We start from the raw sequence: 115,343 nt of genomic DNA on the forward strand, positions 1-115,343 counted from the left end.
TCCTCATCCTGTTGCTCGAAAGACGAAGAAACTAAAGTTGTATTAAAAGAAGATTCGCTCGATAAAGACATTGTGCTAAAGGTTAGCTAATACTGTCAAGCTTTTTTAGGATGAGACAAAGTGAACTATAAGACCACTCTGAGTGAACTAAAGACCATTTTTAAACATTAAAAAAACGCTTGAAGAAAGCCTTCAAGCGTTTTGAGTTGATTTAGGTCTATATAATCTGACTTTAATTGATATTCAATTAGCAACAAAATACTATTTATTCATTTCTGTTACTTTCTCTGCTAATTTACGAGCTTGAGGAATAATGATAAATGCCGAAAGGTAGGCTACTGGAAACATGATACTCCATGTTTTGAGTAACTTGATTAACCAATCTTCACTCAATCCATTATTTCTTAGCGTACCCACTAAAGCCATAATTAAGGTCATTGGAAATACAATAAATAAAGTATTGATGTACCTAAAGTATTTTTGTTTCATCCTTTAAAATGTTTTGTCTTGATGTCACGAGAAAATTTGCCATTATTTATCTCGATAAAACCATCACTAGAATAATTTTTCTTGCGGTGGTTTTGCACCTGCTAAACGAATGTAAACAGTCGTTTGTCCTCTGTGATGTGTTTGATGTTCAAAATTTTTGTTCAAAGCCGCAGCTTTTGTCATCTCGAAACGGCCAAAAAGCTTAACGCTTTCATTTAACTTCTCTGGCGTCATTTTCTTAATGCCATCAATCACATAGTCATAACTTGCCAATACTAGCTTCGTTACATTTTCTTTCGATTTATCTGTTGATTTTTCAGATGCACCCATTCCTACTGGACTTTTCTCACCTGTTACTGCCGAAGTGAAAGTATAGTTGGCATCTGTCAGGTGAAGCATTTGTTCTGCAAAAGAACGCATTTCAGGTGTTGGTTTCAATGAATAACCACTCTCTGGCATGGCGTCTAAATACTCTTTGGTATAAGCTTTTGCTCTTTCCCAATCCTTCACTAAATCTTCGTTCGACTGTGCACTTACTGATTGAAACGCAGCAAAGGCGAATAATAACGATAGTAATAACTTAATTTTTTTCATGTTAATATGAGTTTTATAGCTGAATGAAATTGCTAAACTAATAAGTGAAAATATCTCCAGATAATTCCTTCAAACAATTTTTTTTCATTTTAATCTTTCAGTAGGAACTAATTTTTAAAAAAAATGACTGCTGTAAAACAAAAATGCTTGAAGTAATACCTCAAGCATTTCATGTTACTCTATTCTACTTTATCCAAAATTTTAATCTTTTATTTAACAGGAGAATATAGCTCTGCTTCAATAATGGCTAAGCTTCCTTTTGTATCAGCTTCTTTTCTGGATACTCCATCATCTAGTTTTTTCCCATTTACTTCTTTGCTGTTATCATCCTGAATTTCTACTTGGTCAGCAAGTGCTATTTTAATTTTCTTACCAGCAATGGCTTTGAAACTTGCTGTAAAATAACCCAAGTTACGAGTAGTATTTCCTTTGAAAGCCTCTTTTCCATCAATTGAAATACTGATTGGATAGGTTCTTGTTCTGAAATTATTCAGTTTCAAGGTTACTTCATTGATGCTACTGGTATTTGCAATTTCATATTCAATCCAAGCAGTACCCAACTTTCCATCGTTTACCCAATCGCTTGCTTCGTTATCATCATAACTAGCACTCGCTTTCTCTTGATTTGCCCCAGCAGTAGCACTTACAATTGTTAAGGCTTTTCGAGTAACAGTAAATGCAGAAGACGAAGGCGTTGCTCCTCTTGATAAATTCGACACCAAACCATAAGACGGCAACTGTAAAGCTAAACCATCTTTTACGTCAAAAGGAATAGATTTTAAAGAAATACTTCCTTCTTTCAGTCCATTTGCATTGGCATTAATAATAATATTGCCCGCAGTAAGTGTTGAACGAATTAAGAAACGGTTTACGCCACATTCTACAGGCAATGTTTTTGATAAAATATAATTATCTGGTCCTTGTGCCATGCCTCCTCTCCATTCGGCTTCTCCAGTTATAGAAAACTGGATTTCGTTCAAAGCTGTCGGACAACGATTGCCTTTTGCATCCACAACTTCTACTTCTATCAAAGCTAAATCTGCACCATTGGCAAATAATGATTTTGCTGGATTAATTTGGCTTAACTTAACAGCAAAAGGTTCGCCTGCGGTTTCATGTTTGGCTTCGCAAAGTTTTTTGCCTTTTGCATCATAACCAATGGCTGAAATTATTCCTGCTTTCCAAGTAACATTTTTGAAGGTATAAAGGAAACGATTACTTTGTTCTCCAAAACCTAATGATTTACCATTGACAAATAATTCTACTTTATCTGCACTCGACATTACAGAAATATTTTTAGAAACTCCTTCATTATAATTCCAATGACCAATGATGTGGATACGTGGTTTTTCAACATCAACCCAACCATCCCACATAATTTGATGTGCATAAAAACCGTCTTTAATAATACGGAGCGCATCTACTTCTCCACTTCTTCTAAAGTTTTCTGCTCCACGATGATGCGTATTACTTTCAGAAAAGATAATATTTACGCCTCCGCCATTAACTCGCTTTCCTGTTCCCGGTCTTTCCTTCCAATATTCAAACCAACGAGTAATATTTTCAATGGCTTGCGTATCTTGATTACGGTTATAAACACTGGCGTCTTGTCCGTTGTGTGTTGGTCCTTCACCTTCTTTATGATAGGGTGGCGAAAATTCATCCCAATATTTTCGTAAAGCTTCATCACGACTATACTCCATTTGCCACATCGGTTTTGAAGCACTTTTGTTGATATAAAGCATTTCTCCGCCATATTCAGCTTCTTTACTAGCTAACATATTTCTGCTACCGATTGCTCTACCGCCATGTGCATCATACATATTTCTGATGGCTTTCATTTCTTTCATGTGTTGCTCGCTGATTTGGTTATTGCCCGATTCATAAAAGATAATACTTGGGTTATTTCGATTATAAATAATGGCATCACGCATTACCTCTTTGCGTTGTTCCCATCTTCTACCTTCAACATCCTTTTCAGAATCGCCCGCTGGCATGGCTTGAATCAACCCTACTCTATCACAACTTTCTACATCCTGTTTCCAAGGACTAATGTGCATCCATCTTACCAAATTGGCATTACTTTCTACCATTAATTGATTACTGTAATCACTCAACCAAGCGGGTACAGAAGCCCCAATGGCTGGCCATTCATTACTAGTTCTTTGCGCATAGCCTTTTAAATGAAGTATTCTATCATTCAACGTTAAAGCACCATTTTCGAAAGCAGTTTTTCTAAATCCTGTGGTGGTTTTTACTACATCAATTACTTTGTTATTGAGACTAACGGTAGTATATACATTGTATAAATAGCCAAAACCCCAACTCCAGAAATTCAAATCTTTGATAAACGATTCTGTTTTAACAATTTGGCTTTCGTTGGCTTGTAAAGTAATGTTTATAGGTTTGAAATTTGTAGTAATTCTTTTTCCTGTTACAGCATCTTCTACATAAGCTGAGTACTGAAAAGTCTTTGTCTCAGCGTATTCATTCTTTATTTCTGCTTCGGCTGTGACAGTCGCAGATTTTTGAGGAATGTTAAAATTTTTGGCATAAATATATATTCCCGTTGATTTTAAGTTGGAATACAAAGGCAAAGTTTGGTATAATTTATCCGCAATATGCAAATATACATTCTTGGTGATGCCTCCATAATTGGCATTAAAGTTTTTATCATTCCATTGAAAACCACTTCTAGTAGCTTTTTCATGATAATTCCAAGCATTATCAATTCTTGCGGCAATTACGTTTTCTTCACCAAACTTTACTTCATTACTGATGTCGAAACCAAAAGCCATCGCACCATTTTCACTAAGCCCGATTGGCTTACCGTTTAGGAAAAACTCGCCTGCTTGTCTGACGCCTTCAAATTCCAAGAAAATTTTCTTTCCTTTCTGATTGGCATCAATCTTAAAATGCTTTCTGTACCAGATAATTCCAGTTGAGTGTTTTTCGATAGAAACTTTAAAGGCTTCGTCTTCATTAAAAGCACGAGGTAAAGTAACTGGTTTCCATGCAGCATCATTAAATGCAACTTGCGAAGCTAGCGAATCATCGCCCACAAACATTTTCCAAGATGGATTAAAATTGTATTTGATTCTAGGATGAGGGTTCTGTTGGGCAATAGCCGAACAGAATAAGAAGCAAAGTAGTGCGCTTACACCACTTCTTCTTAAACAGAAGATATAATTCATTTTGAGAGCTTTATTGTTTAAATCTTTTGAATGACAAGCTATTAATTATATCCACAATTAATAAATCATCACCTGAGCATAAAGTGTTATCATCCACAGTTTTACTCAAAGCTCTCAATCCTACTTTGCTAACAAGTATAGCTTTTATAACAGCGTGAATTACAATTGTACCACAGCGTTTTCAACATCATGATACAATAAAATATGCCAATGTTCTTTTTCAGCGAGTATTTTCCATTGCTCACGCCAATTCATTGCTTTCTTTCCATCAAAATCATTTTTATAAGCAAAATGATATTTCAAATAGCCAGTTTGTGGCAAATTATCGCCCCCATAAAAAGCAATTTGCTCGTTTTCTTTGATTAAAAATACTTGATGAAAAGGCGTATGTCCGCCTACTACTTCATAGTAAATCTCAGGCGTTATTTGTCCTTTATCATCAGTCATCCATTCAATATTGGGGAGTTTTATAGTTTCTTCTAAATGCTCAAAAAGGTATGATGTGTTTCCTTTTTGCTCTTTTACATAGTCCCATTCACGTGTTTGTATATAAATTTTTGCATTGGGAAAATTGGGGATAAATCTATTTTCGAAGAAATGTCCTATCCCCAAAACATGGTCTTTATGCAAATGAGAAATAAGTAATTTAGTGATTTGCTCTGGTTTAATATGTTCTTTGGCTAACAAAAGATGAATCAATGGAATTTCATTGACAAGTCCGCCCAAACCAGTATCAAGCAAAATAAAATCATCATCTGTAATGATTAAAAAAGGTTGTACACCTACATTTAAACCTTTCAAAACCGATTGGTTATCAGCTGTTATTAATGTAAATTTTTTGTTTTTATCAACAGAGTAATTCCCTTCTTTGAGCGGTATAATTTGCATGGCTTAATGATTATCTTAAAATCAATCAATATATCTCTTAGATTAAAGTATTACAATATTGACAAATACCTCAAACCAAAGCAATGTATCAACTAGATAAATTAAAATTATGCAAGATTTACTTTCTTTTAACCCTTAAATAAGTGTGAAGGGAAATAGCAACCATAAAATCAACAAACCTCCTCTATTGCTGATATTTTAGTCAATAATTTCTTCTAGGTCTTTATAAACCAAGTCCGCTCCAGATGGACTAGGGATAACAGCTAACTCAAGTCCTTTTAATTCTGCCCCAGCATATCCCACTCCATTAGTACTTTTCATTTCTTCAAGTTTATTCCAGTCATTTACTAATACTAATCCTGTTGCTTCAAAGTCATCTCCTTTTATTTTAATATCAAGATATTCTTTCCCATTATTTTCAACGAATTTGTTAAAAGTATAATGGAGTTCTTGTGGATTCGATTTTAGTTTTGTTGCTAGTTCATTTTTGTACTCCTTGGTAGTAGGAGAGAATTTCTCAAAAACAATATTAGCATTATCTTTTGCATTGTTGCAAGCAGTCAACAAAGTAAGGCATAAAAGAGAGGTAATTTTCATCGTTGAAATGTTCATTGTCGTTTATTTTAAAAGGGTTAACTAGTTAAAAACTCGTTCAAGAATTAGGTATTGGGTCTTTATTAAAATAATTAGTACAAGTAATGCTTTGCTTGATACTTGGCTAATTTAGAGGTAATCACCTAACATCAATAAACCTCCTCTACTACTTCTTCTCCTGAATCAGATTCATCAAAAAGTTTGTTGATTCTTGGTTGAATTACCCAGATGCCTATTGGGAAAAACCAAATCAAGAAAAAATCGCCTAAATAATCACTAAATGTTGCAGATACTTGTGTCTCCACTGATTTTAATGCTTTTGCTATAAAATATAAGCAGTAAAAAATACAAAACATTGAAAATAAATGTAAGGGAAGTATTAGTAAAAAAATCCAAGGTTCAATTGGACCTCCATTTGTAGAGTAGGGTATCATACTGACCACTAAAAATACTGATATTGCCAGAATGTAAAAAACAGGAAAGAATAAGAAAATCTTAAATCTTGTTAGGCTCATTTTAGCTTTTGCAGGCAGTTTTGGATAAAGATTTGTTCCTACTGCATAGAACCAGCCAAAGAAAAAGAACACAAAAAGTATCATCATTAAAGGAAAGACATAAATCGCACCAATGGTATAATTTATGAATGATGTTAAGTCAATGAAAAAAGGAAGTACACAAGCAAATACAAATAGTTGCCAGTGTTTTAGTGTAAGAAAGAATTTCATTTTATATGTTTTGTTAAATTGTTTACGGTGTTGGTATTTAAGATTTTTCCGCCTTTGTTGGTGTTTTTCACCAACAAGCCTTGCGTCAGCAACTCGCCAATTAACAATCCTCAAGGTAATGAGTTAAGAAACCAAACTCATCAATATTCATTTCATAAAAACGATAAGAGGAAAACCAATATTTATCAGGGCTATTTGCTAACAACCATTTTCCTTTCAATGGATTAGCATGAATATAGGATAGCTTTTGTTCAATAACTTTTCGTGAATATAAATCTATACTCAAAGGATTTCTTTCCCAAAATTGATATTGCCTGTCTTTTAGATTCACTTCAAAATGAGGTAAAACAGCAGGATGATTCTTTATCAAATCAAATTTGTTGAGCTGTATATTTCAAAAAATCTCTTTGTACATCTTTCAATAAATAGTTTTCATTGATTTTCCAGACCAAGTGAATATGATTAGGCATAATCACAAAACCATATACTTTTACTCGATGATTTTCAACCAAAAATTTAAGGCTATCAATGATGATTTGTTTATACTTATCAGGTTTGAGTAAAGGCTTCCACCATAGAATTGTAGCTGTAAAAAACTGTACGTAGTGATGATTCATATCATTAAGTTTTGTAGTATTTAGCTTTGGTTTGTTGCTGACGCTCATCTCGTTGGAGATAACTCCAACGAGGGCGAAATTTCTGTTTTCTAATATTAGTCGTAGGCACTTAATTGATCACATAAAATATCTCTCAAGAATCACTTTACATCTCTTCGATGACACAAAACATCTCTCGGGAATCACTTTTTATCTCTCCAATGACACAAAACATCTCTCAGGAATCACTTTTTATCTCTCCGATGACATAAAATATCTCTCAGGAATCACTTTTTATCTCGTCGATGACATAAAACATCTCTCGGGAATCACTTTACATCTCTCCGATGACATAAAATATCTCTCAGGAATCACTTTTTATCTCGTCGATGACATAAAACATCTCTCGGGAATCACTTTACATCTCTCCGCTGACATCAATTGTGATGAATGTTTAAAATCTAATTAATAAAAAGGATAAAAAATCATGAAGCTAAGGAGTGGTTTTCGGTGTTATATCGCTGGTGCACAACCATGTTTAGCTTTTCACAAACATAAAATAATACTTGTAATAAAGAAAGAAGAGGATTATTTATTTTACAAAAAATCCCCTTCTCTGAATGAGAAAGGGATTGTGATAAGATTTTATACTGAACAGTTGATGGCTTTTTGATAGCCGAATAATAGCCAACAACCAAAGGCTAAAACAAACTCAAAAACTTTTTAGGAACTGTTGTTTCAAAGTACATTTCTTCATCTGTAATTGGATGTACAAATGAGAGTACCCAAGCATGTAGCCCTAAACGACCAATTGGATCGGTTTTAGCGCCGTACTTTTCATCGCCCACAATCGGATGACCAATGTCTTTCATGTGTACTCTGATTTGGTTTTTACGTCCTGTTTCTAAATTTACTTTTACCAAAGTATTAAATTCCGTCGCATCAATGGTATCATAATGCGTAATGGCTTCTTTTCCTAAGTTTGGATTGGAAGTTGAATACACTGTTAAAGCTTTACTTTCTACTAAATAAGAACGAACTGTTCCGAGAGGATACTCGATATGTCCTTCCACCACTGCCAAATAAGTACGTTGCTGAATGGTTTCATTCCAAGATTCTTGCAAAAGTTTTTGTATTCTTTCGCTTTTGGCAAACATCATTAAACCTGAAGTTTCACGGTCGAGGCGATGCACTACAAAAATTCTGTTGGCGGGGTCTTGTTTCTTTACGTGGTCACTCAAAGTACTGTAAGCATTATACAGTTTTTGTTTTTCGGTAGCAATAGAAAGGAAACCTTCTTGTTTTTCAATAATGATTAAATATTGGTCTTCATAAATAATCGTCAGTCCTTTGTACTTCTGAATTTCAGGAGCTTTAGAACTTTTAATATTCACACTTTGCCCTACTCTTAGCTTGTAATTATATTGAGTTTCAGCTTTGTTGTCAACCAATACTTGTTTGTCTCTTAAATAAGACTTTATATTATGACGGCTTTTATGTGGCATTTTATCCAATAAAAAAGTCATTAATTCAGCAGGTTCGCTTACTTCAAAACGCACTTCTGCTTTTTTTGTATCTTTTGGATTTCGTTCACTAACTCTTCTATCCGTTTCTTTCATCTTTCAACACTGTTTACTGTTTTCCAAAAGTTAATCTCATTTGGTTTTGCAAAGGTACAAAAAATAGAAGTTTATTTTCAATAATCTCAACCAAGCACAGCTTGAAAGCCAATTTTAAAACTTGTATCAAATTGAATATTTTGTTAAGTTTAGTCGTTAAAAGAAAAAATCAACAACGAAATGAAAAAAACAATTTTTATCCTCTTACTATCTATTAAAGTAATCTCTGGCTATGCTCAGGGAATGAGCAACGCTGGGACTATGCTTCAAGACGTCAACGGAAAACCTATTCTTTCAAACAATTATGTAGAAATAGAAGGAAATCCATATTTACCCGAACAGTGGACTCCCGGAAGTATTAAGCTGAAAAATGGTTCTGTAATTAATTACAATGCTTTGAGATATAATATGGCATCGGGCGAACTTGAATTTCAAAGAAACGACCAAGCTTTTATTTTAACCAATCCTTTTGATGAGTTTACGCTCATCAACGCTACGTTTAGAAAAGGTTTCCCTACCATCGACGGACAAAGTAATAATAGCTTTTACGAAGTTTTATATGATGGAAAACTAAAATTATTATGTTTCAAAAATGCGGTAATGTATGAAGAAAAGCCTTATAATTCGGCTACTAAAATCAAGAAATTTTTACATAATACTTATTACTATCTTTATAAAACTGATGGTACAATGGTAAAAGTTAAAAAAGACAAAAAGGCTATTCTTGCCATTTTAAGTGATAAATCAAGTCAATTAGAAGAGTATTTCAAAAAAGAAAACATTAAAATTAAGGAATGGAGTGATGTAGCTAATGTCTTGGCTTATTATGAAAAACTGTAGAATAGTTTATTGATATAAATTTCCATAGAAACGGCTCTATTTATCATGCAAAATAGAGCCGTTTCTGTTTTTATACAATATTTTTGATAACAAAGAACTTGAAAACGAGTTATACAAGGACGATTAATTTCTACCTATTTGTTAAATTATCTATTCAGTATTTTCAACTCCATAATGCCAAAACTTTCTATTGACGATAAATTTATTGACTTCTCTGACTACGGACGACCTATTGCCAGTTTTCTTGCACTTCATTTATCAAGGTTAAAAATAAATGCTATTCAAATAACTTTTACTTTCTTTTTGGCTGGTATTGCTTGTGTCTTTTGTATTCTTACACATCATTTTGTGTTGGCTGCTTTGTTTTTAATGTTAAAAAATATTTTAGATGCTGTGGATGGTGAAATCGCAAGAATCACGAAACATCCTTCTATTATTGGTCGATATTTAGATTCCATTTTCGATTTTATCATTAATCTGCTTATTCTACTAAGTATTCTCAGTATCGAAAGTTCGTCTAAGCTTACTTTTTTACTTGCCTTTTTTGGGATTGAATTTCAATGTTCTATTTATAACTATTATTATGTAATTTTGAGGAGACGCTTGAACAATGATGAGACAAGTCGTATTCTTGAATTTAGGAAGCCAATCAGCTATCATTACGAAAATCAGAAAATAGCCAATGTTTTACATGCCACATTTTTGTGTTTATATGTAGTCTTCGATGCTTTGGTTTTAGTATTAGACAAGCCCGCTCTTTTTGTAAAGCAATTCCCAAAATGGTTTATGAGTTTACTCTCTTTCTTAGGACTAGGCTTTCAGTTGCTCATCATTTGTAGTTTACTTTGCTTAAGATTAACCGAAATGATATTGCCTTTCTTTGCTTGGTACAGTATTTTTGGTTTATTTGTAATTTTAATCAGAAAATTACTAGTGAAGTAAACGTAATACCTTTATTTCCTCAAAAGATGAATTTAACCTCGGAGTTAGGGAAAACTGAATATTGGTTTATCGCTATATTTTTTATTTTGTATTTAATTTATTTGGGACGGGTTTTTTGGATAGCAAGAAGACTAAAAACCACAGCACGCTCAAGTATTTTGAAATTCTTTCTAAGAACCATCTATTTTGGTTTAATGTTGCTAGCTTTGTTAAATCCATCTTTTGGAGAATTGAACGAAGCCATAAAAGCAGAAAGTAGAGAGATATTTTTTCTAGTAGATGTTTCAAAATCAATGGACGCTACAGATATTCAGCCCAGTAGAATTGAAAAAGCCAAGTTTGAGATTAACAGAGTAATTAATCAATTTCCGAATGATAGAATTGGTATTATTGTGTTTTCAGACGAAGCTATATTATTATCGCCACTTACTTTTGATAGAAATGCTATCAGTTTGTTTGTTCCGAAAATCAATACTAATTTGTTAACTGGCGGAGGTTCACAAATCAATCCTGCACTTGAATTAGCGTATAATCGCTTCCAAAAATCTAAATCAAAAAATAAATCAAAAGTAATTGTCTTGATAAGCGATGGTGAATTTGCAGATGAATACGATAGAAATATCGTTGGGCAAATCAAGCAAAATGGTATCAATTTCTTCGCTGTAGGCATCGGAACGCCTGAAGGTTCATCAATCAAAGAAGAAAATACCTTTAAAAAAGACAGTGAAGGAAATGTTGTTATCACCAAATTAGATAACATTTTATTGAAGAAAGTAACGAACGAAGCCAAAGGTAAATACTTAGAAATTAGCAATATATCCAATAGTTTGACGGAGTTAATTACCGAAATAAATCAAATTACAAGTACAATTTCCAGTAATCAGCAAATTAATGTTGCTGTAAATAAATATTTTTATTTTCTAATCATTGCATTATTTTTGCTCGGAATTGATGTTTTTTTCACGGTGCGAACTTTCCAATTATAGTGTTGGAGTAGCGTATTTTAAAAATCAAATAACAAAAAATTTTATATTATTGATAAATTTTAATTTGTCGGATTTTAAAAATCACTAAATATTAATCAACTTTGTTAAATCAATTTGTCTTATATATTTTTCTTTGGATACTTGATAATGGCTCTTTTTCAAAAGTAAACAATAGAAATCGAGCAAAAATCGAGGCATTAATTGCATTCAGGAAAGGTAATTATCGTGAAGCGGCAAACCAGTATCTTATTTTATCAAAACAATCTGTTTTTACACCTCCAGAAGTATCTTTAAATTATGCACATGCTCTTTTTGAGGCCAAAGACACGCTTGCTGCCCGCCAAATATATGCTCGATTAAGTGGACTAAAAGAAGCTAAATTAACTTCAACTACTTTAGTACAATTGGGTTTAATATTTTGTAATCAGCAAGATACCGCTAAAGCATTGACACTTTTCAAGCAAGCTTTAGTAATCATGCCCGAAAACAATATCGCTAGGTTTAATTATGAATTATTGAAAAGGAAATTCAAACCTAAGCAAGAGCCACCTAAACCGCCGCCGCCCAGCAGTCAAAAAACGCCTCCTAAACCTCCTCCTCAGGAAAATGCTGAAGTAGCAAAAAATGAAAACCAACAAGAGTTACTTAAAACATTAAAAAACTATGGCTTAACAGTTGACAAAGCCAAAACCATATTGGACGCTATGAAAAATAGTGAAATCCAATATATTCAGCAACGTCAAAAAGTCACCAAAAACCCTAATAAAACAATAACAAAGCAAAACTGGTAAGAACCGCATTTATGAATACACAGGAAGTTTATATCATTTCGGCAGTTAGAACGCCGATTGGAAGTTTCGGAGGAGCATTATCTAGCCTATCGGCTACTCAATTAGGAAGTATCGCTATCAAAGCGGCTGTGGAAAAGGCAAATATTAAGCCTGAAATTGTAGAAGAAGTATTAATGGGCAATGTTGTTTCTGCCAATTTAGGGCAAGCTCCTGCTCGCCAAGCAGCTTTGGGTGCTGGTTTATCACCTCAGGCAAAATGTACAACAATCAATAAAGTTTGTGCTTCGGGAACAAAAGCAATTATGTTGGCGGCTCAAAGCATCATGCTTGGGATTTCGGATATTGTAGTAGCGGGCGGAATGGAGAGTATGTCGAATGCCCCATTTTATGTTCCAAATGCAAGATTCGGTTATAAATATGGTTCATCAACTATTGTTGACGGATTAGAAAAAGATGGTTTAACGGATGTTTATGAAAACTGTTCAATGGGCTTTTTTGCCGATAGAACCGCTCGTAAATACGGAATTAGCCGTGAAGCACAAGATAGCTATGCCATTGATTCTTACAAACGTGCTGCCGCAGCAGCTGAAAGTGGCTCATTCGCAGGCGAAATTGTTCCAGTAGAAGTAAAAACCAAACAAGGAAGTATTCTTGTTACTGAAGATGAGGAATTCAAAAAAGTAAAATTTGAGAAAATTCCAGATTTAAAACCAGCTTTTGAAAAAAGAGGAACTGTTACTGCTGCAAGTTCATCAAACCTAAGTGATGGTGCATCTGCTTTAGTATTAATGTCTAAAAAGAAAGCTGATAAATTAGGTTTATTGCCAATCGCCAAAATTATTGGTATGGCAGATGCTGAACAAGAACCAGAATTCTTTACAACAACGCCAACAGTAGCTTTGCCAAAAGCAATCAAAATGGCTAATTTAATTAAAGAAGAAATTGATTATTATGAAGTAAACGAAGCCTTTGCTGTTGTACCTTTGGCTTTTGAAAAAATATTGGATATTCCACATAAAAAAGTAAATGTACACGGTGGTGCAGTAGCTTTAGGGCATCCACTAGGAGCATCCGGAGCTAGAATAGTTACTTCTTTAATTTATATTTTAAAACAAAAAGGAGCAAGATACGGAGCCGCTGGTATTTGTAATGGTGGCGGAGGAGCATCTGCTATTGTGATTGAAAGGATGTAATCTCTGAAAGTTTGTGGTAATTTTGCAGAAATTATTTCACTAAACAGCATTAAACAAGCGTGATTAAAATCGCAAAACAACATAATGAACGTAATTAAAAACACAAATTTTAATTTTCCCAACCAAACAAATTTTTACAAAGGAAAAGTACGTGATGTATATTCTTTTGAAAATCTTTTGGTGATGGTTGCCTCTGACAGAATTTCAGCATTTGATGTAGTTTTACCTAGAGCAATTCCATTTAAAGGACAAGTATTAAATCAAATCGCTGAACATTTTCTGAATGCAACCAGAGATGTAGTTCCTAACTGGCTTGTTGCTACTCCAGACCCTAATGTAAGTGTTGGTTTAAAATGCGAAACATATCCTGTAGAAATGGTTGTAAGAGGCTATTTGGCGGGTCATGCTTGGCGTACTTATAAATCTGGCTTACGCACTTTATGTGGAGTAACTTTACCAGAAGGTTTGAAGGAAAATGACAAATTGCCTACGCCAATTATTACGCCTACTACCAAAGCACACGAAGGGCACGATGAAGATATTTCAAGAGAAGAAATCCTTGCAAAGGGATTAGTCTCTGAAGCAGAATATGTTCAACTTGAGCAATACACATTGGCACTTTTTGCAAAAGGTACTGAAATGGCTGCTGAACAAGGTTTGATTTTAGTAGATACAAAATATGAATTTGGTAATAAAGATGGACAAATCACTTTAATTGATGAAATCCATACGCCAGATTCTTCTCGCTATTTTTATGCTGATGGATACCAAGAACGCCAAAATAATAATGAATCACAAAAGCAACTTTCAAAAGAATTTGTTCGTGAATGGTTAATTGCAAATGGTTTTCAAGGTAAAGACGGACAAGTTATTCCTGAAATGACAGACGAGTGGGTTAATCAAGTTTCTGAACGTTATATCGAGCTTTTTGAACAAGTAACAGGCAAAAAGTTTGTGAAAGATAATTCAGAAAACATACTGGATAGAGTTGAAGAAAACGTAAACAGTTATTTAAAGTCTTTGTAGGAAGTAAAACAAGAAATTACAACAATTTATGGAATTTAAGGTAGAAAAAAACGAGCAGTATGCTCTTATCGAACTTAAAGAAACTGCCTTAACGCAGGAAAATCACGCTGATTTAGAAAAAATAATTCGCCAGCTTTTCAGAGAAGGTTATGGTAATATTATTATTGAATTTAATACTATTACTGAATTAGACGGACATGGTATTTCAATAATTCGTAAAGCCAATAAAATTTGTTTGAACGAATTAGGACTATTAATTATCGTTACCAAAAATCAAGAAATTATCGACCAGTTAGATGCTGCAAAAATTGAAGAATTGACAGTAATGCCAACCGTTCAAGAAGCAATTGATGCTGTTTATTTGAATGAATTGGAAAACGATTTCCAATCAGACGAAGATGATGAATACGACCACGGCGAATACAGCGAAGGCGGTTCTGATGATGATTATTAATATTAAGGAGAGGTCAGTTTTAAAACTGACCTCTCTTATAACAAATCAATATTTTTAGTTGTTAGACTGATATTGATTTAAAACTATACAATCCATAAACAATCTTGAGTTTTCAGCTAACCATCCTAGGTACGGGTTCTGCCACACCCGTTTTAACGAGAAACCCTACGGCTCATCATCTACAGATTGAGCAGGAAGGATATTTGATAGATTGTGGAGAAGGCACACAAAGTCAGTTACTTCATTATAAAATCAGGACAACAAAACTCAAGTATATTTTCATTACACACCTTCACGGCGACCATTTTTTTGGTTTAATCGGGCTTTTATCTACTTTAAATATGCACCGAAGAATCGAAGATTTATGGATTTTTGCGCCAAAAGGACTCGCCGAAATTATCACAATTCAATTAAAATATTCTGATACTCGGCTGAATTTTAAAATACATTTTACAGAAACACAAACCGAAAAGAGCTATCTACTTTTTGAAAACGAAAATGTGACTATCACGACAATTCCACTGATTCACAGAGTACCTTGTTGTGGTTTTTTATTCAGAGAAAAAAGTAAGAAAAGAAAAATCGTAAAAAATACAAAACCTAGTGATTTGACTTTTGAAGAAATCAAAATGTTAAAAGATGGAGAAGACATCATTAATGTGGATGGTTCTGTGAAGTATAAAAACGAAAATTATACGATTCCTTCTTTAAAAAGTTGTAGTTATGCTTTTTGTTCTGATACGCTTTTTAATGAATCGGTTATTGATATTGTGAAAAATGTCGATTTGCTATATCATGAGGCAACTTTTCTGGATGAACTATTACCAAGAGCTACACAGACAAATCATTCTACCACCAAACAAGCTGCCTTAATTGCCAAAAAAGCAAAGGTAGGCAAGCTTATTATTGGGCATTATTCTTCGAGATACAAAGAGTTAGAAACACATTTAGCTGAAGCTCGTGAAGTATTTATGAATTCTTATTTAGCCATTGAAGGCGAAACGCATAAAATTCGAGACATCAAAGTTTAATTCATCGAATTAAGTTAACCCAACCTTTGAACTCCCGTTTAGTGAATTTCAATAAATAATAATATTCCGCAGAAGCATACTCGCCACCAGTCCATCTAAAATTCCTATCTTTCGATTCATAGACCATCCCGCCCCAACGGTCGAAAATTTGGATAAACTCAAATTTTTCAAAGCAGTTATTTTCTGGCAAATCAGTTAGCGTAAAGTATTCGTTCTTTCCATCACCATTAGGCGTAAATACATTTACAGGCTTAAAGGCATCATAACTTACCAACTTACTTTTTAGCACAACATTCACTGAAACAGTATCAAATCTATTCGGACTACAAGAATTATCTTCTGTAATAAAATCAATTACATAATTAGCTTGATCTTTTCCATCAAGTAAGCTACAATCTACTTTCCATGAAAAAGGATTGATGATTTTAGCCACACCATTTTTATCTGTCCAAACTGCTCCTACTTTAGCCAAATCAAAACCTTTTCCTAAAGCATATAATTTTATTGGGTCGGCGTCTGGGTCTTGTGCAGTAACATCAAAATTAATTGGTTGAACCTCCGTCCCATCTAAGATGATTTCTATTTCATTCTTCGCCAAAGAAGTCAATACGTTCGGTGCAAGGCTAGGAATGGGCAAAGCCTTTAAATTAACCGAAATACTATCTCTTAAATTTCTATTACAACGAGTATCAGTAATAAAAAAATCTACGATATAATCATTACTCCTGACGGCATTACAATTCGGTGTCCAAGTAAAAGGCGAACTGACTGTTCCTAATCCTGTTACAGAGCCAAAGTTCATACCAATATCCGCAAGGTTAAATCCTCTACCTTTGGCTGTAATCGTGATATTATCATTGTCTATATCTTTCCCAAACAGATTAAATTTCAATTGTTGGTTAATGATTACTTCACCTTTTCTATTTTGTAAATCAGTTGAAATATTGGGGCGATTATTCAAATCGGGTTCAACAATTACCTTTACTCTTAAAGTACTTACCATCGGCTGCGGACAACCATTATCCGAAGCAATCAAATCAAATATTAATGGTTTTCCATCAAAACTAGCTGTACAGGCATCAAAGCATAATTCAGCTCTAAGCGTATCTTTATAAGTATTTGTACGAGTTGAAGTTGGAGTAAGCGTATAAGAACCTGTAAAATTATTGGGAAGAATTTTTAAGTTGAGTTCTTGATTGGGGTCTAAATCAGTCACTAAAAAACTTAAACATTTTTGTTGATTAGCCTTAATTGTTATCGTTTGATTGGTATCATAAAAATCTGTTTTACCTTTTTCTCTTAGAAAACTTAGCGGTGCATTATTGGTTGGGCAATCAATTACTTTCAATTGAAAATCCCTTCTCACCTCTCCTATTTTCTTTCCATTTCTAAATTCTTCAGTTAACACGCAAAAAACATACAAGCCTAAAAGGTCTGTCGTTACTGAAAGTTGACCCGTTCGGGGATTTACACTTAAAGGTTTAGGACCGGGAATCACATTATTGATACCATAACCCGTTTGCCAGCGAACAAGTGGATAGTTACTACTACCAACTGCGAAATCTGGCTTGGGGTTTTGTGTGTTAGAAAAACCATTTAATGGAGTCACTAAACTATAAACCAAACTATCTTTATCGGCATCTGTTGCACCAAAGTCAAATACAAACGGACGACCACGGCAAATATAATCGCCAGTAAGTTTACCAAATATTGGAGAAGAATTTTCGAATGTTTTTCCATCTATTTTTAAGGCAGGAAATGCCAAATAAAATACTGAACCAGCCGCTTCTGGGTTTTGAATATTAGTAATGATATTATTCCTACAGCATCGTTCCCATACAAAATAATAACCATCTGGATCCGTAAAATTGTCTGGGAGTAAGTAAATGTAGCCGCTGTAACGAATCAATCTAGTTCTTACAGAATTATTCTGAACACAATTCGGATTAGAAAAACCTATTAAACTATCACTAATTATCGGTAAAGTAGCTACTCCTAGATATAAATTATCCCTTTTTCTATACAAAACCAAAGAGACAGTTGGGTCTTTAGCTCCAACATTACCATTAATATCGTCAAAATATAAATTAAGGCTTAAGCGGTGAGTAGCATTAGGTTGATTTTTCACTACTTGTAATTCAATCTCACCGCCAACAATATGTGTAGCATTGGCTTGTAACATTGAAAATAGCAATAAGAACAAAGAGAGTAAAGTTTTTTTCATACAGTTAAAACAGGAGGTTTTACAAATTATTGATTGACAAACTTACTTTACGATATTATTGACAAAACAAAAGGGATAAAGGTTGTTTATATGTACTCAAAATTAATAATCTAAATACTTCAAAATCTTATTTTTATTATCGTCCTTAAAACGAAATTTATTTAAAGAAATGTATCTAAAAACATCAAATAAGTAAAAGGTTTGTAATGAGTTCAATAAGTTATCAATGTAGTCTAAAAAATTGAATATCTTTACCGAGTTAATCACAAATTAATTCTAATTAACACTATAGAATTAATAGGCTAATATCCAAGCATTTACATCGTATAAATATAAAAATAAGCTCTTTAATCGTTGCTTTTTAGAATTTTTACAGCTAAATGAATAAAAATGAGATTTTTTTCATAAAAAACTTATAAATTAATTAAAATTGAAATTTTCAATATTTTACCATTAATTTTAAAGTAAGATTTATTATAAAATTGCAAAATCATTAAAAATCAGTCTAAAAAAAGTCGTTTTTCGCAAAAAAAATATTCATATTCAGCAAATAATGTTTTTGGACGATATCTTTAAAAATTGCATCTAACTAAGATAAAATTTTACGAATTCTTGAAATTGTATCATTCAGATGATTATTCGGCAAAATGCTATTTTTTCCAAAGAATTTCTTGTATATCTTTGTAATAACAAAACAGAAAGCAATACATTCTTCATTTTTCATAAAATTGAAGTGAAAGAAAATCCTACTTCAATTTTATTATTTTCATTTTATACTGTATTTCTCTGACAATTTTCCAATATTATAGTAAAACAATTGCCACTAACATAATCTCAAGTTCTCTGTTAGTAAATTTAAAAACAGACCCATTACCATGACTAATTTCGACAATAAAGGTTTGTACCGTAAAGAATTCGAGCATGATGCTTGTGGAATCGGCTTCGTAGCGAACATGAAAGGACGTAAGTCTCATAAAGTAGTTGCGGATGCAATTCAGATGCTCATTCGTATGGATCACCGTGGTGCGTGCGGCTGTGACCCTAATTCAGGTGACGGTGCAGGAATTTTATTACAAATTCCTCACGAATTCTTTTTGGAAGAATGTACTAATTTAGGTATCGACTTACCTGCTGCTCAGGAATACGGAGTAGGTATGACTTTCTTTCCAAAGGATAAAACAATTCGTGAAGAATGTAAGGAGATTATTACCCGAAAGGCCAAGCGCTTAGGCTTAGAAATTTTGGGATATCGTGTAGTTCCATGTGATAATTCTGAAATTCTAGGTGCTGAATCTGGAAATACAGAACCACAAATGGAACAATTATTCATCAAGCGTCCGGCTAGCATCACAGATGAAATGGCGTTTGAGAGAAAATTGTACGTTTTCCGTCAATACACAGCTCGTATTATCAACGAAACAGTCAAAGGTTTAGACAATAAATTTTACTTCGCCTCTCTGTCTGCTCATACCATCATTTACAAAGGTATGTTAACGACAATGCAAGTTCCGGGATATTTTGATGATTTAAAACGTGAAGAATTTACTTCTGCTTTGGCAATTGTTCACTCTCGTTTCTCTACAAATACTTTCCCTGAATGGAAATTGGCACAACCATTCCGTTTTATTGGTCACAATGGTGAAATCAACACTGTGAAAGGTAATGCGGCTTGGATGCAAGCTCAGTCTGCTTTGTTCGAATCTGAGTACTTCACTAAGGAAGAAATGGAGATGATTTTACCAATTTGTCAGTTAGGTCAGTCCGACTCTGCCATTTTGGATAATGCCATCGAATTATTGTACATGAGCGGTCGTTCACTTCCACATGTAATGATGATGTTGATTCCTGAAGCTTGGGACGGTAACGAGCAAATGGAACAGTACAAAAAAGATTTTTACGAATACCACGCAGCCATGATGGAGCCTTGGGATGGTCCAGCTTCGATTTCATTTACAGATGGAAAAATGATTGGTGCAACTTTAGATAGAAATGGTTTACGTCCATCTCGTTACTGGGTAACTGATGATGATTTCGTTATCATGGCTTCTGAAGCAGGTGTTTTAGATATTGACCCCGCTAAAATTGTGTCAAAAGGACGTTTACAACCTGGTAAAATGTTCGTTGTGGATATGGAGGCAGGTCGTATCATTCCTGATGATGAATTAAAAGAGAAAATCTGTCAACAAAATCCTTACGGAGAATGGTTGAAAACGAATAAAATTAAAGTAGAAGATTTACCTGCGGCTGGTGCTGAATACCGTACTCCATTTGAACGTGAATTATTATTACGTCAACAAGTATTCGGTTTCACGACAGAAGATTTAAGAGTAATTCTTTCTCAAATGGTTGAAACAGGTAAAGAAGCTTTAGGCTCAATGGGTGTAGATACGCCATTGGCTATTCTTTCTGACCAAGCTCAACATTTATCGTATTACTTCAAACAATTATTTGCTCAAGTAACAAATCCACCAATTGACTCAATTCGTGAGCGTACAGTAATGTCATTATTATCTGACATCGGTGGTTTGAAAAACTTGTTGAAAGAATCTCCTGAGCATTGCCGTCAGATTGAAATTCGTCAACCAGTTTTGACAAATGGTGAAATTGAGAAAATTCGTTGGATAGACCACAAAAACTTCCAAACGAAATCTATTCACGCTACTTTCCGTGCAACAGGTGAGAAAGGTCAATTAAAAAGAGCTTTAGATAGAATCTGTCAATATGCAGAAGATGCAGTGGATGATGGATATGCTATCATTTTATTAACTGACCGTGGTGTGGATTCATCACATGCTCCAATTCCATCTTTATTGGCTGTTAGTGCGGTACATCATCACTTAATTCGTCAAGGAAAAAGAGCTCAAGTTGGTTTAATTGTTGAAGCTGGAGACGTTTGGGAAACACATCACTTCGCTACTTTAATTGGCTTCGGTGCATCTGCTGTAAACCCTTACATGGCATTTGAAACAATTAATGGGATGAAGGAAAAAGGTATTCTACAAGTAGATTACCCTTATGAAAAACTTCAAGCGAATTATATTAAAGCAGTGAACGGTGAATTGTTGAAGATATTCTCTAAAATGGGCATTTCAACACTTCAATCATATCAAGGAGCTCAGATTTTTGAAATTGTTGGTTTAGGTAAAGAAGTTGTAGATACTTATTTCTCTCGTGCTATTTCAAGAATCGGTGGTATTGATTTAGAAGGCATCGCTAAAGAAGCCTTAATCAAGCATAGAAATGGTTACCCTGAATTGCCGGTAGCTAATCCTAAATTGGAAGTTGGAGGTATTTATCAATGGAAACAACGTGGTGAAGCCCACTTGTTCAATCCAGAAACAATTCACCTTTTACAACAATCAACTAAGAATAACAGCTATCAGCAGTATAAAAAATATTCTAAATTGATTGACGACCAATCTGAAAAAGCAATGACCCTACGTGGCTTGCTTAAATTCAAGAAAGGTAAATCAATTGATATTAGTGAAGTAGAACCAATTGAAAATATTTTCAAACGTTTTGCTACTGGTGCGATGTCTTTCGGTTCAATTTCTTATGAAGCGCATACTACTTTAGCGATTGCGATGAACAGAATTGGCGGTAAGTCAAACTCTGGTGAAGGTGGTGAAGACCCAATCCGTTTTACTCCACTTGCTAATGGAGATTCAATGAACTCTGCTATCAAACAAGTAGCATCTGGACGTTTTGGAGTAACGGCTCATTACTTAACAAATGCTACTGAGTTACAAATCAAAATGGCTCAGGGTGCAAAACCAGGTGAAGGTGGACAATTACCGGGACACAAAGTAGATGATTGGATTGGAAAAACTCGTCACTCTACTCCTGGAGTAGGGTTGATTTCTCCTCCTCCTCACCACGACATTTACTCAATTGAAGATTTAGCACAATTAATTTTCGATTTGAAAAATGCTAACCGTGCGGCTAGAATCTCTGTAAAATTAGTTTCTGAAGCAGGTGTTGGAACAATTGCAGCGGGTGTTGCAAAAGCCCATGCTGATCATATTTTGATTGCTGGACACGATGGTGGTACTGGAGCATCTCCGCTTTCATCAATCCGTCACGCTGGTTTACCTTGGGAACTTGGTTTAGCTGAAGCACATCAAACCTTGGTAAGAAACAAATTACGTGGACGTGTTACTGTTCAAACTGATGGACAAATCAGAACTGGTAAGGACTTAGCAGTAGCGGCTTTATTAGGTGCAGAAGAATTTGGTGTAGCAACTGCGGCACTTGTAACAGCTGGTTGTATCATGATGCGTAAGTGTCATGTGAATACTTGTCCAGTTGGAGTAGCAACGCAAGACCCACGTTTAAGAGCTTTATATACTGGTCAACCAGAACACGTTGTGAATCTATTTACTTTCTTGGCAACTGAATTGCGTGAAATCATGGCTGAATTAGGTTTCAGAACGGTTAACGAAATGGTTGGTCAGGCTGATAGATTAGAGATGAAAGAAGCTCTTAGCAATTGGAAATTGAAGCATTTAGATTTATCTCCAATCTTGTATAAACAACCAATGGCATTGGATGTGGCTTTATATAAGCAAGAAGATCAAGATCATGGTTTACAAGACCAAATCGACTGGAAATTGTTAGAAATAGCTAAACCAGCACTTGAAAACGGAGAAAAATCAACAGGTGAATTAGAAGTAATCAACGTGAATCGTACTATCGGAACGATGTTATCGAACGAAATCACGAAGAAATATGGTGCAAAAGGTTTACCAAGCGACACAATTCATGTGAAATTTAAAGGAACTGCTGGACAATCATTTGGTGCGTTCTCTGTAAATGGTATCACATTCGAATTAGAAGGTGACTCTAACGATTATATAGGAAAAGGACTTTGTGGCGCTAAGCTAATTGTATATCCAAGTAAAAAAGCAACATTCAATCCATCTGAAAATGCAGTAGTTGGAAACGTATCGTTCTACGGTGCAACATCTGGCGAGGCATATTTAAGAGGTATGGCAGGCGAACGTTTCTGTGTAAGAAACTCAGGTGCTAAAGTTGTCGTAGAAGGTATTGGCGACCATGGTTGTGAATACATGACGGGCGGTTTAGTTGTCATCTTAGGTGAAACTGGTCGAAACTTCGGTGCGGGTATGTCGGGTGGTGTAGCTTACATCTGGGACAAAAAAGGAGACTTTGCTCCTAAATTGAACGGAGAAATGGTCGCCATTGAAGAGTTGACGGTTGAAGATCAAAATATATTAAAAATGTATGTAGAACAACATTTACAATATACAGATTCGGACACTGCCAAAACTGTTCTTGATAATTGGGCTACTACTTTACCACAATTCCTAAAAGTAATGCCTCAAGATTTCAAAAAAGCACTTGCATCACGCAACATCAGCGTAGCAGAAGTTTTAGAAAACAAGGATGTTGTTTACAAAGATATTCAAGTAGAAATTGCACATTAATATCATTTGAAAACTTGAAAATGCGTCAATTCAAAACAATTTGAATTGACGCATCTCAAAATCAATCTCAATAAAAAATTATTCAAGATTGATTTCAAATTTTCAAATCCTCAAATTTTCAAATTAAAGAAATGGGAAAACCAACAGGATTTTTAGAGGTTACTAGAGAAACTCCAAAGAAAAGACCCGTAGCAGAACGTGTCGAAGACTTCAAAGAAATAGATATTGATTTTACTACAGATAAAGTAAAATCTCAAGCAAGTCGTTGTATGGATTGTGGCGTACCTTTTTGCCACAGTGGTTGCCCACTAGGTAATATTATTCCAGAATTCAATGATGCAGTGTATGATCAAAACTGGGCTTATGCGTATGAGATTCTTTCTTCTACGAATAATTTTCCTGAATTTACGGGTCGTATTTGCCCAGCACCATGCGAATCTGCCTGTGTGCTAGGCATCAATAAGCCACCAGTAACGATTGAATACATCGAGAAATCAATTATTGAATATGCTTTTGGTAATGGTTTAGTAAAACCAAATATTCCTACAAAACGTACTGGGAAAAAAGTAGCAGTTGTGGGTTCTGGTCCAGCTGGTATGGCTTCTGCTGCACAGTTAAACAAAGCTGGGCATACAGTTACGGTTTTTGAACGTGCTGACAGAATCGGTGGATTGTTACGTTACGGTATTCCAGATTTCAAATTAGAAAAATGGGTTGTTCAACGTAGAGTTGAAGTAATGGAACAAGAAGGGATTATCTTCAAAACAAATACAAATGTTGGTGTTGACATCAAAGCAGATGATTTGTTAGAAGATTTTGATTTAGTAGTTCTTTCTGGTGGTTCAACAGTTCCGAGAACTTTAGGTATTCCGGGGTCTGATTTGAAAGGAATTTATCCAGCAATGGAATTCTTATCTCAACAAAACAAAAGAGTATCTGGCATCGAACGTGAAGTAAATCACATGGGTAAGCCTTATCCAATGGGCGAACTTTATGCTACTGATAAAAATGTTGTTGTAATTGGAGGCGGTGATACTGGCTCTGACTGCGTGGGGACTTCAAACCGTCATAAAGCAAAATCTGTTACGCAAGTTGAGGTAATGCCTATGCCGCCGAAAGAAAGAGCAGCACATACTCCTTGGCCAAATTGGCCTATGATGTTACGTACTTCTACTTCACACGAAGAAGGTGCTGACCGTCACTGGTCTATTGCGGTGAAAGAATTTATTGGCGATGCTGACGGAAACTTAAAAGGACTTAAAATTGCTGACATTGCAATGGAAGTCGTTGACGGAAAAGCTCACCAAGTTCATACAAATGAGCGTGAAATTCCTGTAGAATTAGCATTAATTGCTGCTGGTTTCTTACATCCACAACGTGAAGGTATCCTTGCACAATTAGAAGAAAAAGGCTTAGAATTTGATGAAAGAGGTAATGTAAAAGCTCATAATTACCAAACAGCAATCGATAAAGTATTTGCAGCTGGTGATATGCGCAGAGGACAATCTTTAGTAGTTTGGGCTATTTCTGAAGGAAGAGAAGCAGCACGTGCGGCTGATATCTACTTGATGGGAGAATCTGTTTTAGAAGCTAAAAATATTTCAAGTTTCGCAGTTGCATAATTAAATTGATATACAAAAGCCGTCATTTCTGTTGAATTGACGGCTTTTTTTATACACTTCTATCAGGGTTGTTTCTACTCATTTTTCTAAATTCATTTGGCGTCCTTTTCTTCTTTCTTAAAAACACTCTATTGAAATAAGTAATACTTTCAAATCCTGTCTGAAAGCCAATTTCAGCAATCGTTTTATCGGATGCTGTCAATAATGAACAGGCCTTTCCGATTCTGATTTCATTCAAATAATCTGAATAAGTCTTTCCAGTCATTTTTTTAAAGAACTTACAAAAGGCACTTTCAGATAAATGAATTAACTCAGCGACGTTTTTCAATGAAATATCAGTTGATAAATTCTTCAACATGTACTGACAAACCGTATTAATTCTTAGTTCATTTTCTTCATTTTTAATCGGTTGAAAAAAAGGAGAAGCTAATACTTCATAGGGTAGTTCTGTAAGAATTTCAAATATTTCAAGCAAAACATTAATCCTTGTTATACCCTCTTTCTGATTGATGGTTTCCATTTTACTAATCACTTCCAAAGGAGGATTAGGAAAATATAAACCTTGACCACTCATCTCCAATATCTTTTTAAGCTTACTAAATTCATTTAAGACTAAAAAACGCTCGATAAAATGATTGGTAAATTGTATAACTACAGCAGCTGAAATAACGTTTTTTTCTTTATCGCTCATCCAAGTATGTGGTAAATCTGGACCAATCAAGACCAAATCCCCTTTTTGAAAACTCTCAAAAGAATCTCCAATAAACCTGTCTCCTATCCCACTTTCAATAAGCGTCAATTCAAATTCTGGATGGTAATGCCATCTATATTCAAAATTTGTAGTAGTATATTGATTGATTATAAAAGAGTTGATTTGATTATCAGCACTTAAATCTTCAAGTATTGCTTTCACTTAAACACTATTTTTAACAAAAAATACTAAAATATAAATTAAACATTTCAATATAGTGCTATATTTTGAATTTTTAGTGTAGAATATACTTTTACTTTATGAATAATTTTGTGGTCAATTCTTTACTGAATATTAAATTCTTAATGTCATGTTTGAAATCGCCACATCAATTTTGGAAGACCTCAATAAGCCTTATAAATTAAGCCAAGAACAGATTGAGTTTTATCAAGAAAACCGCTATCTTAAACTCAAGAATGTATTGAACAAAGATGTTATTGAACTATATAATCTCTTAATAAGAGAGAAAGTACAAGAACTAAATACCATGAATACCCCGCTTGAAGAAAGAGATGTTTATAACAAAGCTTTCTTACAAATCATGAATATTTGGACTCAGAGTGCTACCATTAAAGAATTTGTATTCAGTAAAAGAATTGCAAAAATCGCTAGTGATTTAATGCAAGTGGACGGTGTTCGGCTTTATCATGACCAAGCACTTTTCAAAGAACCAGGAGGAGGCTTTACTCCTTGGCATGCAGACCAATATTATTGGCCTTTAGAAAGCGATAAAACCGTTACTGCTTGGATTCCATTACAAGAAACACCTTTAGAAATGGGTCCACTTGAATTTAGTGCCAAAAGCCATTTAATGCAAGAAGGACGCAATCTTAAAATCAGTGATGATAGTGAGATTGAAATTCAAAAAAAATTAAGACTCGGCGACTTCCTACAAGTAAAAGAAGCATTTGAATTGGGAGAAGTAAGTTTTCATTCTGGATGGATTTTCCATAGAGCTGGCGCTAATCAAACTGATAAAATGCGACAAGTAATGACAATGATTTACATGGATAAAGATATGACACTCAAAAAGCCTGAAAATATAAATCAACAAGCAGATTGGGAAACTTGGTGTCCAGGGGCAAAAGTTGGAGAGGTTGTTAACACACCATTGAATCCAATTATTTACGAAAAAGCATCTTAACACTATCAATTTTAAAGAAAGACTGTATTACTTGATATTTTATCACAGTTATAAGTAACATGTTTAAAACTTTTTCAGTCCTAAAGTACTCTAGTATTAAAGTCAAAAAAAGTCCCCACAGCGTTTACACACTGTGAGGACTTTTTTTAAAAAACATTCTATAAGCCGGATTCTGTCGATTGAATTTTTCTTTGCAGAAATATTCAAAAGTCTTATCATTTATCTCGAATAGTAGTCACCTACTACCTCTATCAACCTACCCACTGACACGAACGAGCCGTCCTTTACTTTGTCGTTACCGACGCTGCTTGCCAGCCTATTTGGTCTTTCAACTCATGAGGTTTACCGATGCCTCGTTTGTCACCAACCGAGCGGTAGTCTCTTACGCTACCTTTTCACCCTTACCCTTTCGGGCGGTAATTTTCTGTGGCACTTGCTGTTACGGTTTCGTCTCCAAAACCATACCTTCCCGTTAGGAAGCATGATGCTCTGTGTTGTCCAGACTTTCCTCCCCTGCTTTCACAAAGGCGATAAGACGAATGCTTTCAGTTGCAAAGTTAGCTTTTAGTTTTTACAAACCATCTACTTTTATATCTAACTTTCCATTCGCATTGATTACCGCAATGATAGAATTGGGCGTTAAGTACACTTTATCAGGCGTTAATTCACTAATATTTCCGTTCAAAGTAATACCTTTAGCTACTTTATTATTGGTCAAGTTCGCTTGCATTTGCTTTTTCATTTCATCAATTTGTCCACCGATTTTAAACGTCAAAGCGTCTTTCATATTCTTGGCAAACTTTCCTTGAAAAAACCAATTGGCAGTACTTACTAATAAATTCTTCGTTTTTAAATCATAATCAAAATTCTGTAAGTAAACCGATTTTGTTGTTGGGTCGTAAGCTGGAACACCTTTATAATAAATACTTCCGTTAATACTTCCTTTTAAACCTGCTTTGATAACCATTTTATCTTGGTCACCATAAATATCAATTTCGGTTACTCCTACATTGTACTTTCCTTCTTTAAAAGAGAAATTTTGTCCAATTAAAGTATCTGCCGTCAACTTCGCAGCTTCACGCAATGGAATTTCAGCAATGATACCTACTTTAAAATCATCAGCAATTTCATTCACCAATTTTAAATCTGGCACAGTATTTACAGCTTGGAAAGTAGGTTTTGTACCTGTTATCGTTTCTGTATAAGCTTGAATACCAATCGTTGCTTTTACTTTGTTGTTGACGGTAGTAAGCGGAGTCATTTGTAAACCAACTGGTGTTACTTTCAACCAAGTACGGTATTTTTCAGAAAGCAAATAAGGTTGCATGGCTGTATTCCAAGCTTGTAACACATATTTTTTAATTTCTACATTTTTCTTCACAGCATCATCCACTGATTTCAACAAAGTTGCTTGTTGCGAATTCAAGGCTCTTTCTACCAAACCTGTTACTGGTATTTCATAACCACCTAAACGTAACGTTGGTTTTTTAATCCATTCATAACCCATCGGAAAGCTTTGTACTGTTGCTGTCCAGTTTGGTGAAATAGAGAATTTTGTTCCAAATTTCAGGTTGAAATCAAATTGTAATTCTTGCGGAGGAATAGAAATTCCCATTACTTTATAGCCAGCTCTTACCCATACTTTTAGCGGAACACTAAATAAAAAGGCTTCGTCTTTAGTCGTTACTGTAATGTTATCACGCTTGTTTACTTTACACATGAAGTTATCAAAATTGTTATCCTCCATGCTGGCATCTTCATAAATCAAGTCTTTGATATTGGCATTGATTTGTCTTTCTACATCGCCCATCGTAATTTCAAAAGGGATTCCAATCGTTGAAAGACTTTTTTCTACTTGTTTTCCATTATACATATACGATTCTTTGGGTGCTTCAGGATTAGCAGTAGTATTTGTATTTTTTGAACCAGCACAGCCTTGAAGCAAAATGATAGCAATTAAGGCAAAAAGTGTTTTTTTCATTTATGTTTAATACAATTGTTAAAATGGTGATTTTTATAAGCGAATTTTAAATTTTAAATATAAAATCTCAAGGCTGATAGCTCATAACTGAAAGCTGATAACTATTTAATCTTCACATTAGTAGCGCCATAGCCAAACTTTTCTTTCTGTGCATCTTCAAAGTATTTTACATTTTTATGTCCCGAAAGTTTTTTGTGAATGGCATCTCTAAGTACTCCATTTCCAACACCATGAATAAAAGTAATTTCATCCATTCCATTGGCAATAGCTGCTTCAAATTGTTTATCGAAAGTAGCAATTTGTAAAGCTAACATTTCACGATTCGACATCGCCCATGAATCTGCTGATAATTTTTCAATGTGTAAATCAATCGAAACACCAGGTTTTGAAGGCAAAACAACTGTTGATTCAGGTACTTGTTTTTCAAACATTTGTTCCTTCAATTTCTCTACATCAATTTTTGTTGGAACAGGATTAACAGCATCTTCTGAATCTAATTGAAACAAATGTGCATCTTGATTCAGAATCGGAGCTTTTTGTTTACTCTTGAAAAAAGTATTTACTCTAAATTTCAAACGTCTTACCAAAGGTTCTGGCAATTTCATAAATGCCAAACGATAGAAAAACGCTTGAAAAACAAATGTTCCCCATTCTTCAAAATCCTTTACTAAAACGTTTTGTACTTTGATAGAAGTTTTTGGTTTTAATGTTCCTGCTGCCAAACCTTTATGGTGTGGGTCAGAACCAACCGAAAGCATAAATGGCAATTCCCAATCGGTATTATTGATAAGATGTTGCGAAAGTTCACGGTCGTTTACAGGCACAAAAGCCATGTAAATACCTTTGTTTGCTAATATTTCTGGCGTTGTTGGTTGGCGACGCTCAATACTTGCTTGTGGTTCAAATGAACGAGAAGGTGCAACAGGTTTAAATGTTTTTTGTTCTAATTCATCAATAATTACTGCATCCGAACGCTTTACAGGAATCGTAAAACCGTCTTCAATTTCTATTTCAATAATATTATTCGACAAAATCTTGGTAACAATTCCTTCTTCTTTCCCACGTAATAGTCTTACTCTATCTCCTATATTCATTTTCTTAATTGTTAATTTGTTCGCAATTTAGGGCTTTCGTTACAGTTAACAGTTATTTGGAATCTGTTATCTGAGAAATTTAACTTTAAAAAAGCTCACTGCTCACATCTCAAAGCTTACAGCTATCTAAACGCCACAACATTTTTTATATTTCTTTCCACTTCCACAAATACAAGGGTCGTTTCTGCTGATAAGTACTTCTGGCGAAGCATTTTTAGGATTAATAATTCCTTTTACATAAAACCATTTTCCATTTTCTTTTACAAAAGTAGAATGCTCATGATGAATTGACGTTTGTCCATGAGCGTTGTTAAAATATGCTTTAAAAGTTACTTCTCCATTCACATCATTTACTTGTCCATTTTTAATGTTTAATATTTCTAATTTCTGCCATTGATTTTCGCTTGCCCAATCTGCTAAATCTTGTTTGCTAAACTTAGCACGTTCTGTAAAATACGTACTTGCTAATAAATAATCTGGTGCAACAGAAGCATAAGCTGAATATCTCGAACGCATCAATGCCTCCGCAGTAAGTGCTTCTTTTTTTCCTAAAATAATTGGTTCACAACATTCGCTAAAAGCTAAGTTTGAACCACAATAACATTGTACTGACATCATAAAATTTGGAGTTGTGAATTGCGAGTTAGTACTGTACGAAGAGCTGAAATTGCCAAATTTTATTTGAACAATAACCGATTAAAGGATTTAAAAATTACTTTTAAACTTAAAGTAGCGGCAACCCTTGCGGTTACCTTTTCATACGAGGCTACCGCAAGGGTTGTCGCTACCACAATTTATTGGTTAATAAAAAAACTTTTTGAACATATATATTTAACTTAGTACAGTACTAATTGCGAAGTAATGAATTTAAAATACGGAAGCAAAGATTGCTTTTTATTTATATGTTGGCAACACGCAAAATCTTCTCCATCTTTTTGCCTTTCGCCAATTCATCTACTAATTTGTCTAAATATCTTACTTGTTTTGTTAAAGCATTTTCTATTTCTTCTATTCTGTAGCCACAAATTACACCTGTAATAAGAGACGCATTATGATTGAGGTTAGCTTTCTGAAAAAATGTTTCAAAAGTCACTTTTTCATCAATCAATTCTTCTAGCTTTTTATCATCAAAGCCCGTCAACCACGTAATTACTTGATGCAATTCCGCTTTTGTCCTGCCTTTACTTTCCACTTTTTTAACATAATGTGGATATACCGATGCAAAAGTCATTTTTGCAATTCGCTCATTGTGTTCAGTTGTTACTTTCATCATAATATTTTAAAGGAACACTTTAAACTGTTTTCAAAGTGGATACAAATATAAATATAATTCCACATCTATAAAAAACACATAACACACTGTTTTACAGATAGATAATCTCAATTCAACAAAAGAACATTCTCTTATTACGATGGTATTCTGCATAGTTTTGTAAGAATACTAGCAATTTTGTAAGCTTACATTGAAATTTTGAAGGTAGCAAAATAGCGTTGCAAGCTTACAATGGAGCATTGTAAGAATGCAAAATAATTTTGTAAGCTTACAATAAAGCATTGTAAGAATGAAATATGATTTTGTAAGCATACAATCAAGCATTGTAAGAATGCAATAGAGTTTTGTTGACATACAAAATTGCTTTATTTGTCAACAAAATAGCCCAGAATACTTACTTAAAAACCATGTCATCTGCCAAAATTAAAGCCTTAACTTTCATCGAAATTTTGCGTATTTTAGAAGGTAATTTGATGGGATAGGTTGGAAAAAATTAGGGTAAATAGAATTTTACTTAACAAAAAAATACACCATAAACATCTCATAAATAGCCATTTAACGGTACACTAAAATAATAATTGGTTAATTTAAACTATTTGTTTATTTTTAAGTAAAAGTGCAAAATGGATAAGTTAATTTGTAGAATTACTTGTGTAAACACAAACAATGACAATAGATTTAATTTAAAAAACTGGTAAAATAGAATGATAACTATAAAAAACTTTAAGACAGCTTTAATATGGCTTCCATCAATCATAATAGCTTTATTCTTTATCCAGAATGCTTTTGAAAAAATATTTCAGTCAAATCAAATATCTAAACTTGGATTAAGTAATACCTCCGTTATTGGAGTAGGTATTTTTCTATTAATTGCAACTGCCTTGTTTTTATTTCAAAAAACCGTAATTATTGGTGCTTCAATTTTAGCTTCTTATATGACATTTGTAGTTTTTGTGCATATCAATAAAGGGAAACCTTTTTTACTTACAATGCTAATTGTTCTAGTCACGATTGTTGCAGCATATCTAAGAAAAACAAAGCTTTTTTCTGAAAAATAAAATAATTATACAATCCATTCTCTTGTCGTTTTTTTGTGTTTTTACAAAAACTTAGTATTTTACAGCCGTTGTTCGTGTCTTCACGAAAAACTCAGTGTATTATCATATTAATAGATAAAATTCACCAAATTATTTGTGGAGACACAAATAATGGCGAGAGTATTAAGAATATAGATTTAAATATAAAATACTAAAGAACTTTTGCACATTAGTAAGTTTGCAGTAGTGTAAAAAACACATCATAAAAGAAATGCCTCCATATTATGACATTTACGGACTATCAAAACAACGTGATAAAAAGACAATTGAAAAGTTTCTAAATCACTTCTCTGATAGAGATAAAATTGAAATTAGAGAGGGACAAGAAATTATGGTTTATAAAAATGAAAAGTACGACATTGAAGAAACTTGTATCTCAATAAATACTTTGACAGAAGTAATAGACTATGGACTTAAAAAACAAAATCATGGATTTGTTTTTTACATAAGTGATAATCTAAAAGAAGAAATTAATGGGATAATATTAAAATTCACTTTTGATAAAAAGATTATTTTTGGAGTATCCATAGAAGAAAAAATAAGATTAAAGAATAAAAACCTTATTGACAATTATAATAAAGCACTTGAAATAGAAAAAGTAATTTTAGAACTTACAAACGCATCAAAAACTTCTATCCAATTTGAATATGGACCCTCAGATGATGAAGAAGAGTTTGACGAAGACATTGAAATGTTTAAAAAATCCATCAAACCAATAAACCAAAATAATCAAATGAAAGAAAATAACAAACTCGCTGAATTAACATTAGAAGAATTACTAATAAAACAAAAAAAGGCAAAGGGTGCTGTTATAGGACTCGGCATCGTGATGGCAATTGCTTTAATTACCCTTATTTATCTTGCTATAAAAAGTAAAAATTATGTATTACTTGCTGTTGCTGGTGGTAGTGGTCTAACTTTTTTACCAAGTATTATTGCTCTAAAACAAATAGAAACTGAAATAAAATCACGAAAAAGCTAGATAAGCTATTGTTCATTGCCTCATTGCCATTGTTCGTCTCTCCACAAAAAACCATTGTATTGTTTTTATCACTACGAAACAATTCGATGAATTATTTGTGAAGACACAAACAATGGCAATGAGCTTTTGTATTTTACAACCAATAAAAAAGCTAAATAAACTCCAAACCCTATTTATTAAATGAAATTTTCAGAAGGTTTACAAAAAATACTTCCATTTGGTTATCTATTTCTTGTGGTAATGGGCATCTTGAAAGAGAGTGTTTTCTATTACCAAATCGGGATAAATATTTTGAAATACTCTACAATCATGGACATTTTGATTAGTCCGATTGCTACGCTTACCGCACATCCAATCATATTGATAGCCGTAATTTTGGTGATTGTTTTTGCTTATGCTTTTCCAACATACTTATCTAAACAAAGCCATAGAAAATGGATTCAGAAAATATCTGGTTTAAAAAGTAAAAATGAGTTGAGTAATGAAGAGCTTAGTGAAAACCTTACCAATTTATTCATTAAATATCTCACAATTAGCTTATTGGCATTCTTTCTTGGAATAGGAATTGGCGAAGGGATTGGCTTATCAAAGAAAATAATAAACAACAAAATAATGTATAACCAAAAGCTTAATTACAGCAGTGGAGATTCAGAGCAGATTTACCTGATAAGCTCAAACAGTGTCTATTATTTTTATCTTGCAAAAGGCAACAAAGCCATCAAAATCGCTCCAATCGGTGCGATAAAGAGTATTGAATTGACGAATAACAAAATGTTGAAATAGCACTTAGCTTACAGCTATCAATCAGTAATGTACCCTTATTAAACAAGAAATATAGATTGTATTTTTTCCTAATAAATCTCAACAATGACATTAACGATTAAACGCTATGGCTCTTTACCAGTTTGCTCCAAGCCCAAGTTTAACCGAATTTGTTCGGGTGTATAGAGTTGTTCATTTTGTTTTTGAAGATATTACAAACATTCCTTACAAACCTTATCCGCCTAAGCCTGAACATTGTCTAAGTTTTTATCCTCGTGATACTGAAACCGTTGAATTTGCGAACAAAGGAACGAAAATCAATAACCTAAAAACGGTTTTGATTGGACAACAAAGTGAAGTAACCAATAGATTTGTCGGAAAAGATTTTTTAGTTTTTCAAGTAGTATTTAGTCCAGGAGGTTTGTTTCGTTTGACGGGGATTCCCGCACAAGAACTCAACAATTGTTATATTGATGCCGAAACTATTTTTGGAAATGCCCTCAGAGAGGTAAATGACAAATTGAACGACGCTCTTAATTTCACGCAAATGGTTCAAGTAGTTGAATCATTTTTATGGAAACAAGTAAATAGCAGTGTGAAAAACTTTCATCGACTAGACCATGTGAGTAATCTAATCTTGAAAACAGAAAAAGGCTTGAATATAGAATGGCTTGCCAATGAATCATGTTTAAGTTTACGCCAATATGAAAGAAAATTCATCGAACGTATGGGCATTTCTCCACGCTATTTCAGTAAAATTGCTCGCTTCGAAAATGCCTTCAGAATTAAGAATAAAGAACCTCATTTAGATTGGCTTTCTATTGCCATGCGTTGTGGTTACTACGATTATCAACACTTGGTGAAAGACTATAAAGAGTTTACCAACCAAACACCTACTGGTTTTCACTTGTTGGATAGTGGCTCTCCCGAAAGAAAATTTGGAGAATCCGACACCTACTAAAATGTCGTTTTTTTACCACCAAGCTCTTGGCTCTTCATCAGAGATTTGCATTGTTAATTAAACAATATAAACATGAAAAGAAAGCAATTTTTATTAACAAGCGCAGCGGCAATTCCCACCATCTTGATGAAGAACGATGTACTTGCCAAAAAAGTAGAACGTCCCAAAAAAGGTTTTGTCATAAAGGCAAACGGAAGTAGATTTGGTGAAAAAACATTGATAGGTGGCAAAAGTCCAAACAACATCAAGGTATCTCAAAAGATACGAACAACGACTTAACGGTTTTTGAGTATATCGGAAACGAAAAAGGAGGTCCTCCGCTTCATGTACATCCCAATCAAGACGAAATATTTTTTATTGTAGCAGGAGAATACCTCTTTCAAGTTGGGGAAGATAAGCATACTTTAAAAGCAGGCGATACCATATTTTTACCTAGAACCATTCCCCATACTTTTGCACAGCTTTCAGAGACGGGTAAAATGTTCTTTCTTTTTCAGCCATCGGGCAAAATGGAAGATTTTTTCAGAGCACTCGGAAATTTATCTTCTCCACCCAGCCCCGAACAGGGAGCAAAAATATTTGCAGAACACGATATGCAAGTGGTTGGACCACCTTTACAATACTAATATTCCCTCCCGTTTCGCTTATTACACAAAATGAGGCTGAACCTAAATACAGCACCACTAAATCGCTTTTAGGAGGCTAATATTTTAGGTTCAGCCTCATCACTACTGCACTTTATTAAGTAACTACCGCCTTTACACAAATCACTACAGCATTATATCAAGTAACTACCACCTTTGAACAAATCACTACAGCATTTTATCAAGTAACTATCACCTTTGAACAAATTACTACAGCATTTTATCAAGTAACTATCGCCTTTACACAAATCACTACAGCATTTTATCAAGTAACTACCGCCTTTGTACAAATCACTACAGCATTTTATCTATTAACTACCACCTTTGCACAAATCACTACAGCATTTTATCTATTAACTACCACCTTTGCACAAATCACTACAGCATTTTATCTATTAACTACCACCTTTGCACAAATCACTACAGTATTTTATCAAGTAACTACCACCTTTTCACAAATCACTACAGCATTTTATCTATTAACTACAAGCTTTGCACAAACCACTGTTATCTATGTTCAATTGGCAACTAATTAAAGTCAATGTTTTTTTTGAATTGAAAAGACAAACCCTACCGTATTTTTATTATACGGTAGGGTTTGGGGAGAAATGGGATTAGTTAACGCTTTATAAATATAGTATTCTTAGAACGATGATTAGTTGTTGTTACTTTCATTAACTATTGTTAAAAAAACCTAAAAGGTTTAAAATGATTCTCTATGATTTTTCTTTAATAGTCAATAATCCATCAAAATTGAAACTAATCGGAAAGTAGTCCTCTTTTTTTAGCTCTTGAAAAAAGATAGTTAATCTTTCCTTCAATAAATTATCATCTAATTGATTAGTGAAATTAAAAAGATTTTCTAAATCAGGGAAAAGACATTTTCTTATGGAATTGAATCCATACTCCCCACTTTCAGTCCATATTCCAATTATTTTCTCAAACAAACCCTTAATATCTTTTTGTAATGCAAAGCTTTTTATGAGTTCATTTACTCTCTCCTCACATTGATTATATTTAATTTTCCCACCAACTTCTAATGTACAATTCTCATAAATTTCCCACAAATCATTAGTAAACTTTTCCTGTTTTTTGATGTAGATTTCTAAATAATTAAACAATAAATCTAATCGCTTTTCCTTTTCAATGATAAAATTCTCTGTTGATTCATACCCTCTTTTGTTAATTCTATAAAGTAACCCAGACTTAAATTTTAGAGAGTAAGTATTATCCTCAAAAATTCTTAATAAAAGCTCTCTATATTTATTGTTCTCTATCTTTAGTTGATTATCATTAAATAATTTCCCCAATATGGTAGAAAATCCTTCACTCCTCATTATGTATAAACCTAAATCATTAGAACCAATATGAAATAGTCCTTCGATGATTTTTGTATAATCCTTTTCATCATCATAAAAGGATATTACACTAAATTTGATTAATAGTTCTTCTATTGATTCTTTATTCAACCACTTATTTAGGCTATTCTTAAACTCAACTACCGAAGATTGTCTCGCTTTTGAAAATTCAATGATACTAACCATTGAGTCAGTTATTCCTAACGATGTATAAATATCAAAATTTGAAGGACGACGAATAGAGTTAATATTCTCAGAGTCTATTTTTTCACCACTTTTAGCATCAAATTTGTAGCCTATTTTGCTTGGGGTTGAGAATATTTTATTAACTATCTCTACAATTTGTTCTATTTTACTTTTATCAATACCAAGATAATAGTGATGATGTTCAAGATGTATTTTAAAATCATCAATTTTAAGCCATAAGAAATTAATTGAAACCAAATCCTTACCATTTTGATATTGTGAATAAAGAAAAGTATCTTTTTTATCAATAATTAACTCATAAATAGATAAACATTTGAACTTCAATAATTCAATATGGAGTAGGTCTTGGAATAATACTTTTTTAATTGATCCTACAATATGTCGCTTTTCATTAACACTATCAACTACATTTTCATTGAGCATTTGAAAATTCAGACAGAATGAGTTGGTAAATCTTGTAACATCACGTAATGTTAAAATACAATGTTCAAAAATATACAAATCATAATTATCGGTAAAGAATTCATCAATATCATTATGATGCGTTTCATCTATATTCTCCTTTAAATTCTTGATTAGTATGTTCCTTAATCTATTTTCCTCAAAAGTGGGTAAATTAAACTCTGCTTGAAATATTTTTTCAAGAAACAATTCTTTTTCATATTGGTTGATTTCTGCAATAGCATTCATAACATATCCTTTGTCATAAGCCACAACAAAAACAGTATTTTTAAAGTTAGCTGAAATACGGACGAGCTTTATAATTTCAATTATTTCATTATTATCTAGTCTGTCTAAATCATCAATAAATATCACTATTTGCTTATTAAGCCTTTTGATACTGGCATTAATACGGTCAAAAATCTCTTGAGTTGACTGTGTTCCAAAAATGGTCTTCTGTAAAAAATCTATGGTTTTAAAATAGATGTTATCATCAACTGCTGTGAGTTGTTTTACATAAAGATTAATATGTTGTGATACACTCCCATCATTCAGTTCTGCTTTTAGTAAATCAAAAAAATCTGCAATTAGATTTTTAGTTTCATGACTATGCCAAGCATTAAAATCAACTATAATGGTATTTTCATTTAGCTTCTTTTTGATAAGATGTAAAAAAGAAGTCTTCCCAGAACCCCATTTTCCAGTAATGCCAATAGCAAAAGATTCTTTAGGAAAGGAATCATTAATTTGCTCTGCTATTTTTTGAGCATAATTACCTCTACCAAGTTTTTCATCGCTTAATTCTTCAATGGGTTTATCAGTTTGAAAGCCAATCTTAGAATCTTTGGAGTATTTTTTTTTCAGCCTAATCAGTTGTCTAATAGTTAATACAATGGTGTTGTGTATTGCTTTTGGCTGAAAATGATTCCTATAAACAAACAAAAAGCTGATTGTTAATTTTAGAGTATTTTCATTTATCGATCTTTTAAATAAAAAACAGATATGAAAAATGGGAACAATAAGGAATATATCTGAATAAGATAAAAATGGCAACATATAAAATCTACTATAATGCCATCCACCACTACAGCGATAAATAAAATACCAAAAGCCTATAACAATTACTAATGAACTATCAAAAGAAGAAAAGTAGTGGTCATTTTTATATTTGTAGCGATAGTAAAAAAATAGAAGAATGGCAATAACTAAAAAGATAATATCGGAAAAGTAACTACTTCCAAGATTTTGAAAAATAGGTTTACCAATGTACTCATCTAAAATACTTTCAAAGTATTTATTGAAAAGTATAGGTAATACAGCGACAGCACTCAGAAATATAATCTTTCTGTTACTTATAACTTCAAATAGGTATTTTGGGCTGATGTCTTTTTTAAGCTGAGGAAAAATCATTCTAAGTAGATTTTAAATTTCATTTAAATATAGAACTTTTATTACAAATTCGCTTGCCTTAGGATAAGGCTGGTGCTTGAAAGTATAAAGGAATGTAAGAACCAATCCCGAAGGGATGGCAGGATTATAGAAAAAGTGAGATATTGTTTCTAAAACCCCGGAGGGGTGATACATACATATCATTATATCACCCTTTCAGGGTTAGTATTTTCCTCAATTTTGTTATCTATAATTCTACCATCCCTTTGGGATTTTGATTTACGCCTTTGAATTTATGTTGATAAATCAATTATATAATTGCGTGGAAAAGTATTGATTCTTATTTTAATCCCGAAGAGATGGCAGGATTATAGAAAAAGCAAGATATTGTTCCTAAAACCCCGAAGGGGTGATACATACATATCATTATATCACCCTTTCAGGGTTAGTGTTTTCCTCAATTTTCTTATCTATAATCCTAACATCCCTACGGGATTTTGGTTTAGTCTTTAATAATTCTGAAGAAATGACAGAATTATAGAAAAATGAACAATTGATAATCTTTAGGCTTAACCATTCAAAACGCTTTAACCTCCTCTAGGCAAAGAAATATTCTTTTTAACAGCCAATATTCGAATTCCGAAGATGATAAGGATGGTAAGTAAATCTATCAATTCATTTGGCAAAGCGATTTGTTTCATCAAGAAATAACACAAACCACCGATGATACAAGGTGTTGCATAAATAACTTCTTTTCTTAGTAGATACGGAATTTCATTTAGTAAAATATCACGAATTAATCCTCCAAAACAAGCGGTGATTGTTCCTAAAATAATACAAGCCGACATGTCTAATTGAATAGCTAATCCTTCTTGAATACCTCTTAAAGTAAAGAAACCTAAACCAAGCGAATCAAAAAGGGTTAGTGTTTTATCTATTTTTTCGATATGATTTTTTAAGAGGATTGTTAGGATGAAAGTACCTGTAATTAACAAAATGACCGAAGAATCTAACAGCCATCGCACTGGCAAATGACCAATTAACATATCTCGAATTGTTCCTCCGCCAATGGAAGTAACAAAAGCGATAACCAGTAAACCAAAAATATCTAATTGCTTTCGAATGCCTGCTAAAGTACCTGAAATGGCAAAAGCGATAGTTCCGCCAATATTGATAATTGTGAAAAATTCCATTTGAATTGCTATTTGTAAAACATGTATTATCCATATTTTTCGTCAAAAATAGGTAGATATTAGAAGATTTCAGAGATTTTTGTTATTTCTCTAGTCCTTACTTTTCTTTCCTTGATGAAAGAAAAGTAACAAAAGAAAATCAAGAATTCCTAAACTCGCTATCGCTCAAACAGTAGGAATTCGTTACTCATCAATCATAAAAAGGCGGTCAAAAAAATAATTTTGACCGCCTTTAAATACAAAAAACGAGATTATTCATTTTAAATATTTCTACAAAATTAAGCTATTTTGCTGGCACTTCGTGCAGTAATTCTAAGCCAACTGATGAGCGGGGAGGAAAACCTGTCCAGTTCTTTTCATTAGAATTAGGTTGAAGCAATAAGTATTTTCCAAAATCTTGGTGTTTGAGTTGTATTCCTAAAAAGGCTGTTACAAAATGTTGATTGATATTATTAATATGTCGTTCGTTCCAAGCTGGTTCAGAATAATGAGCATAATCTCTTGCACGTTCTGGTTTATAAGATTCCGCTGGCGGAGGATTCGGCGCTACATTATGACGAGCATTCATATAAGTCAATAAATAACGTTCGCTATTGACAGTCCCTTTATAAATCGCTTTGATGCCATCTTCATAACCAGAAATATCATCTTGACTACCTGCTACAAAAAAGGTTGGCACTTTCAAACCTTTTAATCCTTCGGCATCCCAAACACCACGTTGCATTCCCCAAGGAGCAAAAGCTACTACTGCTTTGATACGTTCGTCTTGCGAAGCGATAAATTCAGGATTTCCTGCTGTACGTACTTCAATCGCTTTACTCCCACCCGTCATAGTAGTAAATAAAGTAGCTGCTTGCTGACTATAACCAGCACCTGCGGCATTCAAAACACCATAACCACCCATCGAATAGCCTATCAAAGCCGTATTGTTAGCATCTGCCAAACCGTCCAGAAAACTCTTACTCTTTGGTTTAGCTAGTTCAGCTATTTGATTGAGCGTAAATAAAATATCCTTGCCACGATTAAATAAAGTACTTTGAAAGGGTGAAGCATCACGATAAGTAGATTCAGTATGGTCTATTGCCACGACCACATAGCCTTTTGAAGCAAGATTCTCCGTCAGGTAAGTCATTAATAATCTTGAACCCAAATAACCATGTGAAACTACAATCAAAGGAAATGCACCAACGCCTGTTTTAGGTTTAGCATCACGAGCGGCTCTTCCTGAAAACTGAAAAGGAATCAAAGGTCGTTTTGGGTCGTTTGATACTCCAAATACTTGGTCATAAGCAACGATTTCTTTTTCATCTTCAGCTAAATTAGCAGGATACCAAACTTCTACTTTTAAAGGTCTGTCATAGATTGCATCTACTCCTGCTTTAGATTTAAGTACATCTACTTGTCCTTTATTAACAAATTCAAGCGTCCTTACTCCTACTTTGTATTCTCCTCTGGCTGATAATTCAGGAGCATCGGGTAGCGCATCGCCAAAAATATAAGAATCAGAATATTGGGCTTGTAAGGTGGTTTTGAAGACAAATAAAACCAGTAACATTAATACAGCTGTTTTTAGCTGTTGAGGAGTAATTTTTTTCATAGTTTTTTGAGATGAATTGTTTTCAAAGATTGCATAAAAAAAATAAATTCAGCCTGGCATTGACTGAATTTATTATACATTTAATATCCTCCTAAATACTTCCTCATTACCCACTCTGCCGTGAGCAATGTCAGGATTAAGAAAAATATCCAACGAAGATTTATCATTTCTTTCAAGTCTTCCGTAGCTTCAATTTTATCTGGTACTTCATGACTTAGAATCTTTTGTTTCAGTTTTTCGAAATCATTTTGATGGAAAAACGAAGCTCCTGTTTTATTGGATAATTGTCTGAGTACATCAAAATCTGCGGTGAGATTAATGTTTTCAATTTGTAAATCTTGAATCACAAATTCTCCTGTTGATTGTTCCGATTTTCCTAAAACAGTAGCAGAAGCATTGAAACGATATACACCAGCAGGTAAGCCACTGATTTCAAATTTTGTATTATCTGCCGAAGTGGAATAAGTATAATTTCTAGTAAAGCCTTTTTCGTCTTTGATAGTCAGTTTAATCGGTAAATTATACAGTTTCTCGTAAATGGCATTGTAGATTTCAGTTTCAAAAACTACTTTTTCACCTAATGACAAAGGCGTTTTTAAAGGATAAACTCTGAGTTTTCGTTTATCGTCTTTGGCAGAAATATATTGCAATACTTTAGAGATAACATCATCAATCACTACTTGTTTTTCACTCAATTGATATTCCTCTAAACGCCAAGCCCAAAGTCCTTCTCCAGTAAAAATGGCAGATTTTTTAGCACCGATATTCATTGCCAAAAGTGGTTTCTGTGTTTGAACAGCTCCTACTCTTTGATACAATAACACTTCTGAATTCGGCAATAAAGTATAATCGCCAAAAGGCACTGAAATTTGTGGAAACTTGGTAATGATGTCCATTTGTTCCGTTTCAAAATTCAGTACTTTAAAATTATTATTGAAAATTCCTGTTACTTTATCGCTTTCACTAAAATCTGCATTGATTTGCATTACTTGGTTTAATTGATTCAAATTATTCACGCCAGACTGATTTCCCATCACAAAAAAAGTAGGAATCCCTTTGTCTAAAAGTGGTTTAAAGACGTTAGAGAAAGTATTGTAAGCATCTGGCAATTGATGTAAAATCAGTAAATCGTAGCTTTTTGTAATTTCTGGATTCGCATTTTCAGTCAGGATTTTTACATCTAATTCATAGTTTTCATTTTTTTCGATGATACTCTTCAAAGCCTTTACATCTGGATGCGGTGCCAATGCCAACAATAAAATTTTCTCTTTTCCATCAATTACTTCGATATAAACTTCCTGACGATTATTTCTGTTTGAAAACTCTCCTGATAAAAAATCAACTTCAACCGTAAGATGCTGTACGCCAATTTGGGTGGCAGTAGTATTGAAAGTAAGTGTTTTTAAATCTTCTTTTTGATTGAAAGTAATGGTTTGTTTTTCTAAAACTTTTGCTCCTTGTTTTAGATACACATTAGCTGTTTTTCCTTCAAATCCAAAAGCATTAATATCAGTTTGAACAGGAAATTTATTACCCAAATAAGCTATTTTGTTAGCATAAACAGTTTTAACAGCAATGTCTTTTTTAGGAATGGTATTGCCCAAACCAACAGTATGCACTGGAAATTTAAAAGATTCAGAAGCAGGAGCAATTCCTTCGTTGACAATCCCATCTGAAATCAGGACGACATCAGTTAGGTTTTGGTCTTCAAAAGTATTTTTAATGCCCGAAAGTAAATTTGAGAGGTTTGAAGTTTTTTGGTTGAATTGAAGTTTTTCTAGGTTCTGGGTATTCTCTTCATTGAAAGTAGCAAAAGCTACTTCGTAATCTTTTTCTTGAAGGCTTTCTTTTAAATCATTCAGATTTTTTTTCAAATCTTCCAATACTTTTGCTCCGACAACATTCATCGATTGTGAATTATCAATTGCCAGAACCACCGTTTTCTTTTGAATTTTCTGACTTACTTGTCGGATAAGAAAGCTCAACAAAAGCATACTTAAAATACTTACAGCCAAAAACCTAAAAGTCGCCATTAAGTAGTTTTGTGTTTTCGTCCAGTTGGTGTTTTTCTGATACAACACAAAAGCATACAAACCTGCCAATAAAAAACAAAGTGGAATAAACCAAGGAGAAGATTGAAAGAGAAAATCGAATTTCATCATGTGCGTTGTTTGTTGTCTCTTATCAAAAAGGAGTAGAAAAGCTATTTGGTGAATTAGTGAATTAGTGAATTAGTGAATTCAAAGTCTATTTTAAAAAAGAAAGTTCTCGAAAAATCATTTTATTTTTCCAAAATAATTCACTAATTCACAACTCACTAACTCACAATTAAATCTCACTCATTCACTAAATAACTAACTAGGTAAGCATTCCGCCATCTACTTGCAATACTTGTCCTGTAATATATTTTGACATATCAGAAGCCAAGAAAACACAAGCGTCAGCTACTTCTTCTGGTTGTCCGCCACGCTTTAATGGAATAGACTTTTTCCATTCTTCTGTAGCAGCAGCGTTCAATTCGCCTGTCATTTCAGTTTCAATAAAACCTGGAGCAATAGCGTTTGAACGAATATTTCTTGAGCCTAATTCTAAAGCAACTGATTTTGTAAAACCAATAATACCTGCTTTAGATGCCGCATAGTTTGCTTGTCCAGCATTTCCACGAATACCCACTACCGAAGTAAGGTTGATGATAGAGCCAGCTTTGGCTTTCATCATTGGTTTTGTAGCTGCTTTTGTTAAGTTGAAAACAGATTTCAAGTTTACTTGGATAACAGAATCCCATTGTTCTTCTGTCATTCTCATTAATAAACCGTCTTTAGTAATACCTGCATTGTTAATCAACACATCGATTCCACCAAAATCAGCAACAACTGAATTCATCAATTCTTCTGCTTGCTTATAATCAGAAGCATCCGAACGATAACCAATTGCTTTTATTCCTAAAGCAGACAATTCCGCTTCTAAAGCCTGTCCTTTTTCTACAGATGAAAGATAAGTAAAAGCAACATTTGCCCCTTCTTGAGCCATTTTGAAGGCAATTGCACGGCCGATGCCTCTTGAAGCACCCGTTACCAAGACTACCTTGTTTTGTAATAAAGCCATTTATTTTGAATTAATTGTTATTTCCAAAGTTCAAAAATAACATAACGCCCCAAGACCGCAAAATTATATGCTTATCTTTCATATAATAAAGTCGTCGTATTAGTTATACGTTAGTGTTTAAACTTCTTGAAAATCATGTTGGCTTGCTAAAAGTGCTAAGAATTGTTCTTCGTTGATGATTTTAACTTTGAAAGTTTGAGCATCTATTCTTTTAGGACAAATTTCATTCGCCTGAATTGATCCAATTATTAGAAAATTTGTTTTGTGGGTCACATTTTTAACATGAATTCCACCCAAAGCCCTAATTTTTTCTTTGATTTCGTAATGTTTAAAATGTTGAAATGCTCCTGCAACGGCGATATTTCTTCCTAAGAAAGAGTTTGAGTTCAAAGTAACTACTGTACTTTTAGGAGTCTCGCTTTTGTTATTAAATATCAATTCCCCATTTTCTTTTTTTAACTTTAAGAAGATACGAGTACACAAATCCACATCTTTTAACATTTCACCGCCTCGTACTTTTAGATGTAAATAGTCGGCGAGCGAATGCAATTGAAAATCTGGGAAACCCCAAGTTTTTTTTGCGTTGAGATAGGTACAAAATGTAGTGAATTTAGGCACGAGTAATTGGGCAGAACACAACGCAGATTTAAGTGCACCAATGTTAAAATCAGCAAAGTGAGCAACAATCTTTTGATTGATAATGTACGGATTAAGTTCTTGCCAAACTTCAGAAAAAGAATTTGCTACCTCTAAATCTTGTCTGGAAAAGTTGGAGTTCTGAAAATAGATTGGATTAATGTTAAAAGGATTAGGGCGAACAAACCAATGTCTCTTATCTACAACTTTATCATTTTTTAGTGCCACTATTGCTACTGAAAAGATACTTTTAGGTTGAAGATTAGCCGTTTTAATATCCAACACTACATAATCAAAATCAAAATTGTGTGGTGCTGAGATTGCTTTTACTTTAGGCACCTTAGTAGCAGAAACCTGTTGTGCCAATGGTGTTTTGTTATCTACTTTTTTAAGTACTGAGAAAACTTTATCAAGGATTTTCATAGAAATATTGTTTAAGATAAGCGTATGATTTTCAAGTATTAACTTCAAAAATAGCATTCATCCTAAAAAAACAAAATACTTTGACAACTATCTTCATTTCAAGTGCTTAATATTTATTATTCGGTAGTTTTATGAATATTTTAGGGTAAAAATCAATGAAATATTTTCTTTAAAACAAAAAAAGCGACAATCCATTTAAGAATCGCCGCTTTGAATATTTATTAAAATTTTAGGCTAAACCGTTTTCACGTAACTTCCCAACCATTTGATTTCGGAAGCGTGTTTTGCCATGATTTTCTGAACACTTTCATCTAAGAAATAACCTTCAAATTCCATCAAAAACCAGAAATTAAATTGTTCTCCTTCTTTTACCGGACGACTTTCAATTTTCAAAAGATTGATTCCTTGGCTTTCAAATTCTTGCAAGAAACGAACAAGTGTTCCGGGTTTTCCATCTTCTGGTAATTTGGCAATGATTGTCGTTTTATCGTTTCCACTTTTCTGATTGATAAAATCTTTACCAATGATAAAGAAACGGGTACGATTTTGTGCCGAATCTTGAATATTATCAAATAGAATTGGTACATCAAATAGTTTTGCAGCGATATGAGAACAAATTGCGGCTGAGTCAGTTTCCAAACCAGCCAGTTTCGCAGCTTTTGATGTTGAATCTACTTGTACGAAAAAGTCATCTTCTTTACCACCAAAGTAATCGTTCAAGAATCGCTCGCATTGACCAAATGCAATATCTTTTGAATAAATTCTTTTAATATCTGATAATTTTTCAGCTTTAGTTGCAAAAGTAAAGTGTACAGAAATCACTACTTCTGAAACAATTTTCAAATCTGTTTCATTGAGCAAATCAATCGTTTCTTTTACAATTCCTTCCAAATTGTTTTCGATTGGCACAACACCAAATCTTGCACGACCCGTATCAACACTTTCAAAAACCGAACGAATATTAGGCAAAGCCAAGTAGTCGCTCATTGCACCGAATCTACTTTCTGCGGCTTGGTGTGTAAAACTACCTTCTGGGCCTAAATAGGCAATTCTTTCGGGTAATTCTAAATTACGAGAAACTGCAAAAATTTCTAAATAAATCGCCTCGATAGCGGCTCTATTTAATAATCCATTGTTGGCAGCAGCAAGCCTATCAACAATTTGTTTTTCTCGTTCAGGACGATAAATAACCGTTTGAGTTTGTTTTTTTAACTCACCAACTTGTTTTACAACATCCATACGCTTGTTGAGAATTTCAAGCATTTGGTCGTCGAATGAGTCAATTTGATTTCTTAATTCTTCGAGAGACATTTTTGACAATATTAGATTGAGAATGCTAGGATTATGTGAATTAATGAACAGATAATCACAATTCACGCAATCATTAATTCACTCACCTATTTTAATTTAAGCCGCTAATTCGGCTGGATCTTTTTCAATAATCAGGTTTTCGATAATAAATTTCTGACGGTCTGGTGTATTTTTCCCCATGAAGTAAGTCAAAATTTTAGGTATCGTAGTATCTTTTGTTAGAATTACTGGTTCTAAACGAATATCATCATTGATGAATTTTCCAAATTCTTCAGGCGAAATTTCACCCAAACCTTTAAATCGAGTAATTTCTGGTTTTGGACTTAGCTTTTCGATAGCATTCAAACGTTCTTCGTCAGTGTAGCAATAAATCGTTTCTTTTTTATTTCTTACTCTAAATAAAGGCGTTTCTAAAATGTACAAATGTCCATTTCTTACTAAATCAGGAAAGAATTGTAAGAAAAAAGTCATCATCAACAAACGAATGTGCATTCCATCAACGTCGGCATCAGTAGCAATAATGATTTTATGATAACGCAATCCTTCTAAACCTTCTTCAATATTCAGCGCATGTTGAAGTAAATTGAATTCTTCATTTTCATACACGATTTTCTTTGTCAGTCCGAAACAGTTTAAAGGTTTACCTCTTAAACTAAACACTGCTTGGCTTTGTACATTTCGAGATTTCGTAATTGAACCACTAGCAGAATCCCCTTCTGTGATAAAAAGCATAGACTCATAACGGTTATCAGCTTTTTCATCAGTCAAGTGAACTCTACAATCTCTTAATTTTTTGTTGTGTAAATTAGCTTTTTTGGCACGTTCGTTGGCAAGTTTTTTAATTCCAGCCATGTCTTTACGTTCACGTTCAGATTGCTCAATTCTTTTCTTGATAGCATCAGCCGTAGTTGGATTTTTATGTAAGAAATTATCAAGATTTGTTTTGATAAAATCTCCAATAAAACTTCTAACCGACTGTGAACTTGAATCAGGCGACATATTATTTGAGCCTAATTTGGTTTTTGTTTGAGATTCAAAAACAGGTTCTTGCACACGAATGGCGATTGCACCAACAATACTTGCACGAATATCTTCAGGCGCATAATCTTTTTTATAAAACTCACGAACAGCACGAACGATTGCTTCACGGAAAGCCTGCAAGTGTGTTCCACCTTGTGTAGTGTTTTGTCCGTTTACAAAAGAGTAATATTCTTCTCCGTACTGATTTCCATGCGTCAAGGCCACTTCAATATCCGAACCTTTTAAATGAATAATTGGATAGCGACGTTCTTCTTCAGCAGAATACTTACTCAATAAATCAAATAAACCATTTTGGGAATAATATTTTTGTCCATTGAAATTGATGGTTAAACCAGCATTCAAATAAGCATAATTCCAAATAAGATTTTCTAAGTATTGAGGGATATAATGATAGTTTTTGAAAATCGTATTATCAGGTTCGAATATTACATAAGTACCATTTCTAGCATTCGATTCCGTTCCATCTGGCGATTCAGCAATTAATTCACCTTGTTTAAATTCAGCCCATTTGGTTTTTCCTTCACGGAATGATTGTACTTTGAAATAAGAAGAAAGGGCATTCGTAGCTTTAGTACCAACTCCATTTAAACCAACAGATTTTTGGAAAGCACCAGAATCGTATTTACCACCCGTATTGATTTTAGAAACACAGTCGATTACTTTTCCTAAAGGAATTCCACGACCATAATCACGTACTTCTACACGATGATCACTAATTTTAATTTCGATTGTTTTTCCATTTCCCATCATGTGCTCATCGATAGAGTTGTCCATGATTTCTTTTACTAAGACATAGATACCATCATCAATAGAGGAACCGTCTCCTAATTTTCCGATATACATACCCGGACGAAGGCGAATATGCTCTTTCCAGTCAAGAGAGCGGATATTATCTTCGGTGTATTGTACAGAAGTAGGGTTTGTTGACATATTCAAAGCAAGGGTTAATACTTTCTAAAATTTGTTGTGAAACAATTTTTATCAAAAACAATTAAAACTACTAATAAACTTCCAAGAGTAAAGTTATCAAAAATTGTACGTTTCCTCTATTCTACTAATCAGTGAAACAAAGCTACAAAAACATTAAGAATTTATAAAATTAGCATAATTTAATCTTAGAAGAGATAATTAATGTTAGAGGAGGTCGTTAGAAATTACTAAAAGTTGTTTTACTTTGCACTTTGTTTAGAATTAACTTCTATTGTCAATAAGATTAAATTGGTAGAAAAGTAATCCTTTTAAACCCAAAGGCAACAAATTATATGTTCAAAATCATGCAAGCAAACGATTGCTCTAACAAAGTAGGCACACGATTTATTTCTTCACACTTAAGTAAATTTATTGTTTCTGCTCTTTTCCTGTGTCTCACTTTTTTATCAAATGATGGTAATTCACAAAACTTCACACTTGGAGACCTACAAAATTTAGCACTTCCAATGCAAGGAAGTAAAATTTCGACTTCTTCAGCAAAATCTCCAAATGTTGACCCTAGGAAAGTAAATGCTACTGCAAATGCAAAGTCTTCTAGTGATTCTTTAAAAGCAAAGGCTACTGGTAGTGTTGTAAGTGCGGCAGATTCAGCTAGTGCAGCTTATAAAAAGAAAATTTTTGGGATTAACATGTTTAATAATCCGAATATCACTTTCGAAAGCTCTTTGAACATTCCAACACCCAAAAATTACATCTTGGGAGCTGGCGATGAATTGGTTATTGACATCAATGGTTATTCAGAAGAACATTATACACTTCCAATTACTCCTGAAGGTTATGTAAAAATTGCTAAGGTTGGTAATGTGTTCGTAAGCGGTATTTCTATCGAAGAAGCGAAAAAAAGAATTATAGACAGACTTTCTAAAATTTATGTAGGTTTAAGACCTTATGGAGGAGCGCCAGCCAATACAACTGCGACAATCTCTTTGGGTAGTATTAAAACCATTAGAGTTTCTGTTTTGGGTGATGTAGTAGCACCTGGTACATATTCTATTTCTTCTTTATCAAGAGTAATGAATGCTCTATACTTATCGGGCGGACCAAATGAAAATGGTACTTTCCGTGAAATCAGAGTAATTAGAGACCGCAAATTAATCGCTCAGCTCGATTTATATGATTTGTTGACAACAGGTAATTTACGCCAAAATGTTGGTTTACATGATCAAGATATTATCCAAGTAGGTTCTTACAAATCAAGAGTAGAAATCATCGGAGAAGTTAAGAAACCTGCTGTTTTCGAAACGTTACCAAATGAAAATTTAGAGAAAATCATCAACGAATATGCCAATGGTTTTACTCCAATGGCTTACAAATCAGTATTAAAAGTTCAACGTATTACTGAAAAAGACAGTAAATTGATTGATTTAAGTAATGATTTGTTATCATCATTTTACCCAAAAGCAGGCGATGTTATCACTGTTGAAAAAGTATTGATGAATAGAATTGAAAATGCAGTAACCTTAGAAGGTGCTGTTTTCAGACCGGGTAAGTTTTCTATTAACGATAGCCCGACGCTAACAAAATTGATTAAAAGAGCCGATAGTTTTAGAGAAGATGCCTTTTTAGGAAGAATTTCTATCGTCAGACTTCGTGATGATTTAACAAAAGAAAACATCTCTGTTAATTACAATGATATTTTATCTGGCAAAAGCCCTGACATTGCCCTTCATCGTGAAGACATCGTTACCGTTTATTCAGTAGTAGAATTGATGGAAAAATACACAGTACGTATTCAAGGTGAAATTAATTTAAAAGAAGATGCCCCTTTAACAAGTGCTATTGAAAAAGGCTCAACAGCAGTTTCAGAGACCCCTGGTGAAAACCCTAACAATGAATCACCTATTGGTACTTTTCCATTTTTGCATAATATGACGGTGGAAGATTTAGTTGAAAAAGCTGGTGGTTTAAAAGAATCAGCAGCTACAGGTAGAATTGAGGTAATTAGAAGAAAAAAGAATATTGGTAAAGATGACCCTTCGCAAATTACATCTACAATTGGCGAGCGTTTTAATTTTGCCATCAACAGTAATTTATCAATTGACCCAAGTGCTTCAAAATTTATTTTAGAACCATTTGATGAAGTATTTGTTCGTTCGTCTCCAAACTACGAAAAGCAACAATTTATTTCAATTGAAGGACAAGTTACTTTCCCTGGTGTTTATGGCTTAGAAAGAAAAAATGAACGTATTTCTGAAGTTATTACTCGTGCAGGCGGATTAAATGCTCAAGCTTATCCCAAAGGCGCTACATTGGTTCGTAAATTCAAAATAAGCAAACAAGAAGCTGATAGAAAAAGCGAGCAAATGAGTGAATTATCTGATAATACTACCGAAGCAAGTGTTAAAGTAAAATCTGTAAAAGAAGAAACATCTGAATCAATTGGAATTGATTTAGTGAAGGCTTTAGAACAACCTAATTCTTCAGCTGATATGCTCTTGCAAGACGGTGATATTATCAAAATCCCTAAAGAACCACAAACAGTAAGAATGCAAGGAGAAGTTTTGTACCCAACATCAACGAGATACGTTGAAAGCTTGCCTTTCAAACATTATATTTCTGAAGCTGGAGGTTTTACAGAATTATCTTCACGCAAACGTTCTTATATCATTTACGCAAATGGCTCTGTAGATAGAACAAGAAAGTTTTTAGGTTTGATAAATATCTATCCAAAAGTTCAACCGGGTTCTGAAATCGTAGTACCAAGCTTGAATATCAGACAAGGTGCTTCACAACAAGCATTACAAACGATTCAAACCCTTACGATGGGCTTAACAAGTGTTGCTACTCTTTTCGCACTTATCAGAACTTTTAAATAATATTATAATTCAGGATTTAAGATGTCAGCAAAACAACATACATCATTACCAGAAGATCAATTTTCGCTTGAAGACATAGTTTTAAAAGTCATAAAATTAAAACAGTTAATTGTAGCTAATTGGAAAATTGTCACAATTGCCACGTTCATAGGTATGGCTTGTGGTTTATCTTGGGAATTAATCACCAGAAAACCTCCCGTTTATACTTCCAAAATTCTATTTAATATGGAAAATGGTGGTAGTTCTCCATCAGGTGGACTATCAGATTTGGCAAGTGCTTTTGGTGTAAATACAGGGGCAGCTCCTTCTTCTAATTTGTTTGTTGGAGAGAACTTCAATGAACTTATCAGAACTAAAAATCTTTACAACCGAGCATTACTTACTAAAGTGAAAGTAAAGGGTAAAGATGAAATTTTCGCCAACTATTTTTTACGTAGAAGTGGTATTCGTGAAATTGAAATGGAAGATGATGAAGAGATTCAAAACTTTCAATTCAAACATAGTAATTATAAAGAATGTACTGTTAAAGAGAAAGCTCAGTTAAGGAATATTCAAAACTTTTTGATGCCACTAACAGATATCGCTAACGAAAGTAAAAAAGCATCTTTTGTTACTTTGACGGTTATTACAAGAAACGACACACTTTCTTATATATGGTCATATCTTTATCTGAAAACCATTACAGATTTTTATATTGAAACCAAAACCAAAAAATCTAAAGATTTACTAGTATTGGTTGAAAACAGAGTAGATTCTTTGAGAAGAGAATTATATCGTACTCAGGGTGCAGCGGCAAAATTTGCAGACCAAAACCAACAAGTAATTGTTCAACAAGGATTGGTTCAGCAACAACGTTTGGCTACGAACAGCTCGCAATTACAAAGTTTATATTATGAAGCTGTAAGAAGCTTAGATAATATGAGGTTTTCGATGGTAAAAGAATCTCCACTTTATAGTATTATCGACGATGCTGAGTTACCTTTTCCGAAGGAGACCGACAGAATAACAAAAGGAACAATTATTGGAACCGTTTTAGGATTGTTGCTTTCGATTTTATACGTTGTCTTTTCGAAAACAATGGGTAAAATAACTAATAAAGTAGAAGAGTAATTATTTAAAAATATGCAAGAAACAGTTATCGAGTCAGGTAGGTCAGAAAAGTATTATTGGCAAGATTTGTGGAGGTTTAGAGAATTACTTTACATTCTGGCAATTCGAGATATTACCGTAAAATATAAACAAACATTTGTAGGAGTTGCTTGGGCTATTTTTCGCCCAGTACTTACTGTGTTAGTCTTTGTTTTTGCTTTTGATAAAGTAGCCAAAATAGAAAGCCATTCTACAATACCCTTACAAATCATTATTTTTACTGGTGTTATTTTTTGGAATTTCTTTGCCATGTCATTCCAACAAGTAAGCAATAGTATTACGGGAAATGCTAATTTGGTATCCAAAGTTTACTTTCCAAGATTATTGATGCCATTGAGTGCGGTAGCAGTACCTTTATTAGATTTTATCGTTGGTTTTGTAGTTATGATTCCATTTCTAATTTACAAAGGATATACACCAACAATCAATATTTTATTTGTTCCAGTATTTCTATTTTTAGCATTTTTTGCTTCATTTAGTTTAGGCGTAATTTTTGCCTCTCTAAATGTTCAATTTAGAGATTTCCAGCAAATTGTACCATTGGTAGTTCAATATGGTTTTTTTGTTTGTCCAGTAGCTTATCCAATATCATCCTTAAAAGATTTCTCTTGGTATCCAATCTATCAATGGTTAAATCCATTAGCGGGAATCATAGAAGGTTTTAGATGGTGTTTAATTCCAAATTATACAGATTTCGAATGGAATAGTTTTATCCCAACCATCATATTTGTAACCTTAACCACTACGCTGGCAATCATTTTTTTCCGTAAAAAAGAGAATTCTTTTGTGGATTACATTTAACATTATTTGCATAATGTAGAAAAACCCTTTGAAAATGACAGTAATTGAAGCTGAAAATATAAGTAAAAAATACATTATCGACCACATCAAAAGTAATGCGAAAGCGAATACACTCAGAGAGGTAGTAACAGATAAGTTAAAAAATATATTCAATAAAAAAACTGAAGAACAAATAAGCCACGAAGAATTCTGGGCTTTAAAGAATGTTAGTTTTAAAATTGATCAAGGTGACAGAGTTGGGATTATTGGTTCGAACGGAGCTGGTAAATCAACAATGTTAAAAATCTTGAGCAGAATTACTGAACCTACCGAAGGGAAAATCAAGATTAAAGGAAGAGTTGCTAGTTTGCTTGAAGTTGGAACTGGATTTCATCCAGAACTTTCTGGGCGTGAAAATATCTATTTGAATGGTTCAATCTTGGGAATGAAGCGAGAAGAAATCAAAAAACATTTTGATGCCATCGTGGATTTTGCTGGAGTAGAAAAGTTCTTAGATACTCCGGTAAAAAGATACTCCTCTGGAATGTATGTTCGCCTTGGTTTTGCCATTTCTGCCCATCTTGAGCCTGAAATTTTGATTGTAGATGAAGTATTAGCAGTAGGCGATGCTGAATTTCAAAGAAAATGTTTAGGCAAAATGAAAGATGCTTCTAGCTCTGGAAGAACCATTCTTTTTGTAAGCCATAATCTTACTGCTGTACAAGGACTTTGCAACAAATCTATGTACATGCAAAAAGGTAAATTACTTGAAATGGGTGAAACCAACCAAGTATTAGCCACTTATTTAAGTCATGTTCAGAAAACAGAATTAGAATCTAGTTGGACAAAACCAGAAGACGCTCCAGGAAACGATAAAGTTAGGCTCAAAAAAGTAAAACTTACTCCAGACTATCAAGGTAATTTAAAACATATTGATGTTAGAACATCATTCAAAATTCAGATTGAATTTTGGAACATGGTCGATAACATTAACGCCAATATAAGTTTACATCTAAATTCTTTAACGGGTGAATGTATTTTTAATATTGGTACACCATCCTTAGAGCTGAGAAAAGGTGTAATTTATGCTGAATGTGAAATCCCTTCTGATTTTATGAACGATGGGTCTTATTCAATATCGTTGATGATTGTTCAAGATAAATCAATCGTAATTCATAATTTCGGTGAAGTATTAGTTTTTGAAATTGAAGATTATCGTGAAGGAACAGCTTGGTACGGAAAATGGCCAGGTTATATTAGACCAAAAATCAACTTTCCTATTACTCAACTTGAACTAGAAAATGTTAGCTAGGAAAAGGTTATTAAAACTCATTAATTCTTTTCCTTTAACATCAACAAATGATAAACGTTACAAAAACATATTTACCTCCCATTGAAGAGTACCAACAATATGTACAAGGTATTTGGCAGAGAAATCAATTAACTAATAACGGTCCATTAGTTCAGGAATTAGAAAAAAAGCTTAAAGAATATCTTGGCGTAAAACATTGCTTTTATGTAAGCAACGGAACTATTGCAATACAAATAGCACTGAAAGTACTGAATATTACCAAAGAAGTAATTACTACACCATTTTCTTATTGTGCTACTTCTCATGCTATTGTATGGGAAAATTGTACGCCTGTGTTTGCAGATATTTCGCCTGATGATTTTTGTATTGACCCTTCAAAAGTAGAACAATTAATTACTGAAAATACCGAAGCTATTTTAGCAACTCACGTATATGGAAATCCTTGTGAGGTAGATACATTGGCTGCTATTGCTCAAAAACACAACATAAAATTAATTTATGATGCTGCTCATGCTTTTGGCGTAAAAGTAAATGGTACTTCTTTGTTCAGTTTTGGCGATATAAGTACTTGTAGCTTTCATTCCACAAAAGTATTTCACTCGACAGAAGGTGGTGCAATTTTTACGGATGATGATCAGTTAGCGTATTTGATTGATAGTTACAGAAGCTTTGGACATAAAAGTGATAACTATTATACCATTGGTATTAATGGAAAAAATTCGGAATTTCATGCTGCAATGGGCTTATGTGTATTGCCTAAAGTAAAGGAAATTGTAGAAGCTAGAAAAAACATTTTTGATTTGTATGATAAACTTTTGAACTGGGATAAATTAACGAAACCTAAAGTAAAAATCCCGGTAGAAAGTAATCATGCATATTATCCAGTTTTCTTTGACTCTGAAGAGGTTTTATTGAAAGTAAGAACTGCATTAGAAGCTGAAAACATTTTTCCAAGACGATACTTCTATCCTTCTTTAAGCACATTAAAGTTTGTAACAGCAGAAAGTAATTGCCCAATTTCTGATGATGCAGCTCCAAGAGCAATGGCTTTACCGCTTTATTATGATTTAGCCCATACTGATGTTGAAAGAATTAGTACGATAATTAATAACACTATTTCATAAAGAATATGACTTTCTTGTATCCTATCATATTTGCCATTTTCATTGGTTTTGTATTTAGAGTATCGGCAAGAGTTTGTCAGAAATCATTAATTGATCTCATTATCATTGCCTACATTGTTTTCTGTGGAAGTGTTATTCTAACAGGTTTTACGCTTTCTGAAATTCATAAAATGAACGATAGAAGGTTTTGGGCAATCGGTGTATTTATTCCTGCTTTTATTTTCTACATTCAATTCACAAAATTTTTCGGGAAAGATAGAAACGAAAACTTTACTGTCTTTCAAATGATTGGTAGCCAAATTCAGGCAGTTTGGAATTGGTTTGGCAATCTTTCAGTGTTTTTAAAATGGATTTTCGCTGGACTTTTCATCAGTCTTGGCATTATTGAAATCACCAACTTTATTTTAATTTGCTATACTCCGCCTAATGAATGGGACAGTATGACTGGTCATTTGAATCGACTTTTGTACTATCTCCAACACAATACGATGTCGCATTTCGGTGGAACAAACTGGAACATCGACAGCTATCCAAGAAGTGCTTGTACGATTCAAATTTATAATTATTTAATGTCTGGTAAAGTTGAGAATTGGTTTAAAGCTATTCATCATACTGCTTATTGGATGATAGGTTTTGGCGTTTTTGGAATTGTTAGAAGTATCAGTAAAAACCTAACGGCTAGTTTCTTTTGTGCTTTAGTCGTGTTATTGCTACCTGATGTTTTAAAACAAACGATAACAACAGAATCTGATATTGTACTTGCCTCATATTTAGCTTGTTTGGTTTATTTTTTATTCAGTTTTAACGAAAAGAAAAAAAGAAGATACCTTTATTTAGCTGGTTTTAGTTTCGGAATTGCACTTGGACATAAAATCACTTTTGTGTTTTCTCTTCCACCCGTTTTCTTGATTTTACTTTATACCGTTTTCAGAGATGACGAAAAAAGTAATTTCCTTCGTCTTACTTTTGCTCATTTTAAACACTTATTTGTTGCCTTTATTTTAGGCTTTTTACTATTTGCACTTCCAGCGGGATACATAGAAAACATTCAAAAATATCATCATCCGATTGGACCTCCAACTGCTTTAAAACATCAGTCAATTGATAGAGCAGGTTCAAAAGCCAATCTTATCAAACAAGGTTCTCGCAATGTTTTGAGATACAGTATTGATTTAATCAATTTAGATGGTTTAAGAAACTGGGAAGCAGGTGAAACTTTGAATAAAGCAATGAAAAAACCAATTATTTGGTTTGAAAGAAACGTTTTAAAAACACGTTTAGAAGCCGAAAAAGACTTTACCATTGTTCCATTTACTTATCATAAAAGGTTCGAATTTTATAATATGAGTCCCTACTGGGGAATTTTTGGCTTTGGTTTAATTCTTCCTTTAGTATTAATGGTGCTTTTCCGTATCATAAAAGCAAAAGCTGTTTACTATTATTTAGGACTAGCTTTTACGCTGCACTTTATTGCGCTATGTTACACAGCAGCTTACGACCCTTGGAAAGGACGATACATGATAAGCAGTGCCATTTTTGCCGTGCCATTTTTGGCTATACTTTTTACAGAACAATATTCTATTGAGAAAGCAAAGCATCTCTTTTTAAAAACCTATGTAGGCTTTGTTGTAATTATTGGAATCGCTTCGGCACTTTCATCTACCTTTTTAAATTATAGATGTCTTCCTTTTAGTGCTTATGGCAGAAAGTCAGCATTTGATATGACAAGAATGGAAATATTAACAGAAGCTAGACCAGATATAACCAAAGCTTATGAGAACTTCAATAAAATAGTTCCGCAAGATGCGACTGTGGCAGTGGCAACTATCAACGATGATTACGAATACCCACTTTGGGGAGATAAACTCACAAGAAAATTAATCGTTATCAATCCTTTTGAACAAGGTTTACGCCCCATTCCAAAAGAAGCTGATTATTTATTCTTTGCCAAAAGTGTGATTAAACCCAAAATTAGTGATATCCGTTTGGGAACTGATACAACCATGACTAAAAATGTAATTGTAAAAAGTGAAGATTATTACCTCAGAAAATTACGCTAGTTACTTTAATATTCGATGATGAAAATTGCAATTATGCAACCTTATATATTCCCATACATTGGGTATTTTCAGTTAATTAATGCTGTTGATAAATTTATCATTTATGATGATGTAAATTATATCAATAAAGGTTGGATTAATCGGAATAGAATACTTGTAAATGGCAAAGACAGCTTATTTACTATTCCATTGAAAGAGGCAAGTCAAAATAAATTAATTAATGAAATTGTAGTAAATTGGGATGAATCGTGGAAAAATAAATTTCTAAAAACCATCGAACAAAGCTATAAAAAAGCACCATTTTACTTGGATATTCTTCCATTAATTGAAAAAACTATTAGCATAAACCACACTGCTATTTCTGAAATAATTACACTAAATTTAAAATTAGTCAACGAATATCTTGATATTAATACTGAAATTGTAAGCAGTTCCAGCATTTACAACAATACTCATCTAAAAGCCCAAGACAGAATTATTGATATTTGTTTGCAAGAAAAAGCAACAACTTACATCAATCCGATTGGTGGCTTGGAATTGTATGATAAATCTGTTTTCAAAAATCAGGACATGGCATTATTTTTTATTAAAAGTAAAGCATGTACTTATAAACAATTTAAAAATGAGTTTGTACCTTGGCTTTCAATTATTGATGTTTTGATGTTTTGTTCAAAAACAGAAGTCAAAGAATATTTGAACAATTTTGAATTAGTTTAGCTTATACTTATCATTTTTGATAAAATCAGTGGCTCGCCACGCTAAAAATACCTTAAAAAATGGCAAAAGTAGTAGTTTTCGGAACTGAATTAGTGGCGGAATTAGCCCACTATTACTTAACAAATGACTCTGAGCACGAAATTGTTGCTTTTACTGTCAACCAAGAATATATCAAAGAACCCACTTTTTGTGGACTTCCAGTAGTAGCTTTCGAAGAAGTTACTACGCTCTTCCCTCCTGCTGAATTTAAGTTTTTTGCTCCGCTTTCAGAACGAAAAATGAATCAAATTAGGGCAAAAATCTATCAAGAAGCAAAAGATAAAGGCTATGAATTTATTTCATACATCAGCTCGAAAGCAACAGTTTTAACCGATAAAATTGGAGAAAATTGTTTCATTTTAGAAGATAATACTATTCAACCTTTTGTAACAATTGGCAATGATGTAGTACTTTGGTCGGGCAATCACATTGGTCATCACAGTGTTATCAAAGATCATGTGTATTTTACTTCACACATTGTACTTTCGGGACGTTGTATTGTTGAACCTTATTGCTTTTTAGGTGTAAATGCAACAATCAGAGACGGAGTACATTTAGCAGAAGGAACGCTCATTGCGATGGGAACCAACTTTACAGGTAAAAAGTCCGATGAATGGAGTATTTATAAGGGTAATCCTGCCGAAAAAGCAAAAATTTCAAGTAAAGACATTAAATTATAATTTATGAATTGGATAAAAAAAGGACTCATCTACAAGCCCGATGGTAAATTTGGTTGGAATCAAACACATGCACATGTGCTTTGTGCTGATACCAGTTTCGAGGATAAATTACGCATTCATTATTCTACACGTGACGAAAAAGGAAGATGTATTGCTTCGTTTTTAGACTTAAATCCGAACAATTTATCAGAAGTACTTTATGTGCATGATCAACCTACTTTAGCATTAGGTAAAGCAGGAACATTTGATGATTGTGGCATTATGCCAACATGGTTTCTGAATCATCCCAATGGCGAAAAATGGCTTTATTATATCGGTTGGACAGTCAGAAATACTATTCCATATCATAATTCAATTGGCATTGCAAAAAGTACTGATGGCTTGAACTTCACAAAAATGTTTGAAGGACCAGTAATTCATACCATTGCCACAGAACCACTTTTTAATGGAAGTTGCTGTGTTTTATTTGACAAAGGACTTTTTAAAGTATGGTATCTAAACTGTACCGATTGGTATAATGCTCCCGATGGCAAAATTGAACCTTGCTATCATTTAAAGTATGCCGAATCTGTAGATGGCATTAATTGGGTTCGTCAAGGTAAAATTGCTATTGATTATAAAGATGAAGTTGAAGGCGGTATTTCAAGACCTACAGTACTGATTGAAGATGGTATTTACAAAATGTGGTATTCTTACAGAGCAATTGACGATTATAGAACTAATACCGAAAGAAGTTATAGAATTGGTTATGCCGAATCTCAGGATGGAATAGATTGGATCAGACTAGACGAACAAGTAGGAATTGATATTTCTGAAAGTGGCTGGGATGCTCAAATGATTGAATATCCACTGGTCATTAATCATCAAGGAGAAAAAATAATGTTTTATAACGGAAATGGCTTTGGTGCAAGCGGTTTTGGTTATGCTGTTTCAAAATAAACATATCAAAATATGATAGATGTAGAAAACTTCAAAAAAACTGGTTACCAGCTTATTAAAGGACTCTTCACAGTCGAAGAAATCGACCAAATCAGACAAGATGCTAGCAATATTTTTTTAAATCAAATGCGATACCTCAACTATCCAATTGATAATATTAACTCGGATGAAGATTTCAATAAATTATTGTTTCAACTTTTTGAGGAGCATCCCAATAGATTAATTGCTAGTGGAAAACATATCCAACACCTTATTTCTCTTCATAGACTTTCTTTAGACGAACGTATTGTAAGTAATCTACAAAAATTAGGACTTCAAGTTCCTAATATTTGTACTCGTCCTGTTATGTTTTTTAATGCTAAAAAACTCGCTAAAAAGCAGGTTTATTGGAAAACGGATGCTCATCAAGACTGGAGAAGTATGCAAGGTTCATTAAACTCTATGGTTGTTTGGGTAGCTTTAGCAGACATTGACACATCTCTTGGAGCCTTAGAAGTAATACCAGAAAGCCATAAACTAGGCTTACAAACTACCGAAATGGTCGATTCTTTTGGACTTATTCCTGATGATTTAGTGAAAGGAAATCAGTTCGTTCCTGTTGAAGTACGCAAAGGTGATGTCTTATTTTTCTCTTCATTATTAATTCACCAATCGGGAGATAATTCAACTGAAAATGGTATTCGTTGGTCTTGCCATTTTAGATATAATGATTTATCTGAAAACCAGTTTATCGAACGTGGCTATCCGCATCCTTATGTGTATTATCCAAATCCAGATTTAATTACGCCAGACTATCCTCAACTTGAAGATGTTACTAATTATTTTCAGTCATGATTGAAACAAAACAAGCTGCAAATATTGAAGTAAGTGTTTTCATTACGGTTTACAATCACGAAAAATTTCTGAGAGAATGCCTAGATAGTCTTGTTAGTCAAGTAACTAATTTCAAGTTTGAAATTGTTATTGGGGAAGACTGTTCCCCTGATAACTCTCGTGCCATTGTCATTGAATATGCTAATAAATATCCTGAATTAATTGTTCCTATTTTATATGAAGTAAACCAAGGTTCAAAAAAATGTCCAGGCAAGGGAAATTTTACAAATACATTTTATCAATGTAAAGGGAAATACGTTGTTCATATCGAAGCCGACGATTATTTAATTAATAATCATAAACTTCAAATGCAGTATGATTTTTTAGAGCAAAACCTTGATGCTTCTGCCTGTTTTCATAACGCCATTATGTCGTATGAAGATGGGACAGGAAGACCCAATACCAATATCAACCCTCCAGACCAAAAAACTAAAATCTATCCAGAAGATTTTCTTGGTCAAAAAGAAATATGGTTTATGGCAACTGCAAGTGTGATGTTCAGGAGAAATCTGATAGGAGAAAAATTTCCAGATTGGTTTTTACAATCAAAAAGTGGCGATATTCCTTTGTATTTAATGTTATCAAACAAAGGTTACATTGGTTATCTTCCAGATGTAATGTGTGTGTATAGAAGGCATTTGAGTGGAATGAGTTATACTGATAGCAATTTAGATGAAGTCTTTATTAAAAATAGAATGTTTATGTATTCTAATGTTGATAAAGAACTAAATTTCAAATATAATCATTTGATAAAACCCATTTTAGGCGAATATTATTTATTACTTACCAATGTTTTTAAGCTTAAAAATCAGTACTTCCAAAGTATTTATTTTGCTTTTATTTCATTGTATTTAACAAAGCCCAATTCAAAAGAACATTTAAAATTGGTTTTTCAAGACTTTATTATTCCAACTGGTTTGATGAAAGTTTATGCTAATGTAAAATGGAGATTAGAAACTTTATTTAGTAAAAAAGTCTCTCAATAATATTGAGAGGCTTTTCCTTTTGGCTTATTTACTTGTTATGTTTTTTGCTTTTTCTTCTTTGCTGCTGGGAATAAAACATTGTTCAAAATCAAACGATAACCAGGCGAATTAGGATGTAAATTCAAATCGGTTGGTTCTTCATTTACATAGTGTCTGTAATCTTCAGGGTCATGTCCGCCATAAAAAGTCCAAAAACCTTTCAAGAAAGTACCGTGAATGTAACGAGCTTCATTCAACGAACGATTTTCGCCTAATACAATTACTTCTGGTTTCAATAATTCCTTTTTGTAAGAAGTAGTTTGTCCCATAAAACCATGAATGGTGGTTTCATGATTTTGGGTCAACATAGTAGGAATTGGGTCCCATTTTGCAGAAAATTGGAAAAGATTAAAGAAATCATTCTCCTCTCCAACAGGTCTTGATTCATTTGTATAAGCCTCAATATTCGAAAACTCAATTATTTGAGGATGAAAAATTAAATTAAAGTTTTGGAAAGCAAAAGTCTTTGTAAAGTCTAATTTATCATCTGCATTTCTATCATAACCATCTCCATCATAAAAAGCATCCACAATATCAATTCCTTCAGCAGCTAGAGCAATATCATAAGTATCGGTTGCGGTACACATCGCAAACATATAACCTCCGCCAGCCACAAATTCTTGAATTTTTTTAACAACGCCCAACTTCAATTGTGATACTTTATTAAAGCCATATTTTTGTGCATTCTTTTTGTCTTCACGCAATTGTGCTTGATACCACGTTTGTCCACTCTGATTCAAAAACTTACCCATCTGTCCCGTAAAATCTTCATGATGAAGGTGTAGCCAATCGTATTCTGGTAATTTTCCTGTCATTACCTCATCATCAAAAATCAAATCGTAAGGAATTTCAGCATAAGTCATTGCTAAAGTAACAGCGTCATCCCAAGGTTGGGCAGTTTTAGGTGAATAAACGGCTACTCTGGGCGGTTTCTGGAGTTTTACAACATCCATATTTACATCTGGACTACTTACTTCTGCTCTGATTTGGGAGGCTTGTCCTTCAGAAATTACTTCATAACTTACTCCACGAATTATCAATTCATTTTCAAATTTCTGAGCTTGTGGAAACATAAAAGCTCCTCCACGATAGTTCAAAAGCCATTCTACTTCTGTATCATGTGTTTTGAGAATCCAATATGCTATTCCGTAAGATTTTAGATGGTTTTTCTGACTCTCATCCATTGGAATCAGAATCTGCGAAGCCCACAAACGACCAGTAAACGTTAAGAATATGATAAACGGAAATAATAGCCTTTTCATTGGTGAAGTTATTTAAGTTCTCTGAACTAAATTTGTTATTCGTAAACGATAAACGAATTTAGTATATTATTAGTGCTAATCACAATTCTGATTACGTAAACATACTTCGTCTTGATTTATTTTGGTTTCAAATCGAATCCATTTCAATATCCACAACTATGAATTTATTAGAAAATATTCGTGAAGGATTACGCTCTATCAAAGCAAATATGCTGAGAACCACCCTCACAGCTTTAATTATTGCCATTGGTGTAACCGCATTGGTTGGAAGCCTTACTGTGATTGATGGTATTCAAAGCTCAGTAAATAATAGTTTTGCTGGCTTAGGAGCAAATGCTTTTGACCTTAGAAACAGAGATATTTTCAAAATCAGAAAAGACGGTGAAAAAGAAAAGAATTATCCGCAAATTGATTATCGTGAAGCAAAAATGTACAAAGAAAAATTTGGACATTCAGCCATTATAGGATTGAAAGTAAATGTTAGCTTTTCGGTTGAAGTAAAATATGAATCGAAGAAAACGAATCCAAATTCAAGAGTAATGGGTACTGATGATAATTTTATGGACATTAAAGGCTATAAAATTTCAAAAGGAAGAACATTTTCAGCAAATGATTTACAATATGCAGTAAACGTTTGTATCATCGGTGTTGACATTGTTGATCAACTTTTTGGAAAAAACATCAACCCAATTGATAAAGAAATTAATATTCTCGGACAGAAATTTAAAGTAATTGGCTTACTAGAGAAAAAAGGAAGTTTGATGGGTGGCGGAGATGATAGAGTAATTTTTATGCCTTTAGAAACTGGAAGAAAAATGGCTCAAGGAAAAACACTTACTTTTGATATTGTTACTTCTGTCCCGAATATTACTGATATTGATAATGTAATTGAAGAAGCCAGAGGAGTAATGAGAATTATCAGACAAGACCAAATTGGCGAACCAGACTCATTTTCAATAGAACGTTCAGATTCATTGGCAAAACAATCTGAAAGTATTACTGGAATTTTAAGAGTAGCTGGTTTTGGAGTAGGTTTTATTACTTTATTAGGTGCAGCTATCGCCTTAATGAACATTATGCTAGTTTCAGTAACAGAAAGAACGCAAGAAATTGGCATCAGAAAATCATTAGGAGCAACACCTTATCTTATTCGTTTACAATTTCTGATTGAAGCCGTGGTAATTTGTATATTAGGTGGTCTTGGTGGTATCTTTTTAGCCATCTTAATTGGAAATCTATTTGCACAATTATTAATGGGTGGTACTGCAAGTTTTATTATGCCTTGGTTTTGGATGTCAATCGGAATTGGCGTTTGTGTTGTAGTAGGATTATTTTCTGGAATTTACCCTGCATACAAAGCTTCAAAGCTAGACCCAATAGAATCGCTGAGATATGAATAATTTTTTTTCATTTTTACAGCTACTATAACCAATCTAGTAATCAGAAACTTACAAGAACACTTACAAAAAAGTTTCAGATTAATTAAATGTTAAGGTTGTGTAGTCCAAAAACATCACTTATCTTTGCATCAAGTTTGAGAAATCAAATGCCCAGATGGCGGAATTGGTAGACGCGCTGGTCTCAAACACCAGTGTCTTCACTGGCATGCCGGTTCGACTCCGGCTCTGGGTACTTGTCAATAGCCTGACTACTTTATGTAGTTAGGCTTTTTTGTTTTACTTCAACTTGTAGCATAAAAAAGCCCTCTTGCCAAAATGGTAAGAGGGCTTTTTATATTGCAATCTTCGGGATGGAATCTCGAAGTACTTAATCATAATTCAAAACTGGGGCTAACCATCTTTCTGTATCTTCCAAACTCATGTTTTTTCGTTTGGCATAGTCGATTACTTGGTCTTTAGCGATTTTACCTAATCCGAAGTATTTACTATCTGGATGCGAGAAATACCATCCACTTACTGAACTCGCTGGATACATCGCAAAGCTTTCGGTAAGAATAATTCCCAATTTTTCTTCAGCTTGTAATAATTCAAACAAAGTTGCTTTTTCGGTATGATCTGGACAAGCTGGATAACCAGGTGCTGGACGAATACCATCATACTTCTCTGAAATCAAATCTTCTGTACTTAAATTTCCTTCATTTGAATATCCCCAGAACTCTTTACGAGTACGCTCGTGCATCAATTCTGCAAATGCTTCTGCCAAACGGTCAGCAAGGGCTTTCACCATGATAGAATTATAGTCATCATGATTACGGTCGTACTTTTCGATTAAGGCTTCAATGCCAATCCCAGCAGTAACAGCAAAAGCTCCGATATAATCCTGTTCTCCAGTTGTTACTGGTGCGATAAAGTCACTCAAGCAAAGGTTTGGCAAATGTGAAGCTTTTTGTCCTTGCTGACGAAGATTATGAAGTACTTTTGGGTTTTCTTCATTTTTTGTTACACGATATTCTGTATGAATATGAACGCCATGTTTTTCACAAGGAATTTCTCTGCTTACTTCTTCAAAATCAGAAAGTATTATATCATCTTCATTTGAATTAGCAGGATAAAAACCAACCACCGCACGAGCCGTCAATAATTTATTATCAATGATTTCTTTCAATAAAGCTTGAGCATCATTGAATAACTTACGTGCCTCTGCTCCTACTACTTCATTATCAAAAATCTTTGGATACTTTCCAGACAATTGCCAAGTAGAGAAGAATGGAGTCCAGTCGATATATTTGGCAATTTCGGCTAAATCGTAATTATCGAAATAACGATTTCCTAAGAAAATAGGCTTTTTCCCTTTGAAATTAGTCCAATCAATTTTATCTTTATTCAATCTTGCCTTTTCAATTGGCACATAGTTTTTATCTTTTTGACGACCCGCATGGTCAACTCTCATCTGAGCATACTGTGCTTTAATTTCATCAAAAATCTCTTCTTTTGTTTGGTCACTCTGCATCAATCTACCTGCCACAGGCACACTTTTAGAAGCATCTAACACGTGAATGACTGGGCCTGAATAATGTGGGTCGATTTTTACAGCCGTATGAATTCTTGAAGTAGTTGCTCCACCAATCAACAAAGGCAATTTAAAACCTTGACGCTCCATTTCCTTGGCAACTCCCACCATTTCATCCAATGAAGGCGTAATCAAACCCGAAAGTCCGATAATATCCACATTATGTTTTTTGGCTTCTTCCAAAATCTTAGGTGTTGGTACCATTACGCCCAAATCAATGATTTCGTAATTATTACAACCCAGCACTACGCCTACAATATTTTTACCAATATCATGCACATCGCCTTTTACCGTTGCCAACAAAATTTTACCTGCCGAAGAACTTTCACCTACTTGTTTTTCTGCTTCAATGTATGGCAACAAGTATGCTACGGCTTTTTTCATCACACGAGCAGATTTTACTACTTGTGGCAAGAACATTTTTCCTTCTCCAAACAAATCCCCTACTACGTTCATACCGTCCATTAATGGCCCTTCAATTACGTGTAATGGTTTTTCTACTTGCTGACGAGCCTCCTCAACATCTTGGTCGATAAATTCTGTCAAACCTTTTATCAAAGCGTGTTCCAAACGTTTCGATACAGGTAAATCTCTCCAAGCATTATCAATTACTTGTTCTTTCCCTTTTGATTTTACGGTTTCAGCAAAAGTTACTAAACGCTCAGTTGCATCATCTCTACGATTCAATAATACATCTTCGCAAAGCTCCAACATATCTTTTGGAATGTCGTCATAAACGCCTAACTGACCAGCGTTTACGATTCCCATATCCATTCCCGCTTTAATGGCATAGTATAAAAAGACCGTGTGCATCGCTTCACGAACTGGTTCATTGCCTCGGAAAGAGAATGAAATATTAGAAACCCCACCCGATACTTTGGCGAATGGAAGATTTTCTTTTATCCAACTAGTAGCATTGATAAAGTCAACAGCATAATTATTATGCTCTTCCAAACCTGTGGCTACCGTAAGAATATTAGGGTCAAAAATGATGTCCTCCGCAGGGAAGCCTACTTCATCCACCAAAATATCATAAGCACGTTTACAAATTTCTATACGTCTTTCATAAGAATCTGCCTGACCTTGTTCATCAAAAGCCATTACTACTGCCGAGGCTCCATAGCGTTTTACTTTCTCAGCCGATTCTCTGAATTTTGTTTCTCCTTCTTTTAAGGAAATTGAGTTTACGATAGATTTCCCTTGAACGCATTTCAACCCTGCTTCGATTACTTCCCATTTCGAGGAGTCAATCATAATCGGCAATTTGGCAATGTCTGGTTCTGCCATCAACAAATTCAAGAAGGTTTTCATGGCTTCAACGCCATCAATCATCCCTTCATCCAAGTTTACGTCGATTACTTGCGCCCCGCCATCTACTTGTTCACGAGCTACGGCAATGGCATCGTCGTATTTTCCTTCACGAATCAAACGAGCGAATTTTTTTGAACCTGTTACGTTACAACGCTCGCCAATGTTGACAAACATGGTATCTTCTTTAATAATCAAAGGTTCTAAACCAGAGATTATTTGATGATTATGTACTTCTGGTAATTGACGTGGAGGATATTTTGCTGCTACTTCAGCAATGGCTCTGATGTGTGCAGGCGTAGTTCCGCAACATCCGCCAATGATATTCATAAAACCATGTTGAAGAAAATCTTCGACAATCACAGCCATTTCTTCTGGCGATTGGTCGTACTCTCCCATTTCATTTGGCAAACCTGCATTGGGGTGAGCCGACACCATAAATGGCGCTTTATCAGCTAAAATCTGTACATAAGGACGCATTAAATCTGCTCCTAAAGCACAGTTCAAACCCACAGAAAGTAAATCAATATGCGAAACCGAAGCCAAGAAAGCCTCAGTGGTTTGTCCAGATAAAGTACGTCCAGAAGCATCTGTAATTGTTCCAGAAACCATCACTGGTATTTTGGTCGTTGGATTAGCTAATACTGCTTTAGGGTTATTTTGCTTGGGAATTGAAGTACTTTGTATCGGGCGAATCGTTCCATTCTTTTTATCATTCTGATATAAATCTATCGCATACAAAGCTGCTTTTGCATTCAAAGTATCGAAAATGGTTTCAACCAATAATACATCAGCACCGCCATCTACCAAACCTTGTATTTGTTCATAATAAGCATCTACCAATTCATCAAAAGTGACGGCACGATAACCGGGGTCGTTTACATCTGGTGAAAGCGACAGTGTTCGGTTCGTTGGTCCAATTGAACCTGCTACAAAACGTGGTTTATTGGGATTTTTAGCCGTATATAAATCTGCTACTTCACGAGCAATTTTCGCTGATTCATAGTTTAATTCATACACATAATCTTCCATGTGATAATCAGCCATAGCGATAGACGTTCCCGAAAAAGTATTGGTTTCTGCAATATCTGCACCTGCTTCAAAGTATTTCGCATGGATTTCTTTGATTACTTCTGGTTTTGTGATAGAAAGCATATCGTTATTTCCCTTTACTTCATGCGGGAAATCACGAAATTTTTCACCTCTGTAATCGGCATCACTTAATTTATACTCTTGAATCAATGAACCCATCGCTCCGTCAAGAACAAGGATTCTGTTTTTCAAGATTTCTCTTATATTGGGATTGTTCATATCTTTTTTAGCGCTAGCTGTAAGCAATTAGCTTTGAGCTTTTTTTACTTATTAATCTTTTCGCAATAACACCTTTCATATTTCATCGTTTAAAGTAAGATTACTTATTAATTCGACGAAATTAAATGATACAGTTTGCACAATAAACTGCAAAATTACTGGTGTTAATTCAAATAACATAAATTAACTACAAAGTTATCCCAAAAAGATAATTCATTTGCTTTAATTCGTCAATTTGGATATAATTTCTACTTTTAAATAGCCAATTGGATAATATTCATTAAATTCAAAGCTTAATTTAAAAGAATAGGGATAAATTATCTCAGTAAATACTTAAACCACAAAACACATCAACATGAAACTAGACTCAACCGATCGAGAAATCTTAAAACATCTACAGGAAGATGCTCATCTGACAACCAAAGAATTATCGGGAAGACTTAATTTATCACCTACTCCCGTTTATGAGCGTGTGCGAAGACTTGAGAAAGAAGGCGTTATTAAAGGTTATGTAGCTTTGGTAAATCGTGAGAAAATCGAAAAGGATTTAATGGTTTTTTGTAGCATCCGTTTGAAAGAACATGCTCAAGAAGCAGGAGCAAAATTTGTACAAGAAATTGTTCAACTAGATGAAGTACAAGAATGCTACAATATTTCGGGCGATTATGATTTTATGCTCAAAATCATCGTACACGATATGCGTGAATACCAAAGTTTTTTAATGAACAAATTGGCTTCTTTAGAAAACATTGGCAGTACTCACAGTATTTTCGTCATGTCAGAAATTAAGGCGGAGACTAAATTGAAGGTTTAGGTTTGATTGATGATTGAACTAATCACCTTAACAGCGGCAAACCTTTGGTTCCTGAATCACCCGATTCGGCAACCGCAAGGGTTTGCCGCTACTGTTTTTTACTGATTATTCAACAAAATTGCGATACAAATTATCAAAAAGAATATAAGCTTCCGCATTTAGTATTAGAGCATTCGCAAAGAGAATATAGGCTTCTGCATTTAGTATTAGAGCATCCGCAAAAAGAATACAAGCTCCCGCATTTAGTATTAGAGCATCCGCAAAAAGAATACAAGTTTCCGCATTTAGTATTAGAGCATCCGCAAAGAGAATATAGGCTCCCGCATTTAGTATTAGTGCATCCGCAAAAGGAATATTGGCTTACGCATTTAGTGTTGGAGCATCCGCAAAGGGAATATAAGTATCTGCATTGGCAAATTTTGACCGATTAGCCCAAGAACTTATTTATACTATCCCAACATCTAAGCCTTCTAACGAGCAGAACAGAGACTATTCATTAACACTTTAATTTCTCTCCTGTTAAATAACAAACTCCAAATTACTCTATTGAACCAATAGGATTTTTTTTTACAACTACGTATATTTGTTGAGAGTCAACCATCAATTATCAAACTAAAAATCCTTATTCAATGAAAAAACTATTTGCAATCGTTCTGCTTGCACTCCCTATGGCTGTTCATGCACAAAAAGTAAAACCTAATGTTCAAGTAAAAGGAACACTTAAAAACATCAAAGACACTCTTTCGATTATCTATGCAAATTATGCTGCTAATGGTAAAAGAGTAGTAGATAGCGCCAATGTAGTGAATGGACAATATGCCTTTAATATCAGCCTAAGTGAACCTGTAAGAGTACAATTTTCTGCTAAAAATGCAGCAAACAAAAAAGCTAGACTTACTCAAAGAAACGTTGCTAGTGTTTTTATCGAACCGGGTATTATTAATGTGGCTAGTGTAGATTCATTTACGAATGTTAGTGTAAAAGGTTCTAAATCTCATATTGAATTTGAGAAATTGAATCTGGCTTCAAAACCTTACGAAAGCCAATTACAAGTATTGTACAAGCAATATTCAGAGTTCAATAAAAATAAAAACAAAGTAGCTGCTGATAAAGTAGAAGCATCTATTGATTCTTTAGATGAAATACAAAGAGAAAATGTTTATGGAAGTTATTTGAAGAAAAACCCGAATTCTCCGATAGCTTTATATACTTTAAAAACATATACAGGCTATGAATTGCTTGTCGATAAAGTAGAACCGCTTTTTAATTTATTGTCGAGTACTGTTAAATCTTCTCCTGCTGGAGTAGAATTTAAAGCTAAAATTGAAACAGCAAAACTTACTGGTATTGGCAGAGAAGCTTTAGATTTTACACAAAACGATACTTTGGGTGTAGCTGTTAAATTATCTTCATTAAGAGGTAAATATTTATTAATTGACTTCTGGGCAAGCTGGTGTGGACCTTGTAGAAGAGAAAATCCGAATGTTGTAAAAGTATTTAACCAGTTTAAAGACCAAGGTTTTCATATCATTGGTGTTTCTTTAGACCAACCTAATGCTAAAGAAAAATGGTTAAAAGCCATTCACGACGACCAACTTACTTGGACACATGTTTCTGATTTAAAATATTGGGATAATGAAGTAGCCAAACTTTACGGTATTCAAGCCATTCCTCAAAATTTGTTATTAGACCCTGATGGTAAAATCATTGCTAAAAATCTAAGAGGAGAAGCTTTAGGAAAGAAATTAGAGTCAATTTTCAGCAAACAAAGTAATGTAAAGAGCGAAGCACAGTCTAAAGGAAAATAAAAAGTAATAGAGTCTTTTCCGAATTTTAAAATCAACAAAAAGCGGTCGAAAACTAATTTTCGACCGCTTTTTTCTTGACTTTCATAAAATCTATTTCAAAACCTCTACTGAAATCTTACTATCACCATATACTCTGTGAGTCGCTTTTTGAAAATCACTTTCTTTAGCTTTATAGATATTTTCTACGTATTTCTGTGGGTTGATGTCGAATAAAGGAAATACGGTAGATTGTACCTGAATCATGATTTTATGTCCTTTCTTGAATGTATGTAATACATCTTGCAAACGGAAATTGATGTCTGTTACTTTGTTGGCAATTAATGGCTCTGGTTTGCTGAATGAATTTCTGAAACGAGAACGCATAATTTCACTTCTTACCATTTGTTGATAACCACCCAAAGTAATATGTGCTGGCGTGTAAGGACTATTCTTTTCATCACCCGGATATACATCCACCAATTTCACAAACCAATCGGCATCAGTTCCAGTAGTTGAAATTTTTAGTTTCGCCATGATTTCTCCACCCAAAGTAATGTCTTCTGTTAACACATCTGTTTCAAAAGTCAAAACATCTGTTCTACGTCCAGCAAAACGTTGGTCTTCACTCATGTAATTTCTTGGACTAAATCCTAAAATTTGTTTTGGGTCTTCGGTATAAGGAACAGGTTTTGAAGGGTCAGAAACAAATTCTGCAAAGCCTTTTGCTGGAGTCCCTGTTGCAATTTTCCCATTTGGATTCAAGTAAAAGTCTATTTTTTGTGCCGTCTTTACAGGATATTCAGCAAATTCTTTCCACTCTTTTTTGCCAGTATCAAATAATGTTGCTTCTGCTAATTTACTGTTGCCATCGCCCGTTTCTTTCAAGAAATGTTTGAAGAATTTCAATTCAATATTTTTCTGATAATGTGTAGCAATACTATCACCAAAGTAAATATTTGAATGGAAGTGATGTCCACGTTCACGAGACCAATCACCATGACCAAAAGGACCCATCACAATTGAATTGTAAATATTTGGATTATTTTTCTCAAGTGTTTTATAGATTGACAATGGACCATATAAATCCTCAGCATCAAACCAACCACCAACTACCATGAAAGCAGGAGCATGCTTGATATTTTTTAGATGTGGAAGGATATTTCTTTTTTGCCAGAATTCATCATAATTAGGATGTTCTACATGTTCTTGCCAAAAGAAATTATTAGTATAGTTTTCTCCTAAATTTTTGAGAGGAGACATCGTTTTGTACCATTCGAAACCATCAAAAGTTTTGATTTTTGGAAATTGCTCATCATACCAAGAATTAGTAGTTGGTTTTGGATGCTGTACACCAAATACAGGAAATGTTAAACCATAGCCCATTGTAAAGGCTCCATTATGATGAAAATCATCAAAGAAAAAATCTGCAATAGGTGCTTGCGGTGAAGCCGCTTTTAATGCTGGATGACCACACAAAGCACCCGCAATCGTATAAAAACCTGGATATGAAGTACCGAATTGACCAACATTTCCATTGTTATTCGGTAAGTTTTTTACCAGCCAATCAATGGTATCATAAGTGTCAGAAGCTTCGTCAATATCTTTATTGCTGTTTTTATTTGAAATATGTGGGGTCATATTGGTAAAATTACCTTCCGACATCCAGCGTCCACGTACATCTTGGTCAACAAAAATAAATTTCTCACGCATCAAGTATCTTGAGTTCGAAATTAGATTGGGTAATTGGTCTTTACCATAAGGAGCAACGCTGTAGCAAGTTCTTTTGAGGATAATCGGGTATTTTTTATTGGCTGAGGCATCCTTTGGCGTATAAACGTTTGTGAAGAGTTTTACGCCATCACGCATTTCGATTTCGTATTGCGTCTTAACATAGTTTTCACGAACAAAGGCAGAGTCGAGTTGAGCAACCGTTAGCTTTTGTGCTTGATTATAAAAAGAAAAGCTACAAAGAGCTAACAACAGTAATAATTTTTTCATGTTTTTTGATGAATATTTGTTGAGTATAAATGCAATATAAAATAAGGAAACAATGTATTTGTAATGATTTGTGTTTACCAAGTTCTAGCAAGAGGAATGATAATGGTAGAAACTACTTTGTCTTCAATTTCTTCAATTTTCAAGGAAGCTTCTCCTGTATATTGTAATTCTAAGCGTTTTTTTAGATTCACTAAACCAATACCGCCGCCATCTTGTCTTTTTGTATCATCTTGCTTAACAAGCTTTCCAGTATTGATTACTTGCATCATTAAGTTTTCATCTTCTTCAAAAATTCGCACTTTTACTTCTCCTCCATTTTTTAGTTTAGCAATTCCATGTTTGATAGCGTTTTCAATAAGAGTACTCAACGAAATAGGAATAATCATTTTATTACTCAGTTTTTCGTCGATGTCAAAATAATACATCAACCTTTTATCGAACCTAATTTTTTCTAAAAAGAGATAAGCTTTTGTTAATTTTAATTCTTCTTCAACTCGTACAGTTTGTGATTCCCCAATGTTGAGGGACAAACGCAACAAATCTGAAAGCTGATCAACTGCTTCACGGGCTTCGTGATGGTCAATAATCATTAAAGCCTTGATACTATTGAGGGCATTAAAAAAAAAATGAGGATGTAATTGTGTTTTAAGGGCATCTAATTCCGATTTGATAAGCATCTTTTCCATCGAAATCATTTTCTCGTTCATAGTTTGTTTTTGAGCAACATATCTAAGAATATGAAAGAAGAAAAACCAAGGAGTAGTTACCCAAATATCGTCAATAAACAAACTGAAATAATCGCCAAAGCTATTATAATCACTTTTTAATACTTCATTTGAGGTAAATATAATATCCAATATAAAAAATAAGAAGCCTAAAATAACATTACCAACCAATGGGAATAAAAGGAAAACTTGTACCGAAGCATCATCAAGTTTGTACTTATCAACAATAAGTTTGTAGGTATGTGTCGTAAAAAGACCAAATATAAATACAGCAATAAAGTATTGAATAGAAAGATTATAACCCGATTCTTCTAGTATAGTGTATTTCAAAGCCATTAAAGCGATGAGTAACCAACTAGAAATTTGCATTAACCAATATATTTGTCTGAGATTCATAAATGAAAATAGCGTAAATGATATTTAATCAGATGTAAAAGGGTTTTAATGTTTTATAAACAAAAATGAACTTTTTTTCTGATTAATACCAAAAAACATAAAAAAACCTTTGTACAAGCTTGTACAAAGGTTTTTAGTGGAGACTATGGGGCTCGAACCCATGACCTCTACGCTGCCAGCGTAGCGCTCTAGCCAACTGAGCTAAGCCCCCAAGAATACTCACAAAAGTATCCAATATGAACTAGTAAGCAAAATTGAAGAGGGTAATTTCTTAAAAATTGTATCTTACTCCTAAACCACCTTGTGGATGCGTGTAAAAGAAAGCAGGTACAAGTTCTATGTAAAGTCCTAATTCCCCAAAAACTGACAAAGGTGAATCTGGTACTCCATACTCTAGTCCAGCTTGTCCAACGCCACCAATTCCAGTGTTGGCTGTTTGCTTACTCGCTAAAATATATGAACGAGAAGTAATCTGTCCACCAAAACCATAATAACATCTTAGAGGAGAATTGCCCAATTGCTGATGCCAAAGATAAATTCCGCTAAAAGAAAGACCTGCTCCATCAAAATGTCCATCTCTATATGGACTTCTCAATCCCCAAAGTGCTCCATAAACACCTACATTCAGTTCTAAAGCATTTTTATCATTACTTAAATAATGACGAATAGATAAACCTGAAGGGTCGCCAAGTTTTGCACCAACAGCCCAAGTTTTGTATTGCGAAAACCCAGAGAAACCAAATAGCATTAGAGAACAGATAAAAGCAATTTTTTTCATAAGAAATAAGATTATGATTTGTAAGCTTTCAGTAGATTCATCAAATGAGTATTTTCTTCTGCCGTACCAACCGAAATTCTTAAAGAATTATCGCAAAGTTTTACTTTTGAGCGGTCACGAACGATAGTTTTTTGCTCAATTAAGTAATCGAAAACCGCTTTAGCATCTTGGAATTTCACTAATAAGAAATTGGCATCCGATGGGAAAATCTTTTCGACGATAGATAATTCAGATAATGCTTCTGCTAATAGCTTACGGTTATTGTTCAGCGTATTAACGGAATTTACAACGAAATCAGTATTAGCAATATTTTCAATTAATAGTTTTTGTGTCAACCCATTTATGTTGTATGGATATTTAATCTTATTCAAAAGCTTGATTAACTCCTCATTTGCAAAAGCCATTCCTAATCTTAAAGCTGCTAAGCCCCAAGCTTTTGAGAACGTTTGAAGTACAATTACATTCGGGAAATTATCTAATTCAGGAATGAAAGATGGCTCATCAGAAAAATCATTGTAAGCTTCATCAATAATTACCAAACCATGCTCAAAATTATCAATGATTGTTAAAATTGCTTCACGATTGATAATATTACCTGTTGGGTTGTTCGGCGAACAAATGAAAATCAATTTCGTTTTTGGGTTGATAGCTTCAATAATGGCATCAACATCCAATTGATAATCTTCCGTCAAATCAATCTTCTGAACCTGAACATTATTCACCGAAGCACTTACTTCATACATTCCGTAAGTTGGCGGAAGGATAATTATATTATCTTCTTTAGGTTCGCAAGTCAATCTGATAATTAAATCAATGGGTTCGTCAGAACCATTTCCTAAGAAAATTTGCGTTGGGCAACAACCTTTTATGGGTGCAATTTTTTCTTTGATTGCAGCTTGATATGGATCTGGGTACCTGTTCCAGTTTTCTGGCGTTGCTGAACCAATTGGGTTTTCATTTGCATCTAAAAAAACTCCTTCTTTACCGGTATATTCATCACGAGCAGAAGAGTAAGGAGCAAGACTAAGAATATGTTTACGAACGATACTTTGTAAGTTGAAAGTCATAATTTAAATAATTTACATTCTAATTTTCACTGCATTAGCATGAGCATCTAAAGACTCTGCTTCTGCCATTTCAATAATTGTTTTTCCGAGGTTTTGAATGCCTTCTTTGGTAATATGCTGAACTGTTATTTTCTTCACGAAGCTATCTAAACTTACGCCAGAATAAGCTCTTGCATAACCATTAGTTGGCAAAGTATGGTTTGTACCTGAGGCATAATCACCAGCAGATTCTGGTGTGTAATTTCCTAAGAAAATTGAACCTGCTTGATAAATTTTTTCTGATACTTCTTCCGCATTTTCTATTGATAGAATCAAGTGTTCAGCAGCGTAATCATTCAAAAGTGCTAAAGCTATTTCCTGATTTTCTACCAAAATAGCTTGACTATTTTCAAGGGCTTTTGAAGCAAAATCTGCTCTTGGCAAAACAGCTAATTGTTTAGTAAGCTCTTCGTTTACTGCTTCAATTATTTTTTCCGAAGTTGAAACCAATAATACTTGCGAGTCAACACCATGCTCTGCTTGTGATAATAAATCTGCTGCCACAAAAGCTGGATTGGCAGAATCATCCGCATAAACGGCTACTTCCGAAGGTCCAGCAGGCATATCAATCGCAATTCCTTCTTTATTGACCAACATTTTGGCAGCAGTAACATATTGGTTTCCTGGACCAAAAATTTTATATACTTGTGGAACAGTTTCTGTGCCATAAGCCATCGCTGCAATGGCTTGCGCACCGCCAATTCTATAAACTTTAGTAATTCCACAAAGTGAAGCTGCATACAGAATTGCTGGATGGTTTGATGGCGTACACAAAACAATTTCTCTACAACCTGCAATTTGTGCTGGAATGCCCAACATTAATACAGTTGAAAATAAAGGTGCTGTGCCACCCGGAATATATACCCCAACTTTATCAATTCCGACAGTCTTGCGCCAGCAAGTAACACCCGCCATCGTTTCAATCTTTTCAGGAGTACTCTTTTGAGCTTCATGAAATTTATGAATGTTCTTGTAAGCTTGATGAATCGCTTGCTTCAAATCATCAGAAAGCAATGAGGCTGCCTTTTCAATTTCTGTAGAAGGCATTTCAATAGATTCTAAATGGACTTTATCGAAGATCAAAGCAAAATCACGAAGGGCGATATCGCCTTCTGTTTTTACTCTGTACAAGATGGGTGCTACACGCTGTTCAATCACAGCAATATCCTGTGTAGGGCGTGTCAATAAGGCTTGATAATCGGATTGTTTGGGATATTTTATAATTTTCATAGAAACTAATAAATCATTTTTTCAATTGGCATTACTAAAATACCTTCAGCGCCTGCTTCACGTAGTTTTTCGATATTTTGCCAAAAGTCATTTTCGTTAATTACTGAACTCATCGCCGACCAGCCTTCTTGCGCCAAAGGAATTACAGATGGTGATTGCATTCCCGGCAATAATTTGCTGATTGCTTGAATGTTTTCATTTTTTGTGTTCAATACAACATACTTATTGTTTTTTGCTCTTTGGACAGCATCAATTCTAAACAAAATCTGATTAAGAATATCTTGTTTTTCAGCTGACATGGTTGGACAACCAATCATAATCGCTTCCGAACGGAAAATTACTTCTACTTCTTTCAGACCGTTGCTCAATAAAGTACCGCCAGACGAAACAATATCACAAACAGCATGAGCTAAACCAATACTTGGTGCAATTTCAACTGAACCAGAAATTTCATGAATATGAGAAGTAACGCCATTATCCTTTAGGTAATTTCCTAAAATGATTGGATATGAAGTAGCAATGTCTTTTCCTTGCAAATCTTCAATGCCATTATAAACATCACTTCTTGGAATAGCAATTGATAAACGGCATTTTGAAAAGCCCAACAATTTCACTTCTGAAACGTTTTTATTGCTTTCCACATGAACATTTTGTCCGACAATACCAATATCCGCAACGCCATCTTCTACATAGCCGGGGATATCGTCGTCTCTAAGAAACAAAAATTCTGCTGGGAAGTTTGAAGAAGTTGCTTTTAACTTTCCTGCTCCATTATCAAACTTGATTCCGCATTCCTTAAAAAGATTGAGGGAATCCTCACTTAAGCGTCCAGATTTCTGAACGGCAATTCTTAAATTTTGAGTCACTTGTCAGTTATTTATAGTCCACAATACTAACATTTCCTAAAAATGATTAATTACGATTGTTTTTGTCTAATTAGGTAAATTGTTAGCGGACTGCAAAATTACGCAATCCAATTTAGGTTTTGACGGCTTTTATGTAAATTGTCAATAAATCCTTGATATTTCCTTAATCAACAAAATCAATTATGAAAAAACTTTTCTTGTGGCTACTTCTAATACCTGTTTGTAGTTATGCCCAAAAAACGGAATCTCCTTATCCATTTTCAGTCGCTCAAGACAGCGCTTACATTCGTGAAAACTATCAGAAAATGGAGTTTATGGTTCAAATGCGTGACGGAATCAAGCTTTTTACACAAGTTTACGCCCCGAAAGACCAAAGTAAAAAGTATCCCATCTTAATGCAAAGAACGCCTTATACTTGCTCGCCGTATGGAACGGATAAATACAAAAAGAGAATTGGCCCAAACCCGTTTATGTTGAGAAGTAATTACATCGTTGTTTACCAAGATGTAAGAGGAAGATGGGCTTCGGAAGGAAAATTCGTAGAAATGACGCCTCATCTTGATATAAAGAAAGCTAAAACTGATATTGACGAATCTACAGATACTTATGATACGATTGATTGGCTGACAAAAAACATCAATAACAATAGTGGGAAAGTGGGTCAATGGGGAATTTCGTATCCTGGCTTTTTTACTTCTGCTGGTGCCGTGTCAGAACATCCAGCCCTGAAAGCTTCTTCACCACAAGCACCAATGGCAGACCTTTGGCGAGATGATGCTTTTCATAACGGAGCATTTATGATTGCAGCCAATTTTGGTTTTTATAATTTCTTTCAGGAACAAACCAAACCAACAATTACTCGTCCGCCAGCATATTTTGAAAACAATAACCCTGATGGATATGATTTTTATTTGAACGAAGTAAAAACAACCAAAAATTCAGAAGACGGTTTTTATAAAGGAAGAAACGTTTATTATCATGACAATTTTGAACATCCAAGTTATGATGAACATTGGAAGAAAAGAAATATTTTGCCACACTTAAAAGGCATTAAACACGCTGTGATGGTAGTTGGTGGCTGGTATGACGAACAAGATTTATATGGAACGTTCAATACTTATAAAGCTATCGAAAAACAGAATCCTAACATCAAAAATATTTTTGTAGTTGGTCCTTGGGTTCATGGAGGTTGGGCTGGTTCGTCTGGACAAATGCTTGCTGATGTAGATTTTGGCTCAAAAGTATCACCATATTATCAAGAAAATATTGAAGCTAAATTTTTTCACCATTATTTAATTGATGATTCAAAACCACTCGATTTACCAGAAGCAACTCTTTTTGAAACTGGAACAAACAAATGGCGTTCATTTGATACTTATCCAGCAAAAGGTACACAAGAGAAAAATTTATATTTTCATTCAAATGGTAAATTATCGTTTACTGCACCAACAAACGAAAAATCGTTCTCTGATTATGTTTCAGACCCAAATCGACCAGTTCCTTTTTCTTCTAAAATCAATGATGGGTTTTCGGCAGATTATATGGTTGAAGACCAACGATTTGCTTATACTCGTCCAGATGTTTTGTCGTTTTCAACAGATGTTTTAGAAAAAGACCTCACACTGTCTGGAGAAATAAAAGCGATGTTAAAAGTGGCGACTTCTGGAACGGATGCAGATTGGGTGGTGAAAGTAATTGATGTTTATCCAGCCGACGCTCCAGAACATCCTAAAAGACCTGGAGTAATTTATGGAAATTATCAGCAATTGGTACGTTCTGAAATTTTCAGAGGAAAATATCGTGATGATATTTCAAAGCCAAAACCTTTTGTGCCTAATCAAGTAACAAGTTTAAATGTGGAATTACAAGATGTTTTACACACATTTAAGAAAGGGCATAAGATGATGGTGCAAATTCAGAGTTCGTGCTTTCCTTTTGCCGACAGAAATCCGCAAAAGTTTATGGATATTTTTAAAGCTGAAGAAAAGGATTATCAAAAAGCTACTCAGAAAGTTTACCATCAAAAATCAGCAGCAAGTTATTTAAAAGTGGGAATTTTGGAGTAATTTTTAAAACTTCAAATAAGTATAAGTACTCAAAGTAAAAAGCCGTAGTATTCCTGAAATACTACGGCTTTTTATTGGTAAGGACTGAAAACAAAAAAAGCAGACTTACAAAGACTGCTTTTTTGAATTACACTTCATCAACAAACTAAAAACCAAATAAAACTACTTGATATCTTGTAGTCAATCTGATAATTTGAGAATAAAGGTAATAATAAAATTGTGCTTTGACAAAAATTTATCCTCAAAATATATCAAATAATTGGCTGTAGGAGAAGGATTCGAACCTCCACGGTGTGATTAGGTAAAGTACAAAGTCTGGTGGTCAACCCCAGTCCATCTTGCGATGGGCATTACACTTACTTTATTTCATGTTCACCACCCCCGAGACAGGAGGGTACGTCTGCCAAATTTCATCACCCTACAGTGTGGTTGTCTTCGTTTCTTTTAACTTGACAATGCAAAGTTAGCTCGTCATTTATTCTTTTGCAAATTTTACATAAAAAAAACTTAAAATTTACATTATATTCAATTCCGAAGTGGATTTATTTAAAATTTGTTAATAATTTCTTTTCAAAAGTGTTGTTTTTTGTAAAATTTTAAATTTTATTTGAGTCAAAATACTTATGATATGGAAAAGAATGTCGAAATCGACGAAACTGATTTGAAAATTTTAGGACTTTTAATGCAAGATGCCACCATGCCTTACACAGAAATTGGTAAAAAAATCAATGTTTCAGGCGGAACTGTCCATGTAAGAATGGGAAAAATGGAGCAAGCTGGAATTGTTAAAGGTTCACAATTGGTGATAGACCATACTAAATTGGGTTGGGACATAGCTGCCTTTTTGGGAATTTATTTAGATAAAAGCTCGCTTTATGCTGAAGTTGCCGAACAACTTATCAAAATTCCAGAAGTAGTAAGTATTAATTATACGACAGGTATTTATTCAATTTTTGCAAAAATTGTTTGTCGTGATACTGTTCATTTAAGAGAAGTGCTTCACGATAAAATTCAAAAAGTACAGGGCATTCAAAGAACTGAAACATTTATTTCTTTAGAAGAAAGTATAAATCGTTCAGTACCTTTTGGCTATAAAGGTTAATAATTTTAGCACTTTCTGGGTAGCCTTTTTAGAAAAAATCTAAACAGGCGAACTATTCTTCGTTTTTTTGGCTTATTTTTGTAGGATAATTACTACCTAAAGCAATGGCAAAAGAAGAAATTGATATATTAGAGGAAGTTACCTCCTCGGAGTACAAATATGGTTTTCAAAGTCACTTCGAAACTGACGAAGTGCCAGCAGGTTTGAGTGAAGACGTAATCAGATTGATTTCAACAAAGAAAAACGAACCAGCATGGATGCTTGATTTAAGACTAAGTGCTTACCGTACTTGGTTGACAATGGAAGAACCGAAATGGTCAAACGTTCATTACAAACCAGTTGACTATCAGTCTGTTAAATATTATTCTGCTCCAAAACAAGCAAAAGTTTTGGAATCATTAGATGATATTGACCCAGAATTACGTGCTACTTTTGAGAAATTAGGTATTTCATTAAACGAACAAAAACGTTTATCAAATGTTGCTGTTGATGCCGTTATTGACTCTGTTTCGGTAGCAACTACTTTTAAGGCAGATTTAGCGAAAAGAGGAATCATCTTCTGCTCGATGTCGGAAGCAATTCAAGATCATCCGGAATTAATCAAAAAATATTTAGGTTCAGTTGTGCCAGTAAAAGATAACTTCTTTTCAGCTCTCAATGCCGCAGTATTTACTGATGGTTCTTTCTGCTATATTCCAAAAGGTGTTCGTTGCCCGATGGAACTTTCAACCTACTTCCGTATTAATGCCGCAGGAACTGGACAATTCGAACGTACTTTGATTGTTGCAGATGAAGGTTCTTATGTTAGTTATTTAGAAGGTTGTACAGCTCCTCAGCGTGATGAAAATCAATTGCACGCAGCGGTAGTTGAAATTGTTGCTCATGAAAATGCTGAAGTAAAATACTCAACTGTACAAAACTGGTATCCTGGCGATAAAGAAGGAAAAGGTGGAATTTATAACTTCGTAACAAAACGTGGTATTTGTGAGGGAGCAAATTCTAAAATTTCTTGGACCCAGGTAGAAACAGGTTCGGCGATTACGTGGAAATATCCTTCTGTTATTTTAAAAGGAGATAATTCTATCGGTGAATTTTATTCAGTTGCTGTTACAAATAATATGCAACAAGCTGATACTGGTACAAAAATGATTCACATTGGTAAGAATACTAAATCAAGAATTGTTTCTAAAGGTATTTCAGCAGGTAAATCTCACAATTCATATCGTGGATTAGTAGAAGTAATGAAACGTGCAGATAATGCTCGTAACTTTTCTCAATGTGATTCTCTTTTAATGGGCGACCGTTGTGGAGCGCATACTTTCCCATATATTGAAGTAAAAAATAAAACGGCTACTGTAGAACACGAGGCAACGACTTCTAAAATCGGAGAAGACCAATTGTTCTATTGTAACCAACGTGGTATTTCTACTGAAGCAGCCGTTGCTTTGATTGTAAACGGTTATGCTAAAGAAGTATTGAACCAATTGCCAATGGAATTTGCTGTTGAAGCTCAAAAACTGCTAGCAGTATCATTAGAGGGTTCAGTTGGATAGATTCAAAATTGGATTTTATAATTCATCAAAAGGCTACTATGAAAATGGTAGCCTTTTCTATTTTCTGTCTTTCATAATAGGATTTACTTAAATTCAGTAAGGCTCTACAAAAAGGATTAGGTTATTTTTCGCTTTTAATTATCTTTGTTAAGTATCAACATTCATCAATAATCCTTCTTATTTATATGAAACTATTTTTGTTAAGTATTTTCCATGTCCTTACTTTATCAAAAACGCCCGATTCTCTTGACAATAAAGCTAAACAAGTACAATTTCAAAAATATGTAGAAGGCTTAGCCAATACTCCTTTTATGGCTAATGGAATGATGGGCATCAGTATTAAATCAGTAACAACGAATAAAGTATTGGTGAGCCATAATGCTCAAAAAAGCCTCGCTCCTGCTTCAACTTTAAAATTGATTTCCTCCGCAACGGCATTATCGACCTTAGGAGAAAATTATACTTATACAACCCAATTAAATTACAGTGGACAAATTGCGGATTCTGTATTAACTGGAGATATTATCATCAAAGGCTCAGGTGACCCTTCGCTGGGTTCTTGGCGTATCGAAAAACAAATGGATTATAAAACTTTGTTTGATACTTGGACACAAAAAATTAAGATTTTGGGCATCAAGGAAATCAAAGGAAGAGTATTTGCGGATGCTAGTCTATTTGAAGAAAATGTTTTGCCTGATACTTGGATTTGGACAGATATGGGAAACTATTACGGAGCAGGTGCTTATGGTTTAAACATTCATGAAAACCTGTATTATGCCGTTTTTAAACCTTCACAATATTTAGGTGAAGCTACATTGGTAAAAACAATTCCAGACCTCCCCTATTATCAAAAAATCAATAAAGTATTAACAGACAAGCCTAAAACTGGCGACCAAGTAAATATTTATAGTACACCTTATCAAGATATTTTAGTGATGCAGGGTTTTGTACCTGCTGGCGATACTTTTGCGGTAAAAGGTTCTATTCCAGACCCAGCTTTATTTGCGGCTTATTCCTTACAAAAGAAATTAGAAGAAATTGGCATCAAAGTACAAGATAATCCACTGTCGTCTTTGGAAGTAAGTAAAAAGAAAATGACCTATCAAAAACCTTTGCAAACCATGAATATCGCTGTATATACTTCGCCTCCGCTTGGAGAACTTTCAAAAGCTTGTAATTACCAGAGTATCAACCTTTATGCCGAAGCTTTTCTGAAAACATTTTCGGCAATTTCATCTTTTGGAAATTCTACTAAAGATGCTATAAAAGGTTTGAAACAAATTTGGCAAAGTAAAGGGGTTAATCTATCAGGTTTTAATATCAAAGATGGTAGTGGACTTTCACCTTCTAATGGCATTACGGCAGATAATATGACGGATATTTTAAAAGCGATGTACTCTGAAAAATCATTCAAAGCATTTTATGAATCAATACCAGTAGTTGGTGAATCTGGAACGGTGGCACATTTGGGAAAGAAATCAAAAGCGGTTGGGAATGTCAGAGCGAAAAGTGGTTCTATTGAAGGAGTAAGAGCTTATGCTGGATACTTTACTGCTAAAAATGGAGAATTGATGTGTTTCTCTTTTATGCTGAATAAATATAATTCAGATTTTGGTTCAGCTACGAAAGAACTAGAAAAATTGATAACAATGATGGTGGAGTTGTGAAGGTTTAGTTGTGAGTTAGTGAATTGTGATTGAGTGAATAGAGTAAAGAAATAAAGTTACTGGTATTAGATTTAATGAAAATCTGTTATCAATTAATTGCTAGTCCGAACGGATAACAATTAACTGATAACGGATTTTTTAATGAAATGCTTAGTCTAACTTCAAAACAGCCATAAATGCTTCTTGCGGAATTTCTACATTTCCTACTTGACGCATTCTCTTTTTACCTTTTTTCTGTTTCTCTAATAATTTTCTTTTACGAGAAATATCACCACCATAACATTTTGCAGTTACGTCTTTTCTTAAAGCTTTAACGGTTTCACGAGCAATGATTTTTTGTCCGATTGCCGCTTGAATAGCAATATCAAATTGTTGTCTTGGTAATAATTCACGTAACTTTTCACAAAGACGTTTTCCCCATTCATAAGCTTTGTCACGGTGAACGATTGCTGAAAGTGCATCTACTTTTTCACCATTCAACATCACATCCAACTTCACCATTTCTCCTTCTTGATAGCCTTTGTATTCATAATCCAAAGACGCATAACCACGAGAAATCGTTTTTAATTTATCGAAGAAATCGAATACTACTTCTGAAAGTGGTAAATCGAATTGTAATTCAACTCTATCTGAAGTTAAATAAATTTGGTTTGAAAGTACTCCACGTTTATCCAAACACAATTTCATAATTCCTCCTACATAATCAGATTTAGTAATGATTTGTGCTTTGATAATTGGTTCTTCAACGTGGTCAATCAAGTTCGGTTCAGGTAATTCAGACGGAGCAGAAACCCAAAGTTCTTCGCCATTTGTTAATTTAACATTGAATTTCACCGAAGGAACAGTTGTAATTACCGTCATGTTAAATTCACGTTCCAAACGTTCTTGAACGATTTCCATGTGTAGCATTCCTAAGAAACCACAACGGAAACCAAAACCTAATGCCATTGATGTTTCAGGTTCCCAAACAAGTGAAGCATCATTCAATTGGAGTTTCCCCATTGCATCACGCAAATCTTCAAATTCAGTCGTTTCAACAGGATAAATACCTGCAAAAACCATTGGTTTTACTTCTTCAAAACCATGAATAGATTCTTTACAAGGACGGTCACGGTGCGTAATCGTATCACCAACTTTTACTTCTTTGGCTTCTTTAATACCCGAAATCAAATAACCTACGTCGCCCGCTTTGATGGATAATCTTGGTTCTTTTTCTAAACGTAAAGTACCGATTTCATCTGCAAAGTATTCTTTACCCGTTGCAATGAATTTTACTTTGTCTCCTTTTTTGATTTCTCCGTTGAATACTCTAAACATTACTTCGATACCACGGTATGAATTAAATTCAGAGTCAAAAATTAAAGCTTGTAATTCAGCGGCAGGGTCACCTTTCGGAGCAGGGATTCTTTCAACAACGGCAATCAAAATATCTTCTATACCAATGCCTTCTTTACCAGAAGCATGGATGATAGAATCACGATCACAACCTAATAAATCAACGATTTGATCTTTTACTTCCTCTGGCATTGCACCCGGAAGGTCAATTTTATTTAATACAGGAATAATTTCTAGGTCATGCCCCAAAGCCAAGAAAAGGTTTGAGATAGTTTGTGCTTCAATTCCTTGAGCTGCATCTACAATCAACAAAGCACCTTCACAAGCAGCAATTGAGCGTGAAACTTCATAAGAAAAATCCACGTGACCCGGCGTATCAATCAAATTGAATACATATTCTTCTCCTTTATAAGGGAAATTCATTTGTATTGCATGCGATTTGATAGTGATACCACGCTCACGCTCCAAGTCCATGTCGTCCAATAATTGAGCTTGCATATCCCGTTTTTGAACGGTATTTGTAAATTCAATTAATCGGTCAGCGAGCGTACTCTTTCCGTGGTCAATGTGGGCAATAATACAAAAGTTACGTATGTTTTTCACGTTATTTATTTTACGGTATTGATTTATTTCAAGTTGCTGTATAACTTACCAGCTCTAATACAGGATTTACTTATACTTTTTACAAAATTACGTCCTTAACTTTGAAAAAGATAATAAGTAATTAGAAAAGAGATAAGAATAAAGGTCGATATGGCTAATTTTTATCTAAACTAAACAAAATTCATTTAAACTTCATTACCGCCATGAAATTAACCCCTGAAGTTTACCCCATCGTTGAGTACCTGAGCAAATTCGTGGTACTTTCTGAAAGGGAGGTAAAATCATTCGTTAGTAAGTTACAATACAAAACCTGCAAGAAAGGAGATATTCTGCTAAAAGAAGGTGATGTTTGTAATGAAATTTATTTTATTCTACAAGGTACACTGAGAGCTTATACCAAAGTAGATGGAGAACAAAATAGAACCTTCAACTTCGCCTTTGATGGAACTATCTTCACAGAACAAGTAAGCTTTGCTTCTCAACAACCTTCTACTGATTATTTAGATGCTCTTGAAGATTGTAAGTTATTGTACATCACACACGAGCGTTTACAATGGCTTTTCGACAAATTCCACGGTTGGGAAAGAGCAGGGAGACTCATTAATCAATTTTATTTTTGCGAAGAAAGAAACAGAGTACGTTCTTTTATGCTCGATGACGCCACATTGCGCTACCAGAAATTACTGATTGAATTTCCAGCAGTTGAAAAGAAAATTCCTCAACATATTATTGCTTCCTACCTCAACATTACGCCACAATCGTTGAGTAGATTGAAGAAAGGACTTTAGGAATGATGAGTTTTGAATGATGAATTATGTATTGTATGTTGAGTGGTTAATCAATTTAACGATTCACAAAAGTCTATTTTGAATAAAACAGCTTATTTGAAAGCTACAATTTATTCATAATTCATCATTCAAAACTCATAATTACTCAATCACCCATTGCATCATCAAACCCGTAAGGTATCCGCAATAAGTACCGAGTGCGTAGCCTAGAATGGCTAATAATACTCCTACTGAAGCCAATGAAGGATGAAATGCTGCGGCCACAACCGAGGCAGATGCTGCTCCGCCAACATTTGCCTGTGACCCAACAGCTGTAAAAAAGTAAGGCGCTTTGGTCAGATATGCCGCAACTAAAGTAAAGCTGGCATGAAATAACATCCAAATGATGCCTACTAAAAAAAGTTGAGGTTTTTCTAAAGCGGCAAAAATGTCCATTTTCATTCCAATCGTTGCAATAAGAATAAACAGAAATATTGAACCAAATTTTGATGCACCAACATCTTCAATTTGCTTTGCTTTGGTCTGTGAGAGTATTAAACCAAAAATAGTTACTAATGAAATCACCCAAAAAGAGGAAGATGTAAGACTAAACTTTTTGAGATTTGGATAATTGTTTTCGATAAAAGGCACAATCATATCTGAACAAGCATGAGCGATGGCTGTTACGCCAAAACCGATAAAGAGAATCTTTAAAAGATCTTCTACATTTGGGTTTCTTGCATTTTCTTTGGCTCTTTTTTCAATTTTCTGGCGGACTTCATCAACTGCTCTGGTGTCTGCTCGAAACAATTTATCAATTTTTGTGGCATGACCCACGCCATACAATAATAAAGCCAACCAAAGCTCTGCGGTAAGTACATCAATGGCGATGGCTTGAGAAAAAACCTCTGGAGCAGGATTAAATACTTCTCTTAAAGCCGTCTGATTCGCACTTCCACCAATCCAACTACCTGCGATGGTTGCTAAACCTCGCCAAGTTTCTCCCGAAACTGTTTCTGGACTAATCATTTTCACAATCCAAAGCGATGCAGGGCCACCAACCATTACGCCCAAAGCTCCTGCTAAGAAAACAATGATGGCTTTTCCGCCTAATTGCTTCAATGCTTGAAAATCAATATTAATGGTAAAGTACAAAAGACAAGCTGGCAATAAGTATTTAGAGGCTACATCGTACAATTTAGAATTTTCGCCATCTACAATATGAAAGGCATTTAATAAACCGGGAACGAAGTAACAAACTAAAATACTTGGAAAGAATGTATAAAAACGTTTCCAAAAACGATTCTCTAATGAAGATGTATAAAAGGTAAAATAGATGATACCAAGTAGTATTCCGAAGATAATGGCATCGTTTGTAATAAATGTTTGTTGCATGATGAGGGATTATGATAAACAAATTTACAGGCTTTTTGTAATTTGCAATAAGATTTAGATGTAAAGAGACAAGAAGCAAGAGACAAGAAGCAAGATTTGAGATAAAAGCAGCAAGAGGAAGGAAACAAGGCATTAGCAAAAGGCTTTTCTTTGCCGTAGTTTGTGTCTCACAAACTATTAAAGATTATTCAGCGGAGATAAGAGAACTGCATTTGAAATTCTATTTTAAAGCATCTCTTGTTTCTCTTGCCGTGGTTTGTGTCTCACAAACCACCAGTCGAGATGTTTAGTGGAGACACTGAACCTGACATTTGACATGATTTTGATAAAAGTGACAAGCACTAAGCAAAAGATAGAGTGTCTGTCACTTCTTTTGAAATGCTATTCTAAACCTTTTTCTCTTGTGTCTTTTGTCTTGCCTCTTTCATCTAAATAAATCCGAAACCCGAAATCAAAAAAATGCAAAGCCCGAAATTCAAAATATATTCTTCCTCTGCTGGTTCTGGGAAAACCTATACTTTGGCGAAAGAGTACATCAAATTAGCCCTTAAAACTACTTCTCCTTTTTATTTCAACCATATTTTGGCAGTGACTTTTACGAATAAAGCCGCTGGTGAAATGAAAGAAAGAATCTTGAAATACTTGCATCAATTTGCTTCTGAAGATTTGCAAGACCGGAAAGAATCGGAAGGAATCTTAAAGCAAATTTTGGAGGAATTACAAGAAGAAGGGATTGAAATTGATGAAGAAGAGTTGCGTGCAAGAGCGTCTAAAACCTTTAAACATATCATTCATGAATATGCCAATTTCTCTGTTTCTACGATAGATTCGTTTGTTCAGAAAATCGTTTCTGCTTTTACAGAGGAATTAGATTTTCCTTTCAATTTTGAAGTAAGCCTTGATTCTGAAGTACTCTTGGATGCCGCAGTTGAGCAATTATTACAGAAAGTAAATACAGAGCATTTCGAGCAAATTACTTTAGCCATCAAAAGTTTTGCGATGGAAAAAGCAGATGAAGGAAAATCTTGGAATGGTTTGGCTGGAGAATTGTCTGTTTTCGGAAAAAGCCTTTTATCTGACCAACATCAAGAAGCTATCGACAATATTGCGGATTTAGAAGCAGAAGATTTTCTCCAAATTGAAGGACAAACAAAGGCTTATTGCGAATATTTGGAAACTAAAATCAAAACTATCTCACAAGTAGCTTTAGAAAGTATAGATTCTGCGGGTTTAACGATTGGGGATTTCTTCCAAAGTCGTTCGGGTGTGGGAGCTTATTTCTTGAAATTGCAAAATGATGTTTTTGCTTCGCCAAATTCTTATGTGATGAAAGCCGTAGAGGAAAATCACTGGTATTCAAAAACACAAAAAGGTGGAATTAAGGCAGCAATTGATGGTATTTCAGACGAATTAAGTAGTTATTTAAGTAATATTTTTTCTATTCAGGACAACGAAAAATCAAAATATATACTCTTCAAAGAGATTCTTAAACAGACCAAGAAATTAGCTTTGTTGAGTCAGCTAAAAAAGGAAATTGCTGCCATTCAAAATGAAAGCGGGCAAATTCATATTTCAGAATTTAACCGTAAAATCTTTGAAATTGTGATGAAAGAACCCATTCCGTTTGTCTATGAACGTTTGGGAGAAAAATATAATCATATTCTGATTGATGAATTTCAAGATACTTCTACGCTTCAATGGCATAATTTCTTGCCTTTGGTAGAAAACGCTTTAGCAAACGGACATTTCAATTTGGCGGTTGGAGATGCCAAACAATCTATTTACCGTTTCAGAGGCGGAGAAATGGAATTGATTGTGCATTTACACAAAGACAATTTAGAAAGATTGGTGGAAGGCAACGAAGAAAATGATTTCTTGATAGAAAGATACGCCAGCATTCGTCCATACTTAAAGCCCGAAAACCTGAGTACCAATTACAGAAGTACCAAAGAGGTAATTACTTTCAATAACGATTTGTTTGGTTTTATAAAAGATTCTGCCGAAAACGAAAGCATTGCTACTAGCCTTCCTTTTGTTTATGATGAATTATTTGCGCAACAAGTACCGCCAAAACCAAAAGAAGGCGGTCATGTAGAAATTGATTTTTTACAGGGAGAAGTAGAGGATGAAATCATGTTCGAACGAATAATTACATTAATTGATGAGGCACGTGAAGCGGGCTATAATTATGCCGACATTGCTATTTTATGTAGAAAAAATAAGCATGGCAGAATCATCGCTAATGCTTTGAAAGATGCTAATATTGATGTTGTTTCTTCAGATTCTCTAAATTTGAGTGCTTCAGATGCCGTTAATTTGGTGATTTCTTTGATGAAAGTCGTGCAAAATCCAGAAAATACTTTATCGAAGTATGAAGCCATTTATTTATTTTACCGAGTAGTTTTACATAGAATCCCTGATACACAAGATAATCACTTTATCAAAAAAGCCATCGAGTCTGGTGATATAGCTTTGTTTTATGAATTGATAGAAGACGAAGGCTACGCTTTAGCATCTTTTGATTTACAGCAAATGGCTTTGTATGAAATCGCCGAGAAGATTATCAATACTTTCTTTCTTTTTGAACATCACAAAGAATTAGATTTCCTCTTTCGCTTTTTGGATGTTATCCTCGAATTTCAGACCAAGAAGAGCACACATCTTACCGATTTCTTGCAATATTGGGAAGCTAAAAAGGAATTACTTTCTATCTCTACGCCCGAAGGACAAGAGGCTGTAAATGTAATGAGTATTCACAAATCTAAAGGCTTGGAATTTCCTGTGGTTATTATTCCTTATTGTCATTGGACGACCGACACCAGTTTAAGAACAGAAATTTGGGCTGATTTACCGGTTGAAAACGAATTAATAATTGCGAATGAATCATCTGAAAAAGCTGACAAAATCCTAAAAAATGCACCGCTTAGAGTAACAAAATCTTTGGAGCAAACGGCAGTCGTAAATCAATACAAAGAAGAAAAGGAAAAGACTTTTTTAGAAAGTTTGAATATGCTCTATGTAGGACTTACTCGCCCCACAGATAGGTTGTATTTGATAGTTAAGAAAAATATCAAAGATTTTAACAAAACAGTTGGCAATCAATTGTATCAATTTGTCAATTGTCCACCGATTGAAGAAGACGAAAATCATTTTGAAGTCATCTATCAAGGCGAAGCCAAAAAGCAAAAAGATAAGAAAGAAAAAGTAAAGGATTTAATAGAAATCAGTGCCATAACCAGTTTTGAAAGAAGCAATAAAGTAAAACTCAGACAAAGTGCTGAACGCCTTTTTGACCTAAAAACCTTTGAAAAAAGTAAAGATTATGGCAATAAAGTCCATGCCGCTTTTGCGAAAATCAAGACTTATCATGATACTGATTATGCTTTGCAAGAGATTTTACGAGAAGGTTTGATAACAGCTTCTGAAGTAGCAGGCTTAAAGCATACTTTAGAAAATATTATGAGTTTGCCAGCCATCAAACCACTTTTTGAAGTAGCAGAAGAAGCCATTAAAAACGAAAGAGAAATTCTGATGCCCAAAGGCAAGCCCCTTCGCCCAGATAGAGTAGTCAGGTTGAAAGACAAAATCGTGATTTTGGATTATAAAACAGGTTCAAAATCAGATTCGCACAAAACACAAGTGCGACAATACATGAATATCTACAGAGAAATGGGGCACGCTAAAGTAGAAGGGATTTTGGTATATTTAGAAGAAAAAGCAAAAGATGAACAGGTGGTGGAGGTGGATTGATGAGAAGGTTGTGATACCAAGTATATTGAGGTTTAGTATCATAGAATTATAATGAAGTTAATCGCAAGGTTTTTTTGCATGGAAGTTTCCAATCATTAGGATAAAATATAAATAAAAAACTGTAACGGCGAGCCTTTAAGCTCGCCGTTTTTATTGGTCATCAATCTCTTCAAAAGATTATTATCCTATGATATTTTGAACAAAAATTGAGTTTTTACAAAAAACCTTACCGAATAATAAGTTTTTTGACTTTTTATTTGTCATTTTAAATCCAATTAGCTAAGTTTGACTCAACAATCAACAAGCACAATATCTTATTCATTTCCTGATACTTACGAAAACATATAAGATAATTTTAAACAATAGGTGGCACCTTAAACTCCACAAATTACAATCGAACAATAAGTGTTTACAGTCACAAAAAATCAATTACAAGCAAGAAACGATAGCTGACAGTCAAGAAACAAGTAATAACATTTGAGAAACAGTAGCTGATAGTCAAGAAACAGAGAATTACAATTAAGAAACAATAACTGACAGTCAAGAAACAGAGAATTACAATCAAGAAACGATAGCTGATAGTTGAGAAACAGTAGCTGACAGTCAAGAAACAGGTAATGACAATCAAGAAACGGTAGTTGACAGTTGAGAAACAGGTAATGACAATCAAGAAACAGTAGCTGATAATTGAGAAAGACCCAACAGTTGTTCAGAAACACTCAAATACAATCAAGAAAAGAGTGCTACAAAAGGAGAAATAGGCATTTACACAAAGGTTTAAAAAGCACTTAGATTAGTTTATCATAACTACATCAATTTTTAATTTTAATATATCTATATGAACTCTAGACAAGAATCAGAGGTAAACATGTATCGAGGCGTACTATTGTTTTGCCAAAACAATGCAGGAATTGTTTCTACAAACACCGCATTTTCAGAGGCTATTAATGCTTTAACAATTAAAGTGAATGAAATTCAAGACTATTTAGTCAGGGAAATTAAGCACACAACAGGCATATCAGCAGATAAAGCCACTGCCAAAGCAAAGCTTTGTTTGGTAGCTTCTGAAATAGCCAATATAGTATATGCGTATGCAGTTACTATTAACAATAAAGTGTTGATGGATGAGGTGAATTATTCTTTAAGCGATTTAAAGAAACTCAGGGAAAATTTAATTGTCGCAACCGTTACCAATATTTATAACAGTACACAGTCAAACCTCAATGCACTAGGAACCTATGGCATCACAGCCTCCACATTATATGAATTGACCGACGCCATAAACGACTATAACGCTTTATTACCTAAAACTAAAACAACTATCTCTGAAAAATCAAACTATAACGATAACATCATCAAGCTAATCGACGAAACCGATACACTAATCAAAAACAGATTAGACAGATTAGTCGTAGTTTTTAACAAAACACATCCCGATTTAGTGAATACGTATAAGAAAGTACGTCATATCGACGCACCCAATAAAACCGTAACCCAAATCAAAGGAAATGTGATTAACAAGGTAGATGGTAAAGCCATCGAAGGGGCAACTATTAGCCTCATTGGCTCAACAAACGTCACCACGAAAAGCGACAAAGAAGGCAACTTCATTTTCAAGCCCTTAACCTACGGAGATTACCAACTAAGCATCAAAGCCACAGGCTTTAAAGACTATATAGATACTGCTTTTGTGGTGAAAATGGGGAAGGTGAATCGGGTTTTTGTGGGGTTGGAGGGGTAAATGATTACCTACGGTATAGCTAAGATTGAGTCTTTTATGGTAAACAAAAACTACAGCAATCTGTTAATCGGCAATTCTCAAAAGTATTTCTGATTTAAATCGGTAAAAAGCATTAACAAGTCAAAATATAGTGGATATAACCTCCATAAACTAAAAAAACTGAGTATATGGTGATTATATGTTGTTTGTACGATATTTTAAATCAACTTTAAACTAATTTATACGATGGCAAATACAGGGACTTTATCTTTTATTCTCTATGGGATATTTATATTAATCACACTTGTAGCAATGTTTTTCGCCTTTTATTACATAAAAAAAGGAACTATTGAACCTGATAAGCTTGATAAGATGATTGAGCTTTTTAAATATTCAATTGTTACAACCGCTATAGCTACTGTAACCTTAATAGTTGCTGATTTATTTAAAGAAAGAGAGTATGATAAAAACGAAATGATGGCTTTTAATGAATATATTCCTTATGTTATTGATACAACAGGAACTCTAGACAAAAAGATAAACTTTTGTAAGTTTTTTTCCTCCGTAACACCAAAAGGGGAGCTTAAAAATGGATGGATTACTTACACAGCATATTTAGAAAATGAAAAAGGTAAATTGAACATTATCACAGAAAAAAGCAAATCTACATTAAATCAGATTGAAAATAAAGACACTCCTCCTACAAAAGAGGAAATGCAAAATTTAGAATCAGCGGAAATTGAAAAGCAAAAAATTTTGTCAAATCTTAACGCAGTTGAAAATACAATATACTTAGTCATTCTTGGGGCAGATATAAGTCAAGGTGATGCAAAACCTGAACTGGAGTGGGCAACAAAAATTAATTCAAATGCTTCAATTTATAAAAAGGGAAAGTGGTATAGAACAGCAATAGCACTCACAAATTATCAAGACGCAAAAACAACAGCAGACAAAATAAAACGAGAATCTAATGGAAAACGAGATGCTTATGTAGTTTCTCTCAAGACTTGGTGTAATTCAACAGAGTTTTCTTCAATCGAAAATTGTACAATTTGCAATTAAATAGTTTAGATTGTATATCAGATTAAACCATCGCCCTCGCTTGGCGTAGCGTCCCACAAAAAACGATTTTATTAAAACTTTCCCTTTAAAAGAGTAGGTAAAAGTTTGTTACCCTAAAAAAAGAGAACTTAAATTATGATAAACAGAAAGTTTTTTTTCGACCACGTCAAGCTTAACTTATTTGGCGGTTCAATAAATCCTAAACAATTACAAGGCTTAACAGCTATCCTGAATGAGTGGGAAACCAACTACAGTCAATCAGACGAACGTTGGCTTGCCTACATGTTAGCTACAACTCATCATGAAACAGGGCGAACCATGCAGCCAATTGAAGAATGGGGTAAAGGTAAAAACATGATTTACGGTACAAGGGTAAAGATGAATAAAAAACCATATACTGATACCAATGAAATATTTTATGGAAGAGGCTTTGTTCAACTAACGTGGTATGAAAATTACGAACGTGCAGGAAAAGAACTTGGAAAAGACTTTTTGCATAATGCATCAGATGTATTGATATTATCAAATGCAACCCAAATTATGTTTTTAGGAATGATAGAAGGCTGGTTTACGAAAAAAAAGCTTTCAGATTACTTTAATCCCAAAACCGAAGATTGGTTTAATGCCCGTAAAATAATTAATGGTACAGATAAAGCTAATTTAATTAAAGACTATGCTTTAAAATATTATGCAAGCATTAGTCATGTATTGTAGCAAAACCACTAAATAAACCCTTTGTTTTGCGTAGTGTTCCTACATTACACCAAGCGAGGGAGCATTTATATAAGTATAATTCTTATTTCAAAAGTATTTATATCAAATATTATATTCTTTGAGGTATAATCTAAATATGTTGATAGATTCTAAACAGTGTCGAAAAAAATAAATACAAATTCCATGAAAAAAGAAAAAGAAGAACAAAAGAGACTATTTCATCAATGGTACCTATTTGCACTCTCATCTTCTGGGTTTATAGTAATCGTATATATTTTTTTACATATCATTTTTGAGGGTAAAGAAATAAAAGCATTATCTCCAGAACAATTTACAAGTATCAATGCTATTATTAGTAAAACAGATAGTGAAAGTGCTATTAATAAAAAAACAGCAGTTAAGATAGGTATCAAAGATTATCTAAAAGTTAACCTTTTAGTGGGACTCAATGAAGACGAAGAAGCAAGTAAAGTAATAGATTCATTAGTTGATAAAAATTCACTAGAGTATTTAGTGCTTGTCTTGCCCAGCTATCCTTTTGAAGTTAGAAGTTTTTTTTGGATGAAAGGGTTTAAGGCTTATGCGGAATTATTTTTTTGGATTTGGTTTGGAGTTTTATCAAGTGTGTTATACACAGTTGTCAATGCACATAATGTTGGGAAATTTTCCAGTAAACTCATATATGACCATATCGCAAAGCTATTTTATGCTCCTCCAGTAAGTTTTATTCTTTATTTTTCTTCGAATTTACTAATTGGTCAAAACCTTATTTCTTTGGATAAAATCTCAAATAACTCTATTGTGTTCGTATTTATTTTAGGTTTTTTTTCTGGACGAGCCATTGAGCTACTTAACCGTTTGAAAGATGTTATTATTCCTTTGAATGGAGTACAAAACACAAATAATCAAGCAGAGGTATTAAAAGAAGAGATTGCTAACTTATCTGGAAATATTATAATTGGAGACAATACATTAAAGGAGCTATCATTGGAAAATTGCGAAGTTAAGCTAACTAATAAAAATATAGTTTCAAACATATATACGACAAAAACAGATAAAGAAGGTTTTTTTGAATTTACAAATATCCCTGTTGGCATATATCAAATAAGTGCTGATTTACTAGATGATAAAGGGTTTAATATGGGTATGAAACAGCATCTTGTTATTGAAAAAGCAAGTGATTTTGAGAATAAACCGTTGCATCTTGTATTGAATAAACAACCATAGATAAAATGTCATCAATAATTAGACAAAGGTATCCACTATTGGCTGATGAACTCAATTTAGTTTTTGCAAAACTAAAAGGGAAAGAAGGTTTTTGGGGAATAGATTTGGTTGCAGAAAGTCAAGAAATAAAAATAAGAGTTATTGTTTCTGGAAACGACAATAGCAAAACAGAAGAAAATAAGGAAAACTTAGCAAAACTATTAGATTCACAAAAATACATAGTATGGAAGTTAATGCCGATGATCCATTTTAATAAAACAGTAAATTTCCCAAAAGAGAATCCTAATCAATCAAAGGTATTCAGCGTGGTCCAACCCTGTATTAATATTGGTGACGGACACAATAGGGGAACATTAGGGTTAATTTGCATTGATGTTACAACTAATAAAGTCTCCTTATTGACAGCACATCATGTTGTTAGTAATGGGCAGTTTGTTATACAACCTTCTGATAAATCCAATATTGTTTTTGCCATAGCAAGATTTAAAAGATATGACCCAAATGGTGATGCCGCTTTATGTGAATTAATTGTTCCGCAATTGAATCAAATATTTGCTAAAAGGCAGATAGTGAACAATATTATCGCATTTAAAAATGAATTATTCGAAACAAATATTATCATTCAAGATGTAAGATATCCTGTATTAGGAGAAAAAGTCACTAAAATTGGCTTAGCCACTGGTAAAACTGATGCCATCGTTCGGGGAATTGGTATTTACAAACACTCCCAAGACCATATTAGTGAAGGGCAAATTGTTTGGGTTGAAGGGTGCTGGCTTGAACCTGAAGATATTCAAAATAAAAATGATTTAGAAATATCTTTTCAAGGGGATTCAGGTGCAGTGTGGTTTGATAGTAGTCAAAAATTTGGAATAGGATTGCAAATAGCAGGTGATTTTAATGATTCTTCACCTACACAAGAATTTGCTATTGCACAACATCTACCTGACATAATGGAAAATTTACAAATCAAACCTTTCATTTAAACACTTACGGCTATGAAAAAGCATTTCCTCATTTCATTGACAATATTATTTTTACTAAGTATATCTAATACTTTTGGTCAAAATGCCTTTGATTATACTTTAAAATGGCAAAAAATTAGAGATGAAATACCAAGTGATTCTATAAAAGATAATAATTTAAAGAAATTTAAGGAGAACCCTTTTGATTCTGATTTATCGTTTGAAGAATTAAAGAAATCTATTGAAGCTGAACATTCAAGATTAAGCTTAACCTCACCTCAAAAACAATCAAGTACTACAGGTATATTTGACAAAATACCATCAAATTTTCAAAGTATATTAATAGATGGAATTGCTAAATATTCGGCTGAGGCATTTAGAGAACAAGCTACAACCATATACATTGATAAATTTAAAAGAGAATTACAAAAAACATCTGACTTTAAATATATTTTACCAAAAACATTCAAATATCTAAATGAAGAAGATTTGTTTAATTATGAAAAGTTAGGAAATAGTATTAAACAAACATTTAATGATGATTTAGATAATATATTATCTGGACTTAAAGATTTTGTAGATAAAAGTAATTTGGGAAACTCCTTTTGTAAAAATAATAATGAGGTTTGTAATGCTATAAAATTTTCATTAGATGTAGGAAACCAAATTAAAGTAAAAACATCTTTTGTTGAATTAATCAATTATTTAGATAGGAGGTACACTGGAGACAAAGCTTATGAAAAAAATTATTATAACCTTATTCATTCTATTAATTTAATACAAGCTAATATTCGTAAAGATCCAACGAAAACAGACCAGACTCTTATTCTATCAAAAGTACCCTATCAAAAAAGATGGCTGACGGTAGAAGATTTTTCAGAGTTCAAAACATCAGATGATTGGGTTTATTTTTTAGCCTTAATTTATCATCAAGACAAAGAACACAGGCTCTTTAAAAATGACGTAATAAAAGGCTTTAAAATAAATAATGATCCAACGGGTAAAGGTAAGGAGTTACAAAAATATATTCTTACAGTAATTTCATTACTACAAAGTATAGAAAACATTCAGGCTCAAGAACAAGTAAAAGCTGATGAATATATTGAAATCTTCTCTAATTTATCAACACTTATAAAATTAGTGAATGATATGAATCATTTTGTTGATGATAAATATGTTGAAATTACTCAAAGTACAATAGACATGGCAAAATCCATAGTAAAGAAAGACTATACAAGTGTTGTAAAAGGTAGCACTAAAATACTAAGAAACGTATTAAAGGATAATACTGATTCTTCCAGTAAATACATTAGTAAATTCATTAAATACGGGACTTTTATGGTAGATGTGACAACTACAAAAAATTCAGATGATTTGAAAGAAGCTATTAAGCGAAATGTAACAAGCTATACTTATTTGAATAAAAGAAAGAGTGATTTTAGTATAATTTTAAATGCAGACCCCGGTATAATTCCTTTTACTGGTTTTGAAGGGATAGATTCATTTAATTCTACAAAAAATACCTTTGCGGTGACATGCCCAATTGGTTTTGACATTGTTGTTGGAAGCCGTAAAAATGAATCATACTATGGTTTATCTCTTAATGTTATTGATATAGGAGCCGCTTTTGCTTATCGTCTAAACGATTCTGAATCTGAACTACCTGAAAAAATTACTTTAAAGCAAGTATTCTCTCCAGGGTTAGCACTCAAACATGGTATTAGAAATACTCCAATTTGTTGGGCTTTAGGTTATCAATATACACCTGCATTGAGGACAGTAACGAGTACCAATATTACCGAAGCAAAAAGTGCAAGTCGATTTTTCTTACGATTTACATGGGATTTACCCCTTGCAAAAATTATCGGAAATAAATAAGAATTTGATTTGATACTCAGGTGAAGGAAAACTTCTCTTAGATAGGATTACACTGTCTAATTGTTTATTGCATATTTTATTCAATCAAAGAATTATTTTTTTGTCAATACAAAACCATTTTTACTATGATTAGGAAATGTATAATTTTATTACTGGTAATATTCTCCTACCAAGTGAATAGTCAACAAATCAATTATAAATTAACCCAGCTTGATTTGAAAGCTAAATTGAATGAACAACAATATCCGTTCCAGTTTTCAAGCATAGTAATCAAGAACGATAGCATAATATTAGTAGCTGAAAAGTGCAATAGGATATATATCCTCAATAAAAAGACGCTTGATGTTATTTCAGTGATAAATGACTTAGTTTTTCCAAAAGATAAAGTAAGTATTGAAGGTGTTGTCTTATACAAGAATAGGTATTTATTTTTATTAGATGAGAACAATACGGCTATCTATTCTTATGACTTAAAAGACCAAAAAAGTAATATTAAAAGAATTGATGATAACTCATTAGAAGGTAATCAATATAAATTAGAAGGTATTGCTATTAATGAGAAGGACTCAATTTGTTATGTATTACATGAAGATAAATTAAAAATCTATCTTTTTGATATTGGTAAGGATAACCAATTAAAAAAAAGAGAGAGAATTAATTCAATAAACCTTCCGAAAGATAATATCTCTTGGACAAGAAATACAGATTTGGTTTACGAAAACAATCAACTCTATGTTTTATCAACAACTTATGGAGATGGAAAACCTGATAAATTAAAATACGGGATAAGTTTATTTTCAATCGGTGGAGACTATACTTTAACATATCAAAATACAATCGAATTGATTTTTCCAGAAAGCTTCGATTACTATAGATTAGAAAGATACAGTACTAATTTAGAAGGTCTAGTTAAAGATAGTAATTTATTTTATGTTATTAGTGATAATGCTGATAGTGATAGGGATAATTGCGATACACAAATTAATGGAATTAAAAAGACTTTATTTTTTAAGCTTGAGAGAGAGTAAAGTTTAAAAGAAGGTGTAATAAATCTATACTTTAAATCTTTATCTCTTTACTAAAAAACATATATAATAATTGGCGATTTGCACATTATGATTTTGAGGAGTACAAGATAATAACTACCATATTTGATTTATCAAAATCTAAACATAATCTAAATGAAGTTAAGTACAATTTACAATTAATGATATTGTTTATCAAGATGTTGAAAAGATGATAGATAGGATTAAATCTAAAAAGAATCGCTACCTTATCTTATATCGAACAACAAGGGTTCTCATATTTATTTTGGGAGCTATGATTTCAATACTCAGTGGAACTAAGTCGAAATTAATTGAGATTTACTGCTTTAATCCTGAACATTTTATACTTGTCATTAGTATTAGTATTACGGTGTTTACCGCTATTGAAAGTCTATTTGGTTTTAGGGATAAAGGTAAAGGCAATAATATGCTACTTTATGAATTACGCAGACTCCGTGACCGTATTTGTTTTGATTACTCAAAAAACAGCGATATATATAACTGGAAACGAGATGAATATTTCAAAGAATATCAAAAGCTTTTAGAAGCTCAAAAGTTAATGATTGAGAATTCGGATAATGAAGAGAATGATTAAAACATGTCATCCTAGTCAGCATTTTTTTGCTGACTTTTTTTGTTAATTACGTTGGTCTAATCATAAATACAATAATTTTTCTTTAGCGTTTAAAGTTATAAGCAATCAATTGGTGCCATGACATGAGTAATTTTCATCCAAAAGCTACATAAAAGTATCTCGCATTTCTCGCTTGATGAATTTAAGGGCATCGTCGGACGGTGCGATGTTTTTGCTGATGGCTACTTCCAAAATACGTTTTGATAATTCTAGCGCTGGGGCTTCTGGAGCTAAATCTTTTGTAGATAAGTTTATCAAGGCTACCGTTTCGTTCATGGCATTTTTGATGTTCAGCCAAGCTTCGTCACTCATATACACCTGCTGTGAAAGATTATGCGAAAATTCTTCTCTGATTTCCGCCAACATCAATTGCTGAAACTCAGCAACTGTTGCCACTCGTCCCGTAAGGCGAATTAATAAGTTATTCGGCGAGATTCTTTCTAAAAACAAAGCCATTCTTTCGTAAGCCTGCAAGCGAATTGGCAACAATGTTTTGGTGGTTTCCGCCTTGATATTTAATTCTTTTTCTACTATTTCTTTTTTAATAAAAGAACTGACTGTTAGGTACATAGCCCATAAAAATAATCCTGCGGGGAGTAAAACCTTTATTAAATCGGCAACTAATTCCATGATGTTGGGGTTTATTATTCACGATAATCTTTCAAAAATAAGTAATTTTGCCCACAGAAAAAGCCCTTTGCTGATAGAATCAGTGGAAAGGTTGATGAATTTGAGTGAATGTAGATTTGTTTGATGATTGAAAACAGGCAAACAAATCACTTTATCAGCAGACACTCCATCAATAATGACAAAAAGCATGAATCCAACTTCAATCATTCCCATCAGTATTACCGATATTGCCAAGCAAGAAGTAATCAAGGCTTTGAGCATTAAAGGAATTCCCGAAAATTACTTTCTGAGAGTAGGTTTGCGTGGTGGAGCTTGCAGTGCCACTTATCTAATTGGCTTTGATAAAATGGGTGAACACGACGAATTATACGAAATAGACGAATTGAAAGTAATCATCGACAAGCGCCATTTGATGTATTTAATAAATATAGAGCTTGATTTTGAGGAGGAAGGAAATGGCTTTACCTTTAACAAATTATAGAAATATCATACAACAATATCATTCATGAAAATTGCCGCAATAGACATCGGCTCGAACGCCGCCAGAATGCAAATCTCCAGAGTACTGGAAAACGATGGTAAAATAAGTTTTAAGAAAGTAGAGTACGTTCGTTTTGCTTTGCGTTTGGGACACGATGTTTTTAATGATGGAGAAATCAGCCCAGAATCTGAGGTAAGAATTTTTAAGTTATTAAACGCTTACAAGCTTTTATTAGATTTACACGAAGTAAAAGATTACATGATTTGTGCTACCTCTGCTATGCGTGAAGCTGGCAATGCCGAAGCTGTGATTACTCGTATCCACAAAATTCTGGATATGAAAATCAATATCATTGAAGGTGCAAAAGAAGCAGAATTAATCAATGATGTAGTTGTTCAGGCTTTAGATGATGCCAATTACTTACACATTGATGTAGGTGGTGGTTCGACGGAATTAAATATTTATTCTGAAAGAAAGAAAATTGCTTCAAAATCTTTTAAAATCGGTTCTGTTCGTTTGTTGGAACACAAGGAAAAAGAAGGTGATTGGGAGAAAATGAAGCGTTGGATAGAACATAATATTGATGTTAAAAATGCTAAAATTACTGCGGTAGGAACTGGTGGTAACATTAGTAAATTATTCAATATTTCACCGAATCATCAAGATGCTAGTTCAATTAGTTTTGAGGAATTAGTTCGTTTGAAAGATTACGTAGCCTCATTTACGTATGAAGAGCGAATTAATAAATTGAGATTAAACGCTGACCGTGCGGATGTTATCGTCCCTGCGGCATCTATTTATTTAGCAGCAATGGAATGGTCTGGTGCAGAAAGTATTTTAGTCCCTGATTTAGGTTTGAAAGATGGAATTATTCAGATGGTGTATGAAAGAATTCAACATCGTAAGAAGTAATAAAAATAAAGGGAAGAGCAAATCAATGTTCTTCCCTTTATCATTATGGTGCTTTGAAAATAGCCGTTCAAAAGATATAAACCTCCTGTTTATTTGCTTGAAATAAACAGTTATAATCATCTTCTTTCTATTAGCAGGCGAATTAATTCGCCTGCTAATAGAAAGAAACCTAGTAAAGTTCAAACAGCTTTTACGACAAAGTCACTCCACAGCTTACTTGGTAAGTCTCTCCTGCTGATAAAGTCAATAATCCATCTCCAGAATTAAAGGCATTTGTATTTCCCGTCATTGGTTCAATTGCTACACAGTCACGTGCTTCTGGAATATACACAACGATAAAAGAGAATTGTCCTTTCAAACCTTCTTGCCAAAGTGTAAGCGAAACATCTTTCTGGATTGAATGCAATACTGCTTCTACTTTCTCCGCTGGTTTAACTACAAAAACAGCATTTAAGTCTTGTCCATCTAAGATGATTCCTTCACTAAAATCAACGGCTTTTGTTTCTACAGAAATCAACTGTTCATCTGGAATTGATTGCTCAATAGCAGGGAAATCAATTCGCCAATCATTAGCAGTTTCTCCTTCAATTTTAAAATATGGATGCCAACCCAAAACCACAGGCATCGTTTTAGTTCCTGTATTTTTGATGGAGTATGTCAAAGTAAAACCATTTTCCGCAGATAGTGTATTCTTAATTTCCAGCACAAAGGGAAATGGATAGCCAAAGTAATTGCCTTTATATTGGTAGCGGAGTATAATACTTGCTTCTGTATCGGTAGATATTTCTTCAATTACTTCAAAATTAGCAAAAGCCACAAAGCCGTGAATGGCATTGTTCAGCCCTACTTCGTTGATAGGTAATTGATAAGTATTTCCTTCAAAATAATATCTGCCATTTCTTACACGGTTTCCCCACGGAAATAGATGTGCAGAAGGATATGCAGCCATTTGTTGCATTAATTGTTCGTCGGTATCGGCGCAAACAATTACATTAAATAAGTTTTCATTTTTTCGGAAAACCATTTTGCGAATAATTCCACCCAATTCAGGTAAAATATTAACAGTCTCTCCAGTTGTTGGATTCGCTAAAACGTATTCAGTGAAACGTCCGAATGCCTCTTGAGTAATTTTCATGTTGGATAATATTACTTACTATTTAAAAATTTAGGCAAAATAAAAGCTAAGTATTCTAAGGCTACATCTCTCCTTCTACTCCTAAACCGAATAATGCAAAATCATATTTTACAGGATCTTTGGCATCGAGTAGTTTTAAATTTTCAGTTAATTCAACTGCCATTTGCCAATCGGGTTTAGGTCTTTCTATTAAACCTAATTTACGAGCTACTCTTTCTACGTGTACATCACAAGGACAAACTAACCTTGACATTGGTATGTTTCCCCAAATGCCAAAATCTACTCCATGATTATCTTTTCGGACCATCCAACGCAAAAACATATTCAAGCGTTTGCAAGAAGAATTTCTGAGTGGTGTAGCAACATGCTTTCGTGTTCTTTCTGGATAATCTTCTAAACTAAAGAAAAGGTCATGAAAGCCGACAAGGTTATTTTTAATATTAGATTCTTCTGGATTATTATTCTCTACTAAAAAAGCTTGTTCTAAAGATTCATGTTTTTGATAAAAATCTCTAAACCAAGCGATAAAGTACAATGTATCTGTAGCATTAAAAGTACGATGTTTGAAAGAAAGAAAAGCTTTTAAATCGGAATCTTGATGATTCAAGATAAAGTCATGTGGGCTACCATCCATCAAAATAATCAATTCTTTACATTTATTGATAATGGTTTTTCTTTGTCCCCAAGCTAAAATAGAAGCCCAAAAACCCATGATTTCAATATCTTCTTTCTTGGTAAAAAGATGTGGAATAGAAATTGGGTCGTTCGGAATAAAATTGGGTTGATTGTACTGTAAATACTTTTCTGCTAATAAATCAGCGACGTAATTAGTCATTATTGAAGAGATAAAAACAAAATACTCGGCATTATTACGATGAATAATACCGAGTATTTTTATTTAATTTTTGAAGCAACAAATGCGATAAGTTTTGAAGGAATTGAAAAAATCCAAACTAACACTGTATATAAAAAAGCAAATGTTGCGATGGCTGGAAATGCCAATGTATAAAGAACATTAAACACGATATGCCCAAAAGTGATTTGTCTTTTATTGCGTCGCATTTTTTAAGGGGTCATGTAATTTAATTCTGTTCTAATTCTTTTCTCTGTTGGATTCAATTTTTCAAAAGCTCTTGGCGATAATTTGATAATTACTTTATCGCTTCCAATATCGGGTAATTTCCCAACTACTTTTACCCAAATACTTTGTCCGTTAGCGATATTCTTCACATTCACCAAGGTTCCCACACCAGCAGAACGGTGAAGTGCTAAATATTTTCCTGAATTATCTTCTACGTCAATCAATTCGGCTAAACCACTTTCAATCGTTCTTCTGTATCCTGATGCTGTTCTTACTACTTCCGAAGAAGTTTTTACATCATTTGGTACAGGTTCTTCTGTTTTTGCTGCTACTTTTGGTTGTTCAGTAACAGTTGATGTTGGTCTGTAAGGTTCATTTCTTACTTCCCCTCTTGCAGGAACGTCGGTATTAGTATATCTTTTGCGTTCATACTCTTTAGCATCTACGATAAGTACTTGTCCTGCTGACAATTGGTCGTTTGTTAAATTATTCCATTTTCTCAAATCAGCAATGGCTACTTTATATTTACTAGAAATACCGTACAAACCTTGTCCTTGTTCAACAGTATGTGTTGCTGGTCTTGAAGGTTCGGGTGTTAATAAAGCTGTTGAGTTATTGGTATATTTTGCTGGAGCAGTGTTAACTACCTTATTAAAAGGCACTTTCACCATTTGTCCGATATTCACATTATCAGAAATCCCTGGATTCGCTGCTCTAAATTCAGACATTGAGCTTCCATATTTTCTTAAAATAGAATACAATGTTTGTTTAGGTTCTACTTTATGAATTACATACGTTTTGCCTGCTTCTTTACGTACTGTAACTGAATCTAGGCTTATTTCTTTGGCAAAAGATGATGTATATGTTGCTGATAAAAGAAAGATAGAGACAATCTTAGCAACGGACTTAGTGTTATATTTCATATCCGATGAGTTGATTTTGATTTTTAACATATAGTAAAGTGTCAGATTTCATAGAAAAGGTGTCTATTCCTATCCCTTCGCTCTCTGCGATGAAATCATGTAGTAGAATTTTTTTTTCTTTATTGGTAACCAACAAATAATTTTGGAATTGCTTTCCTCTGTAAATATAGTAAGAAATTACAATTTTGTCATTGACTTCCAGATAATCTACCCCATTTTGAGCCTCAATATTTATTAAATGGTAAAGGAATTTAAAAATCGTTGGAAAATGTGGACTTGAATCAGGATAATGCCTCACAAAATGCTGATTTTGTTCAGGAATAAAGCTTTGAAATGGTTTCAATCCGATTTCAAGCGATTGATAAATAGGTAAATTACTTTCATCTAACTGATAAAGCACTAATATATTGCCATCACAACTAAAAAAAATCCAGTCTTCAATTCTTTGTTCAATCTCGCAAGTTGTAATATTTATTAGGATTACTCCCAGAGGTTCAGGCTTTTGCTGGTCTGAATATTTATGTAGGACCAAATGATTACCAAAAATTCCAACCAAACCCAACCACCAAGATTTTTCTGGACGATAATCTTTCCATAATACTTCACCTGTTTTTAAATTCAATGCAGAAAAGCTTACTTGTCGGCTAGATTCATCTCTTACTTCCAAAACCATTTTGTCTTCATAAAAAACAGTATTCCAAATTTTTCCAGCGAAAGTCTCCTCTATTTTTTTTAGCATAAATTTTATTGTTATTTTACATTCTAATTTGAATCTCCGATTACAAGTTTAAACATATATTTTTGCAATCTCATCCTAATCCAGTTTATCAGTGTTAAAAATATTAGGCATTATTCCTGCTCGCTACGCTTCCACTCGTTTTCCCGGAAAACCATTAGTGGACATCAGTGGTAAAACCATGATTCAACGTGTGTATGAACAAGCTTCAAAATCTAACTTACTCGCAAAAGTAGTTGTTGCCACAGATGATGATAGAATTTTTGAACACGTAAAAAGTTTTGGTGGCGAAGTTGTAATGACTTCCTCTAAACATCCAAGCGGAACCGACCGCTGTTTTGAGGCTTTACAAATCGTTTCTAAATTGGAACGCAGAATAGAGGGAAAAGAATTCCAACGATATAATTATGTTATCAATATTCAAGGCGATGAACCTTTCATACAGCCTAAACAAATTGATATTTTGGTGCAATGCCTGACGGCTAAAACAGAATTGGCGACTTTGATAAAACGCATTGAAGACGAAGCGACTTTGTTCAACCCAAATACACCAAAAGTAATTTTCAATAATTATCATGAAGCCATTTACTTCACTCGTCAAACAATTCCTTATTTAAGAGGCATCGAAAAAGACAAGTGGTTAAATGCACATGATTACTTCAAACACATTGGAATTTATGCTTACAGAGTTGATATTTTGAATAAAATCACAAAGCTTCCGATTGCTTTATTAGAGAAAGTAGAATCTTTAGAGCAATTAAGATGGCTTGCCAATGGGTTTAAAATAAAAGTTGCCATTACGCCCTATGATAGTTTTGGAATTGATATTCCTGAAGATTTGGTAGAAGCACAAAGAATAAGTTCTTAACGAAAAATGAGTCATCCCGAATTTTCTCTTGAAATAGCACGAAAAAAGATTTCAGAGAGAATTCGGGATGACTTATATTTAACAGAAATCTCACTAATCTACTTCTGCTTTATTTACTCTTTTCGGAGTAGCCTTGCCATCTACCATCGACTTCGCTCCTACTGCAATGGCACGAATCATATTGGTCATGTGTTTCATATCAAGACTTTCAAATTCATCATCTACTGAATGATATAATTTATCAATGTCAATTTGATCAGACGAAATAGAATGTGCAGGTACGCCTAATCTAGCCAAAGTCGCATTGTCGGAACGGTAAAATAAATTCTGTTCAGTGTAAGGATCTGGATGAAAACTGTAAGGACTACCTTTTACGGCTTCTTGTAAAATTGTTCCAAAGTCAGAACGTTCAAAACCTGTAATAAAAGCTGAATTTGCCCCAAATTTAGAAGCCTTACCAATCATTTCAATATTAAACATTGCCACAATTTCATCTGGATTCAATTGTTTCGAGAAGTATTGAGAACCATAACCGCCAATTTCTTCCGCTGTAAAGCATACAAAAATCAGAGTACGTTCTGGTTTCCCTAGCTTTTTGTAGTAATCTGCTAAAGTAACGACTGCTGTCGTTCCCGAAGCATCGTCATCGGCACCATTAGCAATTGAATCACCTTCAACAGCTTTTTGATAGCCAAGATGGTCGTAATGTCCAGAGAAAACTACATATTCATTCGCTCTTTTTCCGGGAATCATTCCTGCTACATTGGCTAATGGGAGTGTCTCTACTTTATTGGTCAACGCAGCTTTCAGGTCATTTACTTGTACCGAATCTGCAAGGATAAAGAGTTGTGATTCTCCTTTTCCAAGACTTTCCTTCATCAAACTGCTATTAAAACGACGATGATAATTTGCAAATGTTTTTTGATGCTTTGGATTTACCAGTACAACAGCATCTACTTTCTTGCTTAAAATCTCCCCAAAAGCCTTTCTATAATTAGCATTTTCGCCAATGTAAAATACTTGTTTCGGGCTTGACCAAGCAACGCTTTCATGACCAGTCATGAAAAAGTACTTGTCTTTGCCGATTTCAGCATTGTTTAAAACAACAGTCGATTGCTCTGGTTTAAGCGAATACATACTAAATTTCTGTTCGAAGGAATTCAAACCTGCTAAAGGTTTCAAGCCGATTCTATTGAACTCAGCCTGTAAGAAAACCGATGCCTTTTCAATACCGGGAGTAAAAGTTCTTCTACCCATCATGTCATCAGCACTCAAAGTTTTAACAATTCTTTCTACTTCTGTCTGTTTGATGCTTGATTGTGAGAATCCATAATGGGAAACCATTACAGACAAAATCAATGTAATTACGCTCTTCATATTTGTATTTTTTCTTACAAAAATAGACGAATCAATTTTTAAATAAAGTGATTCAATTTTTAATTTCAAAAAATTAGCTGAACGGCTCTTATCAAAAAACAAAGGCTTTTTAGGTAGGTAAATGGTAGGATAAAATTTACTGAATTCTTGTAGCTGAATCGTGCAGGAGTAAAATATCACTCGATTATTTGTCGCTCCAATTTGGAGGAAGGAAATATCGCTTGTAAATACGTCGCTCCAATTCGGAGCAAGCAAATATCACTCGTAAATGTGTCGCTCCAATTCGGAGCAAGCAAATACCACTCGTAAATGTGTTACTCCAATTCGGAGCGAGCAAATATTCATCGTCATATACTATAAAAAATCGGGCTAAGCAAATGCTGTTAACATTTGCTTAGCCCGATTAAAATTTGAAGCGTTTCTTCGCTTAGTCAACAAATCTGAACATTCTATTCCAACGAATTTTACTCAAGAAGTTCTTATTAGGGTCTAAAGACATCCAAATAAATACTGCTTTTCCAACCACGTGATCAGCAGGAACAAAACCCCAATAACGTGAATCCGCTGAATGATGGCGGTTATCGCCCATCATAAAGTAATAATCTTGCTTGAAAGTATAAGAAGTAATCGCTTTGCCATCAACCATAATCCTATGTCCGTCGATGACAACATTTTGATTTCCTTCGTAATACTTAATGATGTACTTGTATTTATCTACATTACCAGAATCTAACTTGATAGTCAGACCTTTGTTCGGAATCAATAATGGGCCATAGTTATCTCTGTTCCAAACGTATGAACTACCAAACATTGGCGTTGCGCCGTCGTCGTTTGTCATACCATCTTGTCCATCAGGAGTACCTTTAGGAGCTTTCAATAAATCAACGCTGTAGAAAGACTTCATTTTTTTGAATTCTTCAATATTACCAGCATAAGTATTGATGATATAATCATGTAAGCCCCCCACAAGAGAATCTTGTCCTGTTAGATTTACTTCCATCCAGTTCGCATTCGACTGACCCGTTGCATCAACGCCATTGAAAATATTATGATCTTCAAAGAATTCGTCTGTCAATTGTTCCTTTACTTTCAACAAATACTCATGTTGTAATTTCTTAGGATTTTCCATTGGTTTTCCGTCAATGTACACCTGCGTATCACGGATTTCCAAAGTTTTTCCCGGAGTTCCGATACAACGTTTGATGTAATAAGTACGTAAATCAACTGGTGCATCGCCATCTGGTGTATAGTTTGGCACATTGAATACTACTGCATCGCCTTGTTTTACATCAGAGAAACCCGGTAAACGTTTGATAGGTAAATCTAACCAACGTAAATAAGAAGGAATATCTGTACCCCAAATTTTTTGGTGTGTCAAAGGTACTTGAAGAGGCGTTTTGGGTGTTCTAACTCCATAATGTAATTTACTTACAAAAAGGAAATCGCCGACCATCAATGAACTTTCCATTGAAGGCGTTGGAATGGTATAGGCTTCAAAGAAGAAGAAACGTATTAAAGTTGCCGCTACTACCGCAAATACTACAGAATCAATCCATTCACGGAAAGGTGATTTTTGTTTAGGTTGTTTTTTTTCTGACATTTTTATCGTTGTTGGAAATGTTCTCCAATGGTTAGTCGTAAAGTTGATAATAGAATTACAGTTTAGCTATGAGTTTTGAGTGATGAGCTATAAGCCTTGAGTTAGGAGCTTTTAGTTTTGAGCCGTTAGATTTAACTTTAAAAAGCTCACTGCTCATAACTCATAGCTGTTAGCTCAAAGCTTACAGCTACAAAGCCAACAAATCGTTCATGCCAAAAACACCTTTCTTGCCTACAATCCATTCAGCTGCCACAACCGCTCCTAAAGCAAAACCTTCACGACCATGTGCTACGTGCGAGATTTCAATTTGGTCAATGTCTGAAATGTATTTTACAATATGTGTTCCGGGAACTTTGCCTTCACGAGCAGACCAAATGGCTACTTCATCTTGTGCTGGGATTTCGTTATTAATCCATTTACTCTTTCCTTCAAGGTTTTCAATCAATCCTTCTGCAATGGTAATTGCAGTACCTGATGGAGAATCTTTCTTTTCTGTATGATGGATTTCTGTTGTTGAAACTGAATATTGTTTCTGTGGACTTATCAATTTAGCTAACATCTTGTTCAATTGAAAAAAGATATTTACACCAATTGAATAATTTGATGACCAAAAGAACGCTCCACCTTTTTCAAGTGCTAAAGCTTCTACTGTTGGTTTGTTTTCAAGCCAACCAGTTGTTCCGCATACTACAGGAAAACCTTTATTGATACATGCTTTTACATTTTCAAAAGCAGAAGAAGGATGGCTGAATTCAATGACTGCATCTACTTGAGCAGTGGTTAATTCCTCAAAATCTTGACGATTATTTACGTCAATGCGAGCAACAATAGTATGACCTCGGTCTAAGGCGATTTTTTCAATAACCTTTCCCATTTTGCCATAACCGAGTAAAACAATATTCATAGTAATAAATTGATTGTGTAATTGAATATTCCCCAAAAGGATTAATTATGATTAAATAATAAGTATTTGTGTCGAATAAACGAATGTTATTTGAAAGCAAAAGTAAGTTTTGCCCCATAGACTGCATTCATCATATCAGGACTTGTGAGAGTTGGCTGAATTTTGAATGAAATGTCGTCTGTTAAATCAAAGGTTTTTAAATGTGCCGTTACGTTGGCATCAATGATGTTGGCAACCCAAACTACTGCAATAAATAAGTAAGAACCATCTCTGTTTCTACGATAACCATTCACAAAGGTATTGAGCTGTGAAGATGTTACTTCTCGTTGCGTTCCGCTTTCGTCGCCATAAAGTGTAATTTTAGCACTAGATGGTGGACTTGTCACTTGAAAATTATCAATATATTGCTGTTTGTAATAAGAGTATTTAGCTTGATTGGTGATGATATAGTAAACATTCACCGCAAAACCACCATATACAAAAGGTAGTTTCCAATACTGACGATTGTAAATTTGTCCCCAACCCGGTACCATTGCCGAGCGTAAAGTTGCTACTCTGGGAATGATTTTATAAGGCGTTTTTACAGAATCTTTCTTGACGATGACACTTGTTACAGAGTCTTTCAGACTAACAACATTACTTTCTTTCAATACTTGCGCTTGTGTTAACAAACTTCCAAGGAAAAAAAATAAGCCTATAAGTAATTTCTTCATTTTAGTTTTTTGAACTTCAACGCAAAATTACCGCTAATATTCCGTCTGGTGAAGGGTAATTAAGTTTTTTTAAGAGAAAAATCCAGCCCTTTTCATGATAGAAGGACTGGATTTTCAACTAAGCTTTAATCGCTAATAAGATTTTATCTAATTCTTCTTGAGAAGTAAATGGAATTTTAATTTCTCCTTTACCTTTATCGTCTGCTTTTACTGTTACTTTTGCTCCAAAATAAGCTTGTAAACGGAATTGCAAACTTCTGATTTCCTGCTTTATTCCTCCGCCGATTGCTTTCTTTGCGGTATTTACTAAAGAGGCATTGGCTAATTCACGAACGGCTTCTTCTACTTTTCTTACCGACCAATCGTCTGCAATGGTTTTCTGAAAAATATCTAATTGCTGTTCTCTATCTGGAATATTAATAATCGCACGAGCATGACCCATCGAAATTTTGGTATCTCTTAATGCTACTTGAATCACATCAGGTAATTTCAGCAAACGAATATAATTATTAACTGTTGTGCGGTTCTTCCCTACTCTATCCCCTAATTCTTCTTGTTTCAAAGAACATTCTGTAATTAATCTTTGGTAGCTTAATGCAATTTCGATAGCATTCAAGTTTTCACGTTGAATGTTTTCAATCAATGCCATTTCTAGCATTTGCTGGTCGTCAGCAGTACGCACATAAGCTGGAATACTTTTCAAGCCCGCTCTTTTAGAAGCTTGTAAACGGCGTTCTCCAGAAATTAATTGAAATTTATTCGGAGCAATCTGACGAACCGTAATGGGTTGAATAATTCC

General features: G+C 33.9%; 93 protein-coding genes, 2 tRNA genes and 1 other RNA gene (1 of these 96 running past the window's edge). 51 read left to right on the forward strand and 45 right to left on the reverse strand.

The window, feature by feature from the left end:
• Positions 1 to 261: 261 nt before the first annotated feature.
• The 9 genes from VB798_RS17580 to VB798_RS17620 all read right to left on the reverse strand — a co-directional run bounded on the left by VB798_RS17580 (position 262) and on the right by VB798_RS17620 (position 8,699).
• Complete coding sequence (locus VB798_RS17580) at positions 262 to 489, reverse strand: DUF2798 domain-containing protein (RefSeq protein WP_323260710.1); 228 nt, start codon at positions 487 to 489, stop codon at positions 262 to 264.
• Positions 490 to 555: 66 nt separating this feature from the next.
• Complete coding sequence (locus VB798_RS17585) at positions 556 to 1,083, reverse strand: DinB family protein (protein ID WP_323260712.1); 528 nt, start codon at positions 1,081 to 1,083, stop codon at positions 556 to 558.
• Positions 1,084 to 1,292: 209 nt separating this feature from the next.
• A complete protein-coding gene (locus VB798_RS17590) occupies positions 1,293 to 4,277 on the reverse strand; it encodes a glycoside hydrolase family 2 protein (protein ID WP_323260714.1) in 2,985 nt (994 codons plus the stop codon).
• A gap of 159 nt (positions 4,278 to 4,436) precedes the next feature.
• Positions 4,437 to 5,165, reverse strand: coding sequence for an MBL fold metallo-hydrolase (locus tag VB798_RS17595; RefSeq protein ID WP_323260715.1), 729 nt, complete (start codon positions 5,163 to 5,165; stop codon positions 4,437 to 4,439).
• A 198-nt stretch (positions 5,166 to 5,363) separates the two neighbouring features.
• Positions 5,364 to 5,777 carry a hypothetical protein gene (locus tag VB798_RS17600; RefSeq protein WP_323260717.1) on the reverse strand — a complete coding sequence of 138 codons (414 nt, stop codon included), beginning with the start codon at positions 5,775 to 5,777 and terminating at the stop codon, positions 5,364 to 5,366.
• 131 nt (positions 5,778 to 5,908) lie between these two features.
• Positions 5,909 to 6,484, reverse strand: coding sequence for a hypothetical protein (locus tag VB798_RS17605; RefSeq protein ID WP_323260719.1), 576 nt, complete (start codon positions 6,482 to 6,484; stop codon positions 5,909 to 5,911).
• Between the two features lie 100 nt (positions 6,485 to 6,584).
• Positions 6,585 to 6,854 carry a hypothetical protein gene (locus VB798_RS17610; protein ID WP_323260721.1) on the reverse strand — a complete coding sequence of 90 codons (270 nt, stop codon included), beginning with the start codon at positions 6,852 to 6,854 and terminating at the stop codon, positions 6,585 to 6,587.
• A 1-nt stretch (position 6,855) separates the two neighbouring features.
• Complete coding sequence (locus VB798_RS17615) at positions 6,856 to 7,101, reverse strand: transposase (protein ID WP_323260722.1); 246 nt, start codon at positions 7,099 to 7,101, stop codon at positions 6,856 to 6,858.
• A 680-nt stretch (positions 7,102 to 7,781) separates the two neighbouring features.
• Positions 7,782 to 8,699, reverse strand: a complete 918-nt coding sequence (locus VB798_RS17620; protein WP_323260724.1) for an RluA family pseudouridine synthase — start codon at positions 8,697 to 8,699, stop codon at positions 7,782 to 7,784.
• Positions 8,700 to 8,879: 180 nt separating this feature from the next.
• Here VB798_RS17620 and VB798_RS17625 point away from each other — a divergent pair, with 180 nt between their 5' ends.
• From VB798_RS17625 to VB798_RS17660, 8 genes are all read left to right on the forward strand, one after another.
• The gene (locus VB798_RS17625) at positions 8,880 to 9,539 is read left to right on the forward strand and encodes a hypothetical protein (RefSeq protein WP_323260726.1); all 660 of its coding nucleotides are present in this window, start codon (positions 8,880 to 8,882) and stop codon (positions 9,537 to 9,539) included.
• Between the two features lie 174 nt (positions 9,540 to 9,713).
• Entirely contained in the window at positions 9,714 to 10,481 is a 768-nt protein-coding gene (locus tag VB798_RS17630) for a CDP-alcohol phosphatidyltransferase family protein (protein ID WP_323260728.1), read from the forward strand.
• 26 nt (positions 10,482 to 10,507) lie between these two features.
• The gene (locus VB798_RS17635; RefSeq protein WP_323260730.1) at positions 10,508 to 11,467 is read left to right on the forward strand and encodes a vWA domain-containing protein; all 960 of its coding nucleotides are present in this window, start codon (positions 10,508 to 10,510) and stop codon (positions 11,465 to 11,467) included.
• A gap of 101 nt (positions 11,468 to 11,568) precedes the next feature.
• Positions 11,569 to 12,258: a tetratricopeptide repeat protein gene (locus tag VB798_RS17640; RefSeq protein WP_323260732.1), complete on the forward strand. Its 690-nt coding sequence runs from the start codon at positions 11,569 to 11,571 to the stop codon at positions 12,256 to 12,258.
• Between the two features lie 11 nt (positions 12,259 to 12,269).
• The gene (locus tag VB798_RS17645; protein WP_323260734.1) at positions 12,270 to 13,451 is read left to right on the forward strand and encodes an acetyl-CoA C-acyltransferase; all 1,182 of its coding nucleotides are present in this window, start codon (positions 12,270 to 12,272) and stop codon (positions 13,449 to 13,451) included.
• A gap of 84 nt (positions 13,452 to 13,535) precedes the next feature.
• Complete coding sequence (locus tag VB798_RS17650; protein ID WP_323260736.1) at positions 13,536 to 14,477, forward strand: phosphoribosylaminoimidazolesuccinocarboxamide synthase; 942 nt, start codon at positions 13,536 to 13,538, stop codon at positions 14,475 to 14,477.
• A gap of 28 nt (positions 14,478 to 14,505) precedes the next feature.
• Positions 14,506 to 14,931, forward strand: coding sequence for an STAS domain-containing protein (locus VB798_RS17655; RefSeq protein WP_323260738.1), 426 nt, complete (start codon positions 14,506 to 14,508; stop codon positions 14,929 to 14,931).
• A gap of 104 nt (positions 14,932 to 15,035) precedes the next feature.
• Positions 15,036 to 15,962: a ribonuclease Z gene (locus tag VB798_RS17660; protein WP_323260740.1), complete on the forward strand. Its 927-nt coding sequence runs from the start codon at positions 15,036 to 15,038 to the stop codon at positions 15,960 to 15,962.
• Between the two features lies 1 nt (position 15,963).
• Here the strand turns inward: VB798_RS17660 and VB798_RS17665 are convergent, their stop codons facing one another.
• On the reverse strand, positions 15,964 to 18,186 hold the full coding sequence (locus VB798_RS17665) for a T9SS type B sorting domain-containing protein (protein ID WP_323260742.1): 2,223 nt from the start codon (positions 18,184 to 18,186) through the stop codon (positions 15,964 to 15,966).
• An 875-nt stretch (positions 18,187 to 19,061) separates the two neighbouring features.
• Here VB798_RS17665 and gltB point away from each other — a divergent pair.
• The gene (gltB, locus tag VB798_RS17670; RefSeq protein ID WP_323260744.1) at positions 19,062 to 23,633 is read left to right on the forward strand and encodes a glutamate synthase large subunit; all 4,572 of its coding nucleotides are present in this window, start codon (positions 19,062 to 19,064) and stop codon (positions 23,631 to 23,633) included.
• Between the two features lie 131 nt (positions 23,634 to 23,764).
• Positions 23,765 to 25,255 (forward strand): glutamate synthase subunit beta, encoded by a 1,491-nt coding sequence (locus tag VB798_RS17675; RefSeq protein ID WP_323260746.1) that lies wholly within the window; start codon positions 23,765 to 23,767, stop codon positions 25,253 to 25,255.
• A gap of 49 nt (positions 25,256 to 25,304) precedes the next feature.
• Here the strand turns inward: VB798_RS17675 and VB798_RS17680 are convergent, their stop codons facing one another.
• Positions 25,305 to 26,168: an AraC family transcriptional regulator gene (locus tag VB798_RS17680; protein WP_323260748.1), complete on the reverse strand. Its 864-nt coding sequence runs from the start codon at positions 26,166 to 26,168 to the stop codon at positions 25,305 to 25,307.
• 148 nt (positions 26,169 to 26,316) lie between these two features.
• Between VB798_RS17680 and VB798_RS17685 the strand changes: the two genes are divergently transcribed.
• The gene (locus VB798_RS17685) at positions 26,317 to 27,150 is read left to right on the forward strand and encodes a phytanoyl-CoA dioxygenase family protein (protein WP_323260750.1); all 834 of its coding nucleotides are present in this window, start codon (positions 26,317 to 26,319) and stop codon (positions 27,148 to 27,150) included.
• A gap of 145 nt (positions 27,151 to 27,295) precedes the next feature.
• On the opposite strand, the gene rnpB is transcribed toward VB798_RS17685, so the two are convergent.
• The 5 genes from rnpB to VB798_RS17710 form a co-directional block, all read right to left on the reverse strand.
• Positions 27,296 to 27,697: RNase P RNA component class A (gene rnpB, locus VB798_RS17690), an RNA gene on the reverse strand.
• A gap of 24 nt (positions 27,698 to 27,721) precedes the next feature.
• Complete coding sequence (locus VB798_RS17695; RefSeq protein ID WP_323260752.1) at positions 27,722 to 29,131, reverse strand: DUF4403 family protein; 1,410 nt, start codon at positions 29,129 to 29,131, stop codon at positions 27,722 to 27,724.
• A 101-nt stretch (positions 29,132 to 29,232) separates the two neighbouring features.
• Positions 29,233 to 30,225, reverse strand: a complete 993-nt coding sequence (locus tag VB798_RS17700; protein WP_323260754.1) for a DUF2027 domain-containing protein — start codon at positions 30,223 to 30,225, stop codon at positions 29,233 to 29,235.
• Between the two features lie 126 nt (positions 30,226 to 30,351).
• A complete protein-coding gene (locus VB798_RS17705) occupies positions 30,352 to 30,843 on the reverse strand; it encodes a YchJ family protein (protein WP_323260756.1) in 492 nt (163 codons plus the stop codon).
• A 280-nt stretch (positions 30,844 to 31,123) separates the two neighbouring features.
• Positions 31,124 to 31,495 (reverse strand): DUF2200 domain-containing protein, encoded by a 372-nt coding sequence (locus tag VB798_RS17710; protein WP_323261085.1) that lies wholly within the window; start codon positions 31,493 to 31,495, stop codon positions 31,124 to 31,126.
• A gap of 707 nt (positions 31,496 to 32,202) precedes the next feature.
• On the opposite strand from VB798_RS17710, the gene VB798_RS17715 reads away from it, so the two are divergent.
• The 6 genes from VB798_RS17715 (at position 32,203) to VB798_RS17740 (ending at position 35,926) form a co-directional block, all read left to right on the forward strand.
• Positions 32,203 to 32,556, forward strand: coding sequence for a hypothetical protein (locus VB798_RS17715; protein ID WP_323260758.1), 354 nt, complete (start codon positions 32,203 to 32,205; stop codon positions 32,554 to 32,556).
• Positions 32,557 to 32,806: 250 nt separating this feature from the next.
• A complete protein-coding gene (locus tag VB798_RS17720) occupies positions 32,807 to 33,577 on the forward strand; it encodes a hypothetical protein (RefSeq protein WP_323260760.1) in 771 nt (256 codons plus the stop codon).
• A gap of 180 nt (positions 33,578 to 33,757) precedes the next feature.
• Positions 33,758 to 34,360 carry a hypothetical protein gene (locus tag VB798_RS17725; RefSeq protein ID WP_323260762.1) on the forward strand — a complete coding sequence of 201 codons (603 nt, stop codon included), beginning with the start codon at positions 33,758 to 33,760 and terminating at the stop codon, positions 34,358 to 34,360.
• A gap of 106 nt (positions 34,361 to 34,466) precedes the next feature.
• On the forward strand, positions 34,467 to 35,300 hold the full coding sequence (locus VB798_RS17730) for a helix-turn-helix domain-containing protein (protein WP_323260764.1): 834 nt from the start codon (positions 34,467 to 34,469) through the stop codon (positions 35,298 to 35,300).
• Positions 35,301 to 35,372: 72 nt separating this feature from the next.
• Positions 35,373 to 35,579, forward strand: coding sequence for a hypothetical protein (locus tag VB798_RS17735; protein ID WP_323260766.1), 207 nt, complete (start codon positions 35,373 to 35,375; stop codon positions 35,577 to 35,579).
• Positions 35,580 to 35,656: 77 nt separating this feature from the next.
• Positions 35,657 to 35,926: a cupin domain-containing protein gene (locus tag VB798_RS17740; protein WP_323261086.1), complete on the forward strand. Its 270-nt coding sequence runs from the start codon at positions 35,657 to 35,659 to the stop codon at positions 35,924 to 35,926.
• Between the two features lie 734 nt (positions 35,927 to 36,660).
• Here VB798_RS17740 and VB798_RS17745 read toward each other — a convergent pair.
• From VB798_RS17745 to VB798_RS17780, 8 genes are all read right to left on the reverse strand, one after another.
• Positions 36,661 to 39,360, reverse strand: coding sequence for a KAP family P-loop NTPase fold protein (locus VB798_RS17745; RefSeq protein WP_323260768.1), 2,700 nt, complete (start codon positions 39,358 to 39,360; stop codon positions 36,661 to 36,663).
• A gap of 566 nt (positions 39,361 to 39,926) precedes the next feature.
• The gene (locus tag VB798_RS17750; RefSeq protein ID WP_323260770.1) at positions 39,927 to 40,532 is read right to left on the reverse strand and encodes a trimeric intracellular cation channel family protein; all 606 of its coding nucleotides are present in this window, start codon (positions 40,530 to 40,532) and stop codon (positions 39,927 to 39,929) included.
• A gap of 283 nt (positions 40,533 to 40,815) precedes the next feature.
• Positions 40,816 to 42,129: an alpha/beta hydrolase family protein gene (locus tag VB798_RS17755; protein WP_407654171.1), complete on the reverse strand. Its 1,314-nt coding sequence runs from the start codon at positions 42,127 to 42,129 to the stop codon at positions 40,816 to 40,818.
• 80 nt (positions 42,130 to 42,209) lie between these two features.
• A complete protein-coding gene (locus VB798_RS17760; RefSeq protein WP_323260772.1) occupies positions 42,210 to 44,291 on the reverse strand; it encodes a VWA domain-containing protein in 2,082 nt (693 codons plus the stop codon).
• A 196-nt stretch (positions 44,292 to 44,487) separates the two neighbouring features.
• The gene (gene fabG / locus VB798_RS17765; protein WP_184136978.1) at positions 44,488 to 45,234 is read right to left on the reverse strand and encodes a 3-oxoacyl-[acyl-carrier-protein] reductase; all 747 of its coding nucleotides are present in this window, start codon (positions 45,232 to 45,234) and stop codon (positions 44,488 to 44,490) included.
• A 117-nt stretch (positions 45,235 to 45,351) separates the two neighbouring features.
• Positions 45,352 to 46,293, reverse strand: coding sequence for an exonuclease domain-containing protein (locus tag VB798_RS17770; RefSeq protein WP_323260774.1), 942 nt, complete (start codon positions 46,291 to 46,293; stop codon positions 45,352 to 45,354).
• Positions 46,294 to 46,527: 234 nt separating this feature from the next.
• The gene (gene pheA / locus VB798_RS17775; RefSeq protein WP_323260776.1) at positions 46,528 to 47,604 is read right to left on the reverse strand and encodes a prephenate dehydratase; all 1,077 of its coding nucleotides are present in this window, start codon (positions 47,602 to 47,604) and stop codon (positions 46,528 to 46,530) included.
• A gap of 96 nt (positions 47,605 to 47,700) precedes the next feature.
• Positions 47,701 to 49,575 carry a DNA topoisomerase IV subunit B gene (locus VB798_RS17780; protein ID WP_323260778.1) on the reverse strand — a complete coding sequence of 625 codons (1,875 nt, stop codon included), beginning with the start codon at positions 49,573 to 49,575 and terminating at the stop codon, positions 47,701 to 47,703.
• Between the two features lie 344 nt (positions 49,576 to 49,919).
• On the opposite strand from VB798_RS17780, the gene VB798_RS17785 reads away from it, so the two are divergent.
• The 11 genes from VB798_RS17785 to VB798_RS17835 are packed head-to-tail and all read left to right on the forward strand — an operon-like array spanning position 49,920 to position 63,110.
• Positions 49,920 to 52,451 (forward strand): polysaccharide biosynthesis/export family protein, encoded by a 2,532-nt coding sequence (locus VB798_RS17785; RefSeq protein ID WP_323260780.1) that lies wholly within the window; start codon positions 49,920 to 49,922, stop codon positions 52,449 to 52,451.
• 21 nt (positions 52,452 to 52,472) lie between these two features.
• Positions 52,473 to 53,561: a hypothetical protein gene (locus VB798_RS17790; protein ID WP_323260782.1), complete on the forward strand. Its 1,089-nt coding sequence runs from the start codon at positions 52,473 to 52,475 to the stop codon at positions 53,559 to 53,561.
• 12 nt (positions 53,562 to 53,573) lie between these two features.
• Complete coding sequence (locus tag VB798_RS17795) at positions 53,574 to 54,401, forward strand: ABC transporter permease (protein WP_323260784.1); 828 nt, start codon at positions 53,574 to 53,576, stop codon at positions 54,399 to 54,401.
• Between the two features lie 34 nt (positions 54,402 to 54,435).
• Positions 54,436 to 55,692, forward strand: a complete 1,257-nt coding sequence (locus tag VB798_RS17800) for an ABC transporter ATP-binding protein (protein WP_323260786.1) — start codon at positions 54,436 to 54,438, stop codon at positions 55,690 to 55,692.
• Between the two features lie 47 nt (positions 55,693 to 55,739).
• The gene (locus tag VB798_RS17805) at positions 55,740 to 56,816 is read left to right on the forward strand and encodes a DegT/DnrJ/EryC1/StrS family aminotransferase (protein ID WP_323260788.1); all 1,077 of its coding nucleotides are present in this window, start codon (positions 55,740 to 55,742) and stop codon (positions 56,814 to 56,816) included.
• Positions 56,817 to 56,821: 5 nt separating this feature from the next.
• Positions 56,822 to 58,876 carry a glycosyltransferase family 39 protein gene (locus VB798_RS17810; RefSeq protein WP_323260790.1) on the forward strand — a complete coding sequence of 685 codons (2,055 nt, stop codon included), beginning with the start codon at positions 56,822 to 56,824 and terminating at the stop codon, positions 58,874 to 58,876.
• 33 nt (positions 58,877 to 58,909) lie between these two features.
• Positions 58,910 to 59,593, forward strand: a complete 684-nt coding sequence (locus VB798_RS17815; protein ID WP_323260792.1) for a WbqC family protein — start codon at positions 58,910 to 58,912, stop codon at positions 59,591 to 59,593.
• 59 nt (positions 59,594 to 59,652) lie between these two features.
• Positions 59,653 to 60,312: an acetyltransferase gene (locus tag VB798_RS17820; protein ID WP_323260794.1), complete on the forward strand. Its 660-nt coding sequence runs from the start codon at positions 59,653 to 59,655 to the stop codon at positions 60,310 to 60,312.
• 3 nt (positions 60,313 to 60,315) lie between these two features.
• Positions 60,316 to 61,251, forward strand: coding sequence for a glycoside hydrolase family protein (locus tag VB798_RS17825; RefSeq protein ID WP_323260796.1), 936 nt, complete (start codon positions 60,316 to 60,318; stop codon positions 61,249 to 61,251).
• Between the two features lie 12 nt (positions 61,252 to 61,263).
• Positions 61,264 to 62,085 carry a phytanoyl-CoA dioxygenase family protein gene (locus VB798_RS17830; RefSeq protein ID WP_323260798.1) on the forward strand — a complete coding sequence of 274 codons (822 nt, stop codon included), beginning with the start codon at positions 61,264 to 61,266 and terminating at the stop codon, positions 62,083 to 62,085.
• Positions 62,082 to 63,110 carry a glycosyltransferase family 2 protein gene (locus VB798_RS17835; protein WP_323260800.1) on the forward strand — a complete coding sequence of 343 codons (1,029 nt, stop codon included), beginning with the start codon at positions 62,082 to 62,084 and terminating at the stop codon, positions 63,108 to 63,110. The genes VB798_RS17830 and VB798_RS17835 overlap by 4 nt, the downstream gene beginning before the upstream one ends.
• A gap of 35 nt (positions 63,111 to 63,145) precedes the next feature.
• Here VB798_RS17835 and VB798_RS17840 read toward each other — a convergent pair whose 3' ends face one another.
• Positions 63,146 to 64,411, reverse strand: a complete 1,266-nt coding sequence (locus tag VB798_RS17840; protein ID WP_323260803.1) for an asparagine synthetase B — start codon at positions 64,409 to 64,411, stop codon at positions 63,146 to 63,148.
• Positions 64,412 to 64,569: 158 nt separating this feature from the next.
• Between VB798_RS17840 and VB798_RS17845 the strand changes: the two genes are divergently transcribed.
• Entirely contained in the window at positions 64,570 to 65,811 is a 1,242-nt protein-coding gene (locus tag VB798_RS17845; protein ID WP_323260805.1) for an ABC transporter permease, read from the forward strand.
• Between the two features lie 148 nt (positions 65,812 to 65,959).
• Positions 65,960 to 66,043 (forward strand) — tRNA-Leu (locus VB798_RS17850).
• Between the two features lie 135 nt (positions 66,044 to 66,178).
• Here VB798_RS17850 and metH read toward each other — a convergent pair.
• Complete coding sequence (metH, locus tag VB798_RS17855; protein WP_323260807.1) at positions 66,179 to 70,000, reverse strand: methionine synthase; 3,822 nt, start codon at positions 69,998 to 70,000, stop codon at positions 66,179 to 66,181.
• A gap of 355 nt (positions 70,001 to 70,355) precedes the next feature.
• On the opposite strand from metH, the gene VB798_RS17860 reads away from it, so the two are divergent.
• The 3 genes from VB798_RS17860 (at position 70,356) to VB798_RS17870 (ending at position 72,622) form a co-directional block, all read left to right on the forward strand.
• Positions 70,356 to 70,814, forward strand: coding sequence for an Lrp/AsnC family transcriptional regulator (locus VB798_RS17860; protein ID WP_323260809.1), 459 nt, complete (start codon positions 70,356 to 70,358; stop codon positions 70,812 to 70,814).
• 44 nt (positions 70,815 to 70,858) lie between these two features.
• Entirely contained in the window at positions 70,859 to 71,245 is a 387-nt protein-coding gene (locus tag VB798_RS17865) for a hypothetical protein (protein ID WP_323260811.1), read from the forward strand.
• A gap of 198 nt (positions 71,246 to 71,443) precedes the next feature.
• Entirely contained in the window at positions 71,444 to 72,622 is a 1,179-nt protein-coding gene (locus VB798_RS17870) for a TlpA disulfide reductase family protein (protein WP_323260813.1), read from the forward strand.
• A 90-nt stretch (positions 72,623 to 72,712) separates the two neighbouring features.
• On the opposite strand, the gene VB798_RS17875 is transcribed toward VB798_RS17870, so the two are convergent.
• The 7 genes from VB798_RS17875 to hisG all read right to left on the reverse strand — a co-directional run bounded on the left by VB798_RS17875 (position 72,713) and on the right by hisG (position 79,700).
• Positions 72,713 to 74,599 (reverse strand): CocE/NonD family hydrolase, encoded by a 1,887-nt coding sequence (locus tag VB798_RS17875; protein WP_323260815.1) that lies wholly within the window; start codon positions 74,597 to 74,599, stop codon positions 72,713 to 72,715.
• A gap of 74 nt (positions 74,600 to 74,673) precedes the next feature.
• Positions 74,674 to 75,693 carry a sensor histidine kinase gene (locus tag VB798_RS17880; RefSeq protein ID WP_323260818.1) on the reverse strand — a complete coding sequence of 340 codons (1,020 nt, stop codon included), beginning with the start codon at positions 75,691 to 75,693 and terminating at the stop codon, positions 74,674 to 74,676.
• Between the two features lie 164 nt (positions 75,694 to 75,857).
• Positions 75,858 to 75,931, reverse strand: a tRNA-Ala gene (locus VB798_RS17885).
• Between the two features lie 60 nt (positions 75,932 to 75,991).
• Positions 75,992 to 76,498 (reverse strand): hypothetical protein, encoded by a 507-nt coding sequence (locus tag VB798_RS17890; RefSeq protein WP_323260819.1) that lies wholly within the window; start codon positions 76,496 to 76,498, stop codon positions 75,992 to 75,994.
• An 11-nt stretch (positions 76,499 to 76,509) separates the two neighbouring features.
• Positions 76,510 to 77,565, reverse strand: a complete 1,056-nt coding sequence (gene hisC / locus VB798_RS17895; RefSeq protein WP_323260820.1) for a histidinol-phosphate transaminase — start codon at positions 77,563 to 77,565, stop codon at positions 76,510 to 76,512.
• A 12-nt stretch (positions 77,566 to 77,577) separates the two neighbouring features.
• Positions 77,578 to 78,834, reverse strand: a complete 1,257-nt coding sequence (gene hisD, locus VB798_RS17900; RefSeq protein WP_323260822.1) for a histidinol dehydrogenase — start codon at positions 78,832 to 78,834, stop codon at positions 77,578 to 77,580.
• 5 nt (positions 78,835 to 78,839) lie between these two features.
• Positions 78,840 to 79,700: an ATP phosphoribosyltransferase gene (gene hisG, locus VB798_RS17905; protein ID WP_323260823.1), complete on the reverse strand. Its 861-nt coding sequence runs from the start codon at positions 79,698 to 79,700 to the stop codon at positions 78,840 to 78,842.
• Positions 79,701 to 79,882: 182 nt separating this feature from the next.
• Here hisG and VB798_RS17910 point away from each other — a divergent pair, with 182 nt between their 5' ends.
• The 4 genes from VB798_RS17910 to dacB all read left to right on the forward strand — a co-directional run bounded on the left by VB798_RS17910 (position 79,883) and on the right by dacB (position 86,088).
• Positions 79,883 to 81,766 (forward strand): CocE/NonD family hydrolase, encoded by a 1,884-nt coding sequence (locus tag VB798_RS17910; protein WP_323260826.1) that lies wholly within the window; start codon positions 79,883 to 79,885, stop codon positions 81,764 to 81,766.
• A gap of 628 nt (positions 81,767 to 82,394) precedes the next feature.
• Positions 82,395 to 82,868 (forward strand): Lrp/AsnC ligand binding domain-containing protein, encoded by a 474-nt coding sequence (locus tag VB798_RS17915; RefSeq protein WP_323260828.1) that lies wholly within the window; start codon positions 82,395 to 82,397, stop codon positions 82,866 to 82,868.
• 104 nt (positions 82,869 to 82,972) lie between these two features.
• Positions 82,973 to 84,421: a Fe-S cluster assembly protein SufB gene (gene sufB, locus VB798_RS17920; protein ID WP_323260829.1), complete on the forward strand. Its 1,449-nt coding sequence runs from the start codon at positions 82,973 to 82,975 to the stop codon at positions 84,419 to 84,421.
• Positions 84,422 to 84,606: 185 nt separating this feature from the next.
• On the forward strand, positions 84,607 to 86,088 hold the full coding sequence (gene dacB / locus VB798_RS17925; RefSeq protein ID WP_323260831.1) for a D-alanyl-D-alanine carboxypeptidase/D-alanyl-D-alanine endopeptidase: 1,482 nt from the start codon (positions 84,607 to 84,609) through the stop codon (positions 86,086 to 86,088).
• Between the two features lie 150 nt (positions 86,089 to 86,238).
• Here the strand turns inward: dacB and lepA are convergent, their stop codons facing one another.
• Entirely contained in the window at positions 86,239 to 88,026 is a 1,788-nt protein-coding gene (gene lepA, locus VB798_RS17930; RefSeq protein WP_323260833.1) for a translation elongation factor 4, read from the reverse strand.
• Positions 88,027 to 88,229: 203 nt separating this feature from the next.
• Here lepA and VB798_RS17935 point away from each other — a divergent pair, with 203 nt between their 5' ends.
• Positions 88,230 to 88,814, forward strand: coding sequence for a Crp/Fnr family transcriptional regulator (locus tag VB798_RS17935; RefSeq protein WP_323260834.1), 585 nt, complete (start codon positions 88,230 to 88,232; stop codon positions 88,812 to 88,814).
• Positions 88,815 to 88,955: 141 nt separating this feature from the next.
• Here the strand turns inward: VB798_RS17935 and VB798_RS17940 are convergent, their stop codons facing one another.
• Positions 88,956 to 90,188, reverse strand: coding sequence for a DUF819 family protein (locus VB798_RS17940; RefSeq protein WP_323260836.1), 1,233 nt, complete (start codon positions 90,186 to 90,188; stop codon positions 88,956 to 88,958).
• Between the two features lie 459 nt (positions 90,189 to 90,647).
• Between VB798_RS17940 and VB798_RS17945 the strand changes: the two genes are divergently transcribed.
• The 9 genes from VB798_RS17945 (at position 90,648) to VB798_RS17985 (ending at position 103,145) form a co-directional block, all read left to right on the forward strand.
• A complete protein-coding gene (locus VB798_RS17945; protein ID WP_323260838.1) occupies positions 90,648 to 93,938 on the forward strand; it encodes a UvrD-helicase domain-containing protein in 3,291 nt (1,096 codons plus the stop codon).
• Positions 93,939 to 94,776: 838 nt separating this feature from the next.
• Complete coding sequence (locus tag VB798_RS17950; RefSeq protein WP_323260840.1) at positions 94,777 to 95,679, forward strand: carboxypeptidase-like regulatory domain-containing protein; 903 nt, start codon at positions 94,777 to 94,779, stop codon at positions 95,677 to 95,679.
• A 225-nt stretch (positions 95,680 to 95,904) separates the two neighbouring features.
• Positions 95,905 to 96,720 carry a hypothetical protein gene (locus VB798_RS17955; RefSeq protein WP_323260842.1) on the forward strand — a complete coding sequence of 272 codons (816 nt, stop codon included), beginning with the start codon at positions 95,905 to 95,907 and terminating at the stop codon, positions 96,718 to 96,720.
• A 135-nt stretch (positions 96,721 to 96,855) separates the two neighbouring features.
• Positions 96,856 to 97,434 (forward strand): glycoside hydrolase family 19 protein, encoded by a 579-nt coding sequence (locus VB798_RS17960; protein ID WP_323260844.1) that lies wholly within the window; start codon positions 96,856 to 96,858, stop codon positions 97,432 to 97,434.
• Positions 97,435 to 97,617: 183 nt separating this feature from the next.
• Positions 97,618 to 98,661 (forward strand): carboxypeptidase-like regulatory domain-containing protein, encoded by a 1,044-nt coding sequence (locus tag VB798_RS17965; protein WP_323260846.1) that lies wholly within the window; start codon positions 97,618 to 97,620, stop codon positions 98,659 to 98,661.
• 5 nt (positions 98,662 to 98,666) lie between these two features.
• Positions 98,667 to 99,647 (forward strand): hypothetical protein, encoded by a 981-nt coding sequence (locus tag VB798_RS17970; protein WP_323260848.1) that lies wholly within the window; start codon positions 98,667 to 98,669, stop codon positions 99,645 to 99,647.
• Between the two features lie 12 nt (positions 99,648 to 99,659).
• A complete protein-coding gene (locus VB798_RS17975) occupies positions 99,660 to 101,504 on the forward strand; it encodes a hypothetical protein (RefSeq protein WP_323260850.1) in 1,845 nt (614 codons plus the stop codon).
• Positions 101,505 to 101,677: 173 nt separating this feature from the next.
• Positions 101,678 to 102,532 (forward strand): hypothetical protein, encoded by an 855-nt coding sequence (locus tag VB798_RS17980; protein WP_323260852.1) that lies wholly within the window; start codon positions 101,678 to 101,680, stop codon positions 102,530 to 102,532.
• A gap of 208 nt (positions 102,533 to 102,740) precedes the next feature.
• Positions 102,741 to 103,145: a hypothetical protein gene (locus VB798_RS17985; RefSeq protein WP_323260853.1), complete on the forward strand. Its 405-nt coding sequence runs from the start codon at positions 102,741 to 102,743 to the stop codon at positions 103,143 to 103,145.
• A gap of 144 nt (positions 103,146 to 103,289) precedes the next feature.
• Here VB798_RS17985 and VB798_RS17990 read toward each other — a convergent pair whose 3' ends face one another.
• On the reverse strand, positions 103,290 to 103,814 hold the full coding sequence (locus tag VB798_RS17990) for a DUF7935 family protein (protein ID WP_323260855.1): 525 nt from the start codon (positions 103,812 to 103,814) through the stop codon (positions 103,290 to 103,292).
• 187 nt (positions 103,815 to 104,001) lie between these two features.
• On the opposite strand from VB798_RS17990, the gene VB798_RS17995 reads away from it, so the two are divergent.
• On the forward strand, positions 104,002 to 104,295 hold the full coding sequence (locus VB798_RS17995) for a HesB/IscA family protein (RefSeq protein ID WP_323260857.1): 294 nt from the start codon (positions 104,002 to 104,004) through the stop codon (positions 104,293 to 104,295).
• Positions 104,296 to 104,319: 24 nt separating this feature from the next.
• A complete protein-coding gene (locus VB798_RS18000; RefSeq protein WP_323260859.1) occupies positions 104,320 to 105,207 on the forward strand; it encodes a Ppx/GppA phosphatase family protein in 888 nt (295 codons plus the stop codon).
• A 190-nt stretch (positions 105,208 to 105,397) separates the two neighbouring features.
• Here the strand turns inward: VB798_RS18000 and VB798_RS18005 are convergent, their stop codons facing one another.
• Complete coding sequence (locus VB798_RS18005; RefSeq protein ID WP_323260861.1) at positions 105,398 to 106,342, reverse strand: aldose 1-epimerase; 945 nt, start codon at positions 106,340 to 106,342, stop codon at positions 105,398 to 105,400.
• 61 nt (positions 106,343 to 106,403) lie between these two features.
• Positions 106,404 to 107,177, reverse strand: a complete 774-nt coding sequence (locus tag VB798_RS18010) for a TIGR02757 family protein (protein WP_323260863.1) — start codon at positions 107,175 to 107,177, stop codon at positions 106,404 to 106,406.
• A 39-nt stretch (positions 107,178 to 107,216) separates the two neighbouring features.
• On the opposite strand from VB798_RS18010, the gene VB798_RS18015 reads away from it, so the two are divergent.
• Positions 107,217 to 107,351, forward strand: a complete 135-nt coding sequence (locus tag VB798_RS18015) for a hypothetical protein (protein ID WP_323260865.1) — start codon at positions 107,217 to 107,219, stop codon at positions 107,349 to 107,351.
• Between the two features lie 56 nt (positions 107,352 to 107,407).
• Here the strand turns inward: VB798_RS18015 and VB798_RS18020 are convergent, their stop codons facing one another.
• Complete coding sequence (locus VB798_RS18020) at positions 107,408 to 108,346, reverse strand: LysM peptidoglycan-binding domain-containing protein (protein ID WP_323260868.1); 939 nt, start codon at positions 108,344 to 108,346, stop codon at positions 107,408 to 107,410.
• Complete coding sequence (locus VB798_RS18025) at positions 108,336 to 109,085, reverse strand: DUF4905 domain-containing protein (protein WP_323260870.1); 750 nt, start codon at positions 109,083 to 109,085, stop codon at positions 108,336 to 108,338. Before VB798_RS18025 ends, VB798_RS18020 begins: the two co-directional genes overlap by 11 nt.
• Positions 109,086 to 109,176: 91 nt before the next feature.
• Here VB798_RS18025 and kdsB point away from each other — a divergent pair, with 91 nt between their 5' ends.
• Positions 109,177 to 109,950 (forward strand): 3-deoxy-manno-octulosonate cytidylyltransferase, encoded by a 774-nt coding sequence (gene kdsB / locus VB798_RS18030; protein ID WP_323260872.1) that lies wholly within the window; start codon positions 109,177 to 109,179, stop codon positions 109,948 to 109,950.
• Between the two features lie 93 nt (positions 109,951 to 110,043).
• Here the strand turns inward: kdsB and VB798_RS18035 are convergent, their stop codons facing one another.
• The 5 genes from VB798_RS18035 to VB798_RS18055 all read right to left on the reverse strand — a co-directional run.
• Entirely contained in the window at positions 110,044 to 111,327 is a 1,284-nt protein-coding gene (locus tag VB798_RS18035) for a M28 family metallopeptidase (RefSeq protein WP_323260874.1), read from the reverse strand.
• 427 nt (positions 111,328 to 111,754) lie between these two features.
• The gene (gene lepB, locus VB798_RS18040; protein ID WP_323260876.1) at positions 111,755 to 112,927 is read right to left on the reverse strand and encodes a signal peptidase I; all 1,173 of its coding nucleotides are present in this window, start codon (positions 112,925 to 112,927) and stop codon (positions 111,755 to 111,757) included.
• Between the two features lie 187 nt (positions 112,928 to 113,114).
• Positions 113,115 to 113,831: a 4-hydroxy-tetrahydrodipicolinate reductase gene (gene dapB, locus VB798_RS18045; RefSeq protein WP_323260878.1), complete on the reverse strand. Its 717-nt coding sequence runs from the start codon at positions 113,829 to 113,831 to the stop codon at positions 113,115 to 113,117.
• Between the two features lie 86 nt (positions 113,832 to 113,917).
• Positions 113,918 to 114,544: a DUF5683 domain-containing protein gene (locus VB798_RS18050; protein WP_323260880.1), complete on the reverse strand. Its 627-nt coding sequence runs from the start codon at positions 114,542 to 114,544 to the stop codon at positions 113,918 to 113,920.
• A gap of 118 nt (positions 114,545 to 114,662) precedes the next feature.
• Positions 114,663 to 115,343, reverse strand: the 3' portion of a protein-coding gene (locus tag VB798_RS18055) for a ParB/RepB/Spo0J family partition protein (protein ID WP_323260881.1). 261 nt of this gene lie beyond the right edge of the window; the window shows 681 of its 942 coding nt (coding positions 262-942); its start codon lies off the right edge, out of view; the stop codon is at positions 114,663 to 114,665.

Source organism: Arcicella lustrica (assembly GCF_034930985.1).
GTDB lineage: Bacteria > Bacteroidota > Bacteroidia > Cytophagales > Spirosomataceae > Arcicella > Arcicella lustrica.

What these genes read in the sequence shown, in the direction of transcription:
- VB798_RS17965 (WP_323260846.1), top strand. Translation starts at nt 97,618, where the DNA reads ATGAAAAAAGAAAAAGAAGAACAAAAGAGACTATTTCATCAATGGTAC.
- gltB (WP_323260744.1), top strand. Translation starts at nt 19,062, where the DNA reads ATGACTAATTTCGACAATAAAGGTTTGTACCGTAAAGAATTCGAGCAT.
- VB798_RS17675 (WP_323260746.1), top strand. Translation starts at nt 23,765, where the DNA reads ATGGGAAAACCAACAGGATTTTTAGAGGTTACTAGAGAAACTCCAAAG.
- VB798_RS17915 (WP_323260828.1), top strand. Translation starts at nt 82,395, where the DNA reads ATGGAAAAGAATGTCGAAATCGACGAAACTGATTTGAAAATTTTAGGA.
- VB798_RS17940 (WP_323260836.1), bottom strand. Translation starts at nt 90,188, where the DNA reads ATGCAACAAACATTTATTACAAACGATGCCATTATCTTCGGAATACTA.
- VB798_RS17825 (WP_323260796.1), top strand. Translation starts at nt 60,316, where the DNA reads ATGAATTGGATAAAAAAAGGACTCATCTACAAGCCCGATGGTAAATTT.
- VB798_RS17705 (WP_323260756.1), bottom strand. Translation starts at nt 30,843, where the DNA reads ATGATGTCAGTACAATGTTATTGTGGTTCAAACTTAGCTTTTAGCGAA.
- VB798_RS18025 (WP_323260870.1), bottom strand. Translation starts at nt 109,085, where the DNA reads ATGCTAAAAAAAATAGAGGAGACTTTCGCTGGAAAAATTTGGAATACT.
- VB798_RS17770 (WP_323260774.1), bottom strand. Translation starts at nt 46,293, where the DNA reads ATGAAAATCCTTGATAAAGTTTTCTCAGTACTTAAAAAAGTAGATAAC.
- VB798_RS17725 (WP_323260762.1), top strand. Translation starts at nt 33,758, where the DNA reads ATGAAATTTTCAGAAGGTTTACAAAAAATACTTCCATTTGGTTATCTA.
- VB798_RS17910 (WP_323260826.1), top strand. Translation starts at nt 79,883, where the DNA reads ATGAAAAAACTTTTCTTGTGGCTACTTCTAATACCTGTTTGTAGTTAT.
- VB798_RS18020 (WP_323260868.1), bottom strand. Translation starts at nt 108,346, where the DNA reads ATGAAATATAACACTAAGTCCGTTGCTAAGATTGTCTCTATCTTTCTT.
- VB798_RS17860 (WP_323260809.1), top strand. Translation starts at nt 70,356, where the DNA reads ATGAAACTAGACTCAACCGATCGAGAAATCTTAAAACATCTACAGGAA.
- VB798_RS17970 (WP_323260848.1), top strand. Translation starts at nt 98,667, where the DNA reads ATGTCATCAATAATTAGACAAAGGTATCCACTATTGGCTGATGAACTC.
- VB798_RS17635 (WP_323260730.1), top strand. Translation starts at nt 10,508, where the DNA reads ATGAATTTAACCTCGGAGTTAGGGAAAACTGAATATTGGTTTATCGCT.
- dacB (WP_323260831.1), top strand. Translation starts at nt 84,607, where the DNA reads ATGAAACTATTTTTGTTAAGTATTTTCCATGTCCTTACTTTATCAAAA.
- sufB (WP_323260829.1), top strand. Translation starts at nt 82,973, where the DNA reads ATGGCAAAAGAAGAAATTGATATATTAGAGGAAGTTACCTCCTCGGAG.
- VB798_RS17935 (WP_323260834.1), top strand. Translation starts at nt 88,230, where the DNA reads ATGAAATTAACCCCTGAAGTTTACCCCATCGTTGAGTACCTGAGCAAA.
- VB798_RS17810 (WP_323260790.1), top strand. Translation starts at nt 56,822, where the DNA reads ATGACTTTCTTGTATCCTATCATATTTGCCATTTTCATTGGTTTTGTA.
- VB798_RS17715 (WP_323260758.1), top strand. Translation starts at nt 32,203, where the DNA reads ATGATAACTATAAAAAACTTTAAGACAGCTTTAATATGGCTTCCATCA.
- VB798_RS17590 (WP_323260714.1), bottom strand. Translation starts at nt 4,277, where the DNA reads ATGAATTATATCTTCTGTTTAAGAAGAAGTGGTGTAAGCGCACTACTT.
- VB798_RS17585 (WP_323260712.1), bottom strand. Translation starts at nt 1,083, where the DNA reads ATGAAAAAAATTAAGTTATTACTATCGTTATTATTCGCCTTTGCTGCG.
- VB798_RS17945 (WP_323260838.1), top strand. Translation starts at nt 90,648, where the DNA reads ATGCAAAGCCCGAAATTCAAAATATATTCTTCCTCTGCTGGTTCTGGG.
- VB798_RS17745 (WP_323260768.1), bottom strand. Translation starts at nt 39,360, where the DNA reads ATGATTTTTCCTCAGCTTAAAAAAGACATCAGCCCAAAATACCTATTT.
- hisC (WP_323260820.1), bottom strand. Translation starts at nt 77,565, where the DNA reads ATGACTTTCAACTTACAAAGTATCGTTCGTAAACATATTCTTAGTCTT.
- VB798_RS17720 (WP_323260760.1), top strand. Translation starts at nt 32,807, where the DNA reads ATGCCTCCATATTATGACATTTACGGACTATCAAAACAACGTGATAAA.
- VB798_RS17950 (WP_323260840.1), top strand. Translation starts at nt 94,777, where the DNA reads ATGAACTCTAGACAAGAATCAGAGGTAAACATGTATCGAGGCGTACTA.
- VB798_RS17685 (WP_323260750.1), top strand. Translation starts at nt 26,317, where the DNA reads ATGTTTGAAATCGCCACATCAATTTTGGAAGACCTCAATAAGCCTTAT.
- lepB (WP_323260876.1), bottom strand. Translation starts at nt 112,927, where the DNA reads ATGTCAGAAAAAAAACAACCTAAACAAAAATCACCTTTCCGTGAATGG.
- VB798_RS17880 (WP_323260818.1), bottom strand. Translation starts at nt 75,693, where the DNA reads ATGCAAATTTCTAGTTGGTTACTCATCGCTTTAATGGCTTTGAAATAC.
- VB798_RS18010 (WP_323260863.1), bottom strand. Translation starts at nt 107,177, where the DNA reads ATGACTAATTACGTCGCTGATTTATTAGCAGAAAAGTATTTACAGTAC.
- VB798_RS17875 (WP_323260815.1), bottom strand. Translation starts at nt 74,599, where the DNA reads ATGAAAAAATTATTACTGTTGTTAGCTCTTTGTAGCTTTTCTTTTTAT.
- VB798_RS17710 (WP_323261085.1), bottom strand. Translation starts at nt 31,495, where the DNA reads ATGAAAGTAACAACTGAACACAATGAGCGAATTGCAAAAATGACTTTT.
- hisD (WP_323260822.1), bottom strand. Translation starts at nt 78,834, where the DNA reads ATGAAAATTATAAAATATCCCAAACAATCCGATTATCAAGCCTTATTG.
- VB798_RS17760 (WP_323260772.1), bottom strand. Translation starts at nt 44,291, where the DNA reads ATGATGAAATTCGATTTTCTCTTTCAATCTTCTCCTTGGTTTATTCCA.
- VB798_RS17600 (WP_323260717.1), bottom strand. Translation starts at nt 5,777, where the DNA reads ATGAACATTTCAACGATGAAAATTACCTCTCTTTTATGCCTTACTTTG.
- pheA (WP_323260776.1), bottom strand. Translation starts at nt 47,604, where the DNA reads ATGTCTCTCGAAGAATTAAGAAATCAAATTGACTCATTCGACGACCAA.
- VB798_RS17845 (WP_323260805.1), top strand. Translation starts at nt 64,570, where the DNA reads ATGAATTTATTAGAAAATATTCGTGAAGGATTACGCTCTATCAAAGCA.
- VB798_RS17695 (WP_323260752.1), bottom strand. Translation starts at nt 29,131, where the DNA reads ATGAAAAAAACACTTTTTGCCTTAATTGCTATCATTTTGCTTCAAGGC.
- VB798_RS17580 (WP_323260710.1), bottom strand. Translation starts at nt 489, where the DNA reads ATGAAACAAAAATACTTTAGGTACATCAATACTTTATTTATTGTATTT.
- VB798_RS17605 (WP_323260719.1), bottom strand. Translation starts at nt 6,484, where the DNA reads ATGAAATTCTTTCTTACACTAAAACACTGGCAACTATTTGTATTTGCT.
- VB798_RS17755 (WP_407654171.1), bottom strand. Translation starts at nt 42,129, where the DNA reads ATGAAAAAAATTACTCCTCAACAGCTAAAAACAGCTGTATTAATGTTA.
- VB798_RS17870 (WP_323260813.1), top strand. Translation starts at nt 71,444, where the DNA reads ATGAAAAAACTATTTGCAATCGTTCTGCTTGCACTCCCTATGGCTGTT.
- VB798_RS17815 (WP_323260792.1), top strand. Translation starts at nt 58,910, where the DNA reads ATGCAACCTTATATATTCCCATACATTGGGTATTTTCAGTTAATTAAT.
- VB798_RS17835 (WP_323260800.1), top strand. Translation starts at nt 62,082, where the DNA reads ATGATTGAAACAAAACAAGCTGCAAATATTGAAGTAAGTGTTTTCATT.
- VB798_RS17890 (WP_323260819.1), bottom strand. Translation starts at nt 76,498, where the DNA reads ATGAAAAAAATTGCTTTTATCTGTTCTCTAATGCTATTTGGTTTCTCT.
- VB798_RS17595 (WP_323260715.1), bottom strand. Translation starts at nt 5,165, where the DNA reads ATGCAAATTATACCGCTCAAAGAAGGGAATTACTCTGTTGATAAAAAC.
- metH (WP_323260807.1), bottom strand. Translation starts at nt 70,000, where the DNA reads ATGAACAATCCCAATATAAGAGAAATCTTGAAAAACAGAATCCTTGTT.
- VB798_RS18050 (WP_323260880.1), bottom strand. Translation starts at nt 114,544, where the DNA reads ATGAAGAAATTACTTATAGGCTTATTTTTTTTCCTTGGAAGTTTGTTA.
- dapB (WP_323260878.1), bottom strand. Translation starts at nt 113,831, where the DNA reads ATGAATATTGTTTTACTCGGTTATGGCAAAATGGGAAAGGTTATTGAA.
- VB798_RS18000 (WP_323260859.1), top strand. Translation starts at nt 104,320, where the DNA reads ATGAAAATTGCCGCAATAGACATCGGCTCGAACGCCGCCAGAATGCAA.
- VB798_RS18015 (WP_323260865.1), top strand. Translation starts at nt 107,217, where the DNA reads ATGAATAATACCGAGTATTTTTATTTAATTTTTGAAGCAACAAATGCG.
- VB798_RS17625 (WP_323260726.1), top strand. Translation starts at nt 8,880, where the DNA reads ATGAAAAAAACAATTTTTATCCTCTTACTATCTATTAAAGTAATCTCT.
- VB798_RS17995 (WP_323260857.1), top strand. Translation starts at nt 104,002, where the DNA reads ATGAATCCAACTTCAATCATTCCCATCAGTATTACCGATATTGCCAAG.
- VB798_RS17750 (WP_323260770.1), bottom strand. Translation starts at nt 40,532, where the DNA reads ATGGAATTTTTCACAATTATCAATATTGGCGGAACTATCGCTTTTGCC.
- VB798_RS17645 (WP_323260734.1), top strand. Translation starts at nt 12,270, where the DNA reads ATGAATACACAGGAAGTTTATATCATTTCGGCAGTTAGAACGCCGATT.
- VB798_RS17655 (WP_323260738.1), top strand. Translation starts at nt 14,506, where the DNA reads ATGGAATTTAAGGTAGAAAAAAACGAGCAGTATGCTCTTATCGAACTT.
- VB798_RS17960 (WP_323260844.1), top strand. Translation starts at nt 96,856, where the DNA reads ATGATAAACAGAAAGTTTTTTTTCGACCACGTCAAGCTTAACTTATTT.
- VB798_RS18005 (WP_323260861.1), bottom strand. Translation starts at nt 106,342, where the DNA reads ATGAAAATTACTCAAGAGGCATTCGGACGTTTCACTGAATACGTTTTA.
- VB798_RS17780 (WP_323260778.1), bottom strand. Translation starts at nt 49,575, where the DNA reads ATGTCAACAAACCCTACTTCTGTACAATACACCGAAGATAATATCCGC.
- VB798_RS17620 (WP_323260724.1), bottom strand. Translation starts at nt 8,699, where the DNA reads ATGAAAGAAACGGATAGAAGAGTTAGTGAACGAAATCCAAAAGATACA.
- VB798_RS17985 (WP_323260853.1), top strand. Translation starts at nt 102,741, where the DNA reads ATGATAGATAGGATTAAATCTAAAAAGAATCGCTACCTTATCTTATAT.
- VB798_RS17615 (WP_323260722.1), bottom strand. Translation starts at nt 7,101, where the DNA reads ATGAATCATCACTACGTACAGTTTTTTACAGCTACAATTCTATGGTGG.
- fabG (WP_184136978.1), bottom strand. Translation starts at nt 45,234, where the DNA reads ATGGCTTTATTACAAAACAAGGTAGTCTTGGTAACGGGTGCTTCAAGA.
- VB798_RS17820 (WP_323260794.1), top strand. Translation starts at nt 59,653, where the DNA reads ATGGCAAAAGTAGTAGTTTTCGGAACTGAATTAGTGGCGGAATTAGCC.
- VB798_RS17955 (WP_323260842.1), top strand. Translation starts at nt 95,905, where the DNA reads ATGGCAAATACAGGGACTTTATCTTTTATTCTCTATGGGATATTTATA.
- VB798_RS18035 (WP_323260874.1), bottom strand. Translation starts at nt 111,327, where the DNA reads ATGAAGAGCGTAATTACATTGATTTTGTCTGTAATGGTTTCCCATTAT.
- VB798_RS17630 (WP_323260728.1), top strand. Translation starts at nt 9,714, where the DNA reads ATGCCAAAACTTTCTATTGACGATAAATTTATTGACTTCTCTGACTAC.
- VB798_RS17730 (WP_323260764.1), top strand. Translation starts at nt 34,467, where the DNA reads ATGGCTCTTTACCAGTTTGCTCCAAGCCCAAGTTTAACCGAATTTGTT.
- VB798_RS17700 (WP_323260754.1), bottom strand. Translation starts at nt 30,225, where the DNA reads ATGAATATAGGAGATAGAGTAAGACTATTACGTGGGAAAGAAGAAGGA.
- VB798_RS17805 (WP_323260788.1), top strand. Translation starts at nt 55,740, where the DNA reads ATGATAAACGTTACAAAAACATATTTACCTCCCATTGAAGAGTACCAA.
- VB798_RS17785 (WP_323260780.1), top strand. Translation starts at nt 49,920, where the DNA reads ATGCAAGCAAACGATTGCTCTAACAAAGTAGGCACACGATTTATTTCT.
- VB798_RS17790 (WP_323260782.1), top strand. Translation starts at nt 52,473, where the DNA reads ATGTCAGCAAAACAACATACATCATTACCAGAAGATCAATTTTCGCTT.
- VB798_RS17795 (WP_323260784.1), top strand. Translation starts at nt 53,574, where the DNA reads ATGCAAGAAACAGTTATCGAGTCAGGTAGGTCAGAAAAGTATTATTGG.
- VB798_RS17665 (WP_323260742.1), bottom strand. Translation starts at nt 18,186, where the DNA reads ATGAAAAAAACTTTACTCTCTTTGTTCTTATTGCTATTTTCAATGTTA.
- VB798_RS17735 (WP_323260766.1), top strand. Translation starts at nt 35,373, where the DNA reads ATGAAAAGAAAGCAATTTTTATTAACAAGCGCAGCGGCAATTCCCACC.
- VB798_RS17990 (WP_323260855.1), bottom strand. Translation starts at nt 103,814, where the DNA reads ATGGAATTAGTTGCCGATTTAATAAAGGTTTTACTCCCCGCAGGATTA.
- VB798_RS17840 (WP_323260803.1), bottom strand. Translation starts at nt 64,411, where the DNA reads ATGAAAAGGCTATTATTTCCGTTTATCATATTCTTAACGTTTACTGGT.
- VB798_RS17800 (WP_323260786.1), top strand. Translation starts at nt 54,436, where the DNA reads ATGACAGTAATTGAAGCTGAAAATATAAGTAAAAAATACATTATCGAC.
- VB798_RS17650 (WP_323260736.1), top strand. Translation starts at nt 13,536, where the DNA reads ATGAACGTAATTAAAAACACAAATTTTAATTTTCCCAACCAAACAAAT.
- VB798_RS17975 (WP_323260850.1), top strand. Translation starts at nt 99,660, where the DNA reads ATGAAAAAGCATTTCCTCATTTCATTGACAATATTATTTTTACTAAGT.
- VB798_RS17830 (WP_323260798.1), top strand. Translation starts at nt 61,264, where the DNA reads ATGATAGATGTAGAAAACTTCAAAAAAACTGGTTACCAGCTTATTAAA.